Consider the following 111,485-nt stretch of genomic DNA (forward strand, 5'->3'; position numbering starts at 1 on the left):
TTCACCGATCCGTGCGATACCAAGTTCGGCATCGCCGCCAGCAGCCCGACCGTGGCCGCACGCTGCAAGGCGCTGAATGTGCCCGCCAACTTCCGTCAGCAGACCGGTGCGGACGGCAACCTTGCCAACCGCCCGGGCCAGCAGGCCACCTCCGATTTCAACTCGGGTTCCAACCCGGAACTGAAGCCGGAAACCGCCAAGACCTGGACCGTCGGCCTGGTCTACAGCCCGGAATTCGTGCAGGGCCTGGACGTCAGCCTGGACTGGTGGAAGATCCGCATCAACAACGCCATCGTGGGCGAGTCGGCCACCGACATCCTCAACCAGTGCTACGTGCAGGGTGTGGATTCGGCCTGCGGCCGCTTCACCCGTTCCACTGCTGCGGCCACCCGTGGCCAGGTGACCGCGCTGGATCGCTCGCTGGTCAATGCCGGCTACCGCGAAACCGCCGGCTATGACATCGGTGTGCGTTACCGCCTGCCGGAAACCGCGTACGGCAAGTTCGCCATCAACTGGAACACCACCTACACCGACTACCTGGAGCAGCGCAACGACAGCGCCGCCACCACGCCGGTGGAGCAGAAGACCGGCTGGCAGGGCAACTTCCGCGTGCGTTCGACCTTCAACCTGGATTGGCAGTACGGCGACCTGGGCATTGGCTGGACCGCCCGCTACTACTCGGGCATGAAGGAAGCCTGCTCGTATGACCTGGGCGGTGGCCCGGACTGCAACATGGCCGGCTTCGTCTCGCCGTACACCGATGCGCAGCCGAGCCGCAAGGTGGGCTCCAACACCTTCCACGACCTGCAGGTGCGCTACAGCCTGCCGTGGGATGGCACCGTGTCGCTGGGCGTGAACAACGTGTTCAACCACCAGGGTCCGATCATGTACAGCCAGCCGAACAGCAGCTTCACCTACTACGGTGGCTTCGACATCGGCCGCTTCATGTACATGAAGTACCAGCAGCGCTTCTAAGCCTGCAACCGCGTTCCCGCCACAGCCAACTCTCTCCTGGCTGTGGATGGAAGCAGAGCGGCGCCCCTCGGGGCGCCGTTCTTTTTTACGGGAAGCGGGGTCGGATCCCTTCGCCCCGTGAAGGGCTCTGACCCCGTTTCATGCGACCCCGTCCCGGTCAGCGCCTTGCGGCGCGCATCGTGCGGATGTTGTCGCCGACGAACAGCACCAGGCCGGCCCAGATCGCGGCGAAACCGATCGCCTTGGCGGTATCGAACGCTTCGTGGAAGAAGAACACCCCCAGCAGCAGCTGCAGGCTCGGCGCGATGTACTGCAGGATGCCGACCAGCGACAGCGGAATGCGCTTCACGCCGTAGGCGAAACCGATCAGCGGCACTGCGGTCACTGCGCCACCGAAGATCAGCAGCAGGTCATTGCGCCAGCCCCAGCCGTGGAAGAACGCGCCGCCATGGCCGTTCTCGGCCCATATCGCAAACGCCAGCGCCGGCAGGAACAGGTACATGCTCTCCACGCCAAGGCCGGCCACCGGATCGACCGAGACCAGCTTGCGCAGCAGGCCATACAGGCCGAACGAACAGGCCAGGCCCAGCGCGATCCACGGTGGCGTGCCCGCGTCGATGGTCAGCCAGGCCACGCCCACCGCTGCCATCGCCACCGCCACCCACTGCAGGCGGCGCAGGCGCTCCTTCAGTACCAGCACGCCCAGCAGCACGTTCACCAGCGGGTTGATGAAGTAGCCCAGGCTGGTTTCGATGACGTGGCCGGCATTGACCGCCCAGATGTACAGGCCCCAGTTGAAGGCGATGGTCAGGCTCGACACCAGCAGGATCGGCAGCGCGCGCGGCTGCGCAGCGATCTTCTGCCACCAGCCCAGGCGCGAACTGAGCAGCAGCCAGCCCAGCACCAGCACGGTGCTCCAGATGATGCGGTGGGCGATGATCTGGAACGAGGGCACCTCGTTGAGCAGGTGCCAGTACACCGGCACCAATCCCCAGATCACGAAGGTGGAGGCAGTGACCAGCAGGCCCCGGCGTTGTTCTTTCTCGTCCATGCTCATTTCTTTCGTGTCCTTGCCATTGTCAGTACCACCACACCCAGAAGAATCACCGCCATGGCGAGGAAGTCCCGCCATCCAAAGCGTTCACCATTCAATGCAGCACCCAGCAGCACGGCAATCACCGGATTGACGTACGCATAGCTGCCCGCCAGCGCCGGGCGCACGTTCTGCAGCAGCCACACATAGGCGGTGAACGCCACGATCGAACCGAACACGCACAGGTAGGCCATCGCCAGCAGGCCGCCGGTGTCGGGCAGCGTGGTCGGGCGTTCGCCCACGGCCAGGCCGATCAGTACCAGCAGCACGCCGCCGCAGATCATCTGCCCGGCCGCGGTCATGAAGGGGCCCGGCAGGTCCAGGCCACGTGACCACACCGAACCGAACGCCCAGCCGATCGGCGCGATCAGCAGCAGCACCAGCCCGGTCGGTGAGGCGGTCAGGCTGCTGCCGGCATTGAGCCAGACCACGCCGACAAAGCCGACCGCGATGCCCAGCCATTCACCCTTGCTGGCGTGCTGGCCGCGCAGCGCCGAGAACAGCGCCATCCACAGCGGCACCGAGGCCACCGCCGTAGCGGCCAGGCCCGAAGACACCTCGCGCTCGGCCAGCACCACCATGCCGTTGCCCAGCACCAGCATGGTCACGCCCATCACCACCAGGTTGCGCCACTGCCGCAGGGTCGGGTTCGGCATCTTCCAGAACAGGCGCAAGGCCAGGAACATCAGGCCACCGGCAATGATGAACCGGCTGCCGGAGACCATCGTCAGCGGCAGCGCGCCGCCGTGCAGGGCCTTGGCGATGCCCAGGTAGGTCGAGCCCCAGACCACGTAGACCAGCAGCAAGGCCAGCGCGACAAGGCCACCCCGGGGGGCAGCCGCAGACGAAGAAGGGGGAGCCGACATGACACACCAGGGAGCCGGGGGAAGGCGGATTCTAGGACGTTTTGAGTATGGTCCGGGACCCCGGACGGTGGCACGCTGTCATCCATCCATGCACCCTGCTCTGGTCTGCTACCCCGTGTTGACGGCCGATGCAGTACCAAGAGGGCTGCCCGGCCGCGCCGCCCCAAGGCCGGGCGCCGTTTTCCCTGCGCACGGACGCGCCGCATCGAGGATTCCCACCCAGATGAGCACCACGTCCCAACCTGCCGTACCCGCAAACGACCGCGCCGCCCTGCGGCGGTCGATCTCCAACACCCTCAAGGGCTCCGCCGGCAACCTGGTGGAGTGGTATGACGTCTACGTGTACTCGGTGTTCGCCGTGTACTTCGAATCGCAGTTCTTCTCGCCGGACGACAAGAACTCCACCATGTACGTGTGGGCGATCTTCGCCGCGACCTTCCTGATGCGCCCGATCGGTGCCTGGTTCTTCGGCCGCTTCGCCGACCGCCACGGCCGCCGCCTGGCACTGACGGTCTCGGTCACGCTGATGGCGCTGTGCTCGTTCCTGATCGCCATCACCCCTACCGCCGCCAGCATCGGCATCTGGGCCGCCGTGATCCTGCTGTTCGCGCGCCTGCTGCAGGGCTTCGCCACCGGTGGCGAGTACGGTGCCAGCGCCACCTACATGTCCGAGGCCGCCATTCCCGGCCGTCGCGGCTTCCTGTCCTCCTTCCACTACGTCACCCTGGTCGGCGGCCATGTGCTGGCCCAGCTGACCCTGCTGCTGATGCTGACCTTCTGGGGCAAGCCGGAGATCTCCGAGTGGGGCTGGCGCATCGCCTTCGGCATCGGTGGCATCGCCGCGGTGGTGGTGTTCTGGCTGCGCCAGGGCATGGACGAGTCGCTGTCGGAGTCGTCCATTGAAGCCGCGCGCGAAGGCAAGGCGCAGAAGTCTGGCTCCATGTACGAGTTGTTCGTGCACCAGTGGCGGCCGCTGCTGCTGTGCTTCCTGATCACCGCCGGTGGCACCGTGGCCTTCTACACCTACTCGGTGAACGGCCCGAAGATGATCCAGAGCGCCTTCGCCGGCAACGACCCGATGACCGGCACCCTGATCAACCTGGGCGTGCTGGCGTTCCTGATGGTGCTGCAACCGGTCGGTGGCTGGCTGTCGGACATCATCGGCCGCAAGACCCTGCTGGTGTTCTTCGGCGTCGGCGGCGTGCTGTACAGCTGGTACCTGATCACCCAGCTGCCGCACCAGCATGACGCCACCCTGGCCTTCCTGACCCTGGCCATGGCGTTCGTCATCCTCACCGGCTACACCTCGATCAACGCGGTGGTGAAGGCCGAGCTGTTCCCCACCCACGTGCGTGCACTGGGCGTGGGCCTGGGTTACGCGCTGGCCAACTCGCTGTTCGGCGGCACCGCCCCACTGCTGTACCAGGGCGCGCTGAAGACCGGCCACGTCGACTGGTTCGCCATCTACGTGACCGCCACGATCGCGGTATCGTTGGTGGTCTATGTGTTCTTCCTCACCAACAAGGGCCCGAACTGGCTCGACGGCACCCGCAAGTAAGCGCGTTGCCCTGATCGCGGCCACCGGTGCACTGCCGGTGGCCGCTGCGTCTCCCGCCACGCCCCTGATGTGGATCGCGGCGACGCTGGCCGCAGCCACGGCACTGGCCTGGCTGCTGCGCCGCCCCACTGCACAGGCCGCGTGGCCACGCATCGGATTCGGGATCGCCCTGCTGGTGTTCTGCGGCGCGCTGGCGCTGCAGCTGGCGGTGGACCTGGGCAGCGGCCACAGCTCGCTGCAACTGCGCCTGCATCGCGGCATCAATGCAGGATCACCGGTTGGCCTGCGTACGATGGTGGCGTGCTATCTGGCGGCGCTCGCCGCCGGCGGCTGGGGCGCATGGAAGCTGCTGCGCCGGCGCTGACGAACACCCGATCGTGCCGGCCGCTGGCCGGCAACTCAACATTCTTTCGGTAGTGCCGGCCGCTGGCCGGCAACCTCATGAACCTCCGGAAAGAGCAGGGAGTTGCCGGCCAGCGGCCAGCACTACCTCAGCGACGGGCCGCTTCGCTCTTGTCGCGCGCGCCGCGGAACTCCGATTCCTTTTCCCACGTCGGCCAGCGGCGGCTGTTGGCCAGCTCGGCGCCCAGGTCGTAGACCAGCAGGGTGTCAGCGGCGTGGCCACTCGGGTCCCAGCTCGGGGTCCAGGCATCGCAGGCCTGGTGGTAGCAGTCGGCGAAGTACTTCTCGCGCAGCGCGCGGCCGGCTTCAACACCGCCGTCCAGCTTGTCCAGGCCCGGGCCGATGGTGATCGCCGGCACGCCCAGACGGGCGAAGGCGAAGTGGTCGGCACGGTAGAAGAAGCCGGCTTCAAGGTTCGGGTCCGGGCTGTAGCTGCGGCCTCGGGCCTTGGCCACACGTTCCAGATCACCTTCCAGCGACACCCGGCCCTTGCCCCACGAAGCGATGTCACGGGTCGCGCCATCCGGGCTGAACATCTCGATGTTCAGCACTGCAGCGGTCTTGTCCAACGGCGCCAGCGGGTGCGCGGCGTAGTAGCTGGCGCCCAGCAGGCCCTTCTCTTCGGCGGTCAGTGCCACGAAGTACAGCGTGCGCTGCGGCTGCGGGCCGGCGGCGAACACGCGGCCCAGTTCCAGCACCGTGGCCACGCCGGTGGCGTTGTCGATCGCACCGCGGCGGATGCGGTCGCCCTTGGCGTCGGGCTGGCCGATGCCGAACGCATCCCAGTGCGCGGAGAAGATCACCGCCTCGTCGCCATGCTCGCCACCGGGCAGCTTGGCCACCACGTTGCGGGTCACCACCTGCTCGCGCTTCAGCGCGAAATCCACGCTCAGCTTGGCGTTGTCCAGTGCCACCGGGCGGAAGTCGGCACGCATCGCCTTGCGCTTCTCGGCATCGAAGTCGAGGCCGGCGTCGGCGAAGATCGCCTCGGCCAGCTCGCGCTGCATCCAGCCGCGCAGCGGCGTGTGCTGCGCCATCGCCTCGGTCTGGCCGCGCTCGATGTCGAACAGCGGCGAGGTGCCCGAGCTCTTCACCGTGGCCCAGCCATAGGCGGCCGGTGCGGTCTCGTGCACGATCAGCACGCCCTCGGCGCCACGGCGTGCGGCTTCCTCGAACTTGTAGGTCCAGCGGCCGTAGTAGGTCACCGCCTTGCCGTCGAACGCGCCCGGCGCATCGGCTTCGAAATCGGCGTCATTGATCAGCACGACGGCGATCTTGCCGTGCAGGTCCACATCCTTGTAGTCGTTCCACTGGCGTTCCGGTGCGTCGATGCCGTAGCCGACGAACACCAGCGGGGCGTTCCTGATCTGCACGCGCTTGCGCGGCTGCAGGCTCTGCAGGGTCACGTCCACGCCGTTGGCCAGCGCGCGGCTGCCCTGCTTCAGCGACAGGCTGGCCTTGGCCGGGCCCTCCAGCTGCGCGCGCACCAGTGGCACCGGCTGCACCCAGCTGCCATCCACACCACCCGGCTGCAGGCCATAGCTGCGGAACTGCTCGATCAGGTACTGCACCGTGCGCTCTTCGCCCTCGGTGGCCGGCGCGCGGCCCTCGAATTCATCCGACGCCAGCACACGCACGTGGCGCGACAGTGCCTGCGGATCGATGCCGCCACCCGGCAGGTCGTTGGCCGCATGGGCCAGGCCACCGACGAACAGGCAGGACGACAGCAGCAACACGCGCATCGGATTCACGGCAGTACCACGGCTAGCTTGGAAGTCACCAGAGTGTAACGTGGTCGTGACATCACGGCGCAGCCTGGGCCCACGTCATCCACGCATGGCGTGGATCTACCTGCTGATGCGGTCCAGCCAGCACGCCAGGCCCTGCGCGTTGAGTTCGATGTCCATCGCCAGAACAGCAGTCACCGCCGCATCGTCCAGCGCACAGCCATGCAGCTGTGCACGTTCCAGGTACAGCGCCTGCAGTGCGGCCAGCAGGCAACGGTGGCGGTCCGGGCGACCATCGCACTGGCGGCCGATGGCCGCCATTGCATCGATCTGCTCGAACAGGTCGTCGGCCAGTTTCTCCACCTGTTCCACACGACCGTAGTGGGTCAGGTACATCGCCTGCGGGCCGTAGCCCAGCATGCGCTGGATCGAGACCTTCATCGCCTCCGGATCGAACTGCACCGGCGACGAGGTCGGGAAGATGAAAGCGCCCTGCGTGCTGTCCAGCTCGCGGTAGGAGATGCCGAACGTATCGCCGGTGAACCAGCTGCGGCTGCGCGCATCCCACACGCAGTAGTGGTGCAGCGCATGGCCCGGCGTGTGCAGCAGCAACAGCTCGCGGCCGGCCAGGTCGATGCGGTGGCCGTCTTCGGCCACCACCACACGCTGCTCCGGAATCGCTTCAATGCGACCATAGCTACGGGCGATTTCCTCGGCACCATAAACGGCGGTAGCACCGGCAATCAGCCGGGTCGGGTCGATCATGTGCGGCGCACCGCGCGGGTGCAGTACCGCCTTTGCGTTCGGCAGCTGCTGCATCAGCAGGCCGGCGCCGCCGGCGTGGTCCAGGTGCACATGCGTGAGCAGCAACCAGTCCACTGCTTCCACGCCCAGGCCGGCGTCCGCCAGCGCCTGCAGCATCGCCGGCACTGACAGGCCTGTGCCGCAGTCGACGAACGCGGCGCGGCCGTTTTCAACGATCAGATAGGCCGCGTCGAAGTCGGGACGCTGGAAGCCGGTATCGATGGTGTGGATGCTGGGGTCGGCGGTCATCGGCACGCATCTGGCAGGATCGGGAACAGACGCCCATGGTAGGCGCGCAGGCGGCCCGGGTTCGATGCGGCTTTGGTCGGGTAGTGCCGGCCGCTGGCCGGCAACCTCGGGGTAGCCGGTTGAATGCAGTTGCCGGCCAGCGGCCGGCACTACCGATCAGCCGCAGCGCAATGCGAACCGCGGCCGCAGCAGCAGCGCCAGCACCAGCACTGCCAGGAACGCGCCGTAGGCATACAGCACCGCCAGCACCTGTGGCCAGATCGGGCCGGCGCCGGGCTGCACCACGCCAATGCGGTAGCCCCACAGCATCGACACGATGCTCAGGGCGAATGCCAGCACCAGGGTGGTGGTATCGAACAGGCGCCGCCGCGCGGTGCGCGGCTGGCGCGGGAACAGCCAGTACAGGCTGCCCAGCAGCAGGAACCAGGGCAGGAACAGCAGCAGCGACAACCAGGCCATCGCAGACTCCATGTCATCGCGCCTGAGGCGCGCGGACATCATGCCACGACCTTCGTTCGCGGGTAGGGCCGGCCGCTGGCCGGCATTTCCTATGCAAATGCCGTGGTAGTGCCGGCCGCTGGCCGGCGATTCTGTGCAGTTGCCGGCCAGCGGCCGGCACTACCCTTACGCTTCGCGCAGCGCGGCCAAGGCCGCCAGCACGGCGTCCACTTCGGCGTCCAGCTTGAACAGCTCGCTCTGCAGCTGGTCGCCCTGCTCGGCCTGCTTGATCACGGCAATCAACTGCCCCGCATCGCGCGGCGAATCGAAGCCTTCGCTCTGGATCAGCAGCGTGCCGTCACCGGCCGTCAGCTTGAAGTAGAAACGGCCATCCTTTTCGCGGTACTGCTTGAACAGCGGCGGTGCCACGCGGGCCACGCCGGCATCCTCGCTGGCGATATCGCCCGCCGTGGACAGGTCACGCAGGCCCACGGCATGGCGCAGCTCGTCCAGCAGCGGTGCCGCCAGCTGCTCGCGCAGCTGCTGGCCGCGGCGCTTGAGCAGCGCTTCAATCTTCTCCGGCTCGGCCATCAGCGCGTTGTAGCGCTCGCGCAGCGGTGCAAGCTCGCTGTCGATGCGCTCGAACAGCTGCTGCTTGGCATCGCCCCAGCTGATGCCCGCAGCGAAGGCCTTGGCGAATTCAGCGGTCTGTTCCGGGGTGGTGAAGGCCTGATACATCTGGAACAGCGCCGAGCCCTCGGTATCCTTCGGCTCGCCCGGCGCGCGCGAGTCGGTCAGGATCGAGAACACCAGCTTCTTCAGCTCCTCGCGCGGCACGAACAGCGGAATGGTGTTGTGGTAGCTCTTGCTCATCTTGCGGCCATCCAGGCCCGCCAGCGTCGCCACCTGCTCGTCGATCACCACGTCCGGCAGCGGGAAGTACTCCTTGCCGTACACGTGGTTGAAGCGCTGGGCGAAATCGCGCGCCATCTCGATGTGCTGGATCTGGTCGCGGCCCACCGGTACCTGGTTGGCCTTGAAGATCAGGATGTCGGCCGCCATCAGCACCGGGTACATGAACAGGCCGGCGCTGACGCCTGCGTCCTCGTCCACGCCTTCCTCGCGGTTCTTGTCCACCGCCGCCTTGTAGGCATGCGCGCGGTTGAGGATGCCCTTGCTGGCGATGGCGGTCAGGAACCACATCAGCTCGGTGGTCTCGCGGATGTCGCTCTGGCGGTAGAACCACACGTGTTCCGGGTCCAGGCCGCAGGCCAGCCAGCTGGCCGCGATCTCCAGGGTCGCGCGCTGGGTGCGCTGCGGGTCCTGCGATTTGATCAGGCTGTGCAGGTCGGCCAGGAAGAAGAAGCTCTCGATCCCCGGGGCGCGGCTGGCCGCGATGGCCGGACGGATGGCGCCAACGTAGTTGCCCAGGTGGGGCGTGCCGGAGGGGGTGATGCCGGTAAGGACTCGGGTCGTCATGACTGCGTGGGGTAACCTTCGATGAACGGGGCCAGTTTACCTTGCACGCCACCAACCCCGTCAGGGCCTGCGGCGCGTTCATTCACGCAACCCCGCTGGAGACGCCCGATGAAACGCCTGCTGCCCCTGCTGCTGATCCTGCCCCTGGCCGGCTTCCGCCCCGCCCCGATGCCACCGCCGGTGTACGAGGGCGGCCCCGTGCGCATGGCCCTGGTCGACCGCGACCGCGGCACCGAACTGCGCAGCTACCCCGCCGAGGGCCAGCGCTGGGTGGCCGGTGAGCGCGGCCACCGCTACGCGGTGCGCCTGTACAACGACAGCCCGCGCCGGGTGCTGGTGGTGCTGTCGGTGGACGGCGTCAACGCCATCTCCGGCGAAGATGCCGATCCCTCGCAGACCGGCTACGTGCTCAACCCCGGCCAGCGCGCCGACATCACCGGCTGGCGCAAGAGCCAGGATGAAGTGGCGCAGTTCGTGTTCAGCAGCCCCAGCGGCAGCTATGCCAGCCGCACCGGCCGCCCGGACAACATCGGTGTGGTCGGCGTGGCGGTGTTCGAGGAGGCGCGCCGCTGGTACCCGCAGCCGATCCTGCGCCGTGGCCTGCCAGCACCCGCCCCGGCGGCCGAAGCAGCGGCCGATGCCAGTGCCAACGCCAGTGCCAGCCGCATCGAGGGTTACGCCAGCAAGTCGCAGGCGCCGGCGCTGGGTACCGGCCACGGCGCACGCGAGCAGTCCTCGGTGCGCGATACCGACTTCGAACGCGCCAGCCGCAGCCCGGCGCAGGTTCTGCAGCTGCGCTACGACAGCGCCCGCAACCTGCGCGCACGCGGCATCCTGGTGGATTCGCCGTCGCGCCTGCCGCGCGAACCGCAGGCGTTCCCCAACCGCTACGTGCCGGACCCGCCGGCGCGCTGATCCTTCCGCCCAGACAACACAACGCCCGCAACCTTTCGGTGCGGGCGTTGTGTTGTGGGGGAAACCGTAGCGCTTACTTGTAGTCCGGATAGTCCTTGCTCACGCTGTCCTGGAACTCACGGACTTCCTTCTCAGCGCGGTCCTTGGCCCAGCCATAACGTTCCTGCAGGCGACCGGCCAGATACTCGGCATTACCTTCGGCCACATCGAAGTCGTCGTTGGTCAGATCGCCCCACTTGGCCTGGGCCTTGCCCTTCAGCTGCGACCACTTGCCGGAAATGATGTCTTTGTTCATTGCTGGGAGTCCTTGGTTGCAACGGCGTTCTTACCGTGGCTCCAGCTTCGCGCAGCGGCCGTTGAATACCGGTCAACCGGCAATGAAATAGATGCTCACCTGCTTGAATGGTTCACTCCGCTTGCACAGCCCTGCAGCAGAGCGCGCGCACAAAAAAAGGCCGGGGAAATCCCCGGCCTTTTTCTCTTTCCGTTCCGTGCAGGGCTCAACGGCCCTTCGCGGTGTCCTCGACCTTCTCGCCCGCCTTCTGCACGTCCTTGCCGGCACCGGCAATGGTGTTGCAACCGGCCAGCAGGGCCACCGAGAACATCGACAACAGCATCAGGGCAACTACGCGCTTCATGGGCTTCTCCTTGGGTTCACCGCTACACCGCTTCATTCGCGGATGGGATTGTTTCGCTCGGCGGGAGAAGGCCAATGCCCACCGCCGCCGCGTGAAGTGCAATCTGGCGGCAGACGCGTGGAGCGGGTGTGAACGGATCACAGATCCGTTCAGGCGGAGCCGTCAGTCACGCATCAGGGTGGACTTGCCGAACAGGCTTTCGACCAGGTCCACGGCCAGTTCGGCGGTGGCATTCTGCTTGTCCAGCAAGGGGTTGAGCTCAACGATGTCCAGCGACCCCATGCGCCCGGTGTCGGCGATCATTTCCATCACCAGCTGCGCCTCACGGTAGTTCACGCCGCCCGGCACGGTGGTGCCCACGCCCGGTGCGATGCTGGGGTCGAGGAAGTCGACATCGAAGCTGACATGCAGGTGGGTGTTCTCGTCGATGCCGGCCAGCGCCGCCTCCACGGTGCGCTTCATGCCGTTCTCGTCGATGTAGCGCATGTCATAGACATCCACTTTGTGGGTCTTGATCAAGCGCTTCTCGTCCGGGTCCACCGAGCGGATGCCGATCTGGTGCATCTGCGCCGGGGTGATCGCCGGCACGGTGCCACCGAGGCGGGTCAACGCATCCGGGCCAAGGCCGCACAGGCAGGCCACCGGCATGCCGTGGATGTTGCCCGACGGGGTGACATCGCTGGTGTTGAAATCGGAATGCGCATCCAGCCACAGCACGCGCAGGGTCTTGCCCTGCTCGCGGCACCAGCGCGCCACCGCAGTGATCGAACCGATGCCCAGGCAGTGGTCGCCACCGAGCATGATCGGCATGCGGCCGGCCTGCAGTTCGGCATAGCTGGCTTCCATCAGCGCATGGTTCCACGCCACCACTTCATCCAGGTGCCGGTAGCCTTCCACCGGCGCGGTCCACGGGTTGCGCGGGCCATCCAGGTTGCCCAGGTCGCGCACGTCCACCCCACGCGCTTCCAACGCCTCCGGCAGGCCGGCCACGCGCAGCGCTTCCGGCCCCAGCCGGGCACCACGATGGCCCGCACCCACATCGGTGGGAACGCCAATCAGGGATACGGAGATGGGATGGGCCATGGGTGCCTCCTGCGTGGAAAAAGAAGCACAGTCTAGCCAGAGCTGTGTGACACCACTCGCGGCGGTGCAGCAGGGCATTGGCATGACATGATGCCGCGCGGACCCGACCGTCCTTCATGGAAGATTGCGATGTCGCCCTTCATCAATACCGCGTGGCCACGCTTTTTCACCGTGGCGCTGCCCATCGCCGTTTTTGCGCTTTTTTTGAGCAACTCGATCGATGCGTCGCCGAATGGCTGGCTGATGCAGGCGATGCTGCTGCTGACGCCATTCTCGTTTCTGGTATTCCTCGGGTTGGGGTGGCAGCGTCTGCGCAAGGCACACGCTGAATATCCGATCCTGAAGAGCGAGCCGCAGCGGATGCTGACGGCGTTGATCGGCAACGTGAAGGTGGCCGCGCTTTGGTTCGGCCTGACTTTCGTTGGCATGTTCGCCCTGATGCTGGCGTGGGTGCTGCTGCGAACATCAGGCGGCTGACGGAGGTCCCAGCCTGCGACGAAATCAACCGCCGCGGCGGCGAACCGGCGTCACGCTCTGCACCTGGCCGTTGTTGCGCATCATGCACAGGAAGCGGCCATCGGGATAATCGATGATGAGTTCCTGGTAATCGCTGCCCACCGGTAGCTGGGTCACCAGCGTGCCCTGCGCACCCTTGCGCATGTTGCAGGAACCCAGCGCGGTATCGCCCGCCGGCGCGCTGTTGGCTGCCTTGGACACATTGCGGAACACCGCACGGCAGCCGCCATTCACCCACACCGAGTGCCGCGACAGGCCCCAGTTCTGGCCTTGTTCGCAGCGGGTGTGGCTGAGCTGGCGCACGATTTCCACGTTGCCACGGGTATCCATGTCGCACGACACCTGCTGCTGGCCAGTGGATTCGCAGGTGACTTCGCGCGGCAGCGCCGGGTCGTTGTCGTCATCGTGGCGACGGTGGTCACGATGCTCAGACGGTGCGGGCGTTCCGCTGGCACTGATCTGGCAGATGCCATTGGCGCCGCCTCGGCCGGTGTAGCTGATCTGCGGCGTGCCGTCCTCGTTGCTGCTGATCGACAGCGTGATGCCACTGTTGGCATCGCGTGCTTCGAAGTAGCGGTCGTTGAAGCGCTTCAGCGTGGCCTCGCGGCCCTGCACGTAGACCGGCCCGCCATCGTCGGCGTGCACATCGATGCCGCCCGGGCAGCTGGCGTTGAAGAACGGCACGGCGGCCATGGCCGGGGTAACGAAAGCGGTGGACAACAGTGCGACGGTGAGCGACAGGGCATGGCGACGCATGTGCGGATCCCGAAGGGGCCCAGGATGGGCGTGTGGCGGCAGTATGCGGCGGAGCGTTGCGGGCTGTCCGTGAGGAATATCAAGATCCGGACGGCGCGCGTGGGGATTCAGGTCTGATAGGGTGTTCCTGGAGCTCTGCCGGGACGGTTAAGCCAGCTTTACTTCCCAGGCCGTGATGGGCCGTGCGGCAGCGACGGCACAGCCGGATGTATCGTGGTTCGCGGCACTGCGCGAACTGTCGCTTCTGGCATTGCGCTGCTCGAAACAGGCCAAACGCGATAATTCATTTTTCCTTTCAGATCACCCGATGCCATCGAAACAAACGACTGGCAGGCGGTGATTTCGCGTGCGCATGATGAATCGCCACCTTCAGCGGGGTGGCCGGGATTTCCAACCCGAAGACTGAAAGCTGTTTACGCTTGCCAGCCGGCGTCGTCCTCTGAGGAACGGCGCCGGCTGGCAATCCGTTCGCCGATCGACGGCGGGCGGTGCGTGGGGGCCTTGTGCCCACCGGCTCATTCAGTCCCGGGATTGGAAACCACGTATCGCCCGCCACCTTCTGCCGGTGGCGCCTCTGTTCCGCAGGAGGATGCCCGCATGTCCAGAAACCACCACCCGTACCTGACCGCCACCTTGGGCGAGGCCGCCCTGCGCCTGCCGCCCGAACTGGCGCAGCCGTTGGAAGCCGCTTTCGCCGCTGCGAACGAAGCCCCCGCGCCGATCAATCTGCCCAGCTGCCTGCAGCGCATCCGCGCCGGTGATGCCGCCGACGGACAGCCGTGGCCGGGACCGGCAGGCACACCTGGCGACGCCGTGGCTGCTGCACGCAGGGACCGCGCCGCAGTGGGCCTGGTGTCACTGCTGGAGCTGTACCACGCCGCAGAGCGCGTGCGCGTGGATGGGGAAGAGAAAGACGATATCGGCGACGGCACACGCGAAGGGCTGATGCTGGCCTGCCGTGGTTTGGCGGAGTATGTGGCGCTGCAGGTGAGTACGAGGTAGCTGGCGAGAAGATCTGCACAAACGCCCGGATTCTACTTCGTCGTGGAGTGTTTCCTTGCACTCGCACACGCGCGACTCATTACCGAGGGTGATACTCGACGACACCGAGGGATACTCAATACCAAGACCGAAGTCTCATCTACCCCTGTCGATCTCATGTCAACTGCTCCGCGTGGCTTCGAAACCACGGTACACCACGCATCCTTCTAGACCAAGGAGAGATCTAGCATGAGAATGAGTTCCAAGAGCATATTGGCCGCCTCCACTATCGCATTGGGAAGCGCACTCCTGTTCACAGGTTGCAATCTGAAGAGTGTTCGGGCTTATGGCGAGTGCAGCGGAAAACAAGCAGGTGGCGGAGAGTGCAAGGCAGGTATGGAAGTTATCTGGGAAGGAGACGGCGGTGGGAAGAAGAGCATTTACAACTCCCTGCTGTCTTCGCTCAGCGTACTCCCAGATGCCGCGACGTTTGAGCTGGATACATCCGGATCAACCATACCGTATCCTGCCACGGGCAATGCGGTGCTTCGGGTAAAGAACGTCGCTACGGGAGCGATCAGCGCGTCCCAGACCTTTTCCTGGGTCAGGACAGGCACCGTGATCCGAGTTGCGGACCCAAACGCCGTGAATGCCTGGATATACGCCAATGTGGGTAATGGTGATGCCTTGAGCTACGACCTGCTCCCCTTCCATTCGGCATACGGAAATGGCCCGCAGGTTATCGCTGGGCAAGCCAAACAGGAGGGCATTACCAAGGCGAGCTACTACCTGGAGTTCGAAGGACGGGATTGTGTCAACCACCCGTCGCCGCACTTGTGCATGGAGATGTAGTAAACAACAGGAGATGCGGGTGCGCCTTGAGCACCCGCACCTTTGGGAAAAACGATGAAAGGAGTCGTACTCGCCGCATTCGCAACCTCCCTCCTGGCAGGCTGTGCCACAACGATTGAATTGCCACAAGGCATCCCGCCGGATGGCTACACCGAGCTGGTGTCCACGCCTCTCGGGCCATTCCGCTACTTCCGGTCCCTGTCCATTGTTCCGGGACGCAGAAGCTTGCCTCCTCTGGAATCTTTTCAGTGCACGCATACCCAGCACGAAATCGTGCTCATGATGGCTGCAGGATCACAGCTTGATGCTGCAGATACCTGCAAGCGCATTGATGCAGCAGCAAAGTTCTCCGAATCATGGATAGAAGCAAAGGCGAACAGATACCGGATCCTTCTCGCGCCAACGGATACCGCCGCGACGATACAGTCGCGTACTTTTGGATCGTTCTCGGGTGGGAAGACGTTGGCACTTGCGGCTTCGATACATGACGACCGCGAACGGACTGTTGCGAACCTTGTCGATCTGGTCGCACACGAGACATTCCATGCGCTAGGTCATGCCACAAGACACCCTCAGGCGCTTGATGAACGCATCGCCTACTACGCCGGCATCTGCGCACAGCTTCTGGTGAATGGCGTTGTTCGAGAAGATTCGCTGCCTGGAGCCGCCATCGGCACGGACGACGATGCAGTGCAGCTGTCTTCGCAAGCGGCCTATCGCGTCCGTCTCGAGACCTATCCCCTTCTCGCTGATGGCGGCATTCAACTCAAGGAGCAATCCGGCGAACGTATGCTCCAACGTTGCAGTCAACTCAAAAGGGGCCTTGCGACCTCACGGTGAACATGCCTGCAGGCTCCCATTCTTTCCCAGAACGGCAACGCACAAAAACCCGCCATTGCAGCGGGTTGATTGTTCTCCGTGGGCATTTGCGGATGCCAAGGGATCGAAGATGGTGCCGCTTATCCGAATCGAACGGATGACCTACTGTTTACAAGACAGTTGCTCTACCAACTGAGCTAAAGCGGCATGGGTGGTGCACCGGCGGCAGCGCCGCGGTCCGGGGATTCTAGCGCAACCGCGTGCATTCCAGCGACCGGCTCTGTGCCGCCCCGCTGCGCTGCTGGGCCTGGGCTGGCTGCGTGCCCGCCGCCAGCTGCCCTTCCAGCCACCATTGGCCGGCGTCGCCGCTGGCCACCAGGCGCGGCTGGAAGCCGGCGGCCTGCACCGCCGCCATGCGCCGCTCGGCGCCTTCGCGGTTGCGGTACTGGCCCAGCGCCACGGCGTTGATGTCCTCGCCCTGGCTGATGATGTAGTAGTCGCTCAGGCCGGCGGCGACGATACGCTTCACGATGGCCTGCGCTTCGTCACGGTTGGCGGCGGCCGGCAGCATCACCCGGAAACGGGCGCTGCCACTGGCAGCGGGCTGTTCGCGCAGGCGCACCCGGCTGAGCACAGCGCCGGCCTTGCCCTGCGCGCTGGTCGCGGCGGCGCGGTCGGCGAACGGACCCAGCGCGACGCAGCGCGGCGGCTCGGCGGTCGCGGGCGGGGTTATGGGCTTTTCCGGCGCCGGAACGGGTGCAGGCGGTGTTACCGATTTGGCAGCGGCAGCAACCGGCGTAGCCACAGCCACCTGCGGCTTGGCAGATTCCGGCTTGGCCGGGGCGGCGGGCGCCGGCGTGGCAGCCACAGCCGTCTTCTCCACCGGCTCGCGCTCCGTCAACGGCGCGGTCGGGGCGGCAGCGGTGGCCTCGGCAGCCGCAGCCGCATCAACACCACCGGGCACCCAGCGCAGCTCGGCCACACCGGCCGGTTGCGGCGGCGGCGCAGGCTTCTGCGGTGCATCGCGCAGCAGCCACCAGCAGGCGACGCCGAGATTGAGGATAGCCAGTACGACGATCAGGGCACGGGTCAGCATGCGCGGATACTAGCCTGCGGGCTGGTGCACCGCCCAGCGGGCGAGGCCATCCAGCACCAGCGAGGGGTGGTAGTCGGCGCCGGGCAGCAACGGCATCAGCGCCGGTGCGCCGCCACCGTGCACCAGCAGCGAGGGCGCAACGCCCAGCAGCGTGTGGGCCTGCTGTGCGCTGCGTTCGATCAGTGCCACGGCCGCACCATCGCAGCCGGAGGCCAGCGCGTCGGCGGTGTCGTTGGCGAATTCGCTGTAGTCACCGCCGGTAGCCGGCAGCTGCACCGCGCGGGCATGCAGTGCTTCGCGCATGGTGGTGGGCGATGCGGAAATGCGGCCACCGTGGTGCTGGCCGTCGGCGTCGAGCAGATCAATCGTCAGTGCGGTGCCCACCCCGACCACCAGCACCGGGCGCTGCGCCTTGGCAGCGGCCAGCAGGGCCAGGAAGCGGTCGACGCCGAACTTTTCCGGCTTGGCGTAGGCAATGCGCACACCGGCGCATTCGGCGCTGGTACGCACCACGTGCACGTGCTCGAAGCGACGCTGCAGCTGGTCCAGCATGGCGCTGGTCAACGATGGTGCGGCCACGCTGGCCACGAACGCGGTGGTGCCGCTGGGCAGGCTGTGTGGCGGCTGCCCGGCCATGCCTTCGGCGCCATGCGCCCAGGCCTGCACGTCACCGGCACGGTCATCCTGCAACGGCGCGAACTTGAAGCGCGAGTTGCCGAGGTCGAACAACCAATCGCTCATGCCGCCCTCACGCTGACTTCGCCGGCGTGCAGCAGGCGCTCGCGGCCATCGATGCGCACGCGCAAGGCGCCGTCATCGGCCAGGCCGAGCGCGGTGCCATGCTGCCACTGCCCTTCCAGTTCCACCCGTACTTCACGGCCGGCCAGCATGTCGAACGCGGCGTAGCGCGGCAGGAACGGCGCCAGGCCTTCGCGATCGAATTCTTCCAGCGCCGGCAGCAGGCGCGTCAGCACGGCCGCAACCACCACGTTGCGGTCCACCGGCTTGCCAGCCAGCGTGTCCAGATCCACCCACGGCTGGGTGATCTGTTCGGCGAACGACGGTGGCATGTGCGTGTTGATGCCGATGCCGATCACCGCGCGCGCCGGGCCGGCGTATTCGCCACCACCTTCTGCGAGCAGGCCGACCAGCTTGCGCTTGCCACCGACGATCAGGTCGTTCGGCCACTTCAGCTGCGCCTGGGTGTAGCCCAGATCGTGCAGCGCTTCGGCCACGGCGATGCCGGCCACCAGACTCAGCCCGGCCAGGCGGCCGAGGCCACCGGAGAACAGGCGCAGCACCGACAGGTAGATATGCGCGGCCAGCGGCGAGGCCCAGGCACGGCCGCGACGGCCACGGCCGCCGGTCTGGCGTTCGGCCAGCAGGACGCTCACCCCGCGCTGGGGCGCGCTGCAACGCAGCAATTCGGCGTTGGTCGAGTCCACTGTCCAGGCCACCTGCAGGTCGTGCAGCAGGGCCTGAACGTCGGCCGGCAGGCCGGCGCGGATCGCGTCCGGGTCCAGCAGGTCGACCGGGCGAACCAGGCCATAGCCCTCGCCAGCGCGGCCCTCGATGTCCACACCGGCGGCCCTAAGTCCTTGAATACGCTTCCAAATGGCCGCCCGGGTCTGACCCAGCTCACGGGCCAGGGCGTCGCCGGACAGGCGACCGGCAGCGAGTTTGGCCAGCAATTGGCGATCGTCCACGGCAGCTTCCACGAAGTCAGAAAGGAATTATGCGGGAAAGCCGCCAGCGACGCCCGCCACCGGTGGGCCGCAGGGGCTTCCATCGGGGCGCCGGGTTCGGGCTAGAATCGGGAACTCACCTTCCCTTAACGTGGATGTCGTCAATGCGCCGTTATGCCCATTGCCTGATCCTGCTGACGATGCCCTTCGCGGCGTCTGCCACAGCAGCGCTGGACGACAGCCGTGGGGCATGCGTGTCCTCCAATGGCGATGCCGCCTCGCAGCGCGCACCCACCGCCAGCGCATCGGCCGCCAGCACCAAGGCGGCACCGGTACGCCCGGCGGCCAGCACCACCACCGGCGGCGGCGGCGGCAGCGACGACGACATGCTGCCGCGCATCCGCGCGCCGAAGTGGCACAGCTACCTGCCGGGAATGTTCCGCTGATCAAGTCGTTGCTGCAGTGGCTGCGGCCTGCGCCGCGGCCGATCGACGATGCACTTTGGGAAGACGCCTGCCAACGCGCGGCGTGGCTGCACGGCCTGGATGACGGGCGTCGTGGGCGACTGCGCCTGCTGGCCACGCGCTTCCTGCACGAGAAGACCATTACCCCGATCGGCGAGCTGCAGCTGCAGCCCGGCGATGGCGTGCTGCTGGCCGCGCTGTGCTGCCTGCCGCTGCTGGAGTTCGGCGAGGTGGGACTGGAAGGCTGGTCGCAGCTGATCGTCTACCCCGACGCGTTCCGCGTGCACCGCAGCCATATGGATGCGGCCGGGGTCCTGCATGAGTGGGATGACGAACTGATTGGCGAATCGTGGGACAGCGGTCCGTTGATCCTGTCCTGGGCCGATGTACAGGCCGACCTGGCCGCGCCGCACGAGGGCTACTGCGTGGCGGTGCACGAGATGGTGCACAAGCTGGATGCGCTGGATGGCGCGATGGACGGCACGCCGCCGCTGCCACGCGAATGGCAGCGCGAATGGGCGGCCACGTTCCAGCAGGCTTACGATGCCTTCTGCGTGCAGGTGGATGCCGGTGTGGAAACGCTGATCGATCCGTATGCGGCCGAGGCACCGGAAGAGTTCTTCGCGGTAGCCAGCGAGTATCACTTCTCGGCCCCGGATCTGCTGCAGCAGGCGTTGCCGGAAGTCGCTGCGCAGCTGCGGCGGTTCTACGGCGAGCCGCCGGCGATCGAAACACGGTAGTGCCGGCCGCTGGCCGGCACCCTGGCAATGGCACCGAAGATCATGAGGTTGCCGGCCAGCGGCCGGCACTACCGGATCACCCTGCGTTGTTGCGCCAGGCGATGCCCGGCGGACGGGAACACGCGGCTGCGGCGGTTCCATGGCGAGCCGCCGACGATCGAAACACGGTAGTGCCGGCCGCTGGCCGGCACCCTGGCATTGCCACCGAAGATCATGAGGTTGCCGGCCAGCGGCCGGCACTACCGGAACACCACGCGCTGTTGCGCCAGGCGATGCCCGGCGGACGGGAACGCGCGGCTTACGGCCCCGGCGGCAGGCGCACTTCGAAACGGGCGCCGCCCAGTTCCTCGGAGCGGCCCACAGCCAGTTCACCGCGATAATCCTTGATCAGGTCCTGCACGATCGACAGGCCGATACCGTGGCCCTGCACGCGCTCGTCGCCACGCACGCCACGCTGCAGCACCTTGCCGATGTCGTCCGGGGCAATGCCCGGGCCATCGTCGTCCACCGCCAGCAGCAGGCCGGCGCGGCGCGCGTTCGGTGCCGGCAGCGGCTGCGCGGTCAGCAGCACGCGGCGGTTGGCCCACTTGAAGGCATTTTCCAGCAGGTTGCCGAGCAGTTCCTGCAGGTCGCCCGGTTCGCCATGGAAGCGCGCCGCCGGGTCGATATCGAACTCGCACAGCACGCCCTTGGACGCGTAGACCTTTTCCAGGCCACGCACGATTTCCTCGGCGTTGGATTCGATCGGCAACGGCGCGGAGAACAGCTTGTGGCCCGACGACGCAGCCCGTGCCAGCTGGTAGGAGACCAGGTTGTTCATGCGCTGCAGCTGCACGTCCAGCTCCTCGCGCAGCGCGCCATCGCCCGCGCCGCTGTCCATCTGGGTGCGCAGCACCGCAATGGGCGTTTTCAGGCTGTGCGCCAGATCGGCCAGGGTATTGCGCTGACGCTCGAGGTTCTCGCGCTCGCTTTCAATGAAGGCGTTGATGCTGTCGGTCAGCGGTTCCAGCTCGCGCGGGTGGCGCTCGCTCATACGCGCGGTCTCGCCGCGCTGCACCTTGGTCAGCTCGGTGATCACGCGACGCAGGGGCCGCAGGCTCCACTGCAGGATGACGGTCTGCAGCAGCAGCAGGATCAGGCCGATACCGCCCAGGTAGAACCAGACCCGGCCACGGAACACCCGCAGCTGCGCACCCAGCGCGCGCGAGTCTTCCATCACGTAGATGGTGTACGGGAATTCGGTGGCGGGGTCGGCGTCGGCGTCCCACACCAGGCCCAGGCCATAGCGGTACACCGAGCCCTGGCTGCCGTCGATCTGGATCATCGGCAGCGGGCCTTCGAACACTTCCTGACGCGGCGCCAGCAGGCCGCCGCCGACGGTGGGCAGCATCGGGCCTTCGGCGGACATTGAATTGCCCTTGCCGTGCGGCATCACCACCTGCAGGTACAGGCCGCTGCCCGGCACGTCGAAGCGCGAATCCGGCGGCTGCTCGCGGATGTACAGCGAGCGGTCGCGGGTGAAGTCGATGCCGGCCGCATAGGCGGTGGCGTAGTTCTTCAGGCGCTCACGCAGGTTCGCCTTCGCCGTATCGGCGAAGGCGGCGTCGAGCGCGTAGCCGGCCAGCGCCAGGAACGCGACCAGACCCACGGACGCGGCAAGCATCTGGCGCGCCTGCAGGGAGCGCGGCCGCCAGCGTCGGAAGAACCACAGACGGCCGGACATCATGGTATCGCCAGGCTGAGCCGGCTCAGCCCTCGTTGCGCGGAATCGCGAAACGGTAGCCGCGGCCGCGCACGGTCTCGATCGGCTTCAGTTCGCCATCCGGGTCCAGCTTCTTGCGCAGGCGGCCGATGAAGACCTCCAGCACGTTCGAGTCGCGGTCGAAGTCCTGCTGGTAGATGTGCTCGGTGAGGTCGGCCTTGGAGACCAGTTCACCGGCGTGCATCATCAGGTACTCCAGCACCTTGTACTCGTAGCTGGTCAGGTCGACATTGCTGCCGGCCACGCTGACGGTCTGCGCAGCCAGGTCCAGGGCAACCGGGCCGCATTCCAGCGTCGGCTTGCTCCAGCCAGCGGCGCGGCGCAGCAGCGCGTTGACGCGGGCCAGCAGCTCTTCGACGTGGAACGGCTTGACCAGGTAGTCGTCGGCGCCCTGCTTCAGACCTTCGACCTTGTCCTGCCAGCTCGAACGCGCGGTCAGGATCAGCACCGGGAACTTCTTGCCTTCGTCACGCAGGGCCTTGATCAGCTCCATGCCCGACATCTTGGGCAGGCCGAGGTCGATGATGCCGACATCGAACGGAACTTCGCGCCCCATGTAGAGGCCTTCCTCGCCGTCCTGCGCAGCATCGACGGCAAAGCCTTCGCGCTTGAGCCGGGCTGCCAGGGTCTCACGCAGCGGGGCTTCGTCTTCGACCAGAAGGATACGCATGAACTCTCCCTAGTGTCCTGGGTGTGGCCCGGAGGCCTGTGGGGTACGGGTTGATAGCGACAACTATCCCTGTTCAGGGGTTATCGCCGCGTAGTGATGACATATCCGACCGCGGCGTGCGCGGCTGTGAACGCGACGGGGCAGGGTCGTCCATGTAGCGGACCCGGCCCCGATCGTCCATGTACTTCACCCGGTTGATATCACGACCATCGAACGGCACGCGCTCGGCGCCGAGGATGTGGCCGCCGGTGGTGCGCTGCACGCGGCGCACGGCATCGGACAGCGACCGCTCGTCGCCACGGTTGCCGCGCTCGCCCCGCTCCATCATCTCCGCCCGCGCCTGCTCGCCACGCGGCGGCTGTTGCGCCAGCGCCGAAGACAGCGGCACAGCCGACAGGACCACGCAGGTGGCCAGGGCAATGCGGCGATGGAAGGGAGCGGAAGACATCGATGCGATCCTAGCCGAGCACGGCGATTCGTTCAAAAGTCGTAAATCCGGCGCCGGGTTCGAAACCCAGCGTTTTACAAATCTTTTGCAAATTCTTGGTTTACAGCGGTGAATCCGGTCTGAACTTTTCCGGCCCTGCGCCCGCGTCGTTCAGCTAAGTGAACATTCGGGACGAATCGCCGCCCCTTGTCAAGTCAGGAACGTGACCACGGTCACGCTACGGCGCGATCAGCTTCGCGTTCGGTGACCGCCAGGGCCTGTTCGATCAGGCTCCAGCCGGCGCCCGGGCGGTGCGCGCCCTCGCTCAGCACCTGCCGGAATGCGCGACCACCGGGCTGGCCGTGGAACAGGCCGAGCAGGTGGCGGGTGATGTGCTTCAGCGCCAAGCCTTCGCCCAGCCGCGCCTCGATGTAGGGGCGCATCGCGCGCAGCAGGTCACCACGGGCCTGCAGTGGGGCGCCGGTGTGCAGCGCCTCCAGCTGATGCAGCAGGTAGGGGTCGTGGTAGGCCGCACGGCCCAGCATCACGCCATCGACGTGCGCGGCCTGCGCCTGTACCGCCTCGATGCTGGCCAGGCCACCGTTGATCACCACCGGCAGTGCCGGGCGCTCCTGCTTCAGGCGGTAGGCCCAGTCGTACTTCAGCGGCGGAACCTCGCGGTTCTCCTTCGGCGACAGGCCCTTCAGCCACGCGTTGCGCGCGTGCACCACCACCATCGCCGCACCGGCGGCAACCTGGCGGTCGACGAAGCTGGCAAACACGTCGTAGTCGTTGTCCTCGTCCACACCCAGGCGGCACTTCACCGTCACCGGGATATCAACCGCGTCGACCATGGCCGCCACGCACTCGGCCACCAGCACCGGCTCGCGCATCAGGCAGGCGCCAAAACGCCCGGCCTGCACGCGGTCGGACGGGCAACCGCAGTTGAGGTTGACCTCGTCATAGCCCCACTCGGCAGCGATGCGTGCGGCCTGCGCCAGCAGGGCCGGATCGCTGCCACCCAGCTGCAGCGCCAGCGGCTGCTCGCTGCGGTCGAAGCCGAGCAGGCGCTCGCGGTCGCCGTGGATGACCGCGTTGGCGTGCACCATCTCCGTGTACAGGCGCGCACCCGGCGCCAGCACGCGATGGAACACGCGGCAGTGGCGGTCCGTCCAGTCCATCATGGGGGCAACGGACAGGCGCAGGGAATCGGCGTAACGGGCGGTGGCGGACGTCATCGGGGTGTTGATCGTGGAGACTGGCATTGCCAGTGAGATCAATAGTTTACACCGCGTGGCTGAATGCGCCCGGTCAGCCGCGCGGCGAGCGCCGGTTGGGCCCGGTTCCGGCTGGCGGCCGGGGCGGGCTGGGCGGCGGCAGCAGACGCTTCCTGCCCTCGGGGAGCTTGGGGTTTGCGTTCTCCATGGATACGACCCGCGGGTTCAGCGCAGTACGCCACGCATTGACGCGGATGCCAATTGAACGGTGTATCCTTTTGGATACGATTCGTGGATGGCAACCCTCCAGGCAACAGAGACGTTCACGCGCTGGCTGCGCGGGCTCAACGACAGCGGCGCCCGAGCGGTGATCGTGGAACGCCTGCAGCGCGTCGCCCGCGGTCTCGAGGGAGATGTTCGATCAGTGGGTCATGGCGTGAGCGAACTGCGAATCAACCATGGGCCGGGATATCGCGTGTATTTCACACGTCGCGGAAGATCCATCGTCGTGCTCCTGCACTGTGGCGACAAGTCGAGCCAGCGTCGCGATATCGAAAAAGCGGTCAGGCTCGCGGAGCTGCTGTAGCCACCATTTGATTCCATGCCGTTCCCAGGACTCTCCCCATGAGCAAGCTGAAGACGATTCCCTTCGATCCCGCAGACTATCTGGATGATGACGTCGCAATCGCCACCTATCTGAGCGAGGCCTTGGCAGCAGGTGATGCGGGCCACTTCCAGGAGGCACTTGGAACAGTGGCGCGCGCCCGCGGCATGGGCGGCGTTGCCGAGGTCTCCGGTCTTGGACGCGAAAGCCTGTACAAGGCGCTGCGCCCCGGAGCACACCCACGCTTCGATACCGTGCAACGTGTGCTGTCGGCGCTTGGCGTGCATCTGATCGTGCAAGCCGACAAACAACCCGCTGGCACCGCCTGATCGCTGCCGCTGGTAGCGCCGGGCATGGCCCGGCGCTACCAGCGTGCCCTATGCGATCAGTGCGCGCTGCGCGCGCCACCCACCTGTTCGATCAGGGTCTGGCTGGCGGCATTGAGGCCCACCACCGTCACCTCCGCCCCATGCGCGGCCAGCTTTTCCTGCGCCCGCTCCAGCGCGGCCACGGCAGTCAGGTCCCACAGGTGGGCATCGCGCAGATCAATCTGCACCTTCGGCGTCACGTGCTGGTAATCGAACGCCGCACCCAGCTGCCCTGCCGAGGCAAAGAACACCTGCCCACGCACGCGGTAGACCTGCGTGTCACCGGCATCGTCGCGCTGCACGTCCAGCATGCGGCCGACCTTGCGTGCGAAGAAAAGCGCTGACAACAGCACACCGCTGAGCACGCCCTTGGCCAGATCATGGGTAGCCACGGTGACCACCACGGTCAGCAGCATCACCGCAGACGAGCTGCGCGGATGCGTGCGCAGGTCGCGCAGCGAGCGCCAGCTGAAGGTGCCGATGCTGACCATGATCATCACCGCCACCAGCGCGGCCATCGGGATCTGCCGCACCAGGTCGCTGCCGTACACCACCAGCACCAGCAGGAACACGCCGGCCACCAGGCAGGACAAGCGGCCGCGGCCACCGGAGGTCACGTTGATCACCGACTGGCCGATCATCGCGCAGCCGGCCATGCCGCCGAGGAAACCGGTGACCGTGTTCGCCACGCCCTGACCGACGCATTCGCGATTGCGCTCGCTGGGCGTCTCGGTGATGTCCTCGACGATCTGCAGGGTCATCATCGATTCGAGCAGGCCGACCACCGCCAACGTGGCCGACACCGGCAGCAGGATGCGCAGCGTTTCCCAGGTGAGCGGCACGTCGGGCAACAGGAAATGCGGAAGGCTGTCAGGCAGCTGGCCCATGTCACCCACGCTGCGCACGTCCACACCAAAGCCGATCACCACGGCAGTGAGTACGACGATGGCCACCAGCGGCGACGGCACCGCGCGGGTGACGCGCGGCAGCAGGTAGATGATCGCCAACGCGGCGGCGCACAGCACGTACACAGTCGGGCCGCGGCCAATCAGTTCCGGCATCTGTGCTAGGAAGATCAGGATCGCCAGCGCGTTGACGAAGCCGGTGATGACCGAGCGCGAGACGAAGCGCATCAGCGAGCCAAGCTTGAACACGCCCGCGAGCACCTGCAGCAGGCCGGCCAGGATGCTGGCCGCGAACAGGTACTGCAGGCCGTGGTCCTTGACCAGGTCGACCATCACCAGCGCCATTGCACCGGTGGCGGCGGAGATCATGCCGGGGCGGCCACCAGCGATGGCGGTGATGACGGCAATGGAGAACGCGGCATACAGGCCGACCTTGGGGTCGACGCCGGCGATGAGCGAGAAGGCGATGGCCTCGGGAATCAGGGCCAGGGCGACGACGATGCCGGACAGCAGGTCGCCACGGATGTTGCCGAGCCATTGCTGGCGCAGGGGGTAGGACGTTTGCATGGGAAAACTCCGCGCGCAGGCGGGCGTGGCCGCATGGCGCTGCAGTGGAAAGACACGGGTTCCTGAGCCGGACGGGCCGGCTGCCGATGTGCGGCAAGGGTCAGGGTGGCGTGATCACTGCAGGCGGGCGTCGGTACGTGGGAGGGGCGCAGTCTACGGCACAGAGCTGCCCAGGGACAGCATCGGCAGGCCGCAACGGCAGCGAAGCATGGCGCCGCTCTACAATCGGGCCATGGCCACCCACCGCCCACAGTTCTTCGATCCCGCCACCGAACAAGGCGTGCTGCGCCTGTCGATCGCCGCCTCACTACTGTTGGCCGCCGCCGCAGTGGTGTTCGGCCTGCTGGCCAACTCCTCGCTGATCATCTTCGACGGCATCTACGGCCTGATCGACGTGGTGATGACCTGGCTGTCGCTGCTGGTGGCACGGTTGATCGCGCTGTCCACGCAGACCGATGCGCTGCAGTCGCGGCTCAACCAGCGCTTCACCATGGGCTTCTGGCACCTGGAGCCGATCGTGCTGGGGGTGAGCGGCACACTGATGATCGGTGCGGCGCTGTATGCGCTGGTCAATGCGGTGGACGCGCTGATGTCCGGGGGCCGCCATATCGCGCTCGGCCCGGCCATCGCCTTCGCCGGGCTGTCGATCGTGGGCGAAGGCGCGCTGGCCTGGTTCATCCTGCGCGCCAATCGCCGCATCGGCTCGGAATTCATCGCGCTGGACGCGAAGAACTGGGTAATCGCGGCCAGCATGTCAGCCTGCTACCTGCTGGCCTTCCTCGGCGGCGTGCTGGTGCAGGGCACGTCGCTGGCGTGGATCGGGCCGTACATCGACCCGGCCATCCTCGCCTTCGTCTGCGTGCTGGTTATGATCGCCCCGCTCGGTACCGTGCGCCGGGCGCTGGCCGGCATCCTGCTTGTCACCCCGCCGGAACTGCAGGCGCACGTCGATGCGGTGGCACGCGCGATCGTGGCCAAGCATGGCTTCGTCGAGCACCGCAGCTACGTGGCGCAGGTGGGGCGAGGCGAGCAGATCGAGCTGTTCTTCGTGGTGCCGGAAAACGACCCGCCGCGGCCCCTGGTGGAATGGGACCAGCTGCGCGACGAGATCGGCGATGCACTGGGCGAGGCCTCGCCGGACCGCTGGCTGACCATCATGTTCACCACCGACCGCGAATGGACGATCTAGGCCAGCAGGACGATCGATCAAGTTTTTCGTACGCATTGCAACCCAACGTACGCGGAAACCGGGCAAAGTAGGCTCCAACGCAACACCCACCCACCGACCAGGAGCATCCCGATGTCCATCGAAAAGGTTCTGTACACCGCCCAGGCCACTTCCACCGGCGGCCGTGAAGGCCGTTCCGTCTCCTCCGACAACGTGCTGGACATCCAGCTGTCGACCCCGCGCGAGCTGGGCGGCGCCGGCGGCCCGGGCACCAACCCGGAACAGCTGTTCGCGGCTGGCTACTCGGCCTGCTTCCTGGGCGCGCTGAAGTTCGTGGCCGGCCAGGCCAAGGTCGCGCTGCCGGCCGACACCACCGTGACCGGCAAGGTCGGTATCGGCCAGATCCCGACCGGTTTCGGCATCGAAGCCGAGCTGACCATCAACGTGCCGGGCGTGCCGCGCGAGCAGGTGGAAGAGCTGGTGCAGAAGGCGCACATCGTGTGCCCGTACTCGAATGCCACCCGCGGCAACATCGACGTGACGCTGATCGTTGCCTGATGGGGTGCTGCCGGCCAGCGGCCGGCACTACCAAGGTGAAGAGCAAAAAAATGGGCGGATGCCGGTCGAAACCGAACATCCGCCCATCCCACCTTCGTTGTCCCACAGGGGGGCATGAGGTTGCCGGCCAGCGGCCGGCACTACCAGGTCACTTCTCGCTGGTGATCAGCTGCACGACGCTGGAGAAATCCAGCTTGCCGCGGCCGGCCTGGTGGTTCATCGAGTACAGGTTGCGGGCCACTTCGCCCAGCGGGATCGAGGCGCCGACACTCATCGCCGCTTCCACTGCCAGACCCATGTCCTTGAGCATCAGATCGCTGCCGAAACCGCCGCTGTAGCCGCGCGAGGCCGGCGCGTTTTCCAGCACGCCGGGCCACGGATTGCACACTTCGGTGGCCCAGCTGCGGCCGGTGCTGACAGCCATCATCTGCGACAGCACCTTCGGGTCCAGCCCGTGCGCCACGCCCAGGGCGATGGCTTCACCGGTGACGGCCATGATCACGCCCAGCGCCATGTTGTTGCACAGCTTGGCAACCTGGCCGGCACCGCTGGCGCCCACGTGGAAGATGTTCTTGCCCATCGCCTGCAGCACCGGACGTGCCCGTTCCAGCGCGTCCTCTTCGCCACCGACGATGAAGGTCAGCGTACCGGCCTGGGCACCGGCGGTACCGCCGGATACCGGCGCGTCGATCATCTGCAGGCCACGTGCGGCGGCCGCTTCCGAGACCTTGCGGGCACTGGCCGGTGCGATCGTGCTGCAGTCGATGACCAGTGCGCCGGCCGGAATCGCGGCAAGAATGCCGTCGTCGCCCAGGTACACGCCTTCGACGTGGCGGCTGGCCGGCAGCATCGAGATCACCACCTCGGTATCGGCCAGGGTTTCGCGCGCCGATGCGGCCGCGCTGGCGCCGGCATCGACGGCGGCCTGCACCGCGGCCGGAACCAGATCGAACACGCGCACGGTGTGGCCGTTCTTGACCAGATTGGCGGCCATCGGGCCACCCATGTTGCCCAACCCGATGAATGCAATGCGGCTCATGCAAGGCTCCTTTCAACAAGGGGAGTGCCCAGGTCGGCCAGCGGATGCGCGGCATCGGCCCAGGGGGAAGCGAAGAAGGTGTCGGCCCACGCGCCGGTGGCCTCGGCCAGGGTGGCCGGGTTCCACTGCGGATTGCGGTCCTTGTCGATCAGCAGCGCGCGGATGCCTTCGGCGAAATCACCGTGGGCGGCGCAATGCAGGGCGACGATGTACTCCAGGCGGTAGATCGCGGCCAGGTCCTGGCCGGCACTGCGGCGCTGCAGCTCGTACGACAACCGTGCCGAACCCGGTGCACCGGCGGCGAGGGTCTTCTGTGCGGCCTGCAGCCAGGCATCGTCGGTCTGCAGACCGGCAATGCGCGCAACGATGGCCTGCAGGTCATCGCCTTCGCACAGCGCCTCGACCTGCGCCGCATTGGCCAGCAGCGGGCCGGTGGCGGCGTCGCTGGCATGCGACTGCAGCAGATGGGTCAGGCGATCGTGGTTGTGTACGGCATCACTGGACCAGGCCACCTGCAACAGCGCGTCGAACACCGCGCTGCGGCGGTCTTCGGCCACGTGCACGTCGGCCAGGCCGGCGTAGATGGCATCGCCCGGATTGAGCAGCGCGCCGGTCAGGGCCAGGAACAGGCCGCCCTTGCCGGGTACGCGCGGCAGCAGCCAGCTGCCACCGACATCGGGGAACAGGCCGACGGTGATTTCCGGGAAGGCCAGCTTGGAGCGCTCGCTGACCACGCGATGGCTGGCGCCGGACATCAGGCCGATGCCACCGCCCATCACGATGCCGTGGCCCCAGCACAGGATCGGCTTGGCGTAGGTATGGATGAGGTAATCGACGCGGTATTCGACGTCGAAGAACTCGGCGGCGTAGTCGTTCTCGCGGATGTCGCTGCGGCCGGCCTCGCGGAAGGCGACCATGGCCTTGTACAGGCTGTGCAGGTCGCCGCCAGCGCAGAACGCCTTTTCGCCCGCACCCTGCAGCACCACCATGGCGATGCCGTCGTCGTCGGCCCAGGCATTCAACTGCTTGAGCAGCAGGTGCGCCATCGGCAGCGAGAAACCGTTGAGCGTGCGCGGCGCGTTGAGCGTGGCGATGCCGATGCGCGCGCCGTTGCCGGCCACGCGCTCTTCGAACAGCACCGGTGCGTCGTCGGCAGCGGTGTCGGTGCTCATGCGTTCTTCCACTGCGCGGCGCGCTTTTCCAGGAAGGCGTTCACGCCCTCGACCTGGTCGGCGGTGTCGAACAGGTCGACGAAGGCTTCACGCTCGGCCACCAGCGCCGAGGCATGGGTGCCGGTGCGGGTGGACTGCACCAGGGTCTTGCAGGCGGCGATGCTGGTCGGGCTCTGCTTGCCGGCCTTCTTTGCCCATTCCAGGGCCAGTGCCTTGGATTCGCCCTTGCCGACCTTTTCTTCGGCCAGGCCAATGCGCAGCGCGGTCTCGGCGTTGATGCGCTCACCCAGCAGGATCATGCGCTTGGCCCAGCCCTCGCCCACCAGGCGCGGCAGGTTCTGGGTGCCACCGGCGCACGGCAGCAGGCCAACGGTCGCTTCCGGCAGCGCGACCTGGGCATGGTCTTCGATGATGCGCAGGTCGCAGGCCAATGCGCATTCCAGGCCACCGCCCATGGCGTAGCCGTTGATCGCGGCGATCGACACGCCGCGGAAACCGGACAGCGCTTCGAAGGCTTCACCGAAGCGACGCGCGGCCTCACGTGCAGCAGCCTTGTCGCCCGAGGCGAACTGGTTGAGGTCGGCACCGGCAGAGAAGAACTTCTCGCCGTCACCGGTGATCACCAGTGCGTAGATCCCGCGGTCCGCGTTGAGCGCACCGACCAGGTCGCGCAGCGCCGACAGGCTGTGCACGGTCCAGGTGTGCGCCGGCGGGTTGTTCAGGGTGACCACGGCGGTGTGGCCATCCACCTCCACCTTCAGGCCCACGTGCTCCTGGGTACGCCAATCCTTCATCGCAGTTCCTCTTCGGTGTTGAGCAGGTGACGGGCAACGATGACCCGCATGATCTCGTTGGTGCCTTCCAGGATCTGGTGCACGCGGCAGTCACGCAGCAGGCGCTCGATCGGGTATTCGCGGATGTAGCCGTAGCCACCGTGGATCTGCAGCGCTTCGTTGCAGACGTTGAAACCGGCATCGGTGGCGAAGCGCTTGGCCATCGCACACCAGACGTTGGCATCACTGGCACCGGCATCGAGCTTGCGCGCGGCGGTGTGCACCATCTGCCGTGCGGCCACCAGTTCGATGGCCATGTCGGCCAGCTTGAACTGCAGCGCCTGGAAATCCGCCAGCGCCTTGCCGAACTGGCGGCGCTCGCCCATGTAGCGGCGCGCGGCGTCCAGCGCACCCTGCGCGGCACCCAGCGAGCAGGCAGCAATGTTGATGCGGCCGCCATCGAGCCCCTTCATCGCCAGCTTGAAGCCGCCGCCTTCCTCTCCCAGAAGGTGGCTGACCGGCACGCGGACGTTTTCGAAGGTGATGCCACGGGTGGGCTGACTGTTCCAGCCCATCTTCTCTTCCTTGCGGCCGAAGCTGATGCCCGGCAGGTCGGCCGGCACCGCAATCGCGCTGACACCGCCGGCACCGGCACCGCCGGTACGTGCCATCACCACCAGCAATTCGGTGGCACCAGCGCCGGAGATGAAGGCCTTGGAACCGTTCAGCACGTAGAAGTCGCCATCGCGCACGGCGGTGGTCTTCAGCGACGCTGCATCGGAACCGGCACCCGGTTCGGTCAGGCAGTACGAGGCCAGCTTGTTGCCCGAGGACAGGTCAGTGCCCCACGCATCGCGCAATGCCGGCTGGCCCCACGTGGACACCATCCACGAGGCCATGTTGTGGATGCTGATGTACGCCGCGGTCGACGGATCGACGTTGGCGAGCTCCTCGATGACGACGGCGGCGTCCAGTCGGCTCAGGCCGCTGCCGCCCACTTCCGGGTCCATGTACAGACCGCAGAAGCCCAGTTCACCGGCCTTGGCGATCGCCTCGCGCGGAAAGATGCCCTCCGCATCCCATCGCGCGGCGTGCGGCGCCAGTTCGGCCTGTGCGAAGTCGCGCGCAGCCTCGCGGTACGCCTGCTGCGCTTCTTCCAGTTCCGTCGTCATCGAGTGGCTCATGGCTGCTCCTGCCGTTACTTCAGGCTGATCGTGGTGTTGACGCCGTGGCTCAGCGTCTCGTCATCGAACCAGCGCGCGGTGACCGTCTTGGTCTGGGTGTAGAACAGCACCACCTGCTTGCCGTACGGGCCCAGGTCGCCCAGCTTGGACGCGCGCGAACCGGTGAACGAGAACAGCGGCACCGGCACCGGGATCGGCACGTTGATGCCGACCTGGCCGACGTCGATGTCCTCCTGGAACTTGCGCGCGGCCGCGCCGGACTGGGTGAACAGGGCGGTACCGTTGCCGTTCGGGTTGCTGTTGACCATCGCGATGGCTTCTTCCAGCGTCTCTGCTTCGAGGATGACCAGCACCGGCCCGAAGATTTCTTCCTGGTAGATGCGCATGTCGGTGGTGACACCGGCAAAGATGGTCGGGCCGACGAAGTTGCCCTTCTCGAAGCCATCGATCTGCGGCTTGCGGCCATCCAGCACCAGCTTGGCGCCCTGCTCCACGCCCGAGGCGATCAGGCCTTCCACGCGCTCGCGGGCGCTGCAGGAAATGACCGGGCCGACGTCGGTGCCGGACACGGTGCCGGCGCTGACCTTCAGGGTCTGGGCCTTGGCCACCAGGTCCTGCACCCAGTTACGCGCTTCACCGACCAGCACCAGGGTGGAAGCGGCCATGCAGCGCTGGCCAGCGGCGCCGAAGGCGGCACCGACCATCGCGTTGAGGGTCTGTTCCTTGTTGGCGTCCGGCAGCACCACGGCGTGGTTCTTGGCACCCATCATGCACTGCACGCGCTTGCCGGCCAGCGAGGCGCGGTTGTAGACGTGGGTGCCGACGCGGGTGGAACCGACGAACGACACGGCCTTGATGTCCGGGTGGTCGCAGATCGCGTTGACCACTTCTTCGCCACCGTGGACGACGTTCAGCACGCCCTTCGGAATGCCCGCTTCCAGCGCCAGCTCGACCAGGCGCATGGTGACCATCGGGTCCTGCTCGGACGGCTTGAGGATGAAGGTGTTGCCGGTGGCGATCGCCATCGGGAACATCCACAGCGGAATCATCGCCGGGAAGTTGAACGGGGTGATGCCGGCGCACACGCCCAGCGGCTGCATGATCGAGTAGGTGTCGACGCCGGTGGCCACGTTGTTGGCCAGCTCACCCAGCTGCAGGTTGCCGATGGCGGCGGCGTGCTCGACCACTTCCAGGCCGCGGAACACATCGCCTTCGGCGTCCGGCAGGGTCTTGCCCTGCTCGGCGGTAAGAATGTGCGCCAGCTCGCTCATGTTCTCGCGGATCAGCTGCTGGTACTTCAGGAAGATGCGCGCACGGACACCGATCGGGGTCTTGCGCCAGGTCTTGAAGGCTTCCTTGGCAGCGGCGACGGCGGCGTCCACTTCGCCGGTGGTGGCGAACGGCACCTTGGCCAGCACGTCCTGGGTGGCCGGATTGATCACGTCCTGCCAGTGGGAGGTGGCCGATTCAACGAACTGGCCATCGATCAGCATGCGGATACGGGGCGCTGCAACAGTCATGACGACAATCCCACAGGGTGCGAAAGATGCTTGGCATTATTCACAGCACCCAACTCGATTTCCGGGCTGAATCCGCTTAATCTGGCCAACACGCCAGACGATTCATGTTAATTCTGTGAATTTCCAGCCTTCACAACGCCAGCTGGGCCTGCGCCTGCTGCGCCTGCGCGAGCAGCGCGGCTACAGCCAGGTGGACCTGGCCCGTGCCCTGGGCCTGTCGGCCAGTTACCTGAACCAGATCGAGCGCAACAAGCGCCCGCTGACCCCGGCCGTGCAGAAGAAGCTGGGCGAGGTATTGGGCGATGTTTCCGTACTGTTCGACGAAGATGAGCCCGCCGCGCTGCAGGAAGCCCTGGGCGAAACCCTGCGCGACCTGGGCCTGGCCGAGGTGAGCGCGACCGAGCTGCGCGCCCTGGCCGGCAACCTGCCGCAGGTCAGCCGCGCCCTGTTGGACCTGCATCGCCGGCACCTGGCATTGCGCGAGCATGCCGCCGCGCTGGAATTCCAGCTGGGCGAGCCCGGCGCCGGCAGCACCCTGCCCGCTGGCGATCAGGTGCGTGAGTTCTTCAACCGCATGCACAACCACATTCCCGAGCTGGATGAGCTGGCCGAGCAGCTGTTCGCCGAATGGGGACTGTCGCCGGGGCACGTGGCGCCACGGCTGCGCCAGCTGCTGGCCGACCGCCACGGCGTGCTGGTGGAAGTGGCCGCGTTGCAGGCCGGGCGCGAGAAGCGCCAGTTCGACGCCGGTGCACGGCGGCTGTGGCTGCCCGATTATCTGGAGCCGGGCCAGCAGGCGTTCCAGATGGCCGCCGAGCTGGCCCTGCACGGCTACCTGCCACAGATCGATGCGGTGGTGGCGCGTGCCGGCTTCACCGATGAGGCACGCATCGCGCAGGCGCGGATTGGCTTGTCGAATTACTTCGCTGGCGCGCTGGTGATGCCGTACATGCGCTTCCTGCGGGCGGCCGAAGCCAGCAGCTACGACATCGAACTGCTGGCGCATCAGTTCGGTGTGGGCTTTGAAGCGGTCTGCCACCGGCTGAGCACGCTGGCGCGACGCAGTGCGCCCGGGTTGCCGTTCTTCTTCATCCGCGTGGACCGTGCCGGCAACGTGTCCAAACGCCATTCGGCCACCGATTTCCACTTCTCGCAGGTGGGCGGCTCGTGCCCGCTGTGGATCGTCTACGAGGCGTTCAACCAGCCCGGCCGCATCCTTACGCAGACGGCGCGCATGCCCGACGGGCGCCGCCATTTCTGGCTGGCACGGCAGGTCAGCAGTGGTCCGGTCGGCCATGGCCAGCCGCGCAAGACGTTTGCGGTAGCGCTGGGCTGCGACCTGCAGCATGCCGAGCGGTTGGTGTATTCGCTGGGCCTGGATGTGCAGAGCCCGGGCAACTCGGTGTCGATCGGGCCGGGCTGCCGGGTGTGCCCGCGCGAGGACTGCATGCAGCGCGCGTTCGCGCAGTTGCCGGGGCGGTAGGGTTGGTTCGGCAGGGCTGCGCCCTGCACCTGCCGAGGCCGAAGCAACGGCAACGGCAACGGCAAAAGCTGGCATTCCGTGGGATGGCGGGGTGGATCCGGTTGCGGGGGACGCCGTAAACCCGTCCTTGGGGGCTTGGCCGCGGCATCCATGCCGCGGACACCCCCGCAACCGGACCCACCCCGCCTTCGACAGTTTCCCGCTGCTGTTGGTGGGTGCTGACCGTTGGTCGGCACGCTGCTCTTGGTGGGTGTCGACCTTGGTCGACACGGTAGATCCACGCCATGCGTGGATGCTCTTCGATGAATGTTCGAAATATTCGATTCCGATGGGGTTCCATCCACGCATGGCGTGGATCTACTAAACCTTTCGTGCGTAGGCTGCATCCCATTGCAATGCCCGCCCTGGAGACACCCCATGTCCTTGCTGCGCTCTTGCCTGGCCCTGCTGCTTGCTGCCACCGCCGCGCCGGCGTGGGCGACCTTTTCGATTGCGGCCTGCAATGAGGCCGGCGACTGCGGGGTGGCGGTGGCTACGAACAACCTGGCAGTCGGGGGCGTGGGGGTGCCGTGGGCACAGGCGAAGGTGGGCGCGGTCGCCAGCCAGTTCGAGACCAACCCGGCCTATGGCTCCAAAGGCCTTGAGCTGCTGGCCAAAGGACGCACGCCTGCGCAGGTGCTGAAGCAGCTGCTGGATGAAGACGGCAACTTCGATGGCACCACGCTTGCCGAACGACAGGTGGGACTGGTCAGCGCGCGTGGCGGCAATGCGCAGTACACCGGCGCTACCGCGCAGCAGGCGGATTGGGCAGGTGCGCAGGGTGAGGGGATGCTGAGCGTGCAGGGCAATGGGCTGGCCGGGCCGGAGGTGCTGGCCACGATGCAACGCGTCTTCGCCACCTCACGTGGGCCGCTGGCCGCGCGCTTGTTGGCGGCGCTGGAAGCTGGTCAGGCAGCGGGTGGTCAACGCAGCGGACAGTGGTCGGCGGCGCTGCTGGTGCGTACGCCCGGCGGCGACTGGCGGGACACCGACCTGCGTGTGGACGCCGATCCGCATGCCGTGGCGAGGCTGCGCGAGCTGTACGACATGCGTCTGTCCAACGAGGCGATCATCCGCGCGGAGGAACGTTGGGAGAACGGTGATGTGGAGGGTGCGCGTGCTGCGCTGGCGACCTCGTTGTCACTGGCCCACGGCTGGGACCGCACCTGGGCGCGCGCTGCGCGCCTGGCCATGCGGCAGGGTGATATCGCGCTGGCCCGGGAATACCTCGCCGGCCTGCGCGCGCTCAATCCGGGCTGGGTGAAGCAGGAGCTGGCGTTGCCGTTGTATGCGCCGTTGCAGGGCGATGCGGTGGTGGAGCCGTGGCGATGAGGCACGGCAGGGATCAGATCGTGCCGACCAAGGTCGGCACCCACCAGAACAGTTCAATCGGCTGCGGCGGAAATCAGTAGATCGGCGTCACCTTCATCTGCGGCAGCGGACGCGGTGCGCCGTCAGTGAGGTCGGGGCCGAGGTCCTCCCAGGTGCGTCCCTGCTCGACCATCAAGCCCCACAGCTGCTGCGAGGCCAGCCGCTTGTCTTCCGAGCCCAGCTTGTACGACGGCGGGGTCGGTTCACCGCGGGCAACCATCGAGTACGCCGCGCGGTAGGCCAGCACCTGCTGCGCCGGATCGTCGGTTCGCGCCACTTCCAGCGTGTAGCGCTGATAGGCCGAAGCCAGGTTGCGCCAGCGGATCCAGTAGTGGTTCTCGAACGAGAACGAGCAGAAGCGCGCACCGGCCAGGCTGCCCTTGTCGGCGATGCGGGTCAGCACCTCCTGCGGCATGTCCAGGTTCATGCCACCTTCGTCGCCCTGCAGGCTGACATGCACGATGCGGTCGCGGTAACCCGGTGCGCGCGCCTGCAGCAGATCGCGCCAGTTCTGCATGGTCGCCACCACCGCGAACAGGAAACGCCCCAGCTCGGCGGCCGCCAACGGCGTGGCGATCGACTGGTAGGTACGCTGCCAGCCGTGACGGTTCTCGGTGGGCAGGAACACGGCATGTTCCAGCGCCTGTCGGCCACTGCTGCCGTGGTTCACCTCTTCAGCGTGCTGCGGATAGACCAGGTTGATGGCGAAGGTCGGCCAGCGCGGCAAGGCGGCATCGAACAGATGGATCGGGAAGTTGCTGCTGATGCCACCATCGGAAAACCAGCAGATGCGGAAGGCGGTGATCACCGGGCCACAGGTCTGCCCGGCACTGGTCAGCCCTTCCATGCTGTCGGCCACGTTGTGCTCCTGGTCGGCGGCAGGCGCGGTGGGTTCGCAGCGGCGCTCACGGCGCGAAGGCTCATGCAGCGGCACTGCGCTGATCAGCAACGGGAAGCTCAGGCTCATGCGCGTGGCCACCAGCACCGGCAGCTTCGGGCCCTGCGGCAGATGGTAGTACTGCCGGCCCGCCACCTCCAGCGGCGGGCCGGCCTGCGTCACCAGCCACTGCACCACGCTGGCCGGGAACAGCTGCTCGAACTCCTCGCGCAGGAACCAGAACTGCGCGCCGCCCAATGGCAGTGTGCGTGGCTCGTTGTGCGACACGCAGGTGGTGATCATCTGCAGGCTGATCGCATGCGGGCTGTCCGGCTCGCCGGCATAGCGCGGCGCGTCATGCAGGTCGGCGAAGGTGAGCGGTGCATCCAGCGGCTTGCCGGACAACTGCTGCAGGCACTCGTGCAGCCACTCGGTCAACGCCGGCGTGCGTGCATCGCGGCCGAGGCCGCTGCACAGGCCCAGCAGGTTGCGCCGCGCCACCCGCGCCACCCGCAGCGCGGCACCGGCCACACCCGCACCGTACGCGCACAGCAGCGACGGCAGCAGCGTGGCGGCCACGCCGCTCCAGCCACCGCCCCACCAGCCCAGGCCCAACAGCAGCGCCAGCGACACCAGCACCTCCAGCGGCGCGATCTCGAACACGGCAACGGCCAGGCACAGCAGCTTGTGCGGCAGGCTGGCATTGCCGGTCAGTACCACCAGCAACCGATAGGCGGCGCGCGCGCCCCGCGCCGGTTGGAACAGGCTGTAGATGAAGCCGCGCCGCGACAACTGCGCCGATACCGCCGACAACCCGCCATAGCCGGCATCGCCAGGCAGGTGCTCGCCCGCCTGCTGGCGGCGATCACCGCAGGCCGCCGCGGCCGCCACCGCCGCAGCAATGGCGCCGGCCGAGGTGCCGCCGATGCTCTTGAATCGATACTCGCGCGCCAGCGCCAGTACCGCATTGGGGTACACGATGCCGCTGGTGATGCCGCCTTTCATGACCAGATCGCAGTACTTCGCCGCCACGAGCCACCTCCCGTCTGTCGGTGCCCAGTATGGCAAGAGGCGCTCTCACCGCCTGAGAAACGAGCCACAGCCCTGCGCTTTGATTGGCCCTTGACCATTGCCCTCGACGCGTCCACCGTGGGCGCGCCGAAGGTATCCCTGCCGTGGCTGGATGGCGGTCGGGATTTAAACGGGAATCCGGTGAAGGCGCCTCGCGCGCCCATTCCGGAGCTGCCCCGCAGCGGTGAATGGAAACGAATCCTGCCAACAGCACTGGGCTCGCGCCTGGGAAGCGGCAGGTAGTAGGTGGGCTGCGGCCCGTGTCCATCAGCCCGAATACCGGCCCCGGCCGGGGGACACGACCGTCCCCTGACTCGACCTGGAATCTCCGCGGGGAGGTTGCCGGGGCCGTCGTTGTCCTGCGCGTGCAGGCGATGCGGTCGCGTGCGTCCTGTTCACGGTATCCGGCCAGACCCGTTCACCCACGCGCTGATGCATGGGCCACCGCCGTTGCCGGCGGTCCATGCGGTACCTGACGATGACCGAGCTCCAACGCCCCACCCTGACCCTGCCCGCCGATGGCACGCGCCTGCTGCTGCATTCATGCTGCGCCCCCTGCTCCGGCGAAGTGATGGAGGCGATCACCGCCTCCGGGATCGACTACGCGATCTTCTTCTACAACCCCAACATCCATCCGGTGAAGGAGTACGAGCTACGCAAGCAGGAGAACATCCGCTTCGCCGAGCAGCACGGCATTCCTTTCATCGACTGCGACTACGACACCGACAACTGGTTCAGCCGTGCACGCGGCATGGAAAACGAGCCCGAACGCGGCATCCGCTGCACGATGTGCTTCGACATGCGCTTCGAGCGCACTGCGCTGTACGCGCACGAGCACGGCTACGACACCATCAGTTCTTCGCTGGGCATCTCGCGCTGGAAGAACATGGCGCAGATCAACGACTGCGGCATCCGCGCCGCGTCGCGCTATGAAGGCCTGCAGTACTGGGACTACAACTGGCGCAAGGGCGGCGGTGCCAGCCGCATGATCGAGATCAGCAAGCGCGAGCAGTTCTACCAGCAGGAGTACTGCGGCTGCGTGTACTCGCTGCGCGATGCCAACCGCCATCGCCGCGAGAATGGCCGCGAGCGGATCAAGATCGGCCTGTTGTACTACGGGCAGGGCGCTGAGACGCCGCAGGGCGATTGACGTGCAGGCATGGGGCGGCCACGCTGGTCGCCCCTTCTGTTGTACCGGATCTGCCATGACCGCCCTGCCCGCCGATGTCGCCCTGCTGGTGATCGACCTGCAGCCGGACTTCATGCCCGGTGGCGCCTTGGCCTGCGACCAGGGCGATGCACTGGTGGCACCGATTGCCGATCTGCTGGCGCAGCGCCGCTACCGCACCGTGGTGGCAACACAGGACTGGCACCCGGCCGACCATGCCTCGTTCGCCAGCCAGCACCCCGGCCAGCGCCCCTTCGAGACCATCCTGTTGCACGCGCAGCCGCAGACCCTGTGGCCCGACCACTGCGTGCAGGGCAGCGCCGGTGCCGCCCTGCACCCAGGCGTGGACTGGACCGTGGCCGACCTGATTCTGCGCAAGGGCACGCGCCAACAGGTGGATTCGTACAGCGCCTTCCGCGAGAACCACGGCCCCGATGGCGAGCGCCCGGCCACCGGCCTGGCCGGCTGGCTGCACGAACGCCGCATCCGCGAAGTGCATGTGTGCGGCCTGGCCCGCGACTACTGCGTGCTGTGGAGCGCGCAGGACGCGGTGAAGTCCGGCTTCCGGGTGAAGTTCCTGTGGGACCTGACCCGGCCGGTGACCGAAGCCAACGACGCGATGGTGCGCGAGGCACTGGGCAAGGCGGGGATCGCGGTCGTCTGACCCAGAGCGGTAGTGCCGGGCCATGCCCGGCGGACGCGGGATGGGCGATTACCGGAACACCACCGTGCGGTGCCCGTTGAGCAGGATGCGGTGCTCCACATGGCGGCGCACCGCGCGCGCCAGCACCTGCGATTCGGTATCGCTGCCCAGCCGCACCAGTTCGCGCGGTGCCATCGCGTGGTCCACGCGGGCGACGTCCTGTTCGATGATCGGGCCTTCGTCCAGGTCCTCGGTGACGTAGTGCGCGGTGGCGCCGATGATCTTGACCCCGCGCGCGTGTGCCTGGTGGTACGGCTGCGCGCCCTTGAAGCTGGGCAGGAAGCTGTGATGGATGTTGATCGCACGGCCGGCCAGCGCACGGCACAGCGTGGGTGACAGGATCTGCATGTAGCGCGCCAGCACCACCAGGTCGATGCGCTCGCGCTCGACCAGGTCGATGATCTGCTGCTCCTGCACCGCACGCGTCTCGGCGGTCACCGGCAGGTGGTGGAACGGCACCTGGTAGGACGCCGCCAGCGGCGCGAAGTCGGCGTGGTTGGACGCCACCGCCGCGATGTCCACCTTCAGCTGGCCGCTGTGGGCGCGGAACAACAGATCGTTGAGGCAGTGCCCCTGCTTGCTGACCAGCACCAGCAGGCGTGCGCGGCGGCGGCCATCATGCAGCTGCCAATCCATGCCGAAGCCTTCGGCGAGCGTGGCCATGGTCGCGTGCACGGTCTCCAGCGGCAGGCTGGCATCGCGGTCGAAGTGCACGCGCAGGAAGAAGCGGCCACTTTCCTCATCACCGAACTGCTGGGCGTCGAGGATGTTGCAGCCGTGGTCGAACAGCAGGCCTGACACGCGGTAGACGATGCCGGTGCGGTCGGGGCAGGACAGGGTAAGAATGGAATCGGGGCGCATCTTCCGAGTGTAGGGCAGCGACCTGCCTGCCGGATCGATGGTCTCCGATGCAACCGAACTGCTTGGTTCAGTCCCAAGCGATACTTGGGCTTCCCCGTGGCAAGCTGGTCGGTCATGAACCTGTTGCAACTGATCCGCAGCTTCACCCGCACCGCAGAGACCGGCAGCATTGCCGCCGCGGCCCGCATTCTTGGCATCAGCGCCACCGCAGTCGGCCAGAACATCAACCGTCTGGAGGCCCATCTGGGCGTACGGTTGCTGAACCGAAGTACGCGGCAGCTGGCCCTCAGCGAGGCCGGCGCGCTGTACCTGGCGCAGGTGCGCCACATCGAAGCCGACCTGGCGCGCGCGCAGGCGATGGTCACCTCCGGTGACATCGAACCGGCCGGACCGCTGCGCATCGCCAGCAGCAGCGCGTTCGGTCGCCACGTGCTGGCACCGTTGCTGCCGTCGCTGCAGCAGCGCTACCCGCAGCTGCAGCTGGAGCTGCGCCTGACCGACCGCGCCGTGCAGCACGGCCCCGAAGCGGTAGATGCCAGCATCCGCATCGGTGCGCAGCTGGAAGACGGTGTGGTCGCGCGGCAGCTGGCGCGCGTGCCGTTCGTGTTCTGCGCCTCACCGGCCTACCTGAAGGCACACGGCACGCCGAAGCAGCCCTCCGAGCTGAGCGGTCATCGCGGGCTGCTGCACCGCTTCCCCACCGATGGCCGGCCGTTGCGCTGGGGCCTGCTGAAGGATGGCCAGCGCGTGGACGCCGCACTGCCGCCGAGCATGGTCTGCGATGACATCGATGCACTGGCAACGCTGGCTGCGACCGGTGCCGGCATCACCCGGCTGGCCGCATTCGTGGCCGAGCCGTACCTGCGCGATGGCCGCCTGCAGGCGGTGTTCGGCGCCGACACTACATGGCGCCCGGAGCCGATGGAGGTCTATTTCTGCGTCAGCGACCGTCGCGACTTCACCGCCAAGATCCGCGCGCTGTTCGAGCACCTGCAGGCCGGCATGGCGCCGGCCTGGCGGGTGTGAGCCTCAGCGCACCTTGAACACGCCGCGCGCATCGCGCGGCTCGCAACGCAGGTACTGCGGCGCCGGTTCCACGCTGTCGCGCAGCGCGGCGGCGGCATGCCACGGCCAGCGCGGGTCGTAGAGGATGCCGCGCGCCAGGGCCACGGCATCAGCGTGGCGATGGCGCAGGATCGATTCGGCCTGCTCGGGCTCGGTGATCATGCCCACGGCGATGACCGGCATGCGCACCTTGGCCTTGATCGCGGCCGCGAACGGCACCTGATAGCCCGGGCCGACGGTGATCTTCTGGCGCTCGTCCAGGCCGCCGCTGGAGACATGCAGGAAATTGCAGCCGCGCGCGTCCAGCACCTGGGCCAGCGCTTCGCTCTGCACCAGATCCCAGCCGCCATCGACCCAGTCGCTGGCGGAAATGCGCACACCCACCGCGACCTTGTCGGACACTGCCGCACGCACCGCGTCGAACACTTCCACCAGCAGACGCAGGCGGTTCGGCAGCGAGCCACCGTAGCCATCGGTGCGACGGTTGCTCAGCGGCGACAGGAACTGGTGCAGCAGATAGCCGTGCGCGGCATGCAGCTCGATCAGCTCGAAGCCCAGGCGCTCGGCGCGTACCGCGCTGGCGGCGAAGGCGGCGATGACCTCGGCGATGCCGGCCTCGTCCAGTTCCTGCGGTGCCGGATCGCCGGCATGGAACGGCAGCGGCGACGGCGCCACGGTGGGCCAGCCACGCACATCATCGGCCGGCAGCTGACCACCACCGTCCCATGGACGATTCACCGAGGCCTTGCGGCCGGCGTGGCCCAGCTGGATGCCCAGCGGCATCGGTGACCAGCGGCGGACGCTGGCCAGCACCTGTGCCAGTGCGGCCTCGGTGCCGTCGTCCCACAGGCCCAGGTCGGCCCAGCTGATGCGGCCGCGCGGTTCGACCGCGGTGGCTTCCAGGATCAGCAGGCCGGCACCGGACTGCGCCAGGTTGCCCAGGTGCATGGCGTGCCAGTCGCTGGCACGGCCGTCTTCGGCGGAGTACTGGCACATCGGCGCGATGACGATGCGGTTGGACAGGGTCAGGGGGCCGAACGAGATCGGCGAAAACAGCTGGCTCAAGACGGTGATGAACGACGTAGGGGGTGCGTATTGCACCGCCGCACGGCCTGCGAATCAACCGTCTGGATGGATCGCTGTTTCGTGCGGCCTGCTGAAGCCGAGCGTGGGCTCGGCTCTACAGGAGCCGACAGCCCTTGTAGAGCCGAGCCCATGCTCGGCTCAGCGCGGGGCCCACCCAGCCAGCGCTTCAGCGCAATCGCGCTCGTCCTTGAACTGCAGCAGGTCGTCGGCACGGGTGCGGCCGCGGTTCAGCGCCGCCACCGGCAACCCTGCCTTCGCGGCCGCCTGCACGAAGCGGAAGCCGGAATAGACCATCAGCGAGGAGCCCACCACCAGCACGGCGTCGGCCTGCTGCAGGTGGTCGTGCACCGCCGCCACGCGTTCGCGCGGCACGTTCTCGCCGAAGAACACCACGTCCGGCTTCAACAGGCCGCCACAGTGCGGGCACTCGGGCACCACGAATGTGGAGAAATCGGTCTCCAGGTCGGCGTCGCCATCCGGCGCGATACCGGCCTCCAGCGCGTCCCAGCCAGGGTTGGCGTCCAGCAGGCGCTGCTGGAATTCCTCGCGCCCGCTGCGGCGCTCGCAGCCCATGCAGCGCACCAGATCCAGGCGGCCATGCAGGTCGATCACGTTGTGGCTGCCGGCACGCTGGTGCAGGCCGTCCACATTCTGGGTCAGCAGCAGCTGCAGCTTGCCGCGGCTTTCCAGTGCGGCGAGGGCCTGGTGGGTGCCGTTGGGCCGGGCCTGGCCGAAGCGCGGCCAGCCCAGCAGGCTGCGCGCCCAGTAGCGCTGGCGGGTAGCCGTCTCGCCCATGAAGGCCTGGTAGGTCACCGGCGGCGTGCGTTTCCACTGACCGTCGGCATCCCGGTAATCGGGAATGCCCGAGGCGGTGCTGCAGCCGGCGCCGGTCAGCACGAACAGGCGCTGGGCACGGTCGATGAAGTCGGTCAGTGGCGGGGTCATGGCTGCCAGATGGGGGCGCGGCCGCGCCCCCGCAAGCGCAGGTTCAGCCGGCGGATCAGGCTGCCGGCAGCGGCGGCACCGCGATCGGGTGGCCTTCCTCGTCCAGCGCGATCATCACGAAGTGGCCGCGGGTGCACAGCTTGCGCTCGCCGCTGTGCAGGTCTTCGGCAACCAGTTCCACCTCCACCTTCATCGAACTGCGGCCGACTTCGACGATGCGGCCGATGGTTTCCACCATCTGGCCGATGCGGATCGGCAGCTTGAAGTCGACCTGGTCGCTGCGTGCGGTCACCACGGTGCGGCGCGAGTAGCGGGCGGCGGCCAGGAACGCGGCCTTGTCCATCCACGCCAGCGCCTGGCCACCGAACAGGGTGCCGAGGTGGTTGGTGTGGTTGGGGAAGACGATTTCGGCCATGCGCACTTCGATGGGCGGCACGGTCTCGGGGATCGGGGTCATGGGGGTGCTTCGGTGTGGGGTGCTGCGGATTCTAAGCGACCGGCGTGATGGCCATCGGAATGCACGTGCAACGGTCACCCGGCAGCGGTGCCTGCGCAGGCCGCGCCTGCGGCAGGCGTTACACTGCGCCACGCCCACTGCCAGGACCGCCCATGCCCGCCACTTCCGACCTGCTGGCCTTTGCGCTGGTTTCGCTGGCCATGGTGCTCACGCCCGGGCCGAACATGATCTACGTGATCTCGCGCTCGATCTGCCAGGGGCCGATGGCTGGCCTGATATCGCTGGGCGGGGTGGCGCTGGGCTTCGTGTTCTACATGCTGTGTGCGGCGCTGGGCATCACCGCCCTGCTGATGACCGTGCCGTTCGCCTACGACGCGCTGCGCATCGGCGGCGCGCTGTACCTGCTGTACCTGGCCTGGCAGGCGCTCAAGCCCGGTGGCCGTTCGCCGTTCGCCGTTCGCGAACTGCCGCAGGACAGCCCGCGCAAGTTGTTCACGATGGGGTTCCTGACCAATCTGCTGAACCCGAAAGTGGCGGTGATGTACCTGTCGCTGCTGCCGCAGTTCCTGCACCCGGACAGCGAAGGCAGCGTGCTGATGCAGTCGATCGTGCTGGGCTCCACCCAGATCCTGGTCAGCGTCAGCGTGAACGGCATGATCGCGCTGACCGCCGGCAGCATCGCCGGCTTCCTGGCCGCACGCCCGACCTGGCAGATGGCGCAGCGCTGGTTGATGGGCACGGTGCTGGCCGGGTTGGCGGTGCGCATGGCGGTGGAAGGGCGGCGCTGATTGTAGCGTCGAGCTTGCTCGACTGCTTTGCGCGAACGGCAGTCGAGCAAGCTCGACTCTACAAAGACCCGCGTGCAGCATGACGGCCGGTAGCACCAGGCAGGCTCCGCCGGGCATGGCCCGGCGCTACCAACAAAAAACCCCGGCATTGCCGGGGTTTTCTGTTGCGACAGGCCTGACCGTTTCGATCAGAAGTTCATGTCGAAGGCGACTTCGCCCTGCACGCCGACCTGGTAGGCCGAGACGCGGCGTTCGAAGAAGTTGGTCAGTTCCTGCACGTCCTGCAGTTCCATGAACGGCAGCGGGTTGCGCACGTTGTACTTCTTTTCCATGCCCAGCTTGGCGAAGTGCTGGTCGGCACAATGCTGCAGGTACTGGCGCATGTCGCGGGTCGAGATGCCGGCCACGCCGCCGGACAGCACGTCCTCGGCGAACTGCACTTCGCATTCGATGGCTTCGGCCAGCATGTCGTAGACCTGCTGCTTCATCTCGTCATCGAACAGGTCCGGCTCTTCCTCACGCACCACGCGCACCGACTCGAACGCGAACTCCATGTGCGCGCTCTCGTCGCGGAACACCCAGTTGGTGCCCGAGGCCAGGCCCGGCAGCAGGCCGCGCGAACGGAAGTAGTACACGTAGGCGAAGGCCGCGAAGAAGAACAGCCCTTCGATGCAGGCGGCGAAGCAGATCTGGTTGAGCAGGAACTGGCGGCGCTCGGCACGGGTCTCGATGCGCTTCAGGTCCTGGATCGAGTCGATCCACTTGAAGCAGAAATCGGCCTTCTTCTTGATCGAGTCGATGTTCTCCACCGCAGCGAAGGCTTTGACGCGCTCTTCCGGATCCGGCAGGTAGTTGTCCAGCAGGGTCAGGTAGAACTGCACGTGCAGCGCTTCTTCATACAGCTGGCGCGACAGGTACATGCGCGCTTCGGGCGCATTCAAGTGCTGGTACAGGTTCAGCACCAGGTTGTTGGACACGATCGAGTCGCCGGTGGCGAAGAACGCGACCAGGCGGTGGATCAGGTGACGCTCGCCCGGCGACATCTTGCTGTGCAGGTCGGTGATGTCGATCTGGAAGTTGATCTCTTCCACCGTCCAGGTGTTCTTGATCGCGTTCCGGTACATGTCATAGAACTGCGGGTAGCGCATCGGGCGCAGGGTCAGTTCAAAACCGGGATCGAGCAGCATCTGCTTGGGCTTGTCGGCCATGGGTGTTTCCTTGAATTCCTGGGTGAGCCGCCGGGCATGGCCCGGCGCTACCGTGGGTGTTTTTCCGCAGCCGAGCATGGCTCGGCTCTACAGGTGCGAGGTATTCGAGTGCCGACCAACGGTCGGCACCCACCGCGCGGTGTGTTACTGGCAGGCCTCGCAGGCTTCCGGGTTTTCCAGCGAGCAGGCGATGGCTTCGTCCGGGCTGAACACCTTGGCCGGTGCGGCAGCGCTCACCGTGGTCTTGGCGATCTTGGTGGCCGGGCGCGAACGCAGGTAGTAGGTGGTCTTGATGCCCTGCTTCCAGGCGTACATGTACATGGAAGACATCGCGCCGATGTTCGGGCTTTCCATGAACAGGTTGAGCGAGGCCGACTGGTCGATGAAGGCACCACGCTCGGCGGCCATGTCGATCAGCGAACGCATCGGCAGTTCCCACGCGGTGCGGTAGACCTCGCGCAGCGTTTCCGGAATCTGCGCCACGCCGGCGATGGAACCTTCGGCCAGCTTGATGGCATCGCGCATGTCGGCGGTCCACAGGCCCAGCTTCTTCAGCTCGTTCACCAGGTAACGGTTGACCTGCAGGAAGTCACCGGACAGGGTCTCGCGCTTGAACAGGTTGGACACCTGCGGCTCGACGCACTCGTAGCAACCGGCGATCGAGGCGATGGTCGCGGTCGGTGCAATCGCGATCATCAGCGAGTTGCGCAGGCCGTGTTCCTTGATGCGGGCGCGCAGGGCATCCCAGCGTGCGGTGTCTTCCGGCACCACGTTCCAGGCGTCGAACTGCAGTTCGCCACCGGCGGCACGGGTGTCGTTGAACGACGGGTGCTTGCCACGTTCCTGGGCCAGCTCACAGGAGGTTTCCAGCGCGTGAAAGTAGATCGCTTCGGCAATCTTCTTCGACAGGGCACGGGCTTCGGCGCTGTCGAACGGCAGGCGCTTGCGGAAGAACACGTCCTGCAGGCCCATGCAGCCCAGGCCGACCGGACGCCAGCGCAGGTTGGCGCGGCGGGCGGTTTCGATCGGGTAGAAGTTCAGGTCGATGACGCGGTCGAGCTGGCGCACGGCCAGGCGCACGGTCTCGGCCAGCTTCTCGAAGTCGAACTCGTTGTGCTCGTCGAAGTGGTTGCCCAGGTTGATCGAACCCAGGTTGCACACCGCGGTTTCATCGTTGGAGGTGACCTCCAGGATTTCCGTGCACAGGTTGGACAGGTGGATCACGTTGCCCGGACGCAGGGTCTGGTTGCTGGCGCGGTTGCACTTGTCCTTGAAGGTCATCCAGCCGTTGCCGGTCTCGGCCAGCGTACGCATCATGCGGGCGTACAGCTTGCGCGCGGAGATGGTGCGGTTGGCCTTGCCCTGGGCTTCGGCCTGCAGGTAGGCCTGCTCGAAGGCTTCGCCGAACAGGTCGGTGAACTCCGGCACGACGCGCGGATCGAACAGCGACCATTCCTGGTCGGCTTCGACGCGCTTCATGAACAGGTCCGGCACCCAGTTGGCCAGGTTCAGGTTGTGCGCACGGCGGGCTTCGTCACCGGTGTTGTCACGCAGCTCGAGGAAGTCCTCGACGTCGGCGTGCCAGGTTTCCAGGTAGACGCAGGCCGCGCCCTTGCGCTTGCCGCCCTGGTTCACCGCGGCCACGGACGAATCCATGGTCTTCAGCCACGGCACGATGCCGTTGGAGTGGCCGTTGGTCGACTTGATCAGCGAACCACGCGAACGCACACGGGTGTAGCTGACGCCGATGCCGCCGGAGAACTTCGACAGCTGGGCGATGTCGCCGTACTTGGAATAGATCGACTCCAGCGAGTCCTGCGGCGAATCCAGCAGGAAGCACGAGGACAACTGCTCGTGGGTGGTGCCGGAATTGAACAGGGTCGGGCTGGACGGCAGGTAGTCCAGGTTGCCCATGCGCTTGTACAGCGCCAGGGTCTCGGACACGTCCTCGCTCAGCGCGCTGGCGATGCGCAGGAAGAACTGCTGCGGGGTCTCGATCACCTTGCGGGTGTGCGGGTGGCGCAGCAGGTAACGGTCGTACAGGGTGCGCAGGCCGAAGTAATCGAAGTTCAGGTCCAGCGAGATGTCGATCGCATCGTTGAGCTTGCGTGCGTTGGTCTGCACGAAGTTCAGCAGGCGGTCGTTGATCAGGCCCACTTCGTGGCCACGGCTGACCGACTGCGAGAAGGCGTAGATTTCCTGGCCGGAAACTTCCTTGGCGATGTAGTTGGCCAGCAGGCGCGCAGCGAGGCGGCCGTACTCGGGCTCTTCACCGATCAGCAGGGCCGCGGTGCGGATGGACAGTTCGTCCAGCTCGCGGGTGGTGGCGCCGTTGTACAGGCCGGAAATGGTGCGGGTGGCCACGCGCATCGGATCGACGGCGTGCAGGCCTTCGGAGGAACGCTGCACCGCGCGCACGATCTTGTTCAGGTCCACCAGTTCGGTCGTGCCATTGCGCTTGGTCACACTCATCGCGTTGGCCGTCGGCGGCGACGTCAACAGGAATTCGCTTTCCTTCTCGATGGTGGCGCTGGATTCGGTGGTCACGGCGTGTGTCCTCTTGGCGTGATTGGTGGGTGCTCGATGCATCGGGTGACGCAGCCCGGGACATGACAGCCCAGGATGGCAGGACGGCGTCGCAGGGGATGAGACCCTGCGCCTGCCACTGCCGTTGACGATCGCGGATGGGTACCCCGGGCACCCCCTGGAATTGGGGTTGCTGCGACCGACGGCCACAAGATAGTGGGGGTAATGGGGTCCGTCAACGCCAAATGTAGTGAAATTCGGCAATCCCTTGCGCCGCAAGGATCGTGCCATCGGCGCCCGGATCAGACGCTTCAGACCTGCCGGAACGGGCTGCGCAGTCAAGCCCGAAAGGCGTCATTGCGGTGGTACAACGCACCGCGAAAACGGAACAATGACAGCTTCACATGACAGTGATGAAACTGGCTAGGGACAACCCTGTGGATAGGTGGTGGGCAGCCGGTGGGAATCCGGTGGACGGGTGACTTCCGGCCGGTGACGCCCGCCCGCTGACGGCGGATGCTGGCCGCTCGCTCCCGGAAAAGGATGCTCCGATGCACCTGCGGTTGCCCGCGCTGGCCCTGCTGCCTGCCCTGTTCATTGCCCCGGCGCTGGCCGCCGAAGGGCCGGACCTGCGTTCGGACCAGTGCGGCATCCATACCGACTATGACGTGCTGGTGGACAGCGGCGGCATCTGGCTGCGGCATGGCCCGCAGGCGCCGCATGAAGTGGTGTTCCACGACGGCGAGCTGAGCCTGGACGGCAGGATGGTCACGGTCAGCGCCGCCGACGCCGCCCGCCTGCGGCAGATGGAGGCCGGTGCCCGCCAGCTGATGCCGGCGGCCACCGCACTGGCCCATGAAGTCTCCGGGGTCACCTTCGATGCGCTGGACGCCGCCTTCGAGGCCATCACCGGCAAGTCCCGCAACCGCCAGATGCGCGCGATGCGTGGCGAGATGCAGGAGTGGATCGACGCCAACCTGGGCCGTGGCTACTGGGAACAGGACGCATTCGGCGACGGCTTCGACGCGCACATCGAGCAGATGGCCGAGACGATGGCCGGGTCGATGACCCGCAGCGTGCTGTGGCAGGTGTTCACCGGCCGCGCCGGCGCCATGGAGCGCCGCGCCGACCGCCTCGATGCCGAAGTCGACCGCCGCATGGAAGCGCGCAGCCAGCAGCTGGAGGCCAAGGCGATGGCGCTGTGCCCGCTGGTGCGGTCACTGGCAGAGGCCCACGATGCGCTGGAAGTACGCTACCAGGGCCAGCCGCTGCGGCTGCTGGAGCGCGGCGAGAGCGTACGGGTGGAGCACGGGAACGGCTCGGGACTGCATGTGTCGGCCGGGCCGGATGAGCCGCCGTTGAGCAGTGCGGCGGATGCCGGCCAGCGGCCGGCACTACCGGGACGATAGCGGGGTGGTGCCGGCCGCTGACCGGCATCGCACGCCCGCAGAACCCCTCACGCCCGGTGCGGGGTTCCCAGGTATTCCGCGCTCTGCATCTCGATCAGGCGCGAGGCGGTACGCTCGAACGCGCCCTGCAGGCGCTGGCCGGTGTACAGCTCCACCGGCGAGGTGCTGGCGGTGCAGACCAGGTTGACGTGGCGGTCGTACAGCTCGTCGATCAGGTTGACGAAGCGGCGCGCGGCATCTTCGTTCAAACGGTCGAAGGCGGGGATGCCGCCCAGCAGCACCGTGTTGAACTCGTGTGCGATCTCGATGTAATCCGAGGGGCCGCGCGGGCCCTCGCACAACGCGGCGAAATCGAACCAGGCGATGCTCTTGCCGCGGCCACGGACCGGGATCTTGCGGCCCTCGATCTCGATGTTGCCGGTCTTGGCCGGCTGGCCGCCGCTCAGTTCGTTCCAGCGCGTGGCCAGCCAGTCGTCGCTGTCGGCGGCCAGCGGCGCGCGGTACACCGGCGAGCGGGTCAGCGCGCGCATGCGGTAGTCCTCGGTACCTTCGGCGTACAGCTCCACGCAGAAGCGCTGCAGCAGGCCGATGGCCGGCATGAAGCTCTCGCGCTGCAGGCCGTTGAGATACAGGTTCTCCACCGCGGTGTTGGAGGTGGTGACCAGGGTCACGCCTTCGGCAAACAGGCGCTCCAGCAGCCGCGCCAGCAGCATCGCGTCGCCGATGTCGGTGACGAAGAACTCGTCCAGCACCAGCACGCGCAGGTTGCTGCGCCATTCCTGGGCGATCTTCGCCAGCGGGTCGCTCTGGCCCTGGTGCTCGCGCAGGCGCTCGTGGACGCTGCGCATGAAGCGGTGGAAATGGGTGCGGTACTTCTGCTTGATCGGCAGCCCGTCGTAGAACAGGTCGACCAGGAAGGTCTTGCCGCGGCCGACGCCGCCCCAGAAGTACAGGCCCTTGACCGGCTCGGGCTTCTTCCAGAACGAGGACAGGCGGTCCAGCCAACCGTCCTCGGCACTATCCAGCAGGCCCAGGTGGATGCGGTCCAGCTCGGCCAGCGCCGCATGCTGGGCCGGGTCGTTCTGCCAGTCGCCACGGGCAACCCCTTCCGCGTACCGCTGCGACGGGGTCAGCTCGGTTGCACTCATGCCGCCGCGCCCAGCCAGTGCTTGACACCGTGGGTCAACGCGCCACGCAGGTCGATCAGCTTGCGGTGGAAGAAATGGCTGGTCTCGGGCATGCGCACCAGCTCATGCGGGAAATCCAGCGTGTCCAGCCACTGGTAGACGGCCTGCGGGTCGACGATCTCGTCCTGCTCGCCCTGGATCACCAGCCAGCGGGCCGGCGGTGCAATGCCATCGAAATCCCAGCGACCGGCCGGCGGCGCGATCGAGATCAGCGCTTCCGGCTGCAGTTCGCCGGCGGCCTTCAGCGACACGAACGAACCGAAGCTGAAACCGGCCAGCCACAGGCGGTCATCCGGACGCTGGCTGCGCACCCAGGCCGCGACGGCCTTCAGGTCATCCTGCTCGCCCACGCCGTGGTCGAACTCACCAGCCGAACCACCCACGCTGCGGAAGTTGAAGCGCACCGTGGCGATGCCCAGCTCGCGCAGGGTGGTGGCGGTCATGGTGACCACCTTGTTGTGCAGGGTGCCACCCTCGGTGGACAGCGGATGGCAGACGATGGCCACGATCGGCTGCACCGGCACATCGGCCTTGGGCAGGTCGACGACCACTTCCAGCGGGCCGGCCGGACCGTCCAGTTCGAGGCAGGCGGTTTCGCCGGGGGCGACGGGGAACGAAGGCTTGTGCATGGCACCATGATACCGTCCCCTGCCCCTGCCCTGTGCCCGCCCCATGCTCTACCTGTCTTTGGCCGTGATCTGCAGCGTGCTGGTTTCGGTGTTGTTGAAGGTGGCCGGACGCCGCCAACTGGATGTTGCGCAGATGGTCACCTGGAACTATCTGGTGGCCGCAACGCTCACCGCCGTGGTACTGCAGCCGCCGCTGGACGCACTGCGCGCGCCGCATGCGCCGTGGCTGTCATTGCTGGCGCTGGCGGTGGTGCTGCCGTCGATCTTCCTGGTGCTGGGCCGCGCGGTGGCGGTGGCCGGCATCGTGCGCAGCGACGTGGCGCAGCGGCTGTCGTTGTTGCTTTCCTTGGCCGCCGCCTTCCTGTTCTTCGGCCAGACTGCCACGCCGTGGAAATTGGCTGGGCTCGGCCTGGGCCTGCTGGCGATGGTGGCCATCAGCCTGCGCCCGCGCGGACCGGCGGTGGCGTCCTCACCGGGTGGCTGGGGCTGGTTGCTGGGCGTGTGGGCCGGGTTCGCGGTGGTGGACGTGCTGCTCAAGCAGGTGGCGCTTTCCGGTACGCCGTCGATGGCGGCGGTGCTGGCCAGCTTCAGCGTGGCCTTCGTGCTGATGCTGGCGCTGCAGCTGTGGCGGCACTTCAGTGGCCGCAGCCAGCTGGCCTGGCGCAACCTCGGCGCGGGTGCACTGCTGGGCCTGCTCAATGGCGGCAACATTCTTTTCTATGTGCATGCGCATCAGTCGATGCCGGAGAGCCCGGCCACCGTGTTCGCCGGCATGAACATCGGCGTGGTGGTGCTGGGCGCCCTGGTGGGCGTGTTCGCCTTCGGCGAGGCCACCACGAAGTGGAACCGCGCCGGCCTGGCGCTGGCGGTGCTGGCGATCGGATTGATCGCCTGGGGTTGAGCGTTGGTTGCGGCGGGCCATTTCCGCGCCCGCGGTGGGATGTCACTTTTCTTTTCGCGCGAAAAGAAAAGTAACCAAAAGAAACGCTCCGCCAGCCGCGAGCCGGTGCTGTGCACCGGTACCCTGCGCTTCTCGATGAACCAGGGGACGGCGCCGAACTCGCTGCGCTCAGACATCGGCGCCTCTTCGCCCCTGATTCACCTGCGATGCTCGGCTCGCTTGAAGACGGACTGGTAGATCAAAAGCAACGGCAGCATCCGTGCCGATCAAGGTCCCTCCCAGAGCAGATCCCCGCCGAACCTTATCTGTCGAAGCCCAGCAGCAGCGGGTCGTGGTCGGAGCTGCGCCAGGGGCCCTGCACGTTGCGGCCCTGGTAGCCGCTGGCGTCCTGCTCGTCGGCATTGCTGTGCCATTCGGCGGCACCGCGCAGGCGCTTGGCCATGCCCGGGTTCAGCAGCGCGTGGTCGAGGCGGCCGGTGTAGCCGTTGTAAACGTAGCTGTAGGGATGCTCGACCTTGGCGACCTTGAATGCGTCCTGCCAGCCCAGGTCATGCAGGGTGCGGATCGGGTCTTCCATCGCGTAGGCATTGAAATCACCCAGCAGCACCGCGTCCTTGGCACCGGTTCCGGTCGGGTCGGCCTGCAGCCAGGCGTGCAGTTGCTGCGCCGAGGTCACGCGGGTGGCGTTCCAGCAGCCCTGGTTGTCGTTGCGGTCGGCGTCGGCACCGCTCGCATCGCGGCAGCCCTTCGACTTGAAGTGGTTGGCCACCACCACGAACGGCGCGCCCTGCTTGCCCTGGAAGGCCTGTGCCAACGGCACGCGGCTGTGCTCGACGAACGGGCCGCCGGTCAGCGTGGCCGGCACGCCCACCGGCTGCAGGCGTGAGCTGCGGTAGATGATGCCGACCCGGATCGGGTTGTCGCCGGGGCCGTTGCCGGCATCGACGAAGCGCCAGTCGCCCTGCGCGCCACGGTCGCGGTTGAGCGCATCGACCAGTTCGGCAATGGCCGACTGCGGGCCGTAGCCGTCGTTCTCCAGTTCCATCAGCGCGGCGACGTCGGCGCCCAGCGCGTTGACCGTGGTGACCAGCTTGGCCACCTGCGCCTTGTGCTCGTCCAGCGTGCGCGCGCCGCGCAGGGTCGGGAAGCCACCGCCCTGGCCGTCACCATTGAAGAAGTTCTCCAGGTTGAAGGCCGCCACGTGCAGGCTGCCCGGCACCGTCGGCACCGCCGGACGCTTCAGCTCCGGCAGCTTCAGCGCGCCTTCGACCTGCAGCCGCGGACGGCCCTGTGCGTCCACGCGCACGATGCCCTCCACATTGCGCAGCTGCATGCCGGTACGCAGCACCGGGTTGGCCGGCAGGTAGGCCACGCTGGCCGGGTCGCGGGCATCGCTGCCGTCGTCCAGCAGCAGGCGGCGGCGCTGATTGTCAGCCATCACCTGCTCGTAGCCGGCAGTACCCGGCGCGGCCACTTCGGTCGGCTGCCAGAGGCGGCCATCGAAGGCCACGGTGAGCTGGCCGAAGCGCTCCAGGCCGTCGGTACCGGCCAGGGTCAGCGGTGCGGCGATGCGCACGCGCTGGCCATCCAGCACACGCCAGTCGGCCGGCGCAGCGGTCAGCACCACGGTGGCGCTGCTGCGCGCGGCGGCGGGCGCCGCGACCGGTGCGGCCTGCGGCTGGGCCTGGGCAAAGGCGCCGGCCGGCAGCAGCAGGGACAGGGCAAGGGCGAGGGAACGGCGGCGCATCGACGGGCGACTCCATGGAAGAGGCGCACAGACTAACCCTGAAATGCGAAACCCCGCCTGCGCAGCGGGGGCATATGAGCGATCAGGCCTCGGTGGGCAAAGCCGGGTCGTGCCGGCCGCTGGCCGGCAACCTCATGACCTTCGTGCGACGCGTGGTTGCCGGCCAGCGGCCGGCACGACCGTCTATTTCAGGTTGCCCAGCATCCAGTCCACGGTGGCGTGGATCTGTTCCTCGGTCAGCGCCGGGTTGCCGCCCTTGGGTGGCATGATGCCGCCATCCGGGCCGGTGTAGCCCTCGATGGCGTGCTTGTAGAGGGTGTCCTTGCCCTGTGCGATGCGCTTGTCCCAGTGCGAATGGTCCAGCGTCGGCGCCATGCCCACACCGGTGGTGTGGCAGGCGGTGCACAGGTTGTCGAAGATGACCTTGCCGTCCTTGGTGCCACCGTAGGCCACCTGCGACGCGGCCTTGGCCAGCGCGGCAGCCTTGGCCGCTGCCTGCGCGGCGGCGCCGGTGCTGCCGGCATAGACCGCGCCGGTGGGCGAAATGCGCTGTTCGGTGCGCTTGGCCGCAGTCGGCGACACCTCGGGTGGAATCCGGGTGTGGATGTAGGCGGCAAGGAGGATGAGGCCGAGGGTGATGGTCGCCAGCAGCGCGATCACCATGGAGAAGCGTTTCAGGAACTCCAGATCGTAATTCCGCACTCTTCGTTACCCCTGGCTGATAGTCGTTGGACCACGGCTGAGCGACTGCGTGATGGACCGAGTATAGAACGCGCTTTGCGTGCGACAACAGGCGTCACTGCTGGTGCGGCGCAACATGCCGGGAGCTGGGGTCAGATCCCTTTTGCGCCGCAAAAGGGATCTGACCCCGGCAACAGAAGCCGGCCAGCGGCCGGCTCTACCAAATTACCGGGCGCCGATCGCGCGCAGGCAGAAGCTGCAGATCGCATCCACCAGCGCGTCTTCGTCGCGGTGTGCTTCGCGGCTGGGCGCGGTGGGGCCGACCATCGCCTCGGTGAAGGCGCCAACCAGGCAGGCGGCGGCCACATGCGCGTCCTGCGCCGGCAACTCACCGGCCGCCACACCCTCCTCCACCAGCCGCAGGAACACGTCGCCGAAGGCGCGACGTCCGCGCATGCGCTCGGCTTCCACGTCCGGATCGACCGGTTCGACGATGAAGGCATGCGCCAGCCCCGGCCCGGCCAGGGCGCGGCGGACGAAGGCGGTGATCGCCAACCGCAGGCGCTCGCTGGCCACCTCCGGGCCACTGGCGATGCGCTCCATGATCGCGACCTCGTGGGCCACGGCGGCGTTGAGCACCTCCACGAACAGCTCGGCCTTGGACGGGAAGTGCCGGTAGATCAGGCCGGTGGACACCCCCGCCTGGGTCGCCACGGCGGTCACCGGGGCATTGCGCCAGCCGCCGGTGGCGACCAGCTCACGGGTGGCCAGCAGGATCCGTTCACGGGCCCCGGCCAGGCGTTCTTCCATCAGTGCAGAGCGTTTGTAGGCCATGTTTTGATTCTAGTTTCAATTTTTGAATTTGTATTCACTTCTTGCCCGAACCCCGCTACGCTGGAGTCCAATCGCCCGTGCGGGCAGCGGTCCTGCAGACCGCCGCCCGCTCCCCCGCCGGGTGCGTCCATTTCCTGCCATCCCGCCGTGGAGCCACCACAATGCACGTGCCATCCCTGAACTTCGACCTTGGCGAAGACATCGACCTGCTGCGCCAGAGCGTGGCCCATTTTGCCGCCGCCGAGGTCGCACCGCTGGCCGCCGAGGCCGATGCCACCAATCAGTTCCCGCTGGCCCTGTGGCCGAAGCTGGGCGAACAGGGCCTGCTCGGCCTCACCGTGGAAGAAGAATACGGCGGCACCGGCATGGGCTACCTGGCCCACGTGGTGGCGATGGAAGAAATCTCGCGCGCTTCCGGTGGCATCGGCCTGTCCTATGGCGCGCACTCCAACCTGTGCGTGAACCAGCTGCGCAAGAACGGCAACGAAGAACAGAAGCAGCGCTTCCTGCCCGGCCTGTGCAATGGCAGCCTGGTCGGCGCCCTGGCGATGAGCGAACCGGGTGCCGGTTCGGACGTGGTGTCGATGAAGCTGCGCGCCGACAAGCGCGGCGACCGCTACGTGCTCAACGGCAACAAGATGTGGATCACCAACGGCCCGGACGCCGACGTGCTGGTGGTCTACGCCAAGACCGACATGGAAGCGGGTGTCAAGGGCATCACCGCGTTCCTGGTCGAGAAGGGCATGAAGGGCTTCTCCACCGCGCAGAAGCTGGACAAGCTGGGCATGCGTTCCTCGCCCACCTGCGAGCTGGTGTTCCAGGACTGCGAAGTGCCCGAAGAGAACGTGCTGGGCCAGATCGGTGGCGGCGTGCGCGTGCTGATGTCCGGCCTGGACTACGAGCGCGTGGTGCTGTCCGGTGGCCCGCTGGGCCTGATGGCCGCGGCCATGGACGTGGTGATGCCCTACGTGCACGAACGCCACCAGTTCGGTGAAGCGATCGGCAGCTTCCAGCTGATCCAGGGCAAGATCGCCGACATGTACGTGGGCCTGGGTGCCTGCCGTGCGTATGTCTATGCCGTGGCGCGCGCCTGCGACCAGGGCCGCACCACCCGCCAGGACGCCGCCGGTGCCATCCTGTATGCCGCCGAGAAGGCCACCTGGCTGACCGGCCAGGCGATCCAGATCCTCGGCGGCAACGGCTACATCAACGAATACCCGACCGGCCGTTTGTGGCGCGACGCCAAGCTGTATGAAATCGGCGCCGGCACTTCGGAGATCCGCCGCATGCTGATCGGCCGCGAACTGTTCCAGCGCACCCTGTAAGGCCACCGCGATGACCGTCCTGAACAGCCAGCTGCAACCGGGCAGCGAAACGTTTGAAAGCAACCGCGCGGCCATGCAGGCCGTGGTCGACGACCTGCATGCCACCCTGGCGCGCACCGCGCTGGGTGGCAGCGAAGCCGCACGCGCCAAGCACACCGCACGCGGCAAGCTGCTGGTGCGTGACCGCATCGACGCCCTGCTCGACCCCGGCAGCGCCTTCCTGGAAATCGCGCCGCTGGCCGCGCACGGCATGTACGAAGACGCCGTGCCTGCTGCGGGCGTGGTGGCCGGCATCGGCCGGGTGAGCGGCGTGGAATGCGTGATCGTGGCCAACGATGCCACGGTCAAGGGCGGCACCTACTACCCGATGACGGTGAAGAAGCACCTGCGCGCGCAGGAGATCGCCGAGCAGAACCACCTGCCGTGCATCTACCTGGTCGATTCCGGTGGCGCGTTCCTGCCGCTGCAGGACGAAGTCTTCCCCGACCGCGATCATTTCGGCCGCATCTTCTACAACCAGGCCAACCTGTCGGCGCAGGGCATGCCGCAGATCGCCTGCGTGATGGGCAGCTGCACCGCCGGTGGCGCCTATGTGCCGGCGATGAGCGACGAGACCGTGATCGTGCGCGAGCAGGGCACGATCTTCCTCGGCGGCCCGCCGCTGGTGAAGGCGGCCACCGGTGAAGTGGTGACCGCCGAGGAACTGGGCGGCGCCGACGTGCACACGCGCATTTCCGGCGTGGCCGACCACATGGCCGACAACGACCTGCAGGCATTGGCGCGGGTGCGCGCGATCATCGCGCAGCTGAACTGGCGCAAGCCGGAACCGGCGATGGCGGTGCAGGCCAGCGAAGAACCGCTGCTGCCGGCACACGAACTGTACGGCGTGATCCCGGCCGATACGCGCAAGCCCTACGACGTGCGCGAAGTGATCGCGCGGCTGGTGGACGGTTCGCGTTTCGATGAGTTCAAGCCGCGCTACGGCGCAACGCTGGTGACCGGCTTTGCCCATCTGAACGGCTACCCGATCGGCATCATCGCCAACAACGGCATCCTGTTCTCCGAGTCGGCACTGAAGGGCGCGCACTTCATCGAGCTGTGCACCCAGCGCAACATCCCGCTGGTGTTCCTGCAGAACATCACCGGCTTCATGGTCGGCCGCAAGTACGAACAGGGCGGCATCGCCAAGGACGGCGCCAAGCTGGTGATGGCGGTGGCCTGCGCCAAGGTACCCAAGTTCACCGTGGTCATCGGCGGTTCGTTCGGCGCCGGCAACTACGGCATGTGCGGTCGTGCGTACTCGCCGAACTTCCTGTGGATGTGGCCGAACGCGCGCATCGGCGTGATGGGCGGCGAGCAGGCCGCCAGCGTGCTGGCCACGGTCAAGCGCGATGGCATCGAAGCCAAGGGCGGCCAGTGGCCGGCGGCGGCGGAAGACGCGTTCAAGGCACCGATCCGCGATCAGTTCGAGCAGCAGGGCCACCCGTACTACGCCAGCGCGCGCCTGTGGGATGACGGCGTGATCGATCCGGCTGACACCCGCCGGGTGCTGGCCCTGGCGCTGTCGGCCAGCCTCAACGCCGCCCCGCAGCAGACGCGCTTCGGCGTGTTCCGCATGTAACCCGTGCCATGACCGAGCCTGTTGCCATGTTCACCAAAGTCCTGATCGCCAACCGCGGCGAGATCGCCTGCCGCGTCATCGCCACCTGCCGCCGCCTCGGCATCGCCACCGTGGCGGTGTATTCCGATGCCGACCGCAACGCACGCCACGTGCGCCTGGCCGACGAAGCCATCCACATTGGTCCGGCCGCTGCACGTGAGAGCTACCTGCGCGGCGATGCCCTGCTCGACGCCGCACGCCTGACCGGCGCGCAGGCGATCCACCCCGGTTACGGCTTCTTGTCCGAGAACGCCGACTTCGCCGATGCCTGCGCCGCCGCCGGCGTCACCTTCATCGGGCCGCCGGCCAGCGCCATCCGCGCGATGGGCGACAAGAGCGCGGCCAAGGCGCTGATGGCCAAGGCCGGTGTACCCCTGACGCCGGGCTACCACGGCGACCAGCAGGCGCCGGACTTCCTGCGCACGCAGGCCGACGCCATCGGCTACCCGGTACTGATCAAGGCCAGCGCCGGTGGCGGTGGCAAGGGCATGCGCAAGGTCGAGCGCAGCGAGGACTTCGTCGATGCGCTGGCCAGCTGCCAGCGCGAGGCGGCCTCGGCATTCGGCAACGACCACGTGCTGGTCGAGAAGTACGTCGAGCGCCCGCGCCATATCGAGATCCAGGTGTTCGGCGACAGCCACGGTGAGGCGGTCTACCTGTTCGAGCGCGACTGCTCAGTGCAGCGCCGCCACCAGAAGGTGCTGGAAGAAGCGCCGGCACCGGGCATGAGTCCCGAACGTCGCGCAGCGATGGGCAAGGCGGCAGTCGATGCCGCGCGTGCGGTGGGCTACGTCGGTGCCGGCACGGTGGAGTTCATCGCCGGCCCGGACGGCGATTTCTACTTCATGGAAATGAACACCCGTCTGCAGGTCGAGCACCCGGTGACCGAGTACATCACCGGCACCGACCTGGTGGAATGGCAGCTGCGCGTGGCCTCGGGTCAGCCGCTGCCGCTGCGCCAGGACCAGCTGGCCATCCATGGCCACGCCATCGAGGCGCGGCTGTACGCCGAGGATGCCGACCGCGGCTTCCTGCCGTCCACCGGCACCCTGCGCCGCCTGCGCCTGCCCACGCCGTCGGCCCATGTGCGCGTGGATACCGGCGTGGAGGAAGGCGACAGCATCACCCCGTACTACGATCCGATGATTGCCAAGCTGATCGTCTGGGACGTGGATCGCGACGCTGCGCTGCGCCGCATGAGCCAGGCCCTGGCCGACTGCCAGGTGGTGGGCGTGACCACCAATGCCGGCTTCCTGCGCCGCCTGGTGAACACCGATTCGTTCGCGCACGCCAAGCTGGATACCGCGCTGATCGAACGCGAACAGGCGGCATTGAGTGCAGTGGGTGACACGGATGATGCCCTGTGGCAGCTGGCCGCCGTGGCCGCAGTTGCAGGCACTGCCGGTGCCAGCACCGACGCGCGCGACCCGCATTCGCCGTGGCAGGCGCAGGACGGCTGGCGCCTCGGCGCGTCTGCGCCGCGCGTGCTGCCGCTGCAGCAGGGCGAACGCAAGCACACGCTGAAGGTATGGGCGCAGGCCGATGGCTGGCGCGTGCAGCGCGATGACGCCGCGCCGGTGCAGGTAATCGGCACGGCCGATGCGCAGCGCCTGACGGTGCAGCTGGGCGAGCGCCGCTGCTCACTGCAGCTGCTGCGCGAAGGCGACCAGCTGTATCTGTTCGGCGCCGATGGCCAGCATCGCTTCACCCTGCACGATCCGGTGGGCGAATCGGACCACGCCGTGGCCGATGCCGGCAGCCTGCTGGCGCCGATGCCGGGCAAGATCGTCGCGACACTGGTCGCGGCTGGTACCGAGGTCAAGCGCGGCACGCCGCTGGTGGTGCTGGAAGCGATGAAGATGGAGCACACGCTGCAGGCACCGGCGGACGGCACGGTGAAGGGTTACCGCGCCAAGGCCGGCGACCAGGTGGGTGACGGTGCGGTGCTGGTGGACTTCGAGGCGGCGTGAACGCCGCGGCGGCGACCGCTCAGCGGTCGTCGCCCACCACCACCCGGCCAGCGGGATCGAATTCGGCCGTGTCCAGCGTGGCACTGCGCCAGCCCAGGCCGCAGATGGCCATCGCGCTCTGTCCGATGCCGTCGAAACCGAAGGCACGATCGACATCGGCATCGTTGATGGCTGCGGTGACGAATGCCGCCATGCCACGCTCGGTCGCGCACAGGTACAGCAGCTGCGAGATGTGGCCGACATCCAGCGTCACCGCACGATACGCCTTGGCGTGGTTGCGGTATTTCCAGAAGCAGCGGTCGTACCGCGGTGCCAGCACCAGCAGCGCCGGTGCATCGGCGAACCACTCCTGACCAGACAGCATCCGCCGTGCCAGCGCGGGCAATGCATCAGGCGGCGGCGAGGGCAACGGCAGTACCGCGTGCTGCACGGGGTGGTAGTGGTACAGCCCTGGTACCAGCCCTTCCACGTTCTGTACCAGCAGGAAACCTTCGGTGGGATGCAGGCCGCCTCCGGAGGGCACGTTCTTCTTCAGGAACTCGGTATCACGCTCGACCTTCTGCACCGCGTGGGCCATCAGCGTGCGCTGCAGCACCTGGGCCAGCAGCGGCAATGGCAGTGCACGCTGCGGGTCGAAATTGCGGCAGGTGGTGCGGCGCGCCAGCAGCGCGTCGAACGCGGCCTCTTCGCTGCGCGGCAACGGCTGGTAGTCGCCCTGCAGGGCCTGCACCACCGGTGGCGGCGGCCCCAGCCGCTGGCGCAGGCCGGCAGCGGTATCCAGACCCTGGCGACGCATGTCCTCCACGCTGTCCACCGCCTGCCAGCGCGCATGGCGATGGGCCAGTGCGGCCAACGGCCACCACTGACTGCGTCGCAATGCCTCATCACGCATCTGGTGCCCGACCTCATCCGGCGGGTCGGTCAGCACCAGCCCCTGCTCGACCAGGCGCGCCAGCATCGCCGGAGAGGTGCCGGCCGGCGGTTCGCTCCAGCGGTGCGCGCTGAGCTCGCCCAGCAGCTGGCGCTCCTCGGCGTCCACCGGCAGCGGCTGGTCCAGATGGGCGGCCAGGGCCACCCAGCTGATCTGGCTGTCCATCTCGGCCTGGCCGGCCAGCATCGCGCGCAGGTCCAGGGTGACCGACTCGCGGGGCTCGAACATCAGGCTGGCGCAGCGGCGCAGGCGCATGGGTTTCCTTCCTTCTGCCGCACAACCGGCATAGCAGCAACGACCGCGAAGCGGCCAACTTTAGCGACGTGCACGCCACCGCCCTCAATGGCAGGCTGTCGCGGCCGATACGAGAAACTCAACCTACGGACGATCCCCATGAGCACCCATCCCCGCCTTTCCGCCGCAGACGCCAGCACCCTGCTGGACCACCTCATCGGCAACGACGACTTCCGCAACCACTTCACTACATCGCCGGGCAAGGCCCTGGCCTCGATCGGCCTGGACGGTGCCGTTGGCGAGAACGACTGCATGAAGATCGGCACCCTGGCCTCGGTTGAGGAGCTGCGCCGCACCCGCGATTCGCTGCATGCATACCTGAGTGCCTCGACCGCCTCGATGACGGTGGTGTTCTGCTTCGAAGCCGACCGGATCGACGAGCGCGTCAACGCCTGAGTCCGCATCAGCGCGGCACCTGCACCGACGTCGCCTCCGTGGCGATGTCGTGCACATTCAGGGGCTGCCAGATCTGCATGGACGCCACCTCGGCAATGGCCTGACCGTGGTGCCGGGCCAGCCAGGCCTGCTCGCGGCGCACGCCCGCAGTGTCCTGCTCGGCACGCAGTGCCTGCAGCAGCACAACATGGGCCTGCACCGGTTCGCTGCCATCAAAGGTGGGCTCGAGCAGATGGCGTGCCGCTTGCGGACGCTGCTGCGCCAGTTCGGCCATCGCCAGCACAACCCGGCGCCACTTGCCCACCACGGGGCTGCGCTGCCGCTCCAGCAGTTCGCCGTGGTCGCGCAGCCACTCTGCGGCCAGCGCATGCTGGCCCTGGCGCTGGGCCAGATAGGTCAGGGCCAGCAGCTGCAGACTGCGGCTACCCACGGCGGAGTCGTCGTTCTTCCGCAGCAGCGGTCGCAGCACAGCGGCGATGGATTCAAGCTCCTTCGCATCGCCGGCTGTGCACAACGTGGTCACGGTGGCGTGTTGCAGCCGTTGATGGATCTGGTAGTCGATCAGATCCGGTGCCGGGCCATCCGCAGCGATCGCGGCGTGCAGGCTGCTGCAATCACGCTGCTCCGCAGCCACCAGCAGGTTTGCCCGCAAGCGCATGCGCTGTTGCAGGTCATCTCCCCGCGGCAACCGCATCAACAGCTGCTGTGCCCGTGCGTCCAGGCCCTGTGCAACCAGCACGTCCACATCCAGGTCGTCGGCCTCGTCATTGCCGCGCAGCATCTGTGCCTGGTGCAAGGTGCGCATTGCCTGCTGCGGCTGGCCGAGGCCCAACTGTGCCCGCGCCAGATGGATCATCGGATACAGCCGCAACGGGTCCTGAGGCACCGTCGCGGCGCGTGCGTAGGGCTCGGCCTCGGTAAAGCGATTGTCCTGCAGCAGCCCCCAGGAGGTATTGGACAGCCCCGCAAACGAATCCGGATAGATCTTGGCCAGTGCACGCCACTGTTCCAGCGGCCACCCACCAGGCTCCAGTTCGGCCTGCCAGCCCTTCAGGTACAGGCGCTCACGCGCGGGCAGGCGCTGCTGCTGGGCCAGTGCGTGCTCCAGCGCGTCACGCGCGTCCGCGACCTGCGCGGTGCGGGCCAGCAGTTTGGCCACGCCCATGTAGGCCAGGGCGAAACCGGGATCGATATCGATCGCTGCCTGGTAGAGGTTGCGTGCTTCTTCGAAGCGACGTTGGCCCAGTGCGCTTTCGGCCAGGGCAAACGCACGCAGTGCGCGCAGGTCCTGGGTCGATGCCCGCGGCAGCGGCAACGACTGTTCCAGGCTCGCCACCGATTCGCCCAGACCACGTCGCAGGCGCCCGACCACGTCGTCCACCGCGAACACCATCTGATCGGATCGCTCCGCGTTGGCGGTGAACGTCTGGATCACCTGGCCGCTGCCCGGCGCTGCGACGTCGATGGCGAGCTCGTAGCCACCGATCTTCTGCCGCACCGTCGGCAGCAGCACTGCTCGCGCACCTTCACGTACAGCAACATCGACGGCAGTATCCCGGTTGAGCCGGGTATCGCCCGAGAGCCTCGCCATTTCCAGGCTTTCGCGGATCTTGCCCTCGGACAGCACGTTCACGTAGCGCGACTGCTCCAGCGCGATCCGGATCGCGTGCCGCATCGAGTCGTCGAAGATCGGATCACCGGTGAGATTGTCGACATCCCCCAGCACTACCCAATCGCGCTCGGCAAACGCAATCGCCGGTTCCGGGCGCAGCAGCAGCCAGCCGCCCAGCACCGCCACCGTCAGTACCAGACCTTCAGCGGCCAGCACCAACGGCTGCCGCCACAGCGGCAGGTCGCGGCGCGCCTTGGCATTGGCGCGTGGCATGCGCAGCGGTGCGGAGCCGATCTCGCCTACTTCGATCACTTCCTGCACCACCGGCACGCCTTTGAAGCGCCAGCGTCCGTGGGACTTCCACAGCAGGCGAGTACCGCGCTCGCCCAACGCATCGGTGGCGCGGCGGGTCAGTGATTCGGCGACGGCCGACAACAGGATCTGGCCTGGCCGCGCCAGCATCATCAGGCGCGCCGCCATCGGCTTGGCCAGCCCTTCCACTTCCATCGACTTGGCGCCGGCGCGCACCGCTTCGGGACTGTTGTCCCAGGTCAGTACGTCCCCCACATGCAGGCCGGCACGCGCGCGCAGTTCAATCGAACGCTGCTGGCCCAGCGTGTGCAGTTCACATTGGTAGTCCAACGCGAAACCGAGCGCATCGATGGCGCGCTCGAACAGCATGAACAGGCCGTCGGAGCGATCGATCAACTGGCCATTCCAGCGGTGCTGCAACACCAGCACCAGACGGTCGTGTTCCTGGAACAGGCTCGCGGCCGCCACGTCGCCAATTCGTTCGACCAGCTGCAGCGAATCGCACAGATCGGTGAACAACAGGGCGCGTAGCTGGGGGCTATGCGGGGCTGACGTTCCGTTGTCGCCATTCATCGCCTGCATCTCCCTATGTGCCGTCCGGAGCATCCACCCAGCGCAGGCAGTTGCCACCATCGCGCTTGGCCTGGTACAGCGCACGATCTGCAGAGGCGTACCACTCGCTCCAGCCAGCCTCCGGCGCCAGCAGGCTGGCACCGATGCTGACCAGGCTGACGTGCGGCGTGCCATGGCTGCGTTCGAGCAGGCCATGCACCGCGCTGAGGATGAACTCGGCCGCGTGCTGCACGATCTCATGGTTGCCACGGCGCAGGATCAGGCAGAACTCATCGCCGCCGAGGCGGCAGGCCAGGTCCTGCTCACCGGCCATCGAGCGCAGGATGTTGCCCATGCTCTGCAGCACACGGTCGCCGGCCTGGTGGCCATGACGATCATTGATCTGCTTGAAGCGGTCGCAGTCGATCAGCAGCAGGGCCTGCGGCAACCCGTCACCATCGGCGCGGCACTCCTGCAGGTACAGGGTCAGGCCACGTCGGTTGTGCAGCCCGGTCAGTTCATCGGTACGCACCAGCTCACGGGTGTGGGTCAGCTGATGGGTGGTGATGTACAGATTGTCCAGCGCGGTTTCCAGATCATGGTTGCGCCGGCGCAGCTGGCTGATCAGGGCCTGTTCGTTGGTCAGCACGCGCATGATCGTACGGCGCAGGAAGTAGGCGACCAGGCCGGGATCGGATTCCACCAGGCGATGGAAGTCGGCCGGGCCCAGCTCCAGTACTTCACAATCGGCCAGCGCGCGTGCACTGGCGCTGCGCAGGTGATCGCCAACCAGCAGGCCAAGCTCACCGAAGAACTCATGCTGGCCGAGCGTCTTGATCACCAGGTCCTCGCCGAAGTCCAGTTCGATCTGGCCCTGGAGGATCACATACATCCGTTCGCCGCGATGGCCACGCTGGAACAACCACTGTCCGGCATGAAGCTTGCATGGACGGGCAAATCTGGCGAACAATGCAACTTCGGCAGCGGACAGCAGCGCGTGCACGATCTCGGCCATCGCCACCCGGGCGATACCTGTCGTCACATCACTGTTCTCGGCCGCACCCCTGCCGGTCATTCCCTGCACCCGCCGCCAGCGTCCCCTGGTGAGCCGCGGAGCATAGCACCGCTTTAAAGTGTGCGCCCTATCTCATTTTGAGCCTTCTGCCGATCTTGATTGATGTGAAGATCGGTGGTGGCCCGTTCTGGTCACGGGTGTCCGGGCAAAACCCCTGCTGGATCAATCCGATGCCGGGTTTCACAGGGTTTCGGCCAAGTTGGCGGGACCCGGGGTGCGCCTGATTGACGCTGGCTGCGCGCTGCACCCTTGCATCGATACAACAACGCCGGCAGGTCCCCCGACCGGCCGGCGTTGTCTGGCCCTTCCCTGGCCACCCTGATCGTATTGCGAGACTTCGGTAGAGCCGGCCGCTGGCCGGCTTCCCCGTGGTGCCCGAAGGATCACCTGGGTGCCGGCCAGCGGCCGGCACTACCGCATCACGCAGCGCGTTCGCTGCGCCCGCCGTGGAACTGTTCTTCCTCGGTCGAGCCGGTCAGCGCGGTGGTCGACGACTGGCCCTGCTGGATCGCCTGGGTCACCGCGTCGAAGTAACCGGTACCGACCTCACGCTGGTGCTTGACGGCGGTGAAGCCGCGCTCGGCCGCTTCGAACTCGGCTTCCTGCAGTTCCACGAACGCGCTCATCTGGCGGCGTGCGTAGCCGTGGGCCAGATTGAACATGCCGTAGTTCAGCGCGTGGAAACCGGCCAGGGTGATGAACTGGAACTTGTAGCCGTAGCTGCCCAGTTCGCGCTGGAACTTGGCGATGGTGGCGTCGTCCAGGTTCTTCTTCCAGTTGAAGCTGGGCGAGCAGTTGTAGGCCAGCAGCTTGCCCGGGAACTTGGCATGGATCGCTTCGGCGAACTTGCGTGCGAACTCCAGGTCCGGCTTGCCGGTCTCGCACCACACCAGGTCGGCATACGGTGCATAGGCCAGGCCACGGCTGATCGCCTGGTCCAGGCCATTGCGCGTCTTGTAGAAGCCCTCGACGGTGCGCTCGCCGGTGGCGAACGGCTTGTCGTTGCCGTCGATGTCGCTGGTCAGCAGATCGGCGGCTTCGGCATCGGTACGCGCCACCAGCAGGGTCGGCACGCCCAGCACGTCGGCGGCCAGGCGCGCAGCGTTGAGCTTCTCGATCGCCTCGCGGGTCGGCACCAGCACCTTGCCGCCCATGTGGCCGCACTTCTTCACCGACGCCAGCTGGTCTTCGAAATGCACGCCGGCGGCGCCGGCCTCGATCATCGCCTTCATGAGTTCGAAGGCGTTGAGCACGCCGCCGAAACCGGCTTCTGCATCGGCCACGATCGGCTGCAGGAAGTCGATGTCGTCCTTGCCTTCGGCATGGTGCAGCTGGTCGGCACGCAGCAGCGTGTTGTTGATGCGCTTGACCACTGCCGGCACCGAATCGGCCGGGTACAGCGACTGGTCCGGATACATCTGGCCGGCCAGGTTGGCGTCGGCCGCCACCTGCCAACCGGACAGGTAGATCGCCTTCAGGCCGGCCTTGACCTGCTGCATGGCCTGGTTGCCGGTCAGTGCACCCAGCGCGTTGACGAACTCGCGCTCATGCAGCGACGCCCACAGCTTCTCTGCGCCCAGCCGGGCCAGCGAATGCTCGATGTGGACGGTGCCGCGCAGGCGCACCACGTCGGCGGCGCTGTAGTTGCGCTGGATGCCTTCCCAACGCGGGTTGGTATCCCAGTCGTGCTGGATCTGTTCGGCAGTGGGCAGCTTGCTCATGTCTTTCTCCAGTTCGGTTCGTGCGTGCAGCGGGGAGGGAAACGGCGGGTTTGCGGGCAGTCGGTCAATCAATGCGCGCGTAGGCCGGCAGGGTCAGGAAATCGGTCAGTTCGTCGCTGCGGCTCAGTTCGCCGAGCAGGGTGATGGCCTCGCCGATGCGTGCGCCACCGGGCAGCGCGGCGGAATCGCCCAGCCGTGCCGGCAGCTGCGAGAGGGTGGAATCCAGCAGCGCCAGGTCGATCGCAGTGCCGTCGTCCAGCTGCTGGCCCGGGGTATGCAGCCACTGCCACAGCTGGCTGCGGCTGATCTCGGCGGTGGCTGCGTCCTCCATCAGGTGGTGGATCGGCACGCAGCCGTTGCCATCCAGCCACGCCGCCAGGTAACGCACGCAGACTTCCACGTTGCCTTCGAAACCGGCGCGGGTGATGGTGCCCGGCGGCCGCGCGATCAGTTCGTCGCGGCCGACGCGCACATCCTGGCGCAGCACGCTGTGCTGGTTCGCACCGGGCATGTGCTCATCGAAGATCGCCATCGCCACCGGAATCAGCGCCGGGTGCGCGACCCAGGTACCGTCATGGCCGGCGGTGACTTCGCGCAGCTTGTCGGCGCGCACGCGGGCCATCGCCTGTTCGTTGGCGGCGGCATCGTTGTTGATCGGAATCTGCGCGGCCATACCACCCATCGCATGCGCACCGCGGCGATGGCAGGTCTGGATCAGCAACTCCGAATAGGCCTTCAGGAACGGCTGGGTCATGGTCACCTGGCCGCGTTCGGGCAGCACGCGGTCAGCATGGCGGCGGAAGGTCTTCAGGTACGAGAAGATGTAATCCCAGCGCCCGCAGTTCAGGCCGACGATGCGGTCACGCAGCGCGTGCAGGATCTCGTCCATCTCGAATACTGCCGGCAGCGTTTCGATCAGCACGGTCACCTTGATCTGGCCGTGCGGCAGGCCGAGCATGCCCTCGATGTGCGACAGCGCGGTCTCCCACAGCGCCGCCTCCTCCATGCTCTGCAACTTGGGCAGGTAGAAGTACGGGCCGCGGTCCTTCGCCTGCAGGGTGCGGGCGTTGTGGAAGGCGAACACCGCCGCGTCGAACAGGCCGCCTGCAATGAACTGGCCATCGATGCGCACGTGCTTCTCGTCCAGGTGCCAGCCGCGCGGACGCACGATCAGCACCGCCTGTTCGTCGAACGGGCGCAGGGTGTAGTGCTTGCCGGCCTTGCCGTTGGATGCCGGCGCGGTGTACTCGAGGTCGCCGCGCACCGCCGCCGCCAGCGACTGCTGGCCGGCCAGCAGGTTGCGCCAGGTCGGCGAGGTCGAATCCTCGAAGTCGGCCATGAACACCTTGGCGCCGGAATTCAGCGCGTTGATGACCATCTTCGGGTCGGTCGGGCCGGTGATCTCCACGCGGCGGTCCTGCAGCGCGGCCGGCAGCGGCGCAACGCGCCAGTCGCCGCTGCGGATGGCGGTGGTGTCGTCGCGGAAGCCCGGCAGGCCGCCCTGGTCGAAGAACGCCTGACGCTCGCGACGCGCCTGCAGCCGTGCCTGCCGGCCCGGTTCCACCGCACGGTGCAGCGACACCAGCAGGGCCAGCAGCGGCGCCGGCAGCAGGGTGTCCTGGCCAGCCACGCGGGTCGCCAGGGCGATGCCGGGGGTGGCCTTGGCGGCGGGGGTGGGAACAGCGGAAGCGACGGCGGACATGGGGCGACTCCAGCGGTGGGGGAACGACTCCACGGTGCCGCTGGGCCCGAGTATTTGGCAAAACAGTTTTTGCAATGTTCTACATAAGTTGTGCTAATACTCGTGACATGATGAGCACACGCACCCCGCCAAGTCCGCGTTTTTCCTACAAATCCGACCGACTGAAGCCGCTGCGCGCGTTCTGCCAGACCGTGCGCCTGGGCTCGGTCTCACGGGCGGCTGAGGCGCTTTTCGTCAGCCAGCCGGCGATCAGCCTTCAGTTGCAGGCGCTGGAACGGGAGCTGGGGGTGCCGCTGTTCGAGCGCAGTGGGCGACGCCTGGTGCCCAGCCGCGAGGGCCAGCTGCTGTACGAGATGGCACAGCCGCTGGTGGAGAACCTGGACGGACTGGAGGCGCGCTTCCGCGACAAGGTGCGCGGGCTGGACGCGGGCGAGCTGAACATCGCCGCCAACAGTTCGACCATCCTGTACCTGCTGCCGAAGATCGTCGAACGCTTCCGCCTGCATCACCCCGACGTGCGCCTGACCCTGCACAACGCGATCAGCGCCGATGGCACCGACCTGCTGCGCGAGGACGCCGCCGACCTGGCGATCGGTTCGATGACCGATGTGCCGGCCGACCTCAGCTACGCCCCGGCCTACCGCTTCGAGCAGGTGCTGATCGCCCCGCACGACCATCCGCTGGCCAGCGGTGGCGAGCTGGAGCTGGCTGACATCGCGCGCTATCCGCTGGTGCTGCCACCGAAGCGGCAGATCACCTACCGGCTGGTCGACCAGGTGTTCCAGCGCCACCGCATTGCGTACACGGTGGCGCTGGAAGTGGGCGGCTGGGAGGTGATCAAGCAGTACGTGGCGATGGGCATGGGCATTTCCATCGTGCCGGCGCTGTGCCTGAACGAGGCCGACCGCGAGCGGCTGGGGGCGCGGTCGATGAAGCGCTGGTTCCCGGAGCGCAGTTACGGAGTGATCGTGCGCCGGGGCAAGGCGCTGTCGGCGCAGGCGCGGGCGTTCATCGAGCTGATCCAGCCGGAGTTGTTCAGCCCGCGCGATTACGATCAGAGCGGGCATTCCGAGCGGTAAGGGGTGTTCGGCAGGGCTGCGCCCTGCACCTGCCGAATCAACGACAACGGCAACGTCAAAAGCGGGGATATCCGTGGGATGGCGGGGCGGTGTGGGTGGGCAGGACACGCCGTAAACCCCTCCCTGGGGGCTCGATGGCACCATCCATGGCGCCAACGGTCCTGCCCACCCACACCGCCCCGCCTCTGACAGATCCCCGCGATCTGTCGGGGTCGGATCCCGTTGCTGCGCAACGGGCTCTGACCCCATCTCTGATTCATTTCCGGCTGACGATGAATAAACTGGCCTCATGTCCATCGAACTCCGTCACCTGCGTTACTTCCTTGCCGTTGCCGACACGCTGCACTTCGGACAGGCGGCGGAGCGGTTGGGCATGTCGCAGCCGCCGCTCAGCCAGCAGATCCGCCAGCTGGAAGATCTGATCGGTGCGCGCCTGTTCGTGCGCAGCCATCGTCGTGTGCAGCTGACGCCTGCGGGCGAGCTGCTGCATGAACGCGCACGCGCCATCGTGCAGCAGGTGGAAACGGCGGTGGACGAAGTGCAGCGCGCGCAGCGCGGTGAGCAGGGTGAGTTGCGTATCGGCCTGACCCGCGCCACGCCGCTGTCACCGCAGATTCCGCGTTCGATCCTGCGCTACCGCCAGCAGTACCCGCAGGTGCGCCTGCAGCTGAGCGAAATGAACACGCTGCAGCAGATTGATGCGCTGCTCGACGGCAGCCTGGATGTGGGCATCATCCGCAAGCGTGCATTGCCGCCGGAACTGGTGGCACACAGCCTGTTCGTCGACCCACTGGCGTTGATCGTGCATGCCGACCACCCTGCCCTGCGCAGACTGTCGAAACAAGGAACGCTGTCGCTGCGCGACTTCGCGCAGGAATCGTTCGTGGCGTTCCGGCGCAGTGCCGGTGCCGGCATCCACGACCATATGATCGCGCTGTGCGCGGCCGCCGGGTTCACCCCGCGCATCGTGCAGGAGGCAGGCGAAGCCTCGACCCTGATCAGTCTTGCTGCGGCCGGTCTGGGTGCGGCGATCCTGCCGTCGTCCTGCGATCACATCCGGGTGGAGGGCGCGCGCTTCGTGGCACTGGCCGATGCCGGTGCGCATTCGGAAGTGCAGCTGGCGTGGCACCGCGAGGGGGTGACGCCGCTGATCCGCAATTTCGCCGGGCTGCTGCGCGAGGCGTTTGCCGAAGGGTGAGGTGCAACCCACCCGGTAGTGCCGGCCGCTGGCCGGCACTACCGTGCGTTGGATCGCGCCGTGACCGGCTGCGGCGCGCGCTGCTGCAACGCCCAGACGATGCCACCACCGATCAGGGTCAGCACGGCGGCGAACAGGCACACACCCAGCCAGTCCCAGGCCGCATAGGCCAGGCCGCCGACCCCGCCCAGCACACTGGACCCGAGGTAGTAGGCAAACAGGTACAGCGCCGACGCTTCCGCGCGCATCGTGCCGGCGCGGCTGCCGACCCAGCTGCTGGCCACCGAGTGACCGCCGAAGAAGCCGAAGGTCACCAGCGCGATGCCGAGTGCCATTGTGCTCAGCCAAGGCAATGCCAGCAGCGCGATGCCGGCGCCGATCAGCGCGAACGAGATCGACAGGATGCGGCCGCGTCCGTAACGCGTAGCCTGCTGGCCCATCCACGCCGAACTGAAGGTGCCCACCAGGTACACGCTGAAGATCAGGCCGACCACGGTCTGGCTGAGGCGGTACGGCGGCGCCAGCAGGTGGTAGCCCAGGTAGTTGTAGAGGGTGACGAACACCCCCATCAGCACGAACGAGGTGGCAAACAGCCACGGCAGGCCCGGGTCGGCGAACAGCGTGCGCCAGCGCGACGGCAACTGGCGCAGGCCATCGCGGCGCGCCTGGAAATGCCGCGACGGCGGCAGTTGCAGCCACAGCAGTACGGTACTGGCGATGGCAATGATCGAGACCACGCCGATGCCCCAGCGCCAGCCCCAGTGATCGGCGATGATGCCGGCCAGCAGGCGTCCACTCATGCCACCAATGGCATTGCCGCCGATATACAGGCCCATCGCCAGGCCCAGCGCGCGGCTGTCCATTTCCTCGACCAGGTAGGTCATCGCCACTGCCGGCACGCCGCTCAGCGCCAGGCCGAGCAGGGTGCGCAGCACCAGCAACGTGGTCCAGTCGTCCACCAGCGCCGTGCTCAGCGACAGCATGGCCGAGGCCAGCAGCGCAGCGATCATCAACGGGCGACGGCCGACCGCGTCGGACAGCAGGCCGGCCAGCAGCATGGCCACCGCCAGCATGCCGGTGGTCAGCGACAGCGACATCGCGCTGCCGGCAGCAGAAACGCCGAAGTGACGGCTGAATTCGGGCAGCAGCGGCTGCACCGTGTACAGCAGGCCGAAGGTGGAGAAGCCGGCCAGGAACAGCGCCAGCGCGGTGCGGCGGAAGGCCGGCGTGCCCTGCTGGATGCGGGTCTCGGCGCCGGAGTCGACGGTGTGGGGGCGGCATTCGACTGCCGCCGTGGTTTCGCCAGTCATGGAATCGAAGGGCCGGTGGGGACGGCCGGGCGTGGGAGGGAACGGGCCTCAGACTAGGCCCGTCCATCCAGTCGATCCATAACCTGATAGGTCAGGATTGATACACAGGAAGTATCAATTCAGCTTACAGGCGCTGCCACTCGAAGCCGGCGCCCCGGCGGTAATACACCGCCACGGCGCGGCCGTAGACCTTGTCGGCGTCGACGAAGCCGAAGAAGCGGCCATCGAAGCTGTTGCCACGGTGGTCACCCAGCACCAGCACCTTGCCGTCCGGCACCACCAGGTCGGCGATGTCCGGGCCGCCCCCCATGTCCAGATCAAGGCTGGCACGGCGTTCACCGAAGGCTTCCACATCCTGCAGTTCGGCGGTCTGCAGCGGCTGGCCGTTGATGCTCAGGTGCCCTTCGTGCAGTTGAACATGGTCACCGGCCACCGCCGCCACTCGCTTGATCAGGCGGGTGCCGTCGGCCGGCGAATCGAATACCGCCACTTCGCCGCGCTGCGGCGTGCCGGTGGACACCAGTTCCTTGCTGGTGAACGGCAGGCGCAGGCCATAGGCACGCATGTCCACCACCACCCGGTCGCCGGGCTGCAGGGTCGGCTGCATCGAGCCGCTGGGCACCACGTAGTGGTTGGCCAGGGTATCGCGGGCGGCGGCGAGCAGGCCGAGCATCACCAGCAACGGCAGCGCCTCCTTTTTCAGCCAGGCCAGCGCGCGTTCGGAAAAGGGAGGGCGGGCAACGGCATCCATGGCAGGCTCCGGGTGAGTGGTAGCTGCATCAGACCACATCCAGGCCGGAGAGGTTCCCGCGCCGGCATCTTCGTAGCGTCGAGCTTGCTCGACTGCTCTGCGCCTCAGCCGAGCAAGCTCGGCGCTACAAAGAGCAATCCGAGCGTAGGCTCGCCTCTACAAAACGGGTTACGCAGGTTTTACGCCCCGGCCCGGCCGCGGGCATCGCACCTTTACGGGCAGCACGCGCATCGTGTGCCCACCGCGCCACAGGGCGCATTCCGCAAGGTGTTGTATGACCCTCCTGGTGATCCGCCACGCATCTTCGTCGGCGCCGCGCCCGCAGCTGCCGGCACAGCTGGCCGGCCATCGCGTGCTGTGCAGCGACTGCGCCAGCCTGTCCGAGGTACGCCAGTGCCTGTGCCAGCCGCAGGCGCGCTCGGCCGACTGGGTGCTGCTGGATGTCGGCGTGGCCGACGAAGCGCAATGGCAGGCCGAGGGCGGTGCACTGCAGGCGGCGTTGGAACGGCTGCCGGCGCAGTACATCGAACTTCAGGCGCCCAGCGAACCCGGCCTGGAGGCACGCCTGCGCCTGCAGCATGGCCCCGCCGCGGTGGTGGTGGACCAGCGCAGCCAGCAGGCCGGTTACCCGTTGTCGCTGGCCATCGTTGGCCACCGCCTGGCGCAGGAGGGCTGAGCCATGTCGATCTTCATCATCCGCGGCCCGGAAGCGGCCGGCGCCTTGATCCGCACGGCGATGCCACTGCCGGCGCCGGTACTGAAGTCGCTGGTGCATCGTGCGATCGATGCCGGCACCAGCGTGGCGATCCGTGCCTGCGGCTCGGAACAGGAACTGCTGGATGCGCTGCGCGTGGCCGATCACAGCCGTGGCGAAGTAACGCTGCTTGACCCGGGTGCGTGTGCCAACAGCCTGCGCCTGCAGCGGCTGCTGCCCTACCTGCACAACGCCTACGTGGAAGTGCATGACGACGGCGCGGTGGCCGAGCCGTGCCTGCCGGCCGGTGTCGGCCAGCGCCTGGGCATCGCCGCCGGCTATGGCGCGCAGAGCTATGTGCTGGCGCTGGACATTGCCCTGGATCACCTGGGATTGGCCGAACAGGCGAACCGGGTGCATGTGGGGACGTGATGGCCGGGCTGTGCCCGGCACCCGGTAGTGCCGGCCGCTGGCCGGCAACCTCAACAGCAACAGCAACAGCCAAAGCCGGTTTCCTGGGGATGGCGGGGTGGGTCCGGTTGCGGGGGACGCTGCAAGTACGTCCCTGCAAGCTTGGCCGCGGCATCCATGCCGCGGACACCCCCGCAACCGGACCCACCCCGCCTTCGACAGATCTCCGCGAACTGTCGCAATGGCATGGCCTGCTTTTGGTGGGTGTCGACCTTGGTCGATACATGGATCCACGCCATGCGTGGATGAGCGGCAAACTGCGGAATCTGTCGATGGCATCGATTCAACGAAAAACGGCGGGGTTTCCCCCGCCGTTATTTCTTTCGTACTTCAGGTCAGGCTTATTTCAGCCCGCGGAACTTCAGCAGCGGTTCCACCGACGGGTCCTTGCCGCGGAAATCGCGGTACAGGGTCGACAGCTCCACGCTGTTGCCGCGCGAGAGGATCTTGTCGCGGAATTCCTGGCCATTGGCTGCGGTCAGGCCACCGTGTTCGGTGAACCACTGGTAGGCATCATGGTCCAGCACTTCGGCCCAGAAGTAGGCGTAGTAACCGGCCGAGTAGCCGCCACCCCAGATGTGGTCGAAGTAGGTGGTGCGGTAACGCGGCGGCACCTGCGGCAGGTCGACCTTGAACTTCTTCAACGCGCTGGCTTCAAAGGCGCCAACATCCTGCAGCGGCGCATCAGCCTTCTGCGTGTGCCAGGCGAGGTCGAGCAGTGCGGCCGACAGGTATTCGGTGGTCGCATAACCCTGGTTGAAGCTGCGTGCCTTGAGGATCTTGTCGACCAGCTCCTGCGGCATCGCTTCGCCGGTCTTGTAGTGCTTGGCGTAGTTGGCGAACACCTTCGGATCCAGTGCCCAGTGCTCGTTGAACTGCGACGGGAACTCGACGAAATCACGCGAGGTGGCGGTGCCGGCGATCGACGGGTACTTCACGTTCGAGAACATGCCGTGCAGCGCATGGCCGAACTCATGGAACATGGTGGTGACGTCGTCGAAGCTGATCAGCGCAGGCTGACCGGCGGCCGGCTTGGTGAAGTTGCAGACGTTGTAGACCACCGGCTTGGCACCGGTCAGGCCATCCTGTTCGACGAACACGTCCATCCAGGCGCCACCGGATTTGCTGTCACGCTTGAAGTAGTCGGTGTAGAACAGGGCCAGCGAGGTGCCGTCCTTGTCGAACACTTCGTACACCTTCATGTCCGGGTTGTAGGTCGGAATGTCGGTGCGCGGCTTGAAGGTGATGCCGTACAACTGGGTGGCGGCGTAGAAGACGCCGTTCTGCAGCACGTTGTCCAGTTCGAAGTACGGCTTGATCTGCGATTCGTCCAGATCGTACTTGGCCTTGCGCACCTGCTCGGCATAGAAGTCCCAGTCCGAGGCAGCGACCTGGAAACCACCCTTCTGCGCGTCGATCACCTTCTGGATCTCGCCGGCTTCGGCGCGGGCCTTGGCGGTGGCGGCCGGCACGGTGTCGGTCAGCAGCTTCAGCGCGGCGGCCGGGGTCTTGGCCATCTGGTCGCCCAGCTGGTAGTCGGCGAAGGTGTCGAAGCCGAGCAGCTTGGCCTTCTGTGCGCGCAGCTGGGCCAGGCGCTGTACGGTCTGCCGGGTATCGTTGGCATCGCCGCGCTCGGCGCGGGTTTCCGAAGCCTTCAGCACGGCGGCGCGCTGGTCGCGGTCGCTCAGCGAGCCGAGCACCGGCTGCTGGGTGGTGTTCTGCAACGGCAGCAGGAACTTGCCATCCAGCTTGCGATCCTTGGCGGCGTTGGCAGCGTTGTTGATCGCATTCTCGTCCAGGCCGGCCAGCTTGGCCTTGTCGTCGACCACGACGGCCGCTGCGGCGGTGGCGGCCACCAGACGGGTGTGGAACTGGGTGGAAAGGGTGGTTTCTTCCACGTTGAGCTTGCGCAGGCTCGCCTTGTCGGCGTCGGACAGCTGCGCGCCAGCGCGCACCAGGCCGTCGTAGTAATGCTCGACCAGGCGCTTCTGCACCGGATCCAGTTCCAGCGTGTCACGCTGGTCGTACAGCGACTTCACGCGCGCGAACAGCTTCGGATCGAGATTGATCTCGTCCTGGTGCGCGGCCAGCTTCGGCGCTACTTCTTCCTGGATCTTCTGGCGCGCATCGTTGGTGTCGGCCTGGACCAGGCCGAAGAAGATGCGCGACACGCGGTTCAGCGTCTCGCCGCTGCGCTCCATCGCCACGATGGTGTTGTCGAAGGTGGCCGGTTCGCTGCTGTCGGCGATCTTGCGCACGTCGGCCAGGTGCTGGCGCATGCCTTCTTCGAACGCCGGCAGGTAGTCGCTGTCCTTGATCTTGTCGAACTGCGGCGCCTGGAACGGCAGCGTGCTGGCGCTCAGCAGCGGATTGGTGGAGGCTTCGGCCGGCTGCTGGGCCGGGGCATTCTGGGCATCGGACATGGGGGTGGACTCCTTGCCGGAACAGGCCGCCAGCGCCAGGCTGATGGCGGCGGCCAGGACTACGGTACGCGACATGTAAAACACTCCTTGGGCGGACGGTACGGGATACCAGCCCTCCACCCTACTCCTGTCGCGCTCGCCCGGCATGTGCCGGACGTGGCGTCTATGCGGCGGCCTGCGGCAGGCTCAGACCGTACCGCGGGTCTTGCCGATCCAGGGCCGGTAGAACTCGCGGATGGCGGCCATGTCGGCGGCATCATCGCCGGTCGGCGTGAACAGCGGGCCGATGCCGATGGTCTTCTCCGGGTAGTGGAAATACGCGGCCAGGATCGGCACGTCGGCCATCCGGGCGATCTTCAGGAAGCCGGCCTTCCAGTCCTTCACGGCCTTGCGGGTGCCCTCGGGCGTGATGGCGAACCACATCTTCTCGTTGTTGCGCAGCAGGTCCACGGCCTGCCCCACCGTGCCCTGCGGCGAGCTGCGATCGAGCGGGATCACGCCCAGCTTGTGCAGCAGCGGGCCCAGCGGCCACCAGAACAGCGATGCCTTGCCCAGCACCTTCACCTTCATGCCCAGTGCAATCTTGGCCGCCATTCCCCACAGGCCATCCCAGTTGGACGAATGCGGGGCGATGATGAAGACCAGCCTGGGGATGTCAGGCAGGGTACCGGTCACCTTCCAGCCGCCCATGCGCAGGGTGCAGCGCGCCAGCCAGCGCAGGAAGGCGTTGGGTTTGACCTGCGGCATCTGCGGCGGCACGGCCGGCAGCAACGAAGTCGGGTTGTTCAAGCAATCACTCCCAGTCACGTGATGAGCGCCCGCGCTTGATCTGCGCGCGCCCGCGTTTGGCGTCCAGACGACGCAGTTTCGACCCGAGGGTCGGCTTGGTGGCCTTGCGCGGTTTGGGCACGCTCAGCCCGGCCTGGATGAAGGCCGCCAGCCGATCGCGCGCATCCTCGCGATTGCGATCCTGGGTCCGGAAACGTTGCGCGTCGATGACCAGCACGCCTTCGCCGGTCATGCGCCGGTCACGCCGCGCCAGCAGGCGCGCGCGCAACGGTTCGGGCAACGAGGGCGAGTTGGCCACGTCGAAACGTAGTTCCACCGCGGTGGAGACCTTGTTGACGTTCTGGCCACCGGCACCACTGGCACGCACGAACCGCTCGACGATCTCGCCGTCGGGGATTTCAAGCTGCGCGCTGATGGTGACCGGTCCACTGCCCATCCGCGCATTGTAGCGGCAGCCACGTGCCGGAGTGCGGCATCGCGCACCGTATGCCGCCGATCAGGTACCGAACACGCCGCCTTCGCCTTGGCTGCGGGTATGCTGGCCATCCCATGTACTGCAGGAAGCCCCGCATGACCCGCTTCGTACCCGCCCTGCCGTCCCTGCTGCGCCGCGCCGCCCTGCTGCTGGCGCTGGCCGTGGCCAGCGTTCCGGCCCTGGCCGCGCCACCGACCGATGGCGACATCAACCGCCTGCTGTCCGCGTCGCGTGCGCAGAGCATGATCGACACCATGCTGCCGCAGATCGAGGCGATGCAGCAGCAGCAGTTCCAGCAGGTAGCCGCGCAGCGCCAGCTCAATGCCCAGCAGCAGGAGCAGCTGAAGCGGATCCAGGCGCGGACCAGCCAGACCCTGCGCCAGGCCCTGTCGTGGCAGCAGCTGCGGCCGATGTACGTGGACCTGTACAAGAAGACCTTCAGCAAGGAAGACGTGCTGGCGATGGCCGAGTTCTACGAGAGCGCGGCCGGCCAGAGCCTGCTGGACAAGACCCCGGCCCTGATGCAGAACGTGATGGTGGCCATCCAGGCACGCATGCAGCCGCTGTTCGCGGACCTGCAGAAGGACCTGGAAGCAATCGTCAACGAGCCGGAAAAGAAGTGAGGTAGTGCCGGCCGCTGGCCGGCAACCTCGTACGGTTGGGATCAGGCAGATGCCGGCCAGCGGCCGGCACTACCGTCTATAGGTCCACCTGCCAGCCGAACAGGTCCAGCGCCTTCTGGAACCCGCCGTCCAGCGGTGCACGCACATCCACCGTGCCACCGTCCGGATGCGGGAAGCGCAGGCGCTCGGCATGCAGCAGCATGCGGTGCACGCCCTGCATGCGGAAGATGCGGTTGTGGCGGCCATCACCGTGGCTGGTGTCGCCGATCATGTGATGCGAGAGATGCTTCAGGTGCCGGCGGATCTGCCGGAAACGCCCGGTCTGCGGCTGGCAGCGCAGCAGCGCGTAACGCGAGCTGGTGAATTCACCGACCGGCACCGACAGCTCGCCGGTGGCCAGGCGCTGGAAATCGGTGACCGCCGGCTTCTTCACCGGCTTGCCCGGGCCGCCATCCAGATCATGGTCGACCTGCCAGGAAAGTTCGGCCGGCCAGCCCCGGCAGACCGTCAGGTAGTCCTTCAGCACTTCGCCGCCCATCAGCGCCTTGCCCAGCGCGCTGGCGGTCTCGCGGTCGAAGGCCAGCAGCAGGCAGCCGCTGGTCGCCCGGTCCAGGCGATGCACGAGGAAGATCGGGCGGCCCAGCTGCTCGCGCAGGCGGTCGGCCAGGAAGTCATCTTCGCCACGGGCCAGCTTGCTGTCGTGGACCATCAGCCCGGCGGGCTTGTTGACCACGGCCAGACGCTCATCCAGGTGCAGCAGCTGCAGGGGCGCGGTGTCGGTCTCGACCGCGGCGAGGGTATCGGGTTCGGTGCTCACGGCGGGATTATCGGGGCTGGGCACTGAATGGGGTAGAGCCGGCCGCTGGCCGGCTGCCTCCGGGTCGCCTGGCTGCTGGAGTTGCCGGCCAGCGGCCGGCACTACCAGATCAGGCGCGGCCGGCACGACCGGATCAGGCACGGGCAGCACTACCGGATCAGACGCGGGCAGCACGGCGGTCAGGCGTTGCGTACGGCCAGCAGCTCGCCGTTGCCCACCGGCACCAGGCTGGTGCTGAAGTCCGGATCAGCGTCCAGCAGCACGCGCAGCGGTTCCATCTCTTCCGCATGCGAGGTGGCGTTGTCCACCACCAGCAGGCCACCCGGACGCAGCACGCGGCGCAGCTGCGGCCACCAGCCGGCGTATTGCCCTCGGTCCGAATCGAGGAACAGCAGGTCAATGCTGGCATCGGCGGCCTGTACCAGCCACGGCCCGGCATCGTCGTGGACCAGCGTGATGCGATCGGCCAGGCCACTGCGTGCGAAGGTGTCACGCGCCATCGCCGCCTTGTCCTCGGCGTATTCCAGCGTGGTCACGTGGCCGTTGATGGCTGTGGCTGCCTCGGCCAGCCACAGCGTCGAATAGCCGTTGGACGTACCGATTTCCAGCACCCGGCGCGCAGTGCCGAAGCGCACCAGCACCGACAGGAATTCACCGGTCTCCGGCGTGATGTTGAGCATGCGTCGGCCGCGCGCACTTTCGCGTGCGTCGTTGTCGGCGCCGAAGCGGGCCAGTTCGTCCTTGAGTGCCTGCAGCATGGGGCCTACTTCCACCACGCGCGCAGCAGCGCCACTGCGCCGACCGCACCGGACAGCCAGCTCCACGCCGGCACGTCGCCCCAGTACCAGCCCGGCGGCTGCAGCACATACATCAGTGCAGCGATGGCCAGCAGGCCGACGCCGGTGATCGCACCGACCGCATGCTTCTGCAGGCGCTGCACGCTGGCATCCAGTGCGGCCAGGTCGCGCGAACGCATCGACAGTTCGTGGCGACCTTCCACCTGCTGGGTCAGCCAGGCGTGCACCAGGCGCGGCATGTCCGGTGCATGGGTCATGATTTCCGGCAGGCGCTTGCCGATCTCGCGTACCACCCGGCGCGGGCTGTAACGTTCGCGCAGGATCTTCGCCAGCACCGGCTTGGCCACCGCCCAGATGTCGATCTGCGGATCGAGCTGGCGGCCGACGCCTTCGATGTTCAGCAGGGTCTTCTGCAGCAGGATCAGCTGCGGCTGCAGGGTCAGCTGGTAACGCTGGGCCACGCGGAACAGCTTCATCAGCACTTCGGCCAGCGAGATCTGCGACAGCGGACGGGTGAAGTACGGCTCGCACACCGAACGCACGGCCGCTTCCAGATCATCGATGCGCACGTTGTCCGGCATCCAGCGCGCCTGCACATGCAGTTCGGCGATGCGGCGGTAGTCGCGGTTGAAGATGGCCATGAAGTTCTCGGCCAGGTAGTACTGATCTTCCTGCGACAGCTGGCCCATGATGCCGAAATCCAGCGCGATGAAGCGCGGATTGGCGCGACGCGCCGGATCGGTGTCGACCCAGATGTTGCCGGCGTGCGCATCGGCGTGGAAGAAGTTGTCGCGGAACACCTGGGTGTAGAACACCCGTACGCCCTTGGCGGCCAGCGCCTTGCGGTCAATGCCAGCCTTGTCCAGTGCAGCGATGTCATCGGAGGGGATGCCCCACACACGCTCCAGGGTCAGCGCGCGCTCGGCGGTGTGGCTCCAGATCACTTCCGGCACGTACAGATCGTCGCTGTTTTCCCAGAAGCGGCGCAGCACGCTGGCATTGGCGCCTTCGCGCTGCAGGTCCAGCTCGGCGGACAGGGTGTTTTCGACTTCGGCCACCACTTCGCGCGGACGGATCTTGTCGGCGCGCGGATGGGTGCGCTCGACCAGGGCGGCCAGCGAATTGAGCAGGGCGATATCCGCGTCGATCTGCTTCTCGATGCCCGGGCGCAGCACCTTGACCACGACCTGGCGGCCATCGGCCAGCGTGGCCGCGTGCACCTGTGCGATCGAGGCCGAGGCCAGCGGTTCGGTGTCGAAGCTGGCGAAGGCCTCGCTGACCGGCAGGCCGAGCGCTTCCTCGACGATGCGGCGCGCGGTCTCGCCGTCGAACGGCTTGACCCGGTCCTGCAGCAGGGTCAGCTCATTGGCCACATCCGGCGGCACCAGGTCGCGGCGGGTGGACAGGATCTGGCCGAACTTGACGAAGATCGGGCCGAGATCCTGCAGCGCCAGGCGCAGGCGCGCACCGCGCGACTGTGCGGCGATGTCGGCCGAGGCGCGCGGCACGAACGGCTTGGCCAGGCGCAGCCAGCGCTCGGCCGGCGTGCCCTGCAGCAGGTCGTCGAGGCGGTAACGCAGGATCACCCGGCCGATGCGGCTTGCCCGCAGCACGGCCTTCATGCGGCACCCCGCAGGCGCTGCACGCGTGCACCGAGGCGTTCGACGTCATCGCGCAGCACGTCCACGTCATCGTGGAAGGCATCCAGCTCAGCGCGCGGCACCACATCGCGCGATTCCTCGGTGATGAATTCGGCGGCGCTGTGGGCCAGGTCGATCGCGCCCTGGCGCGCGTGCTGCAGGGCGCCACGCAGGGTGTTGGCCACCTGCACGCCCAGCACTTCGCCGAACACGCTGACGAAGGGCTGCTGCCAGTCCGGGTCGAAGCCCTTGGCCAGCTGCTGCAGGCGGCGCGCCAGTTCGGCGTCACCCGCTACGCGCACGCGGCCCTTGCCGTTGTTGTCGGCGCGCCGTGCGTTGGCCAGCAGCGGCAGCTGCGCCAGCACGCCGGCCAGGCTGCTGCGCACGGCCAGGTCGGCTTCCTGCGCATCCACCGGGCCGACCCGCAGCTGGTCGCCGTCGACGCTGATGCGCATCGCCAGCGACGGCGCTTCCAGGGTCAGGTCGATATGCCGGCCGTCGAGGCTGGCCAGTGCATGGCGGGTATCCGGATCCAGCGCCAGCGCGCGGTTCAGGGCGATCTGCAGGGCGCGGCCAGCGACCGGCTTGAGGGACTTGAGCAGGGAGAGAGCCATGTGCGCATTCTACCTGCGTGGGTGGGGGGCTTGGGCCGGGCTGCCGCCCGGCACCCGCAGAGGCACCGGCCGCTGGCCGGCAAGATCAACATCAAAAGCTGGCTATCCGTGGGATGGCGGGGTGGGTCCGGTTGCGGGGGACGCTGCAAGTACGTCCATGTAAGCTCGGTCGCCGCATCCATGCGGCTCACGCCCCCGCAACCGGACCCACCCCGCCTTCGACAGTTTCCCGCTGCTGTTGGTGGGTGCTGACCGTTGGTCGGCACGCTGCTCTTGGTAGGTGTCGACCTTGGTCGACACGGTAGATCCACGCCGTGCGTGGAAGGATTTCTGGTTCATCTGTGCCTCACGCGGAGGGCCGATGAAGGTTCATGCTATGAGGCCACGCAACGCACAGGACATCGCACTCCCCATGGCACGGACCCGGGTCGGCATCATCTTCGGGGGCAAGTCCTCCGAGCACGAAGTTTCGCTGCAGTCGGCGAAGAACATCCTCGATGCGCTTGATCGCGAGCGCTTCGAGCCGGTGCTGGTCGGCATCGACAAGCAGGGCCAGTGGCATCTGAGCCAGCCGGATACCTTCCTGATCAATGCCGATGATCCGTCGCGCATCGCGCTGCACCGGTCTGGCACGTCGCTGGCGGTGCGTCCGGGTGCGGAGCAGGCGCAGCTGCAGCCGTCCGATGCGGCCAGTGCGCTGGGCCAGATCGATGTGGTGCTGCCGATCGTGCACGGGCCGCTGGGCGAGGACGGTGCGCTGCAGGGGCTGCTGCGCATGGCCAACCTGCCCTTCGTCGGTTCGCCGGTACTGGGCTCGGCGGTGGCGATGGACAAGGACGTGACCAAGCGGCTGCTGCGCGACGCCGGGCTGCAGGTGGCACCGTGGCTGTGCATCCGTCGCCATCAGGCGGCGGAGGTGGATGCCGATGCGGTGATCGCGCAGCTCGGCCTGCCGTTGTTCGTGAAGCCGGCCAACCAGGGCTCGTCGGTGGGTGTGAGCAAGGTCAAGGATGCGGCGGGCTTCGCCGAGGCACTGGCCTTGGCGCTGCGCTACGACCACAAGGTGCTGGTGGAATCGGCGGTGGTTGGCCGCGAGATCGAGTGCGCGGTGCTGGGCAACGAACATCCGCAGGCCAGCCTGTGCGGCGAGGTGGTGGTGCACGACGAGTTCTACGCCTACGACACCAAGTACATCAACGCCGATGGCGCCGAGGTGGTGGTGCCGGCGGATATCGATGCCACAACCCAGGCGCGCATCCAGCAGATCGCGCTGCAGGCCTACCAGGCGCTGGAGTGTGCGGGCATGGCGCGCGTGGACGTGTTCCTCACCGCAGCCGGTGAGATCGTCATCAACGAGGTCAACACGCTGCCGGGCTTCACCCGCATCAGCATGTATCCGAAGCTGTGGGGCGCCAGCGGTGTGGACTACACCACGCTGATCACGCGCCTGATCGAACTGGCGCTGGAGCGCCATGAAGCCGATCGCAGATTGCACAGCGCCGTGTAGAGGCGCTCCCAGTAGCGTCGAGCATGGCTCGACGCTACAGAGGGGGCGTGCCGACCAACGGTCGGCACCTACCGGGAAGAACGGTGCCGGCCAGCGGCCGGCACTACCCTGCGGTCTTCTAGCCGCGCTTGCGGAACATCGAGATCACGGCCAGGACCAGGAACACAACGAACAGGATCCAGGCGATGTTGCTGGCAGCACCGGCAATACCGGAGAAGCCGAGCACGGCGGCGATGATGGCGATGACGAAAAAGATGACGGCGTAATGCAGCATGGCGCTCCTCGCAGATGTCCGGGCCGTTGGATGGCGTGGGTCCATCCTCCCGATCTGGCGGTGTGCAGCCAGTGACGGCGATCTATGCAGCAGATGAAGCCTTCAGCCTGCGCAGCCCTTCTTCGATGCTGACCTGCGGCACATAGCCGAAGTCACGGCGTGCCGGCTCCATGCTGTACCAGTGCGGCGTGCACAGCTGCTCGGCCAGGAAGCGGGTCAACGGCGGTTCGCCACGCAGGCGCAGCAACGGCCACAGCCGCTCGCAGATGGCGCCAATGCGATAAGCGGTCTTGAAGCTGATCGCCTTGTCCACGGTCGGTGCACCCACAGCGGCCAGCAGCTTGTTGACCAGCTCGCGCATCGGCAGCGGTTCGCCGTTGGAAATGAAGTAGGCCTTGCCCGCACACGCGGCACCCGGCGCCAATGCCTCGAAAGCGAGGAAGTGCGCGAGCGCGGCGTTGTCGATGTAAGTGGTATCCACCTTGTTGTTGCCATCGCCGACCAAGCGCAGGCGGCCCTGCCGTGCACGTTCGGCCAGGCGCGGCACCAGCTGCTGGTCGCCCGGGCCCCAGATCAGGCGCGGGCGCAGCGCCACCGTCGCCAGCGAGGCGTCGTTGGCCGCCAGCACGCGCTGTTCGGCAATCGCCTTGGTCGCCGCATACGGCGCCTGGAAATCTTCGCCGTACGGCACCTGGTCGGCACCGAGTCCTTCCACTGGATGGGTAGCGCGGTGGGTCACGCTGGGCGTGGAGGTGTAGACCAAGCGGCTGATGCCATGTGCACGGCAGGCGGCGATGACGTTGTCGGTGCCGACCACGTTGGCCTGGTGGTAGCTGTCGTAGCTGCCCCAGGCGCCGGCCTTCGCACCGTTGTGGAACACCGCATCGACGCCAGCCACCGCGTGCAGCACCGCCTGCGCATCGGCCAGGTCGCCGCGGATCTGGCCCACGCCCATCGCCTGCAGCTCCGGGTAGTGACTGCGGTTGAACGCCAGCACCTGGTGGCCACGCTCGACCAGCCCGCGGCACAGCGCCTGGCCAAGGAAACCACCACCACCGGTGACCAGGATCTTCATGCGCGCTTCTCCAGTTCGGCGCTGGCCCAGACGGCGAGCTTCTCGCGGCCGATCTTGGCGTTGTGACGGATATCGACGGGGAATGATGGATGCACCAGGAAGTGCTGCAGGCCGGCCTCTGCCAAACGGGCTGCGGCATGCACACGCAGCGCTTCCTGCAACGCCGGGCTGTCTGCCTGGCCACGCTGCAGCTCCACGCACAGCACCGGTACCTGCGCACCGGCGACGCCGACGCCCACCAGCGCCGTACGCGCCACGCCCGCCACGGTGTTGAACACCGGCTCGACCTGTTCGGTGTACAGCGGCCCGCGCGCGGTTTCCACGCGCTGGGTCTTGCGTCCGCAGAACCACAGGCGACCCTGCGCATCGAAGTAGCCCACATCGCCCATGCGATGGACCACGCGCGTGCTGCCATCGGCCAGCGTCTCGCTGATCTTCGCCGCCGCGGTGGCCTGCGGGCGGTTGAAGTAGCTGTCGGTGGCGGTCGGTCCGGCCACGGTGATCTCGCCCACTTCGCCGGTGGACAGCACACGCGCCTGCGACCAGTCCGGCAGCGGTGCGTCATCGATGGCGATGATGCGCACCTCGTTCGGCGCCACCACGCTGCCCACGCAGGTACCGGCGCCGGCTTCGGTCGCCGCGCGAGTGCGTTCCAGCTCGCGTCCCTCGACCACCGCCACCGGCAGGCACTCGGTGGCGCCGTACGGCGTCCAGAACTGCGCATCGGCGGGCAGCAGGCTGCGGATGGTGGCCACCACATCCGGCGGCACCGGCGCACCCGCCGAAGTCACCCGGGTCACCGTCGGCAGCGGCCGGCCGTGCCGGGCCAGCACCCGCATCAGCGCGGGCGAACCGAACAGCTGGGTCACGCCGAAGCGCTGGATGGCATCGTGCAGGCGCGCCGGGTCGGCCTGCGCCGGTCGTGTCGGGTCCATGTCCGGGATCACCGAGGTCAGGCCCAGCGCCGGGTCGAACAAGGCGAACGGCGGGAAGGTCGGCAGGTCCACCCCGCCCGCTTCCATGCCGAAGGCGCTGCCCAGCAGCTGGATCTGGCCGACGAAATGGCGGTGGCGGTAGACCACGCCCTTGGGCACGCCGGTGGAGCCGCTGGTGAACAGGATCGCGGCCATGTCCTCGCCATCGGTGGCGGCCAGCATCGGCCCACCGTTGGCGCCGGCGCGCTCCAGCGCGGCCAGGGTGGTTCCGCCCCAGCCGAGGCGGCGGCCGACAGTGACCAGGCGGGTGGCAGAGGGCGCCCAGCGCAGCACCAGCCGCGCCACATGCGCCAGCGGAATGCCGATGAAGGCTTCCGGCTGCGCCTCGTCCAGGCACTGCTTCAGCGCGCGCTTGTCGATGCCCGGGTCGACCAGCACCGGCACCGCGCCCAGCTTGAACAGCGCGAACATCAACAGGAAGAACTCCGGCGAGGGCCGCACCATCACTACCGTGCGCACCCCGCGGCCGATCCCGTAGCCGGCCAGGCCGGCGGCCATGGCATCACTGCGGGCGTCCAGCTGGCGGTAATCCAGGGTCACGTCGTAGGCGGCCATGCCGTTACCGGCGCCCCGGCGGCCGGGGCAGCGGATGGCGATCTGGTCGGGGCGTTCACGCGCCAGTTCAGGCAAACGGGCCGCAATATTGCAGGGTCGGTTCATCCGTTCATTGTCGCCGCTTACGGAATTTCTTGCGCGGCGGCCCACTTCGTGGAAAATCCGCACCCTCGTTCCTGATTCCGACTGCCGCCCGAGGCGGCTTGCCCATGCAACATCCCTGCATGACCTGCGGCGCCTGCTGCACTCAATACCGCGTGGCCTTCCACTGGATGGAATCAGACGAGGTCACCCCCGGCGGCGTGCCGCACCAGCTGACCGAGGTGCTGGACCCGCACCGCCTGTGCATGCGCGGCACCCATTCCAAGCCGGTGCGCTGCGTGGCGCTGGATGCGCAGATCGGCGTGTATTCACGTTGCACCATCCACCCCAACCGGCCCAGCGTGTGCCGTGAGGTGGATGCATCGTGGGAGTACGGCAAGGCCAGCCCGCAGTGCGACAAGGCGCGCATCGCCTATGGCCTGGATCCGCTGACGCTGGCCGACTGGCGCTGGCGCGACGCGGCCGACAACGACGACGACCATCCCGACGACAACGGCAACAGCCCGTCGTCGCCACCACAGGCTCCGGTCGCCGCGTAGTGGTAGTGCCGGCCGCTGGCCGGCAACCTCATGAACCCGGCCAGCGTGCCGACCAACGGTCGGCACCCACCCATTCCTTTCCCCTGTGGGTGCCGACCGTTGGTCGGCACGCCCCCTCAGATCGGGTTCTTGTCCAGGAACGCGCGGATCTCCGGCACCAGCACTTCGTGCTTGTCTTCCAGCACGTAATGCCCGGCATCCTCGAAGGCATGCACCTGGGCCTGCGGCAGCGCGGCCTGGAAACCCTTCAGGAAGTGGTGGTCAAACACGAAGTCGCGCAGACCCCAGCCGAGGAAGGCGGGGCGGTCGGCGAACGACGGCAGCGCCTTGCCGGCGCGTTCCAGCAGCGACCAGGCCTTATCGGCCGGCGACAGCGGGATGTCCTGCATGAAGCGGATGGTGCTGATGCGGTTGGCGTAGCTGTTGTACGGCGACACGTAGGCGCGGCGCACGTCGGCCGGCATCTTCCGCTCCACGCCCAGCCACGAGGCACCTGACGAGAACGCGTTGAAGGTGCGGATGATCCACTCGCCGATCTTCCAGTGGCGGCCCAGCGCGATCTGCCACGGCATCTTCTTCGCTGCCGGCATCGGGAACGCGGCGGTGTTGAGCACCACCAGGCGCTTCACCTGGTCGTGATGCGACAGCGCCCAGCCGAAACCGATCATGCCGCCCCAGTCGTGCACGGCCAAGGTCACCGGACCGGTGATGCCCAGGTGCTTGAGCAGCGCATCGAGGTCGTCCACGCGCGACTGCAGCGTGTACTCGTAGCGGCGGTCATCGGGCTTGTCCGACAGGCCCATGCCGATGTGGTCCGGCACGATGCAGCGGTACGTGTCCGACAGGCCGGCCACCAGCGTGCGCCAGTAATAGCTCCACGACGGGTTGCCGTGCACCATCACCACCACCTCGCCGTCGCGCGGGCCTTCGTCGAGATAGTTCATCGACAGGCCGGGGCGCACTTCGAAGCGCTGCGGGTGGGCGGGATAACCGGGAAGCTGGGACATCGAATCGCACCTGTAGAAAGGGCCGGTAGAACCGGCCCCTGGACACTTGGAAAAATCATCGCTGTCCGTCGCGAGCGATTGGCCAGGCAATCGCGCAGCAGGTCAGCGGTGACTTTTTTACCAGACCACTTCAGCCATCGAGCAGTTCAGGCCCGAGCCGATGCCCAGAAGCGCGATGCGATCGCCCTTCTTCAGCTTGCCCAGCTGCTTGAGCTTGCTCAGCACGATCGGCACCGAGGCCGGGCCGATGTTTCCGTGCTCACCGAAGATGGTCATGACCTTCTTCGGGTCGATGCCGAAGTTCTTGATGAACGCGGCGGTGTGCGGCTGGCTGACCTGGTGGATCACGAACTGGTCCAGCTCTTCCACGGCCCAGCCGAGTGCGATCTTGGCGGCGCTGAAGGTCTTCTGTGCCAGCTTGATGCCTTCGATCAGCAGCAGGCGGGTGTCGGTGACCATGCGGTCCAGGTTGCCCAGGCACAGCTGGTTCCACTCGGTGGCCGAGCGGGTCACGCCGCCCTTGTAGCGCGGTGCGTCCGGCACCAGCTCCGAGCGCGCCATCACCATCGCGGCGGCACCCGAACCGGTGGTCAGGGCGGCCAACTCGTTACGGAAGTCGTCAGCGGTGACGTCCGGGGCGGTCATGCGCTCCAGGGTCTTCTCGTACACCAGGTTGGCGGTCTCGCCATCCACCACCAGCGCGTAGTCGATATCGCCGCGCTCGATCATGCGCGCCGCGATATCCATGCCGTTGATGAAGGCCAGGCAGGCATTGGCGACGTCGAAGGTCATGCACTCGTCGCTGACGCCGAGGTTGCCCGACACGATGGAGGCGGTGGACGGCTCCAGGTAGTCGCGGCTGACCGAGGTGTTGACCAGCAGGCCGACCTGCGTCGCATTGATGCCCGCGTCTTCCAGCGCCTTGCGGCCGGCCATGGTGGCGGCATCGGACGCCAGCACGCCGTTGTCCCACAGGCGGCGGGCATGGATGCCGGCGATATCGCCGAGCACGTCGGTGCGGATACCGAGGCGATCCAACGTCGGCTGCAGCCGCTCGTTGATTTCCTTGGTCGTCAGCGTGTGCGGCGCATCAACGTGTGCCAGGCCGGCGATCGAGACATTCTTGAAGAGCATCGAGGTTAGCGCCAAGGCTCAGGCAAAAGGGGGCGCTATTCTATAACCCCCGGGGCCTTCACCGCATCTTTACGAATTCAGGCTTGGCCGTATGGTGAAGCGTTCAGCGCGGCGGGCACTGGAAAGCGGCGAAGCGCTGGCTGCCATCGGCCGGGGCTGCGGCGGCCTGCACGGCATTGGCACCGGCGCTCGGGGCCTCGTTGCGGGCCAGGGTTTCCAGCTCTTCCTGCACGCGCAGCGGGTTGCGGTTGTAGAAGCCGACCTTGCTCTTCACGGTGACCACCACCTCGCCCTTGGCGATGCAGCCGGCCGGAACCGGACCTGCCGGCAGCACGCGGGTCGCCTTGCCGGCCGGTTCGATCGGCACCCAGGTACAGGCGGTGACGGTGAGCAGCAGGGAGGAAAGCAGCAGAACGCGCATGGGCAGATCCTGGAAGGGTATGGGGGGATTCTGCCTGAACAGCCTGAATCGGGGGTAGCCGGTGGCGGTCGGATCCCCCGCAGGGGGCTGACCCCTTCAGGGTTGCCGGCCAGCGGCCGGCACTACCGGGGGAGCCGGCCCGCCACATGGCGGGCCGGGTAGTGCCTTACTTCTTGACCGGGTTGCCTTCGGCATCGATCACCGTCACCTCGCCCAGGTTCAGCGCACGCACGGCCGCTTCGGTCTGCTTGAGGTCACCCACCACCACCCAGGTCAGGGCCTGCGGCTTGATCTCGGCGGCGGCCTGCTGCACCTGTGCCGGGGTCATCGACTCGATCTCGGCCTTGCGGCGCAGCACGTAGTCGTCCGGGCGCTTGAACTGCACGATCGAGCCGATGGTCGACGCCACCGCGCTGGCGGTCTCGTAGGCACCGGGCAGGCTCAGGGTCTGGATGTTGCGGATGCGATTGACCTCGGCGGCGGTGGCCGGCTTGCTGCCATCGGCGAACGCGGCGATTTCCTTGCGCATTTCCGCCATCGCCGGGCCGGTCTTGTCGATCTGCACCGGTGCGCTGGCCATCCACGGGCGCTGGCCCACCGAGTTGATCGCGCTGCTGCGCGCACCGTACGACCAGTGCTTGTCCTCGCGCAGGTTCATGTTCAGGCGCGAGGTGAAGTCACCGCCAATCACGCCATTGGCGATATCGAAGCGGGTCGAGCTGGTGGCGCTGGACGGCGCGACCACCTGGCCGGCGAACAGGTTGGCCTGCACCGCGCCCGGCTGGTCGATCAGGAACACGCGCGGGCCCTTCGGCAGTGCGACGTCGGTGGCGGCCTTCACCTGCGGGGCGTCGCCGGCAGCCTTCCAGTCGCCCAGCTGCTTGTCCAGCAGCGGCACGATCTCGGCCAGGGTGGTGTCACCGACCACGATCAGGGTGCCGTTCTGCGGGCGCAGCCAGTCGTGATGGAAGTCGACCAGGTCTTCGCGGGTCAGGCCGCTGATCGCCGCCTCATCACCGCTGCCGGTGAACGGAATGGCATACGGGTGGCCCTTGCCGTACAGCAGCGGCGGCAGCACGCGCATCGCCACCGCACCCGGGTTGACCTTCTCCTGCTGGATGCCGGCGATCCAGGTCGCCTTGACCCGGTCGATCTCGCCCTGCTCGAAACGCGGCTCGCGCAACAGGTCGCGGTACAGCGCCAGCGACGGTGCCAGGTTTTCCTTCAGTGCCGACAGGTCCACGCTCATCGAGTCCAGGCCAGCCGAGGCATCCAGGCTGGCGCCCAGTGCGTCAGCGGCATCGGCGAAGGCCAGCGAGCCGAGCTTGCCGGCGCCTTCGGTCATCAGGCTCATGGTGAAGTTGGCGGTGCCCGGCTTGCGGCCCTGGTCGGCGCTGAAGCCGCCCGGGAACTGATAGCTGAACTGCACCACCGGAATCTCGTGGCGCTCGGCCAGGATCACCTGCGTTCCGTTCTTCAGCGTGGCGCGCTGCAGCGCCGGGAACTTCAGCTGCGGGAACTCGCGGGTCTGCGGCACGCCGGCCTTGCGGTCGACCTGCTCCGGCAGGGTGCTGTACTTCGGGTCCACCGCCGGCACGTTGAACGGCTTCGGTGCCTGGCTGGGATCTTCCTTCAACGCCACGCGCTCACCCGGTGCGATCACAAGCGTGTGGCTGCCCTTGTCCAGCCACTGTGCACCGAGCCGGCTCAGATCAGCAGCACTGGCCTTCTCGATGTTGGCCAGCGAGGTGCGGAAGCAGCCCGGGTCGCCGGTGAACACCGCGCACTCGGCCAGTGCGTCGGCCTTGCCGCCGAAGCCGCCGATGCGCTCGATGCCGCGGATGAAGCCGGCGCGGGCACCGGTCTTGGCGCGCTCCAGCTCGGCTGCGGTCGGGCCCTGCTTGATCAGGCGGTCCAGTTCCTCGTCGATGATCTTCTCGACCTTGGCCGGGTCCTGGCCCTGCTTGACCGTCGCCATGATCACGAAGTTCGAACCCAGCTGCGACGTCGACAGGCCCGAGGCGATGCTATCCACCAGCTTGTCCTGGTGCTGCAGGCGCTGGCTCAGGCGCGAGGACTTGGCACCGCCCAGGACCTGCGCGAACAGCTGCAGCTGATCGACATCGGTGGTGCCGACCTGCGGCACGTTCCAGGCGCGGTAGATGCGCGCCTGCGGCACCTTGTCGGTCATCGTCTCGCGCGTGTCGGCACTGCGCTTGGCCACGTTCACGGCCGGCTGCGCCATGGTCGGGCCGGCCGGAATGCTGCCGAAGTACTTGCCGACCTTTTCCTTGGCGGTGGCCAGGTCGATGTCGCCGGCCAGCACCAGCACCGCGTTGTTCGGGCCGTACCAGGTGCGGAACCAGGTCTTCACGTCATCCAGCGACGCCGCGTTCAGATCGTTCATCGAACCGATCACGCCGTGGTGGTACGGGTGGCCTGCCGGGTACAGCGCCTTGTTGAGCTGGTCCCAGGCCTGGCCGTAGGGCTGGTTCTCGCCCTGGCGCTTCTCGTTCTGCACCACGCCGCGCTGCTCGTCCAGCGCCGCCTGGTCGATCGCACCGACCAGATGGCCCATGCGGTCCGATTCCATCCACAGCGCCATGTCCAGTGCGGTGGTCGGCACGTTCTCGAAATAGTTGGTGCGGTCGGTGTTGGTGGTGCCGTTCTGGTTGGTGGCGCCCACCTGCTTGAACGGTTCGAAGAATTCGCCGTCGTGGTTTTCGCTGCCCTGGAACATCAGGTGTTCAAACAGGTGCGCGAAGCCGGTACGGCCAGCCGGCTCGTCCTTGCTGCCCACGTGGTACCAGACGTTGACCGCGACGATCGGCGCCTTGCGATCGGTATGCACGATCACGCGCAGGCCGTTGGGCAGGGTGAACTGCTCATACGGGATATCGACCTTGGCCGGTGCGGCCGGCTTGGCCGCCAGCGCATGGGAAGGCACAAGCGTGCCCAGGGCGGTGCTGAGGGCGACGGCCAGCAGTGCAGCGCGCGGGCGAAGGGCGAGAGACATATCCGGATCCTTGGTCACATAGGTGAACCCCGATCCTAGCCTGCGCACGCAGCGGCAGGAATCAGCCAGCAGTCACTGGGGGTGTTTGCCCCTGTGCGCCATCTGCGGTGCCGATCGACCCTGCCCGAGCCGTCACAAGCGCCCGCCAGGACCGTCCGGACAGTGTCCGCAGCACATCGAATGGACAGGTGTCCGCCCACCGGACACTTCTCGTTGGCCCAAAAATCCTTGCAAATCAACGACTAAAAGTTGGCACGGGGATTGCTTGGTACTTCCTGCGCCAGGAAGGGCTTCAGACGAAAGATGACTGAAGACTGAACAAATGCAGGAAACCGAAAATTTTCCTTGCAAGCCCAGAATTGGTGTACTACCTTACTACCACACCACTGATCACCAACACTAAACAGGCCCCGTCATGAACGCCAAGACCATTGCCATCGCCATCGCCCTGATTGCCGGCACCGCGGTTGTTTCGTCGGTGCAGGCCTCCGAATCCATCAAGACCCTGGCCACCGTGCAGGTTCGCCCGGCTGCCGACCAGCTGGCCCAGCAGGCCTGGGAACAGGCCAGCGGCATCCCGACCCTGGCCACCGTGGAAGTGCGCCCGAGCGCCGATCAGCTGGCCGAGCGCAGCGGCTACGTCGCCGCCCCGGTCGCCGCCGCACTGCCGATCACCACGCTGGCCTCGGTGGAAGTGCGCCCGAGCCTGGAGCAGCGCGTCGCCCTGGCCGCCGAACTGGAAGCACAGCGCTACGCCGCCACCCTGGCTGCCGCCGCCACCAACGTCGCCCACTCGGTCATCGTCAACCTGCCGGCCCTGCAGGTGCGCCCGAGCGCCGCCGACCTGCAGGCCCTGGCCACCGAAACCGCCCAGGTCCTGCTGCGCCCGTAAGCGGTGCCGCCCTGCCCAGCGCAGGGCGTGCGCCGCAAAGGCGGCCGCCGTCGCAGGTACACTGCGCCGATGAATGCCGCGCCCCAGTTCCACGTGATCCTGTTCCAACCGGAAATCCCGCCCAACACGGGCAATGTGATCCGGCTCTGCGCCAACACCGGCGCGCAGCTGCACCTGGTCGAGCCGCTCGGCTTCGCACTGGAAGACAAGCAGCTCAAGCGCGCCGGCCTGGACTACCACGAGTACTCGCGACTGCAGGTGCACCCCGACCTGGACACCGCGCTGGCGCGGATCGCACCGAAGCGGTTGTTCGCCCTGAGTACGCGTGCCAGCGTCCGCTATGACAGCGTGGCGTTCGAAGACGGTGATGCCTTCCTGTTCGGCCCCGAAAGCCGCGGCCTGCCGCAGGACGTGCTCGATGCATTGCCCGATGGGCGCCGCCTGCGCCTGCCGATGCGGCCGGACAACCGCAGCCTCAATCTTTCCAACACCGTTGCCGTGGTGATGTACGAAGCGTGGCGGCAGCATGGGTTTGCCGGCGGGGCGTAAAACCGCTCCGGGGTGGGTGTGAACCGCTCCTGGTGGGTGCGGACCTTGGTCCGCACCGCTGCCCGGTCGCACGCTGAAGGAATGTGCCGACCAAGGTCGGCACCCACCAAAGGCAGGTTCAGGGGACTGCTGAGAACTTCTGGTGGCTCTGGATCGCTTCTGGTGGGTGCGGACCTTGGTCCGCACCGATGCCCGGTCGCGCGCCGAAGGAATGTGCCGACCAAGGTCAGCACCTACCAAAGGCAGCTCCAGGGGGGCTGCAGAAACTTCTGGAGAGAAGTGCCAACCAAGGTTGGCACCCACCGGAACCAGGCTTCAGAAGGCGTTGATGCCGGTCAGCTCGCGGCCGATCACCAGCTGGTGCACGGTCTCGGTGCCTTCATAGGTGATCACCGATTCCAGGTTCAGTGCATGCCGGATCGCCACGTGCTCAGTGGTGATGCCGGCCCCACCCAGCAGGTCGCGACACTCGCGGGCGATGTCGATGGCCATGCGGCAGTTGTTCCACTTGGCCAGGCTGACCTGCTGCGGCTGCAGCTGGCCGGCTTCCTTCAGGCGGCCCAGCTGCAGGGCCAGCAACTGCGCGGTGGTGATGCGGCGGGCCATCTCGGCCAGCTTGATCTGCGCGCTCTGCGTGGCGGCCAGCGGACGGCCGAACAACACACGCTCCTTGGCATAGCCCAGTGCTTCATCCAGGCAGGCGATGGCCGAGCCGATCGGGCCCCAGCTGATCCCGAAACGGGCCTGGGTCAGGCAGCCCAGCGGCCCCTTCAGCCCCTTCACGTTCGGCAGGCGGTGGCTGTCGGGCACGCGCACGTCATCGAAGTACAGCGCACCGGTCAGCGACGCGCGCAGGCTCATCTTGTGCTTGATTTCCTGCGTGGTGAAGCCGGCCATGCCCTTTTCCAGCACGAAGCCCTGGATGCCGTCCTCGGTCTGTGCCCAGACAATGGCCAGGTCGGCCACCGGGCCGCTGGTGATCCACATCTTGCTGCCGCTGATGCGCCAGTCGCTGCCGTCGCGCACCGCGCGGGTCTTCATGCTGGCCGGATCGGAACCGCCGTGCGCCTCGGTCAGGCCGAAGCAGCCGATCAGTTCGCCGCGTGCCATCGCCGGCAGCCACTGCTGGCGCTGTTCCTCGCTGCCGTAAGCGTAGATCGGGTACATGCACAGCGAGCTCTGCACCGAGACGAAGCTGCGCAGACCGGAATCGCCGCGCTCCAGTTCCTGGCAGATCAGGCCGTAGCTGACCGCGCCGAGGTCACCGCCACCGTATTCGGCCGGCAGGGTCGCACCGAGCAGGCCCAGCGCGGCGATCTCCGGCACCAGTTCATCGGGGAAGCGGGCCTGGTCGAAGGCATCGCCGATGATCGGCAGCACGCGCTCGTTGGTGAAGCGGGCGACGCTCTCCTGCACCGCGCGCTCTTCCTCGTTGAGCAGGGAACGGACATCGAACAGATCGTACGGATGCAAAGCCATGGCACTCACACGCAGTCAGGACCCGGCCATTGTCGGTCATCCGGGCAGAGCGTGCCGACCAAGGTCGGCACCCACCAGAGCTGCGGCCCTACGCTGCATTGCAGCAATCCGGGTGTGAACATCGGCGATCTAGCTCGATCACGCGCGGCCCGGTACCCTGACACATTCAAACAACCGTTTCGCCCGTGGCCGCACGCGCGATTCCCAGGCACCGCCGGTGGCCCCGATGCCGGCCCTACCCACGAGTCATGCAATCGATGAGCGCTGAAGCCAACGCCCTGCCCCCGCGTGAAGTAATGGAGTTCGACGTGGTGATCGTCGGCGCCGGCCCCGCCGGCCTGGCCACCGCGATCCGCCTGCGCCAGCGCGCGATCGAAGCCGGCCGGGAGCTGTCGGTGTGCGTGCTGGAAAAGGGCTCCGAGCCAGGCGCGCACGTACTGTCCGGCGCGGTGATGGACCCGCGCGCACTGACCGAACTGTTCCCGGACTGGGCCGAGCGCGGCGCACCGCTGAAGCAGAAGGTCACCCGCGACGAATTCCTGTTCCTCAGCGAAACCGGCGCACGCAGCACGCCCAACGCGCTGCTGCCGGAGTGCTTCCACAACGAAGGCAACTACATCATCAGCCTGGGGGAAGTGACCCGCTGGCTGGCGCAGCAGGCCGAGGCGCTGGAAGTGGCGATCTTCCCCGGCTTCGCCGCCGCCGAAGTGCTGTTCGGCGACAACGGTGAAGTGATCGGCGTGGCCACCGGCGACATGGGCATCGAGAAGGACGGCAGCATCGGCCCAGCCTTCGAGCGCGGCATGGCGCTGCAGGCCAGGTACACGATCTTCGCCGAAGGCGCGCGCGGCCACCTCGGCCGCCAGCTGATCGCCCGCTACAAGCTGGACGAAGGCAAGGACCCGCAGGCCTACGGCATCGGCATCAAGGAACTGTGGCAGATCGACCCGGCCAAGCACGAGCCGGGCCTGGTGGTGCACGCCGCCGGCTGGCCGCTGGACAGCGACACCTACGGTGGTGCATTCCTGTACCACGCCGACGGCGGCAAGGTCGCCATCGGTTACGTGGTCGGCCTGGACTACAGGAACCCGTGGCTGAGCCCGTTCGAAGAGTTCCAGCGCTTCAAGACCCATCCGTCCATCCGCAAGCACCTGGAGGGTGGCACCCGCATCGGTTACGGCGCGCGTGCGATCACCGCCGGTGGCCTGCTGTCGCTGCCGAAGACGGTGTTCCCCGGTGGCGCGCTGGTCGGCTGCGAGGCCGGCTACCTCAACGCCAGCCGCATCAAGGGCAGCCATGCCGCGATCAAGACCGGCATGCTGTGCGCCGACGCCGCGTTCGATGCACTGGCCGCCGACCGCCAGCACGATGAACTGAGCGCCTACCCGAAGGCGTTCGAAGCCAGCTGGCTGTTCACCGAACTGCAGCAGGCCAAGAACTTCAAGCAGTGGTTCAAGAAGGGCCAGACCGTAGCCACACTGATGACCGGCGTGGAGCAGTGGCTGCTGCCGAAGCTGGGCGTGCGCAACCCGCCGTGGACCCTGCACCGCACGCAGCCGGATCATGTCTGCCTCGAACCGGCCACCAAGCACACCCGCATCGCCTACCCGAAGCCGGATGGCGTGCTGACCTTCGACCGTCTCAGCTCGGTGTTCCTGAGCAGCACCAACCACGACGAGAACCAGCCCAGCCACCTGACGCTGAAGGACGCCAGCATTCCGGTGAAGGTGAACCTGGCCGAGTACGCCGGTCCCGAAGCACGCTACTGCCCGGCCGGCGTGTACGAGTTCGTCGGCGAGGCCGACAACGCGCGGCTGCAGATCAACGCGCAGAACTGCGTGCACTGCAAGACCTGCGACATCAAGGACCCGACCCAGAACATCGTCTGGGTGACCCCGCAGGGCGGTGGCGGCCCGAACTATTCGGGCATGTGATTGCTCCGGGCTGCGACCGCGTGTCGCAGCCCACCTGCCCCGCTGCGTCGCTATCCTGCCCGCCCATGCGTGCTTTCCGCCTGCTCATCACCGTTGCCGTGGCCCTGGCGGCCACGGCCTGCCAGCGCCCGCCTGCGGCACCGACCACGCCGGAACAGGCGCGCCAGCAGGCCATGCAGCGCGCGTTTGAACTGTGTGCCGGCTGCCACACCGTGCAGCCCGGTGGCATCCACCGCTTCGGGCCGAACCTGCACGGCGTGATCGGTCGTCGCGCCGGCAGCCTGCCCGACTACGGCTACTCCGATGGCATGCGCCGTGCCGACATCACCTGGACCGCGCAGACCCTGGATGCGTTCCTGCAGTCGCCCACCCACGTGGTGCCCGGCACGCGCATGTACAACGCTTTCCCCAGCGCCGAACGCCGCGCGCTGGTGATCGCCTACCTGCAGCAGCAGGCGGCTCAGTGAGCCAGGCGCTGCAGCTGTTGCTGCAGCCGTGCCACAAATTCCGCCACTGCCGCGAACAACGGCGCCACATCGGTTTCCGCCGCATCCTGCAGACGCTCCACCAACGCATTGGCCTGCGCGGCCAGCACCGTCGCTCCCACCGCGCCCAAGCCACCGGCCTGGCGATGCAGGTGCAGCGCCGCGGTCTCGCGGTCACCGGCCTGCACGGCGCGCTGTACGCCCGCCAGATCGCTTTCGCTGGCCTGCAACAGGCTGTCACGCAACTGCTCGGCCACCGCACGTGATCCGAAGCGCTGCTGCAGGCTGTCCAGATCGGGCAGCGTCCCGCCATCGTCGGCAGCGGACTCGGCCAGCGGCTCCTCGAACGACTGTCCCTGCGCCTGCGGCAACCAGCGCAGCAGCGCGGTACGCAGCGTGGCCAGTGACAGCGGCTTGGCCAGCACCTCGTCCATGCCGGCCTCGCGGCAGCGCCGTGCATCGTCGTCCAGCACACTGGCGGTCAGCGCCAGTACGGTCAGCCGCGGCTGGCCGTTGCGGCCCTCGCGTTCGCGCAGCAGGCGGGTGAACGCGAAACCATCCAGCACCGGCATCCGGCAATCGGTGATGACCAGATCGAACGGCTCCGACGCCAACCGATCCAGCCCCTGCTGGCCATCACCGACCAGCACGTGCGGCACACCCAGTTGCTGCAGGCGCCAGGCCATCATCGCCTGGTTGGTCGGATGATCTTCGATCACCAGCACACGCGCCTCGCGCAGCGCCGGCGGCAGCAGCGCCGCCTGTTCCTGCTCGGCGACCAGCGCTTCAACATCACCACTGCCGGCTTCCACCAGCGACAGCCGCACCTCGGCGCGGGTGCCCTCGCCCAGCGTGCTGTGCAGTTCCAGCTCGCCGTCCATCATCTGCACCAGGCGCTGGCAGATGCTCAGGCCCAGGCCGGTCCCACCATGGTCGCGCTGGATGTACGCACCGGCCTGGGTGAACGGCGCAAACAGATGCTGCAGCTGTTCCGGTGCGATGCCGATGCCGGTGTCGGTGACGCTCAAGCACAGCGGCTGGCTGCCGTCTTCGGCGGTCGGCCCCAGTACCTCCAGTTGCAGCCGGACTTCGCCGCGCACGGTGAACTTGATGGCATTGCTGAGCAGGTTGAACACGATCTGGCGCAGGCGCACGCCATCCACTTCGTGCGCGGCTGCCAGCTGCTGGTCGATCTGCACGTGCAGGTCCAGCCCACGTGCACTGGCCTGCGCCGACAGCAACCGGCACACGCTTTCCAGCAATGGCCGCAGCGGCTGCGGCACCGGTTCCAGGCGCAGCGCGCCGGCCTCCAGCCGCGAGTAATCGAGGATATCGTCGAGGATCTGCCGCAGCATCTGCGCCGAATCCTCGATGACCCCGAGGATGCGCTGCTGCTCGGCATCCAGCGGCGAATGCGCCAGCACTTCCAGCATGCCCAGCACGCCACTCATCGGCGTGCGGATCTCATGGCTCATGGTTGCCAGGAAACGCGACTTCGCCTCCGCGGCCTGTTCGGCGTCGGCCTTGGCCGCAGTCAGGGCCTCGGCCTGCGCACGTGCCTCGCTGACATCCACCCAGTAACCACTCCAGGTCACCGCGCCCGCCTCCGCCGCATAGGGATGGGCCTGGCTGCGCACCCAGCGCGCGCCGCTGCCTTCAGGTCGCAGCCGGAATTCGAGAATGAGCGGTGCGAACTGGCGCGCCGCCTGCTCGACCGCATGCAGGATGTGCTCGCGGTCGTCTTCCTCGATGCGCTCCAGCAGGCACGTTGCATCCTGTTCGGCCTGCTGCCGGCTGATCCCGAACAGCGCCTGCAGGTCACCGGCAATGAACGGGAAGCTGAGGGTTCCGTCTGCCGCACGGCGCGCCTGATAGACCACGGCGGGCAGGTTGTCGGTGACTTCAGCCAGGCGCTGTTCCAGATGACGTCGTCCGGCCACCTCGCGGCGCAGCCGCCAATGCCCGACGGCGTGCACCAGCAGCGCGGTGAGCAGCACCAGCAGCAGCGGCACGCCCCAGTGCGCCACACTGTTCCAGTCGAGGCCGTTGCGGTATTCGACGGCCAGCCAGTCGCCGCGCAGCGCCTCGCGCTTGCGTGGGGTCATCTGCAGCAGCAGGCGGTCGAAGGTGGTGGCCAGGGCGGCATGGCGGCGCTCGACAGCCAGCACCAGCTGATCGTTGAAGCCGGCCGGTGCGGCCACCTGCAGGCGCCCCGGGAAGCGGCTGCGCAGCAGATGGTCAACCAGTGCCAGGTTGCCTACATAGGCATCGGCGTCGCCATTGATCAGGCGCTGCAGGGCCTGTTCCGCGCTGCGCGCCGCGATGATCCGGGCCTGCGGTGCCTGCTGCAGCACGTAGCCACGCACGCGCTCCGGATCGGACAGCAGCACCCGCTTGCCCTGCAGGTCGGACAGGCCCAGCAGCGCCGGGCTGTCCCGCCGGCTGACGATCACGTTCGGCACGCTGATGAAGGGCTGGCTGAACACCCAGTCCGGGCCCAGGTAGCGCGAATCGGCAGGAATGCCCATTACCGCCTGCAGCTCGCCGCGGCGCGCCTTCTCGCGCACCTCGTACCAGTCATGGCTGTTTTCCACCTGCAGGTTGGCGCCGGCCTGCAGCAGGCGCCGCAGGTATTCGCTGGCCAGGCCACTGGGTTTTCCATCCTCGTCGGCGAACGACAGCGGCGCCGCGTTCGGCGCGAAGCCGATCTTCAACGGCTGCTCCAGTACCCGCTTCTCGGCCTGGCTCAGCGCCAGCTGTGCCGATGCCGACCAGCGCGGAGGTGGCAGCCAGCGCTGCACCAGGGCATCGCGCTGGGCCTGGCTGGTCGCGGCCAGCGCCAGGTCCAACGCTTCGGCCAGCGGCTGCTTGCTGTTGGGAATGCCGAAGTGCAGCCGTTCGGGCGGCAGATCGCTGGGGCGCAGCAGCACGACCCCCTGCAGGTCCTCGCGGGCGATCAGTTCGGTGGCCACGTAGGCATTGCCGATGTAAACGTCGGCCTTGTCGTCTCTGACCATCTCCAGCGCCGCCAACGAGTTGTTTGCGACAAGCTGTCGTGCCCGGGGGAAGCGCGCCCGCACCTGCGGGCCGGTCAGGAAGTCCTGCTCGATCACCACCCGCAGTCCATCCAGGTCGGGGATGTCGGAGGCACGCAGATCATCCGGGCGTCCCACCAGGGCCAGCGGTGCCTCGCCATAGGCAGCGGTATAGACCATGCAGCGGGTGCGGTCGGCACTGAGACCGACATTCATCACCACATCGATCTCGCCACGACATGCCGCATCCAGCACGGATGTCCAGTCGGAATAACGCCTCGCCTCGACCTTCACACCCAGCTGACGGGCGAGAAGCGACAGATAATCCGGCCCCAGGCCGACCTGCTGGCCATCACGGAGGGACTCGAACGGCGGCCAGCCACTGTCATACTGGCCCACGACGATGCTCGGATGCGCGGCGAGGTACTCGCGCTGCAGCTGGCTGAGCGGCAACGGCCCAGGCACCGCCTGTGCCAGCGCCGCAGGCAGCACCAGCACGGCCAGCAGCAGGACCAGCCCGCGAACAGCCCAGCTACGCATCGGCGTCGATCTCCTAGAATCTGCCAGGAACCGCGATGGTCGCGGTCCGGCGTGCCCGGTGGCCATACTAGAGCATGAGCTTGCGCATCATCATCGCAGACGACCACCCGGTGGTCCGTATCGGTACCCGTGCCGTCATCGAATCGAGCGGGGTTGGCCGCGTGGTCGGCGAAGCCGACAGCGCACAGGCGCTGATGGCCCTGCTCGGCAGCCAGCCCTGCGACCTGCTGGTGACCGACTACTCCATGCCGGGCAGCCCACAGGCCGACGGCTTCGCCATGATCGGCATGATCCGCCGCCGTCATCCCGACCTGCCGGTGCTGATGCTCAGTGTCTCCAACAACCTGGCGATCCTGCGCATGGTGCTCGACAGCGGCGTGCTCGGCCTGGTCGACAAGAGTTCGTCGATGGACGAACTGCCGCAGGCCATCCAGTCGGTCTACCGGGGCCAGCCCTACATCAGCCGCAGCCTGCGCGAGCGGGTCGAGGCCGCCGGCAGCTGGCGCATGCGCGAGGGCGACGGCAAGCCGCTGTCGCCACGCGAGGTGGAGGTGCTGCGGCTGCTGGGCACCGGCATGACCGTGAAGGAAATCTCGCTGCAGCTGCACAAGAGCGTCAGCACCATCAGCCGGCAGAAAGGTGACGCCATGCTCAAGCTGGGCCTGAAGGGCGACGCCGAGCTGTTCGATTACCTGCGCGACGGCAAGATCTGAGAGCCAGATCACACAAGAAGGGCATCTGCCACCGCCCTCTTTGACCGGCCGCCGATCTGTGCCAAGATGGCCCGGCATGAGTTCTCAATGCGAGGTCGAAGGAATCGACCGGCTCATGTCCTCGCTCCCGTCCCTGGTGGATGGGGTGCGGTTTCCTGCCGGCCGTCTGGCCCGGCAACGCTGACCATGGAGAGGCGCATGCATCACCCCCCTGAGCTACGTTGGACCCTGCCGTTGCAGCCCCTGCGCGCATTCGCAGCGTGCCTGCTCGTCTCTCTTTCCGCTGCCGCCTGCAGCGCCGCCGATCCGGCCCCCTCGTCCTCCCAGCCCGGCGCGCCTGCGCAGGCTGCCAATGCGCCCCGACAGGATGTTGCCCCGATGCAGACCCCCACCCCCGATGCCGCCGTCACCCCGCCCGACGCGCCGACCGTGATGTATTTCACCTACCAGGTGGACGGCGATGGCGCGACCTCCTACGAGGTCCAGAACGGCAGCGTGGCGACCTTCTGGTTCGGCCACACCTTCACCCTCGATGGCACCACGTATTACACGGGTTTCTCCTGGGATACCCGCGAGCACTACGGCAAGCCGGGCGAGCAGACGCCGGCCGGTCCGGATGACCGCGCCAACCTCGCTGAGGCCACCTTCGTGCTGGCCGGCGCGGACGCCAAGAAGCCATGGAAGTTCCGTGGCCAGGAATGGACCATCGGCGCACTGGGCGCGTACGACAAGGCCGACGATGTCGATACCCGGCGCAAGCCGCTTGAACATCGCACCGCCGACGGCCGCCTGCTGCTGGCGGTGCCGACCAGCGGCTTCGATCGCGGCATCAGCAGCACCGGCTATGCGCTGCTGCTGTTCAACCCCAAGCGCAGCGAAGACGACGTGGACAGCAAGGTCTGGCGCTATGTCGGTTCGGTGCGTACGGGCGAGGACAACAGCGCCGCCTGCGACGAAGGCAACGTGATGCCCTGCACCGACAGCGATGGCGAACTGGCCTTCGCTGCCGACGGCAACGGCCTGCCGCGACTGACCGTGACCTTCAAGGGCACCACCATCGAAGGCCCCGGCAAGACCCGCGCACTGGGTGCCGGCGACGCCGTGCACTACACCTTCGACAGCGCGACCCAGCAGTACGTCGCGCCCTGATAGCACCCGCCACGCGCGGGTTCCCTGTTGACCGACATGTTCTTGACTCACGGATGAGTCCGGTTGGCGATTCGCGGCATGCGCCGCTCCATCAACCCCGAGGAAAACGTCATGGCACAGCATGACTACAGCAGAAAGGAAGTCCTGGACATCGTCGAGCAGGTCGCCCGGCAGAAAGGCATTCCGGTCGATGACTTCATGCGCTTCGCGCACATCGAGACTGGCGGCACCTTCAACGAGCGCGCCCACAACACCTCATCCGGCGCCAAGGGCCTGTTCCAGTTCGTGCCCAGCTCCGCGCGCCAGTACCACCTGACCGGCCACGAGTTCGACCCCACCCGCAACACCGAAGCGGCCGCGCAGATGTACCAGGACAACCTGGACTCGATGGCACGCCGCAACGAGCGCACCGGCAACCCCTACCTGTCCGGCGGTGACACGCCCACCGGGCTGGACCTGTACCTGGCCCACCAGCAGGGCAGCGCCGGCTATGGCTCGGTACAGACCGCCATTGCCACCGGCACCTTCGGCGTGGTCCGCAACAGCCACGGCGAAGAGATCAACATGCGCCGCAACGTGCTGAACCAGATCGGTTCCGACGCGAAGGCGCTGACCGGCCACACCCTGGCCGAGATGCGCGGCATGAACGACGGCGACCTGGCACGCACCTTCTCCAGCTACTACATCCACAAGTACGCGGCGATCAGCATTCCGGAAAAGAACATCGAACCGCAGGCGGTGGCGCAGGGCCAGGGCCAGACCCCAGCAGCGCCTGCACAGGCCAGCGCAGCCGTGGCGGCGGGTGCAGCCACGCTGGCGGCCACCGCAGCGGCGGCTGCCACACCGAAGCCGGGCATCGAACTGCAGGCCGCCTACGAGGCCGGCGTGAAGTACGACCACGTGAAGTACGCCATCAACATTCCGGGTCACGCGCTGTACGTACCGGGCAAGACCGGCAAGAACGTGGAGCAGGGTTACATCGACTGTTCCGGCTGGGTCGGCACCCTGCAGAACCAGACCATGGACGAGATCAACCAGAAGGCCGGGCACGCGGTGTTCAGCAAGGCTGATCGCATCGACCTGGGCAACCTGGGTTCCGGCGGCATCGTGCGCAAGGCGTTCGACCAGTCCGGCGTGCTGCTGGACCGCGACGCGATCCTGAAGCCCGATGCGCTGAAGGAAGGCATGATCATCGGCCTGGATACGGCCAAGACGCGCCATGAGCACTGGAACGGCATCGACCACATCGTGATGGTGGTGCGCGACCCCAACACCGACAAGCTGCTGATCAGCCAGTCCACCGGCAGCAAGGGCGTGCACACCATGCCGGTGGAGGACTACCTCAAGCAGGTGAAGGACCACCCGAACTGGAAGCTGTACGCCTCCGATCCGCTGTCCAAGGCGCGCGACCTGCTGGAAAACCGCACCCAGTCGCATGAGCAGACCCAGGGCAAGCCTGCGGCCGAGCACAAGGCCGCTGCCACCCCGCACGCCGAACTGTACAAGCAGGGCGCGCACAGCGAGGGCGTGCGCAAGGTGCAGGAGCAGCTGGGCCACCTCGGCTACGTCGGTGCCGACGGCAAGCCGCTGGTCGAGGATGGCCGCTTCGGCCGCAACACCGACGCGGCGGTGCGCCAGCTGCAGAAGGACAACGGCCTGGTGGCCGACGGCATTGTCGGGGTGAAGACGCTGGAGGCAATCAAGGAAGCCCGCGATCGCCCGCTGCTGAACGACGAACAGCACCCGCGCAATCCGCTCTTCATCCAGGCCAGCAAGGGTCTGGAACTGATGCCGGCAGGCACCTTCAAGGATCGCCACGCGCTGGAAAGCGCCGCCGCAGCCCTGACCAAGGAGGCGCATGCTGCCGGCCTGCAGCGCATCGACACGGTGGTGCCGAGCCCGAACGGTGAGCGCCTGTTTGCCGTGCAGGGCACGATCGGCGACCCCGCCGCCAGCCGCGTGGCGGTGGACACCCGTGCGGCCAGCGAGCAGAGCCTGGCGCTCAGCAGCGGTGCCGTGCAGGGCGCGCCGAACGTGCTGCACCAGCAGCAGGACGCGCAGCAGGAGCAGGCCCGGCAGGCACAGAAGGCGATGGGCGTCTAAGCCCGCAACGCCTTGGCAGAGAAGGGAGGGCCACGTCCGCGTGGCCTTTTCCCTTTCTGCCAGCTGAGCGGCCGAGGCCGCTTTCAGCCTTGCTTCATGCCGCCTGCCGCTAGATGAATGCGCAAGCCGCACGGTGGACCAGGCAATGTTCCGGCAATGTTGGAACGCCAGCGTGGGCACCACGGCAGCCGGGCGCCCCGCGCCCTCCCTGCCCAGCGTGGCATGCACCTCACAGGAGAACCGAACATGCTCAGTACTTCCGCACTCAGCTTCCGTGGTCTGGCGATGGCTCTGGCACTGGTGGCCGGTGCGGCCGTGGTCAGCGATGCCAGCGCGATGTCGAGGAAGGACAAGCGCACCCTGGTCGGCGCCGTGGTCGGTGGCGTGGCCGGCAACCTGCTCTCCAACGGCGATCCCGCTGCCACCGTCGGCGGCGCCGTGGCCGGCGGTGCGATCGGCAACCTGACCACCTCCGACCGCCGCGACCGTCGTTACTACGACAATCGCCGTTACGACGACCGCTACGATCGCCGTTACGACCGTGGCTACTACCGCAGCGGTTACTACGACCGCGGTGACGACCGTCGCTGGCAGCGCGAGCGCTACTACGACAACCGCTACTACCACGACCGCGGTCGCCATCGCGGCTGGTAAGCAGCGCGGCATCTCCCATGCCGATGCACGGACGGGCGGGTCGATGACCCGCCCGTTTGCGTTGGCCGCGTGCATGGCGTTGAATGCGCAGCCTTGGATGTGACTTTCCCCACTGGGGCTGCGGCATGACTTCTTCCTCCCACCGCGTGCAGGGCCTCAACAACGACGAGGTTGCTGCCGACTGGCCACCTATCAGCGCGGCGGACATTGCGTGGCTGCGCCAGCGCTACCCTCAGCTGGACGAGCGCAGCCAACCGCGCTGGCACAGCCCGCGGCCGCTGTCGGCCGCCGCCATCGTCAACGGCGTGGACGGCGCGGTGTTCATCAAACGCCACCACCACAGCGTGCGCAGCGCGGCCTGCCTGGAAGAAGAACACCGCTTCATCGCCCATCTCGCCGCAGCGGGCGTGCCGGTGGTGCAGGTGCTGCCGGCGGCCGATGGCCACACTGCGGTCGAGCATGGCGAATGGACCTTCGAGCTGCATGCGATCGGCGTCGGCGAGGATCTGTACCGCGATACCGTGTCGTGGTCGCTGTTGACCGATGCCGCGCAGGCCCGCGAGGCCGGTCGCATGCTCGCCCGGTTACACCACGCCGCCGCCAGCTACCAAGCGCCCCAGCGCAGCACCCATGTGCTGGTCGCGCGCGACGATCTGATCCGCGCCGACGATCCGATCGCGGCCATCAAGGCAGGGCTGCATGAGCGCCCCGGGCTGGCCCGCTATCTCGCGCGCATTCCGTGGGAAGCGCAGCTGCAGCGTGACGTGCTGCCGTGGCATGCCGGCCTGGCCGAGCGCCTGCGCGATGAGCCACGGTTGTGGGCGCACAACGACTGGCACGTTTCCAACCTGCTGTGGCGCGATGGGCAGATCAGTACCGTGCTGGATTTCGGCCTGGCCTCGCCCACCAGTGCGCTGTTCGACCTCGCCACGGCGATCGAGCGCAACGCGGTGGCGTGGCTGGAACTGGAGCGCGGCATGGAGGCGGTACGCATCGATATCGCACTGGCCCTGCTCGACGGCTACCGCCAGGTGCTGCCGCTGTCGGCGGCACGCGTGCACCTGCTGGCCGACCTGCTGCCGATGGTTCATTTCGACTTCGCACTGTCCGAAGTGGAGTACTTCGAAGGCGTCACCGGCTCGACCGCAAATGCGGACGTAGCCTGGCAACCCTTCATGCTGGGGCACCCGGCGTGGTTCCACAGCGCTCCGGGACAGGCACTGCTGCAGGCGCTGCACGCGGCAGCCTGAAGGGCACCGGCTCGCAAATCCGTACCATTTGTAGTGAAATGGTCACCTGAAGCGGGGGTGCCTGGATCTGCCAGGCTGAGAGAGTCCCTTGGAACCTGATCCGGTTTGCACCGGCGTAGGGAGCTTTGAGCCGCAGCCACACCCCCATCATGGGCCGGTGCACCTGCGCGCCGTCGCTTCGTCTCCCTTGTTGTCCGAAGACGAACCGAATGAACCGCTGCCTGCGCCCCACCCTGCTCTCCCTCGCCCTCTGCGCTGCGCTGCCGCTGCCGCTGCACGCCAGCGAGGCCGAGGCGTCCCCTGATGCGGCTGCCACTGGCGCCGAACGCTCGCCGACCGAACTGGCGGCGGTGCGCGTGCAGGCCGGCAAACCAAAGGCCGATACCTCACGCGTGAACGCCTTCGGTGGCGGCAGCTGGAAGGACACACCGGCGTCGGTGAACGTGCTCGAGCGCGATTACCTCGACCGCCGCCAGGTACGTTCGCTGTCCGAGCTGGCCAGCAACGATGCCTCGCTGGGTGATGCGTATGCGCCGGTGGGTTACTACCAGAACATCGCCATCCGTGGCTTCGCCCTGGACGCGGCCACCGGCTACCGCTTCAACGGCCTGTCCATCGCCGGCGAACAGCGCCTGGCGCTGGAGAACGTGCAGTCGGTGGAGATCCTCAAGGGTGAAGCCGGCCTGGCGGCAGGCGTGATGGCGCCCGGCGGCATCATCAACTACATCGGCAAGCGCCCGGCCGAAGTGCGCACCGCCACGCTCGGTACCGATTCGGAAGGCTCGCGCTACGTCGCCGTCGATGTCGGCCACTGGATCACCCCGCGTTTCGGCCTGCGCCTGAATGCTGCATGGGACTCCAGCAATTCCTACGTCGAGCACGCCGATGGCCGTCGCAATTTCTACTCGCTGGCCGCCGACTGGCTGATCGGCGAGCGCGGCAAGCTGGAAGTGGATGCCAACTACCAGACCAGCTCGCAGCGTTCGGTGTCCGGCTATCAGCTGCTGGGCGCGCGCGACCTGCCGCGCGGCGTCGACCGCGAGCACCTGCTCGGCTACCAGCCGTGGCAGCGACCGGTGGATATTGCCAGCACCAACATCACCGCGCTGCACACCTACGACTTCAACGAGGCCTGGCAGTCGCGCGTTTCGGTCGGCCACAGCCGCTCGGTCATCGATGACAACGTCGCCTTCGCCTATGGCTGCTACTACGCCGTGCAGTGCGCCGATGGCAGCGTGCCGGGCAACTACTTCGCGCCCAATGGCGACTACGACGTCTACGACTACCGCAGCCCGGATGACACCCGCCGCAACCAGCAGGCCCGTGCCGAGCTGCGTGGCCGCTTCGAGACCGGCAGCGTCGGCCATGAGCTGACCCTCGGTGCCGACTATTTCCGCCGCACCGTGGACAAGCGCCCGAGCGTCAACGAATACGTTGGCACCACCAACATCCACGACGCGCAGGTGCCGGTGTTCGCGCCGTCGCCGAAGATGCCGGGCCCGTCCGCACGTCGCCTGGACAGCCGCCAGACCGCGTTCTTCGCGCTGGACCGGATCAGCTTCGGCGATGACTGGCAGTGGCTGGCCGGTGGCCGCTTCGTGCGCCTGGACGAGCGTGCCTACGACAAGCGTGGCACCCCGCAGCGGCACAGCCGCCTGTCGCGCTTCCTGCCGCAGACTGCGGTGGTGTGGAAGGCCACCGACCAGCTCAACGCCTATGCCAGCTACGTGCGCGGCATTT

General features: G+C 67.2%; 101 protein-coding genes, 1 tRNA gene and 2 riboswitches (2 of these 104 running past the window's edge). Of the genes, 43 read left to right on the forward strand and 59 right to left on the reverse strand.

Going from position 1 to position 111,485, the window contains the following annotated elements; genetic code table 11:
- Positions 1 to 975, forward strand: partial view of a TonB-dependent receptor plug domain-containing protein gene (locus AC13GF_RS10485; RefSeq protein WP_483004561.1) — the end only. The gene continues 1,884 nt to the left of window position 1, outside the view; 975 of the gene's 2,859 nt are visible here — the last part of the coding sequence; its start codon lies off the left edge, out of view; the stop codon is at positions 973 to 975.
- Positions 976 to 1,132: 157 nt separating this feature from the next.
- Here AC13GF_RS10485 and rarD read toward each other — a convergent pair whose 3' ends face one another.
- Positions 1,133 to 2,032 carry an EamA family transporter RarD gene (gene rarD / locus AC13GF_RS10490; RefSeq protein ID WP_110710780.1) on the reverse strand — a complete coding sequence of 300 codons (900 nt, stop codon included), beginning with the start codon at positions 2,030 to 2,032 and terminating at the stop codon, positions 1,133 to 1,135.
- Positions 2,029 to 2,934, reverse strand: a complete 906-nt coding sequence (gene yedA / locus AC13GF_RS10495; protein WP_054170750.1) for a drug/metabolite exporter YedA — start codon at positions 2,932 to 2,934, stop codon at positions 2,029 to 2,031. Before yedA ends, rarD begins: the two co-directional genes overlap by 4 nt.
- Positions 2,935 to 3,157: 223 nt before the next feature.
- Between yedA and AC13GF_RS10500 the strand changes: the two genes are divergently transcribed.
- On the forward strand, positions 3,158 to 4,492 hold the full coding sequence (locus AC13GF_RS10500) for an MFS transporter (RefSeq protein ID WP_483004562.1): 1,335 nt from the start codon (positions 3,158 to 3,160) through the stop codon (positions 4,490 to 4,492).
- A gap of 67 nt (positions 4,493 to 4,559) precedes the next feature.
- Positions 4,560 to 4,856 (forward strand): hypothetical protein, encoded by a 297-nt coding sequence (locus AC13GF_RS10505; protein ID WP_483004739.1) that lies wholly within the window; start codon positions 4,560 to 4,562, stop codon positions 4,854 to 4,856.
- Between the two features lie 127 nt (positions 4,857 to 4,983).
- Here AC13GF_RS10505 and AC13GF_RS10510 read toward each other — a convergent pair whose 3' ends face one another.
- The 4 genes from AC13GF_RS10510 to AC13GF_RS10525 all read right to left on the reverse strand — a co-directional run bounded on the left by AC13GF_RS10510 (position 4,984) and on the right by AC13GF_RS10525 (position 9,591).
- Positions 4,984 to 6,636, reverse strand: a complete 1,653-nt coding sequence (locus AC13GF_RS10510; protein WP_483004740.1) for a M28 family metallopeptidase — start codon at positions 6,634 to 6,636, stop codon at positions 4,984 to 4,986.
- A 105-nt stretch (positions 6,637 to 6,741) separates the two neighbouring features.
- Entirely contained in the window at positions 6,742 to 7,674 is a 933-nt protein-coding gene (locus tag AC13GF_RS10515) for an MBL fold metallo-hydrolase (RefSeq protein ID WP_483004563.1), read from the reverse strand.
- Between the two features lie 156 nt (positions 7,675 to 7,830).
- The gene (locus AC13GF_RS10520) at positions 7,831 to 8,133 is read right to left on the reverse strand and encodes a hypothetical protein (protein WP_483004741.1); all 303 of its coding nucleotides are present in this window, start codon (positions 8,131 to 8,133) and stop codon (positions 7,831 to 7,833) included.
- A 165-nt stretch (positions 8,134 to 8,298) separates the two neighbouring features.
- Positions 8,299 to 9,591, reverse strand: a complete 1,293-nt coding sequence (locus tag AC13GF_RS10525) for a tryptophan--tRNA ligase (protein ID WP_483004564.1) — start codon at positions 9,589 to 9,591, stop codon at positions 8,299 to 8,301.
- Positions 9,592 to 9,699: 108 nt separating this feature from the next.
- On the opposite strand from AC13GF_RS10525, the gene AC13GF_RS10530 reads away from it, so the two are divergent.
- Positions 9,700 to 10,506 (forward strand): hypothetical protein, encoded by an 807-nt coding sequence (locus AC13GF_RS10530; protein WP_483004565.1) that lies wholly within the window; start codon positions 9,700 to 9,702, stop codon positions 10,504 to 10,506.
- 73 nt (positions 10,507 to 10,579) lie between these two features.
- Here the strand turns inward: AC13GF_RS10530 and AC13GF_RS10535 are convergent, their stop codons facing one another.
- The 3 genes from AC13GF_RS10535 to rocF form a co-directional block, all read right to left on the reverse strand.
- The gene (locus AC13GF_RS10535; protein WP_004137109.1) at positions 10,580 to 10,801 is read right to left on the reverse strand and encodes a CsbD family protein; all 222 of its coding nucleotides are present in this window, start codon (positions 10,799 to 10,801) and stop codon (positions 10,580 to 10,582) included.
- Between the two features lie 205 nt (positions 10,802 to 11,006).
- Positions 11,007 to 11,144, reverse strand: a complete 138-nt coding sequence (locus AC13GF_RS10540; RefSeq protein ID WP_008266021.1) for an entericidin A/B family lipoprotein — start codon at positions 11,142 to 11,144, stop codon at positions 11,007 to 11,009.
- A gap of 162 nt (positions 11,145 to 11,306) precedes the next feature.
- Positions 11,307 to 12,227, reverse strand: coding sequence for an arginase (gene rocF / locus AC13GF_RS10545; protein WP_094001609.1), 921 nt, complete (start codon positions 12,225 to 12,227; stop codon positions 11,307 to 11,309).
- 129 nt (positions 12,228 to 12,356) lie between these two features.
- Here rocF and AC13GF_RS10550 point away from each other — a divergent pair, with 129 nt between their 5' ends.
- Positions 12,357 to 12,704 carry a hypothetical protein gene (locus tag AC13GF_RS10550; protein WP_483004566.1) on the forward strand — a complete coding sequence of 116 codons (348 nt, stop codon included), beginning with the start codon at positions 12,357 to 12,359 and terminating at the stop codon, positions 12,702 to 12,704.
- A gap of 24 nt (positions 12,705 to 12,728) precedes the next feature.
- Here the strand turns inward: AC13GF_RS10550 and AC13GF_RS10555 are convergent, their stop codons facing one another.
- On the reverse strand, positions 12,729 to 13,499 hold the full coding sequence (locus AC13GF_RS10555) for a DUF3011 domain-containing protein (RefSeq protein ID WP_483004567.1): 771 nt from the start codon (positions 13,497 to 13,499) through the stop codon (positions 12,729 to 12,731).
- Positions 13,500 to 14,096: 597 nt separating this feature from the next.
- On the opposite strand from AC13GF_RS10555, the gene AC13GF_RS10560 reads away from it, so the two are divergent.
- From AC13GF_RS10560 to AC13GF_RS10570, 3 genes are all read left to right on the forward strand, one after another.
- Positions 14,097 to 14,501, forward strand: a complete 405-nt coding sequence (locus AC13GF_RS10560; RefSeq protein ID WP_483004568.1) for a hypothetical protein — start codon at positions 14,097 to 14,099, stop codon at positions 14,499 to 14,501.
- A gap of 228 nt (positions 14,502 to 14,729) precedes the next feature.
- On the forward strand, positions 14,730 to 15,332 hold the full coding sequence (locus AC13GF_RS10565; protein WP_483004569.1) for a hypothetical protein: 603 nt from the start codon (positions 14,730 to 14,732) through the stop codon (positions 15,330 to 15,332).
- A gap of 54 nt (positions 15,333 to 15,386) precedes the next feature.
- Positions 15,387 to 16,172, forward strand: coding sequence for a hypothetical protein (locus tag AC13GF_RS10570; protein WP_483004570.1), 786 nt, complete (start codon positions 15,387 to 15,389; stop codon positions 16,170 to 16,172).
- A 110-nt stretch (positions 16,173 to 16,282) separates the two neighbouring features.
- On the opposite strand, the gene AC13GF_RS10575 is transcribed toward AC13GF_RS10570, so the two are convergent.
- From AC13GF_RS10575 to birA, 4 genes are all read right to left on the reverse strand, one after another.
- Positions 16,283 to 16,358: transfer RNA gene (locus AC13GF_RS10575), tRNA-Thr, on the reverse strand.
- Between the two features lie 40 nt (positions 16,359 to 16,398).
- Entirely contained in the window at positions 16,399 to 17,247 is an 849-nt protein-coding gene (locus tag AC13GF_RS10580) for an SPOR domain-containing protein (RefSeq protein WP_483004571.1), read from the reverse strand.
- 9 nt (positions 17,248 to 17,256) lie between these two features.
- Positions 17,257 to 17,988, reverse strand: coding sequence for a type III pantothenate kinase (locus AC13GF_RS10585; protein WP_483004572.1), 732 nt, complete (start codon positions 17,986 to 17,988; stop codon positions 17,257 to 17,259).
- The gene (gene birA, locus AC13GF_RS10590) at positions 17,985 to 18,953 is read right to left on the reverse strand and encodes a bifunctional biotin--[acetyl-CoA-carboxylase] ligase/biotin operon repressor BirA (RefSeq protein ID WP_483004573.1); all 969 of its coding nucleotides are present in this window, start codon (positions 18,951 to 18,953) and stop codon (positions 17,985 to 17,987) included. The genes AC13GF_RS10585 and birA overlap by 4 nt, the downstream gene beginning before the upstream one ends.
- 143 nt (positions 18,954 to 19,096) lie before the next feature.
- On the opposite strand from birA, the gene AC13GF_RS10595 reads away from it, so the two are divergent.
- Both AC13GF_RS10595 and AC13GF_RS10600 read left to right on the forward strand, forming a co-directional pair.
- A complete protein-coding gene (locus AC13GF_RS10595; RefSeq protein WP_483004574.1) occupies positions 19,097 to 19,378 on the forward strand; it encodes a hypothetical protein in 282 nt (93 codons plus the stop codon).
- The gene (locus AC13GF_RS10600; protein ID WP_483004575.1) at positions 19,345 to 20,136 is read left to right on the forward strand and encodes a M90 family metallopeptidase; all 792 of its coding nucleotides are present in this window, start codon (positions 19,345 to 19,347) and stop codon (positions 20,134 to 20,136) included. Before AC13GF_RS10595 ends, AC13GF_RS10600 begins: the two co-directional genes overlap by 34 nt.
- Positions 20,137 to 20,434: 298 nt before the next feature.
- Here the strand turns inward: AC13GF_RS10600 and AC13GF_RS10605 are convergent, their stop codons facing one another.
- The 4 genes from AC13GF_RS10605 to dusA all read right to left on the reverse strand — a co-directional run bounded on the left by AC13GF_RS10605 (position 20,435) and on the right by dusA (position 24,260).
- Positions 20,435 to 21,859: an ATP-binding protein gene (locus AC13GF_RS10605; protein ID WP_032128221.1), complete on the reverse strand. Its 1,425-nt coding sequence runs from the start codon at positions 21,857 to 21,859 to the stop codon at positions 20,435 to 20,437.
- Between the two features lie 25 nt (positions 21,860 to 21,884).
- Entirely contained in the window at positions 21,885 to 22,568 is a 684-nt protein-coding gene (locus tag AC13GF_RS10610; protein WP_004136763.1) for a response regulator transcription factor, read from the reverse strand.
- Between the two features lie 73 nt (positions 22,569 to 22,641).
- Positions 22,642 to 23,016 (reverse strand): hypothetical protein, encoded by a 375-nt coding sequence (locus AC13GF_RS10615; protein WP_010487000.1) that lies wholly within the window; start codon positions 23,014 to 23,016, stop codon positions 22,642 to 22,644.
- Between the two features lie 212 nt (positions 23,017 to 23,228).
- The gene (gene dusA / locus AC13GF_RS10620; RefSeq protein WP_483004576.1) at positions 23,229 to 24,260 is read right to left on the reverse strand and encodes a tRNA dihydrouridine(20/20a) synthase DusA; all 1,032 of its coding nucleotides are present in this window, start codon (positions 24,258 to 24,260) and stop codon (positions 23,229 to 23,231) included.
- 247 nt (positions 24,261 to 24,507) lie between these two features.
- Between dusA and AC13GF_RS10625 the strand changes: the two genes are divergently transcribed.
- Positions 24,508 to 24,798 (forward strand): type II toxin-antitoxin system RelE/ParE family toxin, encoded by a 291-nt coding sequence (locus AC13GF_RS10625; RefSeq protein WP_483004577.1) that lies wholly within the window; start codon positions 24,508 to 24,510, stop codon positions 24,796 to 24,798.
- 38 nt (positions 24,799 to 24,836) lie between these two features.
- Positions 24,837 to 25,145, forward strand: coding sequence for an addiction module antidote protein (locus AC13GF_RS10630; RefSeq protein WP_004136660.1), 309 nt, complete (start codon positions 24,837 to 24,839; stop codon positions 25,143 to 25,145).
- Between the two features lie 56 nt (positions 25,146 to 25,201).
- Here the strand turns inward: AC13GF_RS10630 and AC13GF_RS10635 are convergent, their stop codons facing one another.
- Entirely contained in the window at positions 25,202 to 26,656 is a 1,455-nt protein-coding gene (locus AC13GF_RS10635; RefSeq protein WP_483004578.1) for a SulP family inorganic anion transporter, read from the reverse strand.
- Between the two features lie 208 nt (positions 26,657 to 26,864).
- Between AC13GF_RS10635 and AC13GF_RS10640 the strand changes: the two genes are divergently transcribed.
- Positions 26,865 to 27,845 (forward strand): cation diffusion facilitator family transporter, encoded by a 981-nt coding sequence (locus AC13GF_RS10640; protein WP_126928271.1) that lies wholly within the window; start codon positions 26,865 to 26,867, stop codon positions 27,843 to 27,845.
- 111 nt (positions 27,846 to 27,956) lie between these two features.
- Positions 27,957 to 28,382, forward strand: a complete 426-nt coding sequence (locus AC13GF_RS10645; protein ID WP_004153735.1) for an organic hydroperoxide resistance protein — start codon at positions 27,957 to 27,959, stop codon at positions 28,380 to 28,382.
- A gap of 148 nt (positions 28,383 to 28,530) precedes the next feature.
- Here the strand turns inward: AC13GF_RS10645 and mmsB are convergent, their stop codons facing one another.
- Genes mmsB through AC13GF_RS10670 form a run of 5 tightly spaced genes read right to left on the reverse strand, consistent with a single transcriptional unit; the run spans position 28,531 to position 34,070 of the window.
- Positions 28,531 to 29,421, reverse strand: coding sequence for a 3-hydroxyisobutyrate dehydrogenase (gene mmsB / locus AC13GF_RS10650; protein ID WP_483004579.1), 891 nt, complete (start codon positions 29,419 to 29,421; stop codon positions 28,531 to 28,533).
- Positions 29,418 to 30,593, reverse strand: a complete 1,176-nt coding sequence (locus AC13GF_RS10655; protein WP_483004580.1) for an enoyl-CoA hydratase/isomerase family protein — start codon at positions 30,591 to 30,593, stop codon at positions 29,418 to 29,420. Before AC13GF_RS10655 ends, mmsB begins: the two co-directional genes overlap by 4 nt.
- Positions 30,590 to 31,387 carry an enoyl-CoA hydratase gene (locus tag AC13GF_RS10660; protein WP_483004581.1) on the reverse strand — a complete coding sequence of 266 codons (798 nt, stop codon included), beginning with the start codon at positions 31,385 to 31,387 and terminating at the stop codon, positions 30,590 to 30,592. The genes AC13GF_RS10655 and AC13GF_RS10660 overlap by 4 nt, the downstream gene beginning before the upstream one ends.
- Positions 31,384 to 32,550 (reverse strand): acyl-CoA dehydrogenase family protein, encoded by a 1,167-nt coding sequence (locus tag AC13GF_RS10665; RefSeq protein ID WP_483004582.1) that lies wholly within the window; start codon positions 32,548 to 32,550, stop codon positions 31,384 to 31,386. Before AC13GF_RS10665 ends, AC13GF_RS10660 begins: the two co-directional genes overlap by 4 nt.
- A gap of 14 nt (positions 32,551 to 32,564) precedes the next feature.
- Positions 32,565 to 34,070 (reverse strand): CoA-acylating methylmalonate-semialdehyde dehydrogenase, encoded by a 1,506-nt coding sequence (locus AC13GF_RS10670; RefSeq protein ID WP_483004583.1) that lies wholly within the window; start codon positions 34,068 to 34,070, stop codon positions 32,565 to 32,567.
- Between the two features lie 115 nt (positions 34,071 to 34,185).
- On the opposite strand from AC13GF_RS10670, the gene AC13GF_RS10675 reads away from it, so the two are divergent.
- Both AC13GF_RS10675 and AC13GF_RS10680 read left to right on the forward strand, forming a co-directional pair.
- On the forward strand, positions 34,186 to 35,553 hold the full coding sequence (locus AC13GF_RS10675; protein ID WP_483004584.1) for a helix-turn-helix domain-containing protein: 1,368 nt from the start codon (positions 34,186 to 34,188) through the stop codon (positions 35,551 to 35,553).
- A gap of 417 nt (positions 35,554 to 35,970) precedes the next feature.
- Complete coding sequence (locus tag AC13GF_RS10680) at positions 35,971 to 36,924, forward strand: DUF1028 domain-containing protein (RefSeq protein WP_483004585.1); 954 nt, start codon at positions 35,971 to 35,973, stop codon at positions 36,922 to 36,924.
- Between the two features lie 73 nt (positions 36,925 to 36,997).
- On the opposite strand, the gene AC13GF_RS10685 is transcribed toward AC13GF_RS10680, so the two are convergent.
- Positions 36,998 to 38,845, reverse strand: coding sequence for an RpoH suppressor (locus AC13GF_RS10685; RefSeq protein WP_483004586.1), 1,848 nt, complete (start codon positions 38,843 to 38,845; stop codon positions 36,998 to 37,000).
- A 154-nt stretch (positions 38,846 to 38,999) separates the two neighbouring features.
- Positions 39,000 to 39,213: riboswitch (cobalamin riboswitch) on the forward strand.
- Between the two features lie 161 nt (positions 39,214 to 39,374).
- Between AC13GF_RS10685 and AC13GF_RS10690 the strand changes: the two genes are divergently transcribed.
- Positions 39,375 to 40,061, forward strand: coding sequence for an epoxyqueuosine reductase QueH (locus AC13GF_RS10690; RefSeq protein WP_483004587.1), 687 nt, complete (start codon positions 39,375 to 39,377; stop codon positions 40,059 to 40,061).
- Between the two features lie 55 nt (positions 40,062 to 40,116).
- Positions 40,117 to 40,743, forward strand: a complete 627-nt coding sequence (gene pncA, locus AC13GF_RS10695; protein ID WP_483004588.1) for a bifunctional nicotinamidase/pyrazinamidase — start codon at positions 40,117 to 40,119, stop codon at positions 40,741 to 40,743.
- Between the two features lie 48 nt (positions 40,744 to 40,791).
- Here pncA and purU read toward each other — a convergent pair whose 3' ends face one another.
- Positions 40,792 to 41,643, reverse strand: coding sequence for a formyltetrahydrofolate deformylase (purU, locus tag AC13GF_RS10700; protein WP_483004589.1), 852 nt, complete (start codon positions 41,641 to 41,643; stop codon positions 40,792 to 40,794).
- Between the two features lie 114 nt (positions 41,644 to 41,757).
- On the opposite strand from purU, the gene AC13GF_RS10705 reads away from it, so the two are divergent.
- Positions 41,758 to 42,669: a LysR family transcriptional regulator gene (locus tag AC13GF_RS10705; protein WP_483004590.1), complete on the forward strand. Its 912-nt coding sequence runs from the start codon at positions 41,758 to 41,760 to the stop codon at positions 42,667 to 42,669.
- Positions 42,670 to 42,672: 3 nt separating this feature from the next.
- Here the strand turns inward: AC13GF_RS10705 and AC13GF_RS10710 are convergent, their stop codons facing one another.
- The 3 genes from AC13GF_RS10710 to AC13GF_RS10720 form a co-directional block, all read right to left on the reverse strand.
- Complete coding sequence (locus AC13GF_RS10710; protein WP_483004591.1) at positions 42,673 to 43,773, reverse strand: NADH:flavin oxidoreductase/NADH oxidase; 1,101 nt, start codon at positions 43,771 to 43,773, stop codon at positions 42,673 to 42,675.
- A 159-nt stretch (positions 43,774 to 43,932) separates the two neighbouring features.
- Positions 43,933 to 44,739, reverse strand: a complete 807-nt coding sequence (locus tag AC13GF_RS10715) for an NAD-dependent protein deacetylase (RefSeq protein ID WP_483004592.1) — start codon at positions 44,737 to 44,739, stop codon at positions 43,933 to 43,935.
- Positions 44,740 to 44,794: 55 nt separating this feature from the next.
- Positions 44,795 to 45,196 (reverse strand): acyl-CoA thioesterase, encoded by a 402-nt coding sequence (locus tag AC13GF_RS10720; RefSeq protein ID WP_005407672.1) that lies wholly within the window; start codon positions 45,194 to 45,196, stop codon positions 44,795 to 44,797.
- Positions 45,197 to 45,348: 152 nt separating this feature from the next.
- On the opposite strand from AC13GF_RS10720, the gene AC13GF_RS10725 reads away from it, so the two are divergent.
- Entirely contained in the window at positions 45,349 to 45,984 is a 636-nt protein-coding gene (locus AC13GF_RS10725) for a LysE family translocator (RefSeq protein ID WP_483004593.1), read from the forward strand.
- A 188-nt stretch (positions 45,985 to 46,172) separates the two neighbouring features.
- Here AC13GF_RS10725 and AC13GF_RS10730 read toward each other — a convergent pair whose 3' ends face one another.
- The gene (locus AC13GF_RS10730) at positions 46,173 to 47,192 is read right to left on the reverse strand and encodes a ribonucleotide-diphosphate reductase subunit beta (RefSeq protein ID WP_008264781.1); all 1,020 of its coding nucleotides are present in this window, start codon (positions 47,190 to 47,192) and stop codon (positions 46,173 to 46,175) included.
- Between the two features lie 144 nt (positions 47,193 to 47,336).
- Positions 47,337 to 49,739: a ribonucleoside-diphosphate reductase subunit alpha gene (locus tag AC13GF_RS10735; protein ID WP_149909495.1), complete on the reverse strand. Its 2,403-nt coding sequence runs from the start codon at positions 49,737 to 49,739 to the stop codon at positions 47,337 to 47,339.
- 530 nt (positions 49,740 to 50,269) lie between these two features.
- Between AC13GF_RS10735 and AC13GF_RS10740 the strand changes: the two genes are divergently transcribed.
- Positions 50,270 to 51,127, forward strand: coding sequence for a DUF2884 family protein (locus tag AC13GF_RS10740; protein ID WP_483004594.1), 858 nt, complete (start codon positions 50,270 to 50,272; stop codon positions 51,125 to 51,127).
- Positions 51,128 to 51,174: 47 nt separating this feature from the next.
- Here AC13GF_RS10740 and zapE read toward each other — a convergent pair whose 3' ends face one another.
- Positions 51,175 to 52,275, reverse strand: coding sequence for a cell division protein ZapE (gene zapE, locus AC13GF_RS10745; RefSeq protein WP_483004595.1), 1,101 nt, complete (start codon positions 52,273 to 52,275; stop codon positions 51,175 to 51,177).
- Positions 52,272 to 52,943: an alpha/beta hydrolase gene (locus AC13GF_RS10750; RefSeq protein ID WP_154348338.1), complete on the reverse strand. Its 672-nt coding sequence runs from the start codon at positions 52,941 to 52,943 to the stop codon at positions 52,272 to 52,274. Before AC13GF_RS10750 ends, zapE begins: the two co-directional genes overlap by 4 nt.
- 43 nt (positions 52,944 to 52,986) lie before the next feature.
- Between AC13GF_RS10750 and AC13GF_RS10755 the strand changes: the two genes are divergently transcribed.
- Complete coding sequence (locus AC13GF_RS10755) at positions 52,987 to 53,844, forward strand: EamA family transporter (protein ID WP_094001644.1); 858 nt, start codon at positions 52,987 to 52,989, stop codon at positions 53,842 to 53,844.
- Between the two features lie 301 nt (positions 53,845 to 54,145).
- Here the strand turns inward: AC13GF_RS10755 and AC13GF_RS10760 are convergent, their stop codons facing one another.
- The 3 genes from AC13GF_RS10760 to AC13GF_RS10770 all read right to left on the reverse strand — a co-directional run bounded on the left by AC13GF_RS10760 (position 54,146) and on the right by AC13GF_RS10770 (position 57,106).
- Positions 54,146 to 55,591, reverse strand: coding sequence for an ExeM/NucH family extracellular endonuclease (locus AC13GF_RS10760; RefSeq protein ID WP_483004596.1), 1,446 nt, complete (start codon positions 55,589 to 55,591; stop codon positions 54,146 to 54,148).
- A 183-nt stretch (positions 55,592 to 55,774) separates the two neighbouring features.
- Positions 55,775 to 56,293 (reverse strand): c-type cytochrome, encoded by a 519-nt coding sequence (locus tag AC13GF_RS10765; RefSeq protein ID WP_005407662.1) that lies wholly within the window; start codon positions 56,291 to 56,293, stop codon positions 55,775 to 55,777.
- A 204-nt stretch (positions 56,294 to 56,497) separates the two neighbouring features.
- Positions 56,498 to 57,106, reverse strand: coding sequence for a TetR/AcrR family transcriptional regulator (locus AC13GF_RS10770; RefSeq protein ID WP_005407661.1), 609 nt, complete (start codon positions 57,104 to 57,106; stop codon positions 56,498 to 56,500).
- 161 nt (positions 57,107 to 57,267) lie between these two features.
- On the opposite strand from AC13GF_RS10770, the gene AC13GF_RS10775 reads away from it, so the two are divergent.
- Genes AC13GF_RS10775 through AC13GF_RS10785 form a run of 3 tightly spaced genes read left to right on the forward strand, consistent with a single transcriptional unit; the run spans position 57,268 to position 62,061 of the window.
- Positions 57,268 to 58,431: an isovaleryl-CoA dehydrogenase gene (locus AC13GF_RS10775; protein WP_483004597.1), complete on the forward strand. Its 1,164-nt coding sequence runs from the start codon at positions 57,268 to 57,270 to the stop codon at positions 58,429 to 58,431.
- A 10-nt stretch (positions 58,432 to 58,441) separates the two neighbouring features.
- Complete coding sequence (locus AC13GF_RS10780) at positions 58,442 to 60,052, forward strand: carboxyl transferase domain-containing protein (RefSeq protein WP_483004598.1); 1,611 nt, start codon at positions 58,442 to 58,444, stop codon at positions 60,050 to 60,052.
- An 8-nt stretch (positions 60,053 to 60,060) separates the two neighbouring features.
- Positions 60,061 to 62,061 (forward strand): acetyl/propionyl/methylcrotonyl-CoA carboxylase subunit alpha, encoded by a 2,001-nt coding sequence (locus AC13GF_RS10785; RefSeq protein WP_483004599.1) that lies wholly within the window; start codon positions 60,061 to 60,063, stop codon positions 62,059 to 62,061.
- 19 nt (positions 62,062 to 62,080) lie between these two features.
- Here the strand turns inward: AC13GF_RS10785 and AC13GF_RS10790 are convergent, their stop codons facing one another.
- Positions 62,081 to 63,247 (reverse strand): putative peptide maturation dehydrogenase, encoded by a 1,167-nt coding sequence (locus AC13GF_RS10790; RefSeq protein ID WP_483004600.1) that lies wholly within the window; start codon positions 63,245 to 63,247, stop codon positions 62,081 to 62,083.
- A gap of 138 nt (positions 63,248 to 63,385) precedes the next feature.
- Between AC13GF_RS10790 and AC13GF_RS10795 the strand changes: the two genes are divergently transcribed.
- On the forward strand, positions 63,386 to 63,682 hold the full coding sequence (locus AC13GF_RS10795) for an NHLP-related RiPP peptide (RefSeq protein WP_483004601.1): 297 nt from the start codon (positions 63,386 to 63,388) through the stop codon (positions 63,680 to 63,682).
- 7 nt (positions 63,683 to 63,689) lie between these two features.
- Here AC13GF_RS10795 and AC13GF_RS10800 read toward each other — a convergent pair whose 3' ends face one another.
- The 4 genes from AC13GF_RS10800 to aceB all read right to left on the reverse strand — a co-directional run bounded on the left by AC13GF_RS10800 (position 63,690) and on the right by aceB (position 70,656).
- Positions 63,690 to 66,188 carry a putative peptide modification system cyclase gene (locus tag AC13GF_RS10800; RefSeq protein ID WP_483004602.1) on the reverse strand — a complete coding sequence of 833 codons (2,499 nt, stop codon included), beginning with the start codon at positions 66,186 to 66,188 and terminating at the stop codon, positions 63,690 to 63,692.
- Positions 66,189 to 66,192: 4 nt separating this feature from the next.
- Positions 66,193 to 67,233, reverse strand: coding sequence for a GGDEF domain-containing protein (locus tag AC13GF_RS10805; RefSeq protein WP_483004603.1), 1,041 nt, complete (start codon positions 67,231 to 67,233; stop codon positions 66,193 to 66,195).
- A gap of 419 nt (positions 67,234 to 67,652) precedes the next feature.
- Positions 67,653 to 68,954, reverse strand: coding sequence for an isocitrate lyase (gene aceA / locus AC13GF_RS10810; RefSeq protein WP_004153647.1), 1,302 nt, complete (start codon positions 68,952 to 68,954; stop codon positions 67,653 to 67,655).
- A 64-nt stretch (positions 68,955 to 69,018) separates the two neighbouring features.
- The gene (gene aceB / locus AC13GF_RS10815) at positions 69,019 to 70,656 is read right to left on the reverse strand and encodes a malate synthase A (RefSeq protein ID WP_483004604.1); all 1,638 of its coding nucleotides are present in this window, start codon (positions 70,654 to 70,656) and stop codon (positions 69,019 to 69,021) included.
- A gap of 110 nt (positions 70,657 to 70,766) precedes the next feature.
- Between aceB and AC13GF_RS10820 the strand changes: the two genes are divergently transcribed.
- Both AC13GF_RS10820 and AC13GF_RS10825 read left to right on the forward strand, forming a co-directional pair.
- Positions 70,767 to 71,735, forward strand: coding sequence for a LysR family transcriptional regulator (locus tag AC13GF_RS10820; protein WP_483004605.1), 969 nt, complete (start codon positions 70,767 to 70,769; stop codon positions 71,733 to 71,735).
- A gap of 289 nt (positions 71,736 to 72,024) precedes the next feature.
- Entirely contained in the window at positions 72,025 to 72,933 is a 909-nt protein-coding gene (locus AC13GF_RS10825) for a LysR family transcriptional regulator (protein ID WP_483004606.1), read from the forward strand.
- Between the two features lie 38 nt (positions 72,934 to 72,971).
- On the opposite strand, the gene AC13GF_RS10830 is transcribed toward AC13GF_RS10825, so the two are convergent.
- Both AC13GF_RS10830 and lepB read right to left on the reverse strand, forming a co-directional pair.
- Complete coding sequence (locus AC13GF_RS10830; protein WP_483004607.1) at positions 72,972 to 74,243, reverse strand: MFS transporter; 1,272 nt, start codon at positions 74,241 to 74,243, stop codon at positions 72,972 to 72,974.
- Between the two features lie 124 nt (positions 74,244 to 74,367).
- Positions 74,368 to 74,994 (reverse strand): signal peptidase I, encoded by a 627-nt coding sequence (gene lepB / locus AC13GF_RS10835; protein WP_483004608.1) that lies wholly within the window; start codon positions 74,992 to 74,994, stop codon positions 74,368 to 74,370.
- A gap of 274 nt (positions 74,995 to 75,268) precedes the next feature.
- Between lepB and AC13GF_RS10840 the strand changes: the two genes are divergently transcribed.
- Together AC13GF_RS10840 and AC13GF_RS10845 are read left to right on the forward strand one after the other, a co-directional pair.
- A complete protein-coding gene (locus AC13GF_RS10840) occupies positions 75,269 to 75,670 on the forward strand; it encodes a hypothetical protein (protein ID WP_483004609.1) in 402 nt (133 codons plus the stop codon).
- Positions 75,671 to 75,673: 3 nt separating this feature from the next.
- Positions 75,674 to 76,120 (forward strand): 3-dehydroquinate dehydratase, encoded by a 447-nt coding sequence (locus AC13GF_RS10845; protein ID WP_004153636.1) that lies wholly within the window; start codon positions 75,674 to 75,676, stop codon positions 76,118 to 76,120.
- A 380-nt stretch (positions 76,121 to 76,500) separates the two neighbouring features.
- On the opposite strand, the gene dcp is transcribed toward AC13GF_RS10845, so the two are convergent.
- The 3 genes from dcp to arfB form a co-directional block, all read right to left on the reverse strand.
- Positions 76,501 to 78,657 (reverse strand): peptidyl-dipeptidase Dcp, encoded by a 2,157-nt coding sequence (dcp, locus tag AC13GF_RS10850; RefSeq protein WP_483004610.1) that lies wholly within the window; start codon positions 78,655 to 78,657, stop codon positions 76,501 to 76,503.
- Positions 78,658 to 78,768: 111 nt separating this feature from the next.
- Positions 78,769 to 79,329, reverse strand: a complete 561-nt coding sequence (locus tag AC13GF_RS10855) for a lysophospholipid acyltransferase family protein (RefSeq protein ID WP_223276957.1) — start codon at positions 79,327 to 79,329, stop codon at positions 78,769 to 78,771.
- Between the two features lie 46 nt (positions 79,330 to 79,375).
- Positions 79,376 to 79,807, reverse strand: coding sequence for an alternative ribosome rescue aminoacyl-tRNA hydrolase ArfB (arfB, locus tag AC13GF_RS10860; RefSeq protein WP_032130467.1), 432 nt, complete (start codon positions 79,805 to 79,807; stop codon positions 79,376 to 79,378).
- A 134-nt stretch (positions 79,808 to 79,941) separates the two neighbouring features.
- Here arfB and AC13GF_RS10865 point away from each other — a divergent pair, with 134 nt between their 5' ends.
- Positions 79,942 to 80,469, forward strand: a complete 528-nt coding sequence (locus tag AC13GF_RS10865; RefSeq protein ID WP_126928911.1) for a DUF2059 domain-containing protein — start codon at positions 79,942 to 79,944, stop codon at positions 80,467 to 80,469.
- Between the two features lie 76 nt (positions 80,470 to 80,545).
- On the opposite strand, the gene AC13GF_RS10870 is transcribed toward AC13GF_RS10865, so the two are convergent.
- Genes AC13GF_RS10870 through AC13GF_RS10885 form a run of 4 tightly spaced genes read right to left on the reverse strand, consistent with a single transcriptional unit; the run spans position 80,546 to position 84,337 of the window.
- Complete coding sequence (locus tag AC13GF_RS10870; protein ID WP_483004742.1) at positions 80,546 to 81,412, reverse strand: pseudouridine synthase; 867 nt, start codon at positions 81,410 to 81,412, stop codon at positions 80,546 to 80,548.
- Between the two features lie 53 nt (positions 81,413 to 81,465).
- Positions 81,466 to 82,044, reverse strand: a complete 579-nt coding sequence (locus tag AC13GF_RS10875; protein WP_483004611.1) for an O-methyltransferase — start codon at positions 82,042 to 82,044, stop codon at positions 81,466 to 81,468.
- A 5-nt stretch (positions 82,045 to 82,049) separates the two neighbouring features.
- On the reverse strand, positions 82,050 to 83,705 hold the full coding sequence (ubiB, locus tag AC13GF_RS10880) for a ubiquinone biosynthesis regulatory protein kinase UbiB (protein ID WP_126928908.1): 1,656 nt from the start codon (positions 83,703 to 83,705) through the stop codon (positions 82,050 to 82,052).
- Positions 83,702 to 84,337: a ubiquinone biosynthesis accessory factor UbiJ gene (locus tag AC13GF_RS10885; RefSeq protein ID WP_483004612.1), complete on the reverse strand. Its 636-nt coding sequence runs from the start codon at positions 84,335 to 84,337 to the stop codon at positions 83,702 to 83,704. The genes ubiB and AC13GF_RS10885 overlap by 4 nt, the downstream gene beginning before the upstream one ends.
- 412 nt (positions 84,338 to 84,749) lie before the next feature.
- Between AC13GF_RS10885 and ddlA the strand changes: the two genes are divergently transcribed.
- Positions 84,750 to 85,844 (forward strand): D-alanine--D-alanine ligase, encoded by a 1,095-nt coding sequence (ddlA, locus tag AC13GF_RS10890; protein WP_483004613.1) that lies wholly within the window; start codon positions 84,750 to 84,752, stop codon positions 85,842 to 85,844.
- A 118-nt stretch (positions 85,845 to 85,962) separates the two neighbouring features.
- Here ddlA and AC13GF_RS10895 read toward each other — a convergent pair whose 3' ends face one another.
- The 3 genes from AC13GF_RS10895 to oleC form a co-directional block, all read right to left on the reverse strand.
- Positions 85,963 to 86,118: a DUF1328 domain-containing protein gene (locus AC13GF_RS10895; RefSeq protein WP_004153593.1), complete on the reverse strand. Its 156-nt coding sequence runs from the start codon at positions 86,116 to 86,118 to the stop codon at positions 85,963 to 85,965.
- Positions 86,119 to 86,200: 82 nt separating this feature from the next.
- A complete protein-coding gene (oleD, locus tag AC13GF_RS10900) occupies positions 86,201 to 87,193 on the reverse strand; it encodes a 2-alkyl-3-oxoalkanoate reductase (RefSeq protein ID WP_483004614.1) in 993 nt (330 codons plus the stop codon).
- A complete protein-coding gene (gene oleC, locus AC13GF_RS10905) occupies positions 87,190 to 88,848 on the reverse strand; it encodes an olefin beta-lactone synthetase (RefSeq protein ID WP_483004615.1) in 1,659 nt (552 codons plus the stop codon). The genes oleD and oleC overlap by 4 nt, the downstream gene beginning before the upstream one ends.
- Positions 88,849 to 88,952: 104 nt before the next feature.
- Between oleC and AC13GF_RS10910 the strand changes: the two genes are divergently transcribed.
- The gene (locus AC13GF_RS10910) at positions 88,953 to 89,384 is read left to right on the forward strand and encodes a YkgJ family cysteine cluster protein (protein ID WP_088023282.1); all 432 of its coding nucleotides are present in this window, start codon (positions 88,953 to 88,955) and stop codon (positions 89,382 to 89,384) included.
- Between the two features lie 116 nt (positions 89,385 to 89,500).
- Here AC13GF_RS10910 and AC13GF_RS10915 read toward each other — a convergent pair whose 3' ends face one another.
- The 4 genes from AC13GF_RS10915 to AC13GF_RS10930 all read right to left on the reverse strand — a co-directional run bounded on the left by AC13GF_RS10915 (position 89,501) and on the right by AC13GF_RS10930 (position 94,962).
- Complete coding sequence (locus tag AC13GF_RS10915) at positions 89,501 to 90,391, reverse strand: alpha/beta fold hydrolase (protein ID WP_483004616.1); 891 nt, start codon at positions 90,389 to 90,391, stop codon at positions 89,501 to 89,503.
- Between the two features lie 117 nt (positions 90,392 to 90,508).
- Positions 90,509 to 91,525: a 3-oxoacyl-ACP synthase III gene (locus AC13GF_RS10920; protein ID WP_049429808.1), complete on the reverse strand. Its 1,017-nt coding sequence runs from the start codon at positions 91,523 to 91,525 to the stop codon at positions 90,509 to 90,511.
- Between the two features lie 103 nt (positions 91,526 to 91,628).
- Positions 91,629 to 91,946, reverse strand: coding sequence for a DUF4156 domain-containing protein (locus AC13GF_RS10925; protein WP_005407628.1), 318 nt, complete (start codon positions 91,944 to 91,946; stop codon positions 91,629 to 91,631).
- Between the two features lie 166 nt (positions 91,947 to 92,112).
- On the reverse strand, positions 92,113 to 94,962 hold the full coding sequence (locus tag AC13GF_RS10930) for a M16 family metallopeptidase (RefSeq protein ID WP_483004617.1): 2,850 nt from the start codon (positions 94,960 to 94,962) through the stop codon (positions 92,113 to 92,115).
- A gap of 415 nt (positions 94,963 to 95,377) precedes the next feature.
- Here AC13GF_RS10930 and AC13GF_RS10935 point away from each other — a divergent pair, with 415 nt between their 5' ends.
- Positions 95,378 to 95,854, forward strand: a complete 477-nt coding sequence (locus AC13GF_RS10935; RefSeq protein WP_483004618.1) for an XAC0231 family protein — start codon at positions 95,378 to 95,380, stop codon at positions 95,852 to 95,854.
- Positions 95,855 to 95,923: 69 nt separating this feature from the next.
- A complete protein-coding gene (locus AC13GF_RS10940; RefSeq protein ID WP_005407625.1) occupies positions 95,924 to 96,403 on the forward strand; it encodes a tRNA (cytidine(34)-2'-O)-methyltransferase in 480 nt (159 codons plus the stop codon).
- 315 nt (positions 96,404 to 96,718) lie between these two features.
- On the opposite strand, the gene AC13GF_RS10945 is transcribed toward AC13GF_RS10940, so the two are convergent.
- Positions 96,719 to 97,882, reverse strand: a complete 1,164-nt coding sequence (locus AC13GF_RS10945) for an acyl-CoA dehydrogenase family protein (RefSeq protein WP_483004619.1) — start codon at positions 97,880 to 97,882, stop codon at positions 96,719 to 96,721.
- Between the two features lie 257 nt (positions 97,883 to 98,139).
- On the opposite strand from AC13GF_RS10945, the gene AC13GF_RS10950 reads away from it, so the two are divergent.
- Both AC13GF_RS10950 and AC13GF_RS10955 read left to right on the forward strand, forming a co-directional pair.
- Positions 98,140 to 99,816, forward strand: coding sequence for an electron transfer flavoprotein-ubiquinone oxidoreductase (locus AC13GF_RS10950; RefSeq protein WP_483004620.1), 1,677 nt, complete (start codon positions 98,140 to 98,142; stop codon positions 99,814 to 99,816).
- A 65-nt stretch (positions 99,817 to 99,881) separates the two neighbouring features.
- Positions 99,882 to 100,283, forward strand: a complete 402-nt coding sequence (locus tag AC13GF_RS10955) for a c-type cytochrome (RefSeq protein ID WP_483004621.1) — start codon at positions 99,882 to 99,884, stop codon at positions 100,281 to 100,283.
- Here AC13GF_RS10955 and AC13GF_RS10960 read toward each other — a convergent pair.
- A complete protein-coding gene (locus tag AC13GF_RS10960) occupies positions 100,277 to 103,876 on the reverse strand; it encodes an ATP-binding protein (protein WP_483004622.1) in 3,600 nt (1,199 codons plus the stop codon). The genes AC13GF_RS10955 and AC13GF_RS10960 overlap by 7 nt on opposite strands.
- Before the next feature lie 74 nt (positions 103,877 to 103,950).
- Between AC13GF_RS10960 and AC13GF_RS10965 the strand changes: the two genes are divergently transcribed.
- The 6 genes from AC13GF_RS10965 to AC13GF_RS10990 form a co-directional block, all read left to right on the forward strand.
- Entirely contained in the window at positions 103,951 to 104,589 is a 639-nt protein-coding gene (locus tag AC13GF_RS10965) for a response regulator (RefSeq protein ID WP_126928894.1), read from the forward strand.
- Between the two features lie 378 nt (positions 104,590 to 104,967).
- On the forward strand, positions 104,968 to 105,738 hold the full coding sequence (locus tag AC13GF_RS10970; protein ID WP_483004623.1) for a hypothetical protein: 771 nt from the start codon (positions 104,968 to 104,970) through the stop codon (positions 105,736 to 105,738).
- A gap of 111 nt (positions 105,739 to 105,849) precedes the next feature.
- Positions 105,850 to 107,841, forward strand: a complete 1,992-nt coding sequence (locus tag AC13GF_RS10975; RefSeq protein WP_483004743.1) for an XVIPCD domain-containing protein — start codon at positions 105,850 to 105,852, stop codon at positions 107,839 to 107,841.
- Between the two features lie 246 nt (positions 107,842 to 108,087).
- Complete coding sequence (locus tag AC13GF_RS10980; protein ID WP_483004624.1) at positions 108,088 to 108,495, forward strand: glycine zipper 2TM domain-containing protein; 408 nt, start codon at positions 108,088 to 108,090, stop codon at positions 108,493 to 108,495.
- Positions 108,496 to 108,620: 125 nt separating this feature from the next.
- On the forward strand, positions 108,621 to 109,745 hold the full coding sequence (locus AC13GF_RS10985; RefSeq protein WP_483004625.1) for a phosphotransferase enzyme family protein: 1,125 nt from the start codon (positions 108,621 to 108,623) through the stop codon (positions 109,743 to 109,745).
- 43 nt (positions 109,746 to 109,788) lie between these two features.
- Positions 109,789 to 109,884, forward strand: a riboswitch (TPP riboswitch).
- Positions 109,885 to 109,954: 70 nt separating this feature from the next.
- A protein-coding gene (locus AC13GF_RS10990; protein ID WP_483004626.1) for a TonB-dependent siderophore receptor crosses the window boundary here: on the forward strand, positions 109,955 to 111,485 show its 5' portion. The gene runs 665 nt beyond the window's last position; 1,531 of the gene's 2,196 nt are visible here — the first part of the coding sequence; its start codon is at positions 109,955 to 109,957; its stop codon lies off the right edge, out of view.

The organism is Stenotrophomonas sp. 22LJNL06-5-1 (assembly GCF_056861455.1).

Coding starts and splice junctions, on each gene's coding strand:
- AC13GF_RS10805 (WP_483004603.1), bottom strand. CDS start 67,233: ATGACCGGCAGGGGTGCGGCCGAGAACAGTGATGTGACGACAGGTATC.
- AC13GF_RS10685 (WP_483004586.1), bottom strand. CDS start 38,845: ATGAAAGGCGGCATCACCAGCGGCATCGTGTACCCCAATGCGGTACTG.
- ubiB (WP_126928908.1), bottom strand. CDS start 83,705: ATGAAGGCCGTGCTGCGGGCAAGCCGCATCGGCCGGGTGATCCTGCGT.
- AC13GF_RS10555 (WP_483004567.1), bottom strand. CDS start 13,499: ATGCGTCGCCATGCCCTGTCGCTCACCGTCGCACTGTTGTCCACCGCT.
- rocF (WP_094001609.1), bottom strand. CDS start 12,227: ATGGCCCATCCCATCTCCGTATCCCTGATTGGCGTTCCCACCGATGTG.
- AC13GF_RS10885 (WP_483004612.1), bottom strand. CDS start 84,337: ATGGCTCTCTCCCTGCTCAAGTCCCTCAAGCCGGTCGCTGGCCGCGCC.
- rarD (WP_110710780.1), bottom strand. CDS start 2,032: ATGAGCATGGACGAGAAAGAACAACGCCGGGGCCTGCTGGTCACTGCC.
- AC13GF_RS10750 (WP_154348338.1), bottom strand. CDS start 52,943: ATGCACAAGCCTTCGTTCCCCGTCGCCCCCGGCGAAACCGCCTGCCTC.
- pncA (WP_483004588.1), top strand. CDS start 40,117: ATGACCGCCCTGCCCGCCGATGTCGCCCTGCTGGTGATCGACCTGCAG.
- AC13GF_RS10960 (WP_483004622.1), bottom strand. CDS start 103,876: ATGCGTAGCTGGGCTGTTCGCGGGCTGGTCCTGCTGCTGGCCGTGCTG.
- purU (WP_483004589.1), bottom strand. CDS start 41,643: ATGCGCCCCGATTCCATTCTTACCCTGTCCTGCCCCGACCGCACCGGC.
- lepB (WP_483004608.1), bottom strand. CDS start 74,994: ATGGATGCCGTTGCCCGCCCTCCCTTTTCCGAACGCGCGCTGGCCTGG.
- AC13GF_RS10740 (WP_483004594.1), top strand. CDS start 50,270: ATGCACCTGCGGTTGCCCGCGCTGGCCCTGCTGCCTGCCCTGTTCATT.
- dusA (WP_483004576.1), bottom strand. CDS start 24,260: ATGCCAGTCTCCACGATCAACACCCCGATGACGTCCGCCACCGCCCGT.
- AC13GF_RS10965 (WP_126928894.1), top strand. CDS start 103,951: ATGAGCTTGCGCATCATCATCGCAGACGACCACCCGGTGGTCCGTATC.
- AC13GF_RS10795 (WP_483004601.1), top strand. CDS start 63,386: ATGAGCACCCATCCCCGCCTTTCCGCCGCAGACGCCAGCACCCTGCTG.
- AC13GF_RS10790 (WP_483004600.1), bottom strand. CDS start 63,247: ATGCGCCTGCGCCGCTGCGCCAGCCTGATGTTCGAGCCCCGCGAGTCG.
- dcp (WP_483004610.1), bottom strand. CDS start 78,657: ATGTCGCGTACCGTAGTCCTGGCCGCCGCCATCAGCCTGGCGCTGGCG.
- AC13GF_RS10680 (WP_483004585.1), top strand. CDS start 35,971: ATGTCCTTGCTGCGCTCTTGCCTGGCCCTGCTGCTTGCTGCCACCGCC.
- AC13GF_RS10660 (WP_483004581.1), bottom strand. CDS start 31,387: ATGAAGGATTGGCGTACCCAGGAGCACGTGGGCCTGAAGGTGGAGGTG.
- AC13GF_RS10855 (WP_223276957.1), bottom strand. CDS start 79,329: ATGCCGCAGGTCAAACCCAACGCCTTCCTGCGCTGGCTGGCGCGCTGC.
- oleC (WP_483004615.1), bottom strand. CDS start 88,848: ATGAACCGACCCTGCAATATTGCGGCCCGTTTGCCTGAACTGGCGCGT.
- AC13GF_RS10655 (WP_483004580.1), bottom strand. CDS start 30,593: ATGAGCACCGACACCGCTGCCGACGACGCACCGGTGCTGTTCGAAGAG.
- AC13GF_RS10640 (WP_126928271.1), top strand. CDS start 26,865: ATGGCGCCGCTCTACAATCGGGCCATGGCCACCCACCGCCCACAGTTC.
- AC13GF_RS10560 (WP_483004568.1), top strand. CDS start 14,097: ATGTCCAGAAACCACCACCCGTACCTGACCGCCACCTTGGGCGAGGCC.
- AC13GF_RS10665 (WP_483004582.1), bottom strand. CDS start 32,550: ATGAGCCACTCGATGACGACGGAACTGGAAGAAGCGCAGCAGGCGTAC.
- AC13GF_RS10595 (WP_483004574.1), top strand. CDS start 19,097: ATGCGCCGTTATGCCCATTGCCTGATCCTGCTGACGATGCCCTTCGCG.
- AC13GF_RS10780 (WP_483004598.1), top strand. CDS start 58,442: ATGACCGTCCTGAACAGCCAGCTGCAACCGGGCAGCGAAACGTTTGAA.
- AC13GF_RS10520 (WP_483004741.1), bottom strand. CDS start 8,133: ATGGCCTGGTTGTCGCTGCTGCTGTTCCTGCCCTGGTTCCTGCTGCTG.
- AC13GF_RS10515 (WP_483004563.1), bottom strand. CDS start 7,674: ATGACCGCCGACCCCAGCATCCACACCATCGATACCGGCTTCCAGCGT.
- mmsB (WP_483004579.1), bottom strand. CDS start 29,421: ATGAGCCGCATTGCATTCATCGGGTTGGGCAACATGGGTGGCCCGATG.
- AC13GF_RS10705 (WP_483004590.1), top strand. CDS start 41,758: ATGAACCTGTTGCAACTGATCCGCAGCTTCACCCGCACCGCAGAGACC.
- AC13GF_RS10910 (WP_088023282.1), top strand. CDS start 88,953: ATGCAACATCCCTGCATGACCTGCGGCGCCTGCTGCACTCAATACCGC.
- AC13GF_RS10725 (WP_483004593.1), top strand. CDS start 45,349: ATGCCCGCCACTTCCGACCTGCTGGCCTTTGCGCTGGTTTCGCTGGCC.
- AC13GF_RS10760 (WP_483004596.1), bottom strand. CDS start 55,591: ATGCGCCGCCGTTCCCTCGCCCTTGCCCTGTCCCTGCTGCTGCCGGCC.
- zapE (WP_483004595.1), bottom strand. CDS start 52,275: ATGAGTGCAACCGAGCTGACCCCGTCGCAGCGGTACGCGGAAGGGGTT.
- AC13GF_RS10840 (WP_483004609.1), top strand. CDS start 75,269: ATGACCCTCCTGGTGATCCGCCACGCATCTTCGTCGGCGCCGCGCCCG.
- AC13GF_RS10570 (WP_483004570.1), top strand. CDS start 15,387: ATGAAAGGAGTCGTACTCGCCGCATTCGCAACCTCCCTCCTGGCAGGC.
- ddlA (WP_483004613.1), top strand. CDS start 84,750: ATGGCACGGACCCGGGTCGGCATCATCTTCGGGGGCAAGTCCTCCGAG.
- AC13GF_RS10505 (WP_483004739.1), top strand. CDS start 4,560: ATGTGGATCGCGGCGACGCTGGCCGCAGCCACGGCACTGGCCTGGCTG.
- AC13GF_RS10625 (WP_483004577.1), top strand. CDS start 24,508: ATGGCAACCCTCCAGGCAACAGAGACGTTCACGCGCTGGCTGCGCGGG.
- AC13GF_RS10800 (WP_483004602.1), bottom strand. CDS start 66,188: ATGCAGGCGATGAATGGCGACAACGGAACGTCAGCCCCGCATAGCCCC.
- aceA (WP_004153647.1), bottom strand. CDS start 68,954: ATGAGCAAGCTGCCCACTGCCGAACAGATCCAGCACGACTGGGATACC.
- AC13GF_RS10925 (WP_005407628.1), bottom strand. CDS start 91,946: ATGCGCGTTCTGCTGCTTTCCTCCCTGCTGCTCACCGTCACCGCCTGT.
- arfB (WP_032130467.1), bottom strand. CDS start 79,807: ATGGGCAGTGGACCGGTCACCATCAGCGCGCAGCTTGAAATCCCCGAC.
- AC13GF_RS10845 (WP_004153636.1), top strand. CDS start 75,674: ATGTCGATCTTCATCATCCGCGGCCCGGAAGCGGCCGGCGCCTTGATC.
- AC13GF_RS10605 (WP_032128221.1), bottom strand. CDS start 21,859: ATGTCCGGCCGTCTGTGGTTCTTCCGACGCTGGCGGCCGCGCTCCCTG.
- AC13GF_RS10820 (WP_483004605.1), top strand. CDS start 70,767: ATGAGCACACGCACCCCGCCAAGTCCGCGTTTTTCCTACAAATCCGAC.
- AC13GF_RS10920 (WP_049429808.1), bottom strand. CDS start 91,525: ATGCTCTTCAAGAATGTCTCGATCGCCGGCCTGGCACACGTTGATGCG.
- AC13GF_RS10565 (WP_483004569.1), top strand. CDS start 14,730: ATGAGAATGAGTTCCAAGAGCATATTGGCCGCCTCCACTATCGCATTG.
- AC13GF_RS10955 (WP_483004621.1), top strand. CDS start 99,882: ATGCGTGCTTTCCGCCTGCTCATCACCGTTGCCGTGGCCCTGGCGGCC.
- AC13GF_RS10935 (WP_483004618.1), top strand. CDS start 95,378: ATGAACGCCAAGACCATTGCCATCGCCATCGCCCTGATTGCCGGCACC.
- AC13GF_RS10585 (WP_483004572.1), bottom strand. CDS start 17,988: ATGAGCGATTGGTTGTTCGACCTCGGCAACTCGCGCTTCAAGTTCGCG.
- aceB (WP_483004604.1), bottom strand. CDS start 70,656: ATGTCCGCCGTCGCTTCCGCTGTTCCCACCCCCGCCGCCAAGGCCACC.
- AC13GF_RS10865 (WP_126928911.1), top strand. CDS start 79,942: ATGACCCGCTTCGTACCCGCCCTGCCGTCCCTGCTGCGCCGCGCCGCC.
- AC13GF_RS10530 (WP_483004565.1), top strand. CDS start 9,700: ATGAAACGCCTGCTGCCCCTGCTGCTGATCCTGCCCCTGGCCGGCTTC.
- AC13GF_RS10875 (WP_483004611.1), bottom strand. CDS start 82,044: ATGCTGCAGGCACTCAAGGACGAACTGGCCCGCTTCGGCGCCGACAAC.
- AC13GF_RS10525 (WP_483004564.1), bottom strand. CDS start 9,591: ATGACGACCCGAGTCCTTACCGGCATCACCCCCTCCGGCACGCCCCAC.
- AC13GF_RS10940 (WP_005407625.1), top strand. CDS start 95,924: ATGAATGCCGCGCCCCAGTTCCACGTGATCCTGTTCCAACCGGAAATC.
- AC13GF_RS10895 (WP_004153593.1), bottom strand. CDS start 86,118: ATGCTGCATTACGCCGTCATCTTTTTCGTCATCGCCATCATCGCCGCC.
- AC13GF_RS10970 (WP_483004623.1), top strand. CDS start 104,968: ATGCAGACCCCCACCCCCGATGCCGCCGTCACCCCGCCCGACGCGCCG.
- oleD (WP_483004614.1), bottom strand. CDS start 87,193: ATGAAGATCCTGGTCACCGGTGGTGGTGGTTTCCTTGGCCAGGCGCTG.
- AC13GF_RS10730 (WP_008264781.1), bottom strand. CDS start 47,192: ATGGCCGACAAGCCCAAGCAGATGCTGCTCGATCCCGGTTTTGAACTG.
- AC13GF_RS10985 (WP_483004625.1), top strand. CDS start 108,621: ATGACTTCTTCCTCCCACCGCGTGCAGGGCCTCAACAACGACGAGGTT.
- AC13GF_RS10720 (WP_005407672.1), bottom strand. CDS start 45,196: ATGACCCCGATCCCCGAGACCGTGCCGCCCATCGAAGTGCGCATGGCC.
- yedA (WP_054170750.1), bottom strand. CDS start 2,934: ATGTCGGCTCCCCCTTCTTCGTCTGCGGCTGCCCCCCGGGGTGGCCTT.
- AC13GF_RS10950 (WP_483004620.1), top strand. CDS start 98,140: ATGAGCGCTGAAGCCAACGCCCTGCCCCCGCGTGAAGTAATGGAGTTC.
- AC13GF_RS10550 (WP_483004566.1), top strand. CDS start 12,357: ATGTCGCCCTTCATCAATACCGCGTGGCCACGCTTTTTCACCGTGGCG.
- AC13GF_RS10770 (WP_005407661.1), bottom strand. CDS start 57,106: ATGGCCTACAAACGCTCTGCACTGATGGAAGAACGCCTGGCCGGGGCC.
- AC13GF_RS10755 (WP_094001644.1), top strand. CDS start 52,987: ATGCTCTACCTGTCTTTGGCCGTGATCTGCAGCGTGCTGGTTTCGGTG.
- AC13GF_RS10775 (WP_483004597.1), top strand. CDS start 57,268: ATGCACGTGCCATCCCTGAACTTCGACCTTGGCGAAGACATCGACCTG.
- AC13GF_RS10915 (WP_483004616.1), bottom strand. CDS start 90,391: ATGTCCCAGCTTCCCGGTTATCCCGCCCACCCGCAGCGCTTCGAAGTG.
- AC13GF_RS10540 (WP_008266021.1), bottom strand. CDS start 11,144: ATGAAGCGCGTAGTTGCCCTGATGCTGTTGTCGATGTTCTCGGTGGCC.
- AC13GF_RS10510 (WP_483004740.1), bottom strand. CDS start 6,636: ATGCGCGTGTTGCTGCTGTCGTCCTGCCTGTTCGTCGGTGGCCTGGCC.
- AC13GF_RS10785 (WP_483004599.1), top strand. CDS start 60,061: ATGACCGAGCCTGTTGCCATGTTCACCAAAGTCCTGATCGCCAACCGC.
- AC13GF_RS10610 (WP_004136763.1), bottom strand. CDS start 22,568: ATGCGTATCCTTCTGGTCGAAGACGAAGCCCCGCTGCGTGAGACCCTG.
- AC13GF_RS10630 (WP_004136660.1), top strand. CDS start 24,837: ATGAGCAAGCTGAAGACGATTCCCTTCGATCCCGCAGACTATCTGGAT.
- AC13GF_RS10580 (WP_483004571.1), bottom strand. CDS start 17,247: ATGCTGACCCGTGCCCTGATCGTCGTACTGGCTATCCTCAATCTCGGC.
- AC13GF_RS10635 (WP_483004578.1), bottom strand. CDS start 26,656: ATGCAAACGTCCTACCCCCTGCGCCAGCAATGGCTCGGCAACATCCGT.
- AC13GF_RS10670 (WP_483004583.1), bottom strand. CDS start 34,070: ATGACTGTTGCAGCGCCCCGTATCCGCATGCTGATCGATGGCCAGTTC.
- AC13GF_RS10500 (WP_483004562.1), top strand. CDS start 3,158: ATGAGCACCACGTCCCAACCTGCCGTACCCGCAAACGACCGCGCCGCC.
- AC13GF_RS10535 (WP_004137109.1), bottom strand. CDS start 10,801: ATGAACAAAGACATCATTTCCGGCAAGTGGTCGCAGCTGAAGGGCAAG.
- AC13GF_RS10825 (WP_483004606.1), top strand. CDS start 72,025: ATGTCCATCGAACTCCGTCACCTGCGTTACTTCCTTGCCGTTGCCGAC.
- AC13GF_RS10945 (WP_483004619.1), bottom strand. CDS start 97,882: ATGGCTTTGCATCCGTACGATCTGTTCGATGTCCGTTCCCTGCTCAAC.
- AC13GF_RS10930 (WP_483004617.1), bottom strand. CDS start 94,962: ATGTCTCTCGCCCTTCGCCCGCGCGCTGCACTGCTGGCCGTCGCCCTC.
- AC13GF_RS10980 (WP_483004624.1), top strand. CDS start 108,088: ATGCTCAGTACTTCCGCACTCAGCTTCCGTGGTCTGGCGATGGCTCTG.
- AC13GF_RS10830 (WP_483004607.1), bottom strand. CDS start 74,243: ATGACTGGCGAAACCACGGCGGCAGTCGAATGCCGCCCCCACACCGTC.
- AC13GF_RS10615 (WP_010487000.1), bottom strand. CDS start 23,016: ATGTCTTCCGCTCCCTTCCATCGCCGCATTGCCCTGGCCACCTGCGTG.
- AC13GF_RS10690 (WP_483004587.1), top strand. CDS start 39,375: ATGCGGTACCTGACGATGACCGAGCTCCAACGCCCCACCCTGACCCTG.
- AC13GF_RS10715 (WP_483004592.1), bottom strand. CDS start 44,739: ATGACCCCGCCACTGACCGACTTCATCGACCGTGCCCAGCGCCTGTTC.
- AC13GF_RS10645 (WP_004153735.1), top strand. CDS start 27,957: ATGTCCATCGAAAAGGTTCTGTACACCGCCCAGGCCACTTCCACCGGC.
- AC13GF_RS10975 (WP_483004743.1), top strand. CDS start 105,850: ATGGCACAGCATGACTACAGCAGAAAGGAAGTCCTGGACATCGTCGAG.